A 95224-nucleotide genomic window follows, 5' to 3' on the forward strand; every position below is an offset into this window, starting at 1 on the left:
AGACTTTACTCCGAGTTGATATAAGGTCCTTAATTTTACAAGATCATTCCCAAATGCTTCTGCACCCTCAAGAGTCAGAATAGCTCCAATTTCACCATCCTTTAGTTTAGCAACATCAGACCAGTGGACAATTTTTTTTATATTAGGATGTTTGCCTACTACTTCACGGTGAAAAAGATCGATTTGCTCAAGAGCAACTTGAAATTGTTTGTGACTAGTAACCTCCGGCTCAATAAAAATCGCGAACAACTGCAATTTCACATTTCCTTTTACCAATCTTTCAGCGTTCACTTCCAAGTCTGAATCATTTGTAAATGATTTTCCTGGATCCATGTGAAGCTTCAATAATGCATCACAATGTAAATCAACGATATTCATATTCTAGCCTCACTTTGTTGTCATGATGTTTTCTAGCAATGTATAAAATGACAGCTAGCTTCATGCTGCATTCAATAAAAGACGCTTAGTATTTACATTATTCAGTTGGTCTAACCATCTTTTCTAAGTTAATGTATTCATCAAATTCTTGTTCGGTTAAATATCCAAGTTTTACTGCAGTTTCTTTTAATGTCGAATTATCTTTAAATGCAGTTTTAGCAATTTCTGCAGCTTTTTCATAACCAATATAAGGGTTTAAAGCCGTGACCAGCATAAGTGAGTTTTTCACGTGCTTTTCTATTACTTCTTCATTTACTTCAATGCCTATTGCACACTTATCATTAAAGGAATCCATCGCATCACTTAATAATCTAACCGATTGCAGGAAATTATAAATAATCACTGGTTTAAATACATTAAGTTCAAAGTTACCTTGACTCGCAGCAAAACCAATCGTAGCATCATTACCAAAAACTTGAGAAACAACCATCGTTAACGCTTCGGACTGGGTTGGATTCACTTTCCCTGGCATAATCGAGCTTCCTGGTTCATTAGCGGGAATGGAAATTTCCCCAATGCCTGAGCGAGGACCACTTGCAAGCCAACGAACGTCGTTTGCAATTTTCATTAGATCTGCGGCTAATCCTTTAATTGCTCCGTGCGCATATACGAGTTCATCGTGTGAAGTAAGCGCATGAAATTTATTTTCAGAGGAATAGAACTTTTTCCCAGTTATTTTACTGATTTCTTCTGCAGTGTAATCACCAAACTTAGGATGTGCATTAATACCTGTTCCTACTGCAGTTCCACCAATTGCCAAATGCATTAACTGTGTTTTTGATTGTGCAATCATTTCTTCAGAACGCTTTAACATATGTACCCAACCACTCATCTCTTGGCCAAGCGTGAGCGGAGTAGCGTCTTGAAGGTGAGTACGTCCAATTTTAATGACATTTTCAAATGAAGCCGCCTTTTGTTCAAACGTCTTTCTTAAACGTTGTGTCGCAGGCAGCAATCGATCTTCGACTTCTTTTAAAGCAGCAATGTGCATTGCTGTTGGAAAGGTATCATTGGAGCTTTGCGAGCGATTCACATCATCATTCGGATGAATTCTGGCATTGCTTCCCTCTTTTTCCAATTGTTCATTCCCTCTAAATGCAACAACTTCATTCATATTCATATTCGATTGTGTGCCGCTTCCTGTTTGCCATACAACTAAAGGAAAATGTTCATATGTACCCTCTTCACGAAGTTCTTGGCATACCGATTGAATTTTTAAACTTTTTACTTCCTCTAAATTATCCAGACGAAGGTTTGCGGCAGCTGTTGCTTCTTTAAGAATGGTAAAAGCTTCTACTATCTCTTTTGGCATTTTTTCAGAACCAATTTTGAAATTATCTAAACTGCGTTGTGTTTGTGCTCCCCACCACTTTTCATTTGGGACCTTCACTTCTCCTAGTGTATCTTTTTCTACTCTATAGCTCATTTAAATTCCTCCTCTTAAATATTTGGGTGGTTATACTCTATAATGACTATCATTATACCTATAAATTACAGTGACCTCTATTAGTAAATCACTTCTCTAACAGTCTTTCCATTCCATTACATCAAGGACGTACAATAAAGTTAAAAATTCCTTCAGTATACAGCAGCTGAACTTACTAATTGTTGGAAAATATAAACAATAAACAAGATAACTCCTATAAAAATAACAATTCTGAAAACTGCTCCTACAACTTTTAATAAGATGATTCCAATTACAATAAGAATGAGTATCGTAAAAATATCCATTTTATTCACTCCCTACCCTTAAAACTACGTTGATTTACGAAAAAAATCAAGAAGGAGATTCTATAAGAAAAACGCAAAGCGTCTTTTCTTAAATACAGCGTTAGTTCCACCGCGCTAAGTGGCACCTACGTAATGCATGAAGGTGCTACTCGAAGAAAGGCGGGTTTCCCTTGATACACGCGGTGTGAAGGTAGATGCCAATTTTATACATTCTTATCTCTTAAAAAATTCTCTGTCTTTAAATAAGTTCTTATTTGAAGTATCAGAATATTAGGTATATGATTGCTATAGAAAGTAATTTAAAGTATTTTCTTGGAGGTGTTCTGCATGAAAATTTTACAACCTAAACAAGGTAACTATCAACTTCAAAACTATGAATCTGCAAAAAAATCTTTTTCATGGGACGATGTAAAAGATGTGTTTACCTGGTCAAAAACAGCCAAAATTAATATTGCCTATGAATCGATCGACAGACATGTTAAAGAAGGAAAAGGAGCGAAAAAAGCATTATTATATTCCGATGCTTCCCGCAATGAAACTTACACATTTGAGCAATTAAAAAAACTAACAAATCAAGCAGCTCATATGTTTCGAAAATTAGATGTTGAAAAAGGTGATCGAGTTTTTATATTCATGCCCCGAGCACCTGAGTTATACATCGCTCTTTTAGGAGCAATTAAAATGGGTGCGGTTGTAGGTCCTCTCTTTGAAGCGTTTATGAAAGATGCCGTAAAGAGCAGACTTGAGGATAGCGAAGCAAGTGTTATCGTAACAACTCCTGAACTAGTCTCCCGTATTCCAGTTGACGAACTCCCTCACCTTAAAAAGATAATTCTAGTAGGTGATGACGTAAAAACAGATGAAAAACATTTTTCTTATTCCAAAGAAATGAAAGCGTGTACAGATGATGATTCTGCGATTGAATGGATGGACTTAGAAGATGGCTTTATCCTTCATTATACATCGGGGTCCACCGGCAAACCAAAAGGTGTCTACCACGTGCATCAAGCAATGATTCAACATTACCAAACCGCAAAATGGGTGTTAGATTTACGTGAGGATGATATTTACTGGTGTACTGCCGACCCCGGTTGGGTAACGGGTACCTCTTATGGAATTTTCGGACCTTGGTTAAATGGCGCGACAAACGTCATACGAGGGGGAAGGTTTTCTCCTGACGATTGGTACGATACGATTGAGAAAAATAATGTCACAGTTTGGTATAGTGCTCCTACCGCATTTAGAATGTTAATGTCGACACCTTCAGATGTCATTAAAAAATATGATCTAAGTTCCATTCGTCACATTCTGAGTGTCGGTGAACCACTAAATCCAGAAGTAGTTCGTTGGGGATGGGAGGTCTTTAAGCACCGTATTCATGACACTTGGTGGATGACAGAAACAGGTGCCATGCTTATTTGTAACTATTTAAGTGAGCCTATTAAACTTGGATCGATGGGTAAACCGTTTCCAGGTATTGAAGCAGCCATCATTGATAACAACGGAAAAAAACTGCCGCCAAATGAGATGGGTAACCTAGCCATTAAAAAAGGATGGCCTTCTCAAATGCGTAAGATTTGGAAAAATGACGAGAAATTCAATGAATATTTTGCCTTTGAAGGCTGGTATGTATCCGGTGATACTGCATATATGGATGAAGACGGATATTTCTGGTTCCAAGGTCGTAACGATGACTTAATTATGACTGCCGGCGAGCGTGTCGGTCCTTTTGAAATTGAAAGTAAGTTAGTCGAACACAAAGCTGTAGCTGAAGCCGGAGTTATCGGTAAACCTGATGAAATTAGAGGTCATATTATTAAAGCATTCGTTGTACTCAATCCCTCGCATGAGTATTCCGAAGAATTGGAGAAAGAAATCAAAACGTTCATAAAAACTGAACTTTCCGCACATGCTGTACCGAAAGAAATTGAATTCACGGAAAAACTGCCGAAAACACGCAGTGGTAAAATTATGCGTCGTGTATTAAAAGCATGGGAATTAAACGAACCTGCCGGAGATTTATCTTCTATGGATGATTAGTTTGTTCTTTAACCAGAATTCTAGTATTATAAAAGGTTTTCACCTTTAAAAAGAGGCATCCTATTTTGGATGCCTCTTTTCAGTATTCCCTAGAAACTAAATACATGATTACCTATACGTTGTCTTACTACTCTCGATTCAATCCATTTGGAAGTGGAAGTAGTCGGATTAAAGAAATAAACTGCCCCATTGGTAGGATCATACCCATTCATTGCTTCTTCGACCGCTCGGATAGATTCTTGATCTGCATGACGAGTTATTTCTCCATTTTGAACGGGTTCAAAAGCAAATATTCTTCCTGAGTCATGCGTTTCATATATGACTTCTTTAATATTGAATGGAAAATCTTTATGCGCCATTCTATTTAAGACAACTGCTGCAACGGCTACTTTGCCTTTAAAAGGTTCCCCTTTAGCTTCAGATTGAACGAGACGTGCTAATAGGTTTCTCTCTTCCTCACTAAATCCATGATTTGAAATTTTAACTCCCTTTCCAGATACAGCTAATGCTTGTCCAGGATATACAATAAAAGATGATAAGTAATTTTTCTGTTGTAGCTGTGCAACCGTCATTCCATACTTTGTCGCAATGCTCCACAAAGATTCCCCAGGTTTAACCGTGTGAGAATGTTTTGCATTAGTAGGAATAACAAGATAGTCCCCTGAAATTATTTCGTTAGTTAACAGACCATTTTCGTTTTTCAATTCAGTGATAGATATACCATAACGCTGACTTAAAAAATAAAGGCTGTCTCCTTCTTTCACTTTGTATGAAGATGCAAAAGATTCACTAGGAACGGAAAAATAAATGGCACCTGCTAATATACTTAGAATAAGAAATTTTTTCATGAAAACATCTCCTTAAAAGTTTTTTCAAAAGGTATGTGGATGGGTCACTTTATATATATTAATAGAGCAAGGATTAGAATGTCGTTAGTAGATTAATAGGTAAATTTCTATTTACTGGGAGTTTCCCACGAATCTTTGCCTGATCAACACAGAAAAACCAAAAAAACTAGACTAAAGCTTGTAGTAAACAATAGTCTAGTTTTTACATTTCACTTTCCGTTTTTGTGCGTGTGGCGTAAAGGAGCTGTCATCTTATACTTTCTGGTGTAACCTTTAAAAAGTCTTTTTATTTTTTAAAAGTTACAAGTTTCATTTCTGTCATTTCTTCGATGGCATATTTAATACCTGCTCTTCCCATTCCGCTTTTTTTTACGCCACCATACGGCATATGGTCAAGTCGAAACGATGGAAAGTCATTGATCATCACGCCTCCTACTTCAAGCTCCTCAGAAGCATAGAAAGCTCGTTTCAAATTCTCAGTATAAACGCCAGCCTGTAGACCGTATTCAGAATCATTCACATAATCAATCGCTTCTTGCCATTCTTTGAAAGAAGTTACCGTTACTACCGGTCCAAATATTTCTTCACAAGAAACTTTCATTTTAGAGTGAACATTGTCCACGATTGTCGGTTGGATCATAGTACCTTCGGATTCGCCACCTGCGATCACATTAGCACCTTCCTCTACTGCTTCATGTATCCAGGATAACACCCGATCTTTATCTTCGGGTGAAATCATTGCTGACATTTCAGTCGCATCATCTAATGGATCTCCGAGAATATACTCCTCTAGTCTAGCTTTCATTTTTTTCAATAAATCCTTCTTAATTGACTCATGAACGTAAATTCTTTGAACTGAAATACAAACTTGCCCTTGGAATGCAAAACATCCAGTGACAATTCGATCAACAATTTCAGCAAGATTTACTCCCTCATCGATGATAATTGCCGAATTAGAACCCAGCTCCAATGTCATCTTTTTTAAACCAGCTTTATTTCTCATTGCTATACCCACTTCAGCACTTCCTGTGAAGGTTACGACAGAGGTCCTTGAATCCGTTACTAATGCCTCCCCAACAACACTGCCCTTTCCGGTTATTACATTTAACATCCCTTTAGGAAGTCCTGCTTTATCAAAAAGTTCCGCTATAAAATATGCTGAGAGAGGTGTTTGTGAAGCCGGTTTAAGTACTACAGGATTACCTGACGCAATAGCAGGTCCCACTTTATGGGCCACTAAATTCATCGGAAAGTTGAATGGAGTAATTGCAGCGACTACTCCCGCAGGCTCTCTGATAGTATAGGCAACACGGTTTTCACCGCCTGGAGCAGCATCCATATTTATAAATTCATTGGGCATTCTCCTTGCCTCTTCACTTGCAAATTTATAAGTCATCATCGTTCTGGTTACTTCTCCACGTGCTATTTGAATCGGTTTTGCTGCCTCCATTGCAATAAGCCTGGCACATTCTTCTCTATTTTCTTCTATAAGATTTACAACATTCTCTAAAATATCTGCTCTCTTATGAGCGGGCATTTTCTTAAACAATCGTTTAATATTATGTGCAGATTCGAGGGCAGCATCGACTTCTCGGATTGTTGCCAGAGGTACCTCTGCTATTTTCTCATTCGTAAATGGGGAGTAGAGATCCTGATAAAATTCAGGTTCAATCCATTCTCCGCCAATAAAAAGATTTCGTTTAATCATTTTATCACCTCGGTTTCTTATAAGTAGATATCCCAAAAGCTATCGTTTATAGTTCGGTCTTGTCCTACGAGCAACGCAGGAACCGCAGGGATTTTAACAATAAATCTCGAAGCCTTAAATAAGTGGTTCTCCTACTAAGATTAAGTGTAATGCAATTTTGAACAAAATTCATCCTTTAAGGATATTATCCGCTGAGAATACAACCAAACTAAAAAATCAACTCATTCTTTATACAATTAGTATAAAAAAGAGTTGAAATACAACCGACTTTCAAAGAATCATGCCCTACAGATAATAAATTACCTCGTATCCTAAGGTTTTACCCGATAATTAATGTCGAAAAAGATAAAATTAGACATACTTTGCAATTCTTTTGACATATTATGGAGAATGACTTTCATTTTGCACTATTTTGTTAGATAATATATATATTCTATGGTGGAAAGGAGTAGGGCAATGTTAGATTTAATTGAAACGAAACGAAAGGAACTGCACTTCATCGCATTCAAATATGGTTTATCCTCCAGAAGAGTCATCCGTTGTTCGCAAGAACTAGACGAGCTTATCTTACATCAGCAAATTAATGGTTTATCAAATGAAAGAACTCAAATAGTTAGTTAGCAAATAGCCGGCTTGTATCAATTTCGCCATAGCCATAATAACGATCAAATCCAACTGCCCCTAGATCTAATGCAGTATCTCGAATTCGTTGGTAAACTTCTTCGTTGGTTAAGTCCGGTTCTTTAGATCTTAACAGGGCTGCTATTCCTGTAACATGTGGGGCTGCCATAGAAGTACCACTCATCATCACATACTCGTCCCCCATGTACGTACTAGGAATATGTTCACCAGGAGCAACAACATCCACATGATTTCCATAATTAGAAAACACACTTCGTTCATTCTGTTGATTAACAGAACCTACAGCCAAAACTTCTTTATAACCTGCGGGAAACATTGCATCTTCTACGTTTTCATTACCAGTGGCTGCAATTATAACCACATCATTATTATAGGCATACTTGATCGCATCATGTAATACTTCGGAGCTATGTGCATCGCCAAGGCTTAAATTCATTACCTTCGCACCGTTATCAGTTGCCCACTTTATCCCTTTCGCAATCGAAAAAGAATTTCCTAATGCATCATGATCCAACACCTTTACAGCCATAATAGGGTTTTCCCATGTAACACCTGCAACTCCATCGGAATTGTTCGTCACAGCCCCAAATATTCCAGCCACGTGCGTACCATGACCATTTTCATCTTGATAAGAGTCATTATCTTCGAATGCATTGTATCCAGATGAAATTCGCTGTTCTAGATCAAGATGTGTCGGATCAATCCCACTGTCTAAAATTGCAACAGGGACATCAAAGGCTCCGGTTGTGGAACCCCAAGCATTTTCTAAACCCAACATTTTAAAGTTCCACTGGTAGAGATCATAAAACTCATCATTTGGTAACATTGCTTCTGTCTGACCGATAGCACCTCTCTTCGTTGGACTATGGTTGTAACTAGCCTGCTTTTCATACACATAATTTGGTTCCATATATTTTACAGAAGAATCCCCAAACCAATCATCCATCATTTCCGTTGCATTTTTCGTTAAGTCTCTAACAACGATTGTTTTATCAAGTTGATCTAACAAAACAACCTCATGATCCTCCACCCATTGCTCCGGGGAAACACCTTCAGATAGAGTAACTACAACTTCTCCCTTTTTTTCTTCCGTTCTTGTCTCATTTGAAGGCTCTGACTCAAGGTACAGATTCCAATCCAAACCAGGAACTTTTTTACTTATAATATTTTCATTGCTTTGCATATCTTGGCTGGCGAATGAAACATCTATATTTGAATTACCCAGCACAAAACTTCCTTCCCGGTCTGATAAAGCCGCAAAATCCTTCACAAAATGCTCAACAAAACTTATATCAACTTCAGAAACAATAAGCTCGTGTTCCTGTTGATGGGAGATAAGCATTTTCTTTGAACCTTTGATAATATATGGATCAGAGGTATACCATTCATCCAGATAATCTTGCTCATCATTAGGTAATTTATCGAGAGACTCCGCTGAAATATCACCGATTTCTTCTTTTATATTTTTGTTATTCCGGTCAAGCACAGCAAATGCTTCAATATGATCATGATGATTCAGTTCTTCCACTATCCAATCTGTATTATCAGATTGTTTTCTTATCTGTTCCCACCCCAGTAAATCTTGCTTGACTTGATTCATAAACAAATCGATAGTCATTATCAGATCCTCCGCCTGTAAATTATTCATTGCTTTTTGGTTGGAAGAAGTACCTTCAGACTGTTCCAAATGTTCTGAACGAAAGAATATACTTACCAGAATTATAAGAAATACGCTAAAAAATATAGATAATCGATATGTCCGATTCACACAGGATTCCTCCTCTTTAGTCAAATTCACTTTCATAGCATGCACAAAAAAAAAGAAGATATGTGAACAAGAAAAAAGCATGTCCCGAGTTAAATAACTCGTTTGGACATGCACAATTATTAAAAGGTGTAGTATGGAGAAATCATGACGTAAACTAATACGCCTGTTGCACTGACATAAAGCCACAATGGCATTGTCCAGTGTACCCATTTTTTATGAGTTTCACGCATATCTTTAATGCCGGTGAAAAAGGCCATTAATGCTAATGGTACAATAACAACTGCTAAGATAATATGTGAAATTAAAATGACATAATAAAAGATTGCAAGTATACCTGTACCACCGTAAGGAGTCGATTCTGCTGTGAAGTGAAACGTTATATACGAGATAAGGAAAATCGAGGTTGTCGTAAAAGCTGCGTATATAAACCGTTGATGAAGTAGAATCTTTCCTTTTAGTATCGCTATTAAAGCCAATAGTAAAAAAATAAATGTAAGAGAATTCATACTAGCATTTAATAGGGGTAAGCGGGTAATCCAATTAGGAAGTTCCCCTACGTATCCTGGTAAAAAAGAAAGAATAGCAATTAATACATTTACTATAATTGTCACAACTATCACTGTTCTCACATGATAATGGACAATTTTTTCCCAAAACTTTTTCATTCATTCAATCTCCTTATAACTAAAAGTATCTCCTGCGTAAGATTTACTCTCATTTAAATTTAATTATTCTCAATATGTACCAACTTATAGTATACAAGAAAATCATTCTAGATAAAAGAAAGAAAAAAGGATTATTAATGGATTCGCTCTCTTTTTCATGTGCTAAATGTCTTTATTTTCCTAGTTAAAGTTTAGAAGGCTTAACTTTGTTTACCTTCTCGTTTCTGACACTTTGTTCTAATTTGTCTAATAAAGCAGATACATCATCTTTTTTCTCTTTTTTCCCAAAGACTTTGATTTTTTCTTTTTTTAACACTCGTATAAGTAATTTTTTCTCTTTGTCAGTTAATACCATGACTCAGCCTCTCCTTTTAATTTATCTCGACCGTAGCCACATTTCCATACCCTTTTTGCTTATCTTTAACACTGAAACCACTTTAAAACCCCGTTCAAAGTAAAATCCTAATTAGTTATCTAAGAATTTCATCAGTTCCTCAAAACGGTCTTCTGCTTTCTGATAACCATGATCATATAAAGCCTGTAAACGCCCTTTATTCCGTTCTACTCTTGCAACATCTTGTAAATGATCCGGTCGGAAAACAAAAGCTTTTCCTTCCTTTTCAAGTTTTTTCACTTTATCTAATGCTGCATTATAAACATTCGAACGGTTTCTTACTACATTAATAAGCCCTGGATATTTTTTGTACTTACTATTAAAATACCACATCCCTCTTTTGGTTGGGCTTTTCCGGTAACCCTCGCACTGTGTCAAAATAATAATATGTTTACGATTATCATGTTTAAGTGATTCGTTAATTGGGATCGGATCACTTATCCCACCATCTAAATAATAACTTCCTTCGTGACTGACAATCGGTGCAATCATTGGAAGAGAAGAGGACGCTCGAAGTATTTTATTGAAATTATCTCCTAGTTCTTGCTTCTCGTAATAAACCGTTTCCCCACTATGACAATCTGTTACTCCAATTTCAAACTTCTGAGTTGATTCAAAAAAAACTTTATAATCAAAAGGATTATCGATATTAGGAATCTGATCAAAAATCATATCCATATTGAATAATTCTCCTAACCGAATTAATCTTTTAACGGATATATAATCAGGATGGTCTGCATAGTCTACAGTAATAGATTTATTCCTGCCCGCTTGTCTTGAGATATAAGAGGCGGCGTTACAGGCTCCTGCAGAGACTCCAACAATATAAGGAAAGTGAATATTTTTTTCGAGAAAAAACTCTAGCATCCCTCCAGTAAAAACACCTCTCATACCTCCGCCTTCAAGTACTAGTCCGGTCCTCTCCAACGCTAACATCTCCTTTTAATCATCTGTGTTTTTTTGTTTAGAAAAACGCATAGCGTCTTTTGTTACATACAACGTGATCTTTCGCCCCCATGTGTTGCACCTACGTAGTGTGTATAAGTGATACTCGAAAGGAGGTGGGTTTCCCTGTGATATGTGCAGCATGAAGAGCTGTTATCTTAACCTTTCTGTAAAAAAGGTCATGACCCAACCATGGTCATGACCTTTTTATTATTTATCATCAAAAAAATACATTAATGCCAATGCTCCTGGTCCCGTGTGGGTACTAACAATGGGTGTTGTTTCAATAATAAATATATCTTCAAAATCAGTCATTTGACTTAGGGCATCTCTTAATTGAATCGCTAATTCTTTTGCCTCTATTTGAGCAATTCCTACTCCTTTTACTATTTTACCTGAAGTCTCTTCTTCGAACTTTTTTTTCATAAATTTAATCATTTGCATATATGTACGAACTTTGTTAATTGGAGTGTAAACACCATCATCTAAAGAGGCTATTGGCTTTATTTTTAACAACGAACCTAAAAGAGCTCGTCCTCTTCCAATTCTTCCGCCTTTTGCCAAATACTCTAATGTATCCACCATGATATAAAGTGAACTATTTTTCCGTACCTGTTCTAATCTGTCTAAAATTTCTTGAACATTTGCCCCTTTTAAGGCCATCTCAGCGGCTTCTCGAACTTGAAAACCTAATGCTACAGAAATAAAATTTGAATCTACAACAGTCACATCAAGATCTGTCATCTCTGAAGCTGTTTTAGCAGAATTAAAAGTTCCACTCATGCCACTCGTCATATGTATCGAAATAATAGGATTCCCATCCTTACCAAGTCGATCATATACTTCCAGAAATTGCCCAGTTGATGGTTGCGAACTCCCTGGAACGTCTTTTGCGTTCACAAGCATTTTGGAAAACTCTGATGATGAAATATCAATACCGTCTAAATAAGATTCCCCATCAATAGTTACTGTGAGAGGTACGATAGTAATATCTAGTTTTTTAATAATATCCATAGGTAAATCTAATGTCGAGTCTGTTACTATTTTTACTTGGGTATTCATATACACGCCCCCCCCTTAATCAAGAAGTTTCTATAACTATTTTACTATAAATAACAAAAGTTGTTAAGGAAAACGCCTAGGTATATTATTCTTTGACATACATTTTGAAAATATATCGCATTTAGTGCAAAAAATTTACTAGAAAGCATTTGAAAACTCTACAGATATGGTAGAATTAACGTTGCTGTTATAATTCGACAAAATTTTTGAAGGGAGGTTTCTGCTGTGAGTACTCAATTTGATGCTCCATTCATTGCTATAGAAGGACCTATAGGAGTTGGAAAAACCTCATTAGCAACTCGAATAGCTGAAAAATATAACTATTATTTATTAAAAGAAATAGTAGATGAAAATCCATTCTTAACCAAATTCTATGAAGACAATGAGGAGTGGAGTTTTCAAACAGAAATGTTCTTCCTTTGTAATAGATTTAAGCAATTAGAAGATACATACAATCACTATTTGGCAAAAGATCTTCCTGTAATTAGCGATTACCATATTTTTAAAAATAATTTATTTGCTAAGCAAACACTTGTTAATCACCATTTTGATAAATATAATCGCATTTATAATATCCTTACAGATGATTTACCTAAACCAAATCTTATTGTACACCTACATGCTAGTCTTCCAACGTTATTAGACCGTATTAAATTACGTGGACGAAGCATGGAACAAACAATGGATCCAAATTACCTAAAGCAACTATCTGATGATTATCAACAATTTATGAAAGATCACCAGAGGGTCTATCCGGATATCCCTATTCTTACTTTTAATGGCGATGAGATGGATTTTGTTCACAATGACCATGATTTCCAACGCATAATCGATCAAATCGACCATGCTTTAACGAAACGCCAATCATTTTTCTAAAATTATTTTATGGAGTTGCAAACTATGAAACGAATACAACACAACCTGAATTCACAATCTCTTATTACATTAGCCGGTACCGTTGGTGTAGGCAAATCAACATTAACCAACGCACTTTCGGGTGCACTAGGTTTTAAACCTGCATTCGAGAAGGTTGATGGAAATCCGTATTTAGAAGATTATTATGATGATTTTAAGAAATGGTCTTTTCATTTACAAATGTATTTTCTAGCTGAAAGGTTCAAGCAACAAAAACAAATGCACGAAGAAGGTTTGGGTTATGTGCAGGATCGAAGTATTTATGAGGATGTTGGGATCTTTGCAAAGCTTCAATATAATCAGGGAAATATGACAAACCGCGACTATGATACCTACCGCTCCTTGTTTGAAGCTATGGTTATGTCTCCATATTTTCCAAAACCAGATGTTTTAATTTACATCGATGGCTCGTTTGAAAGCATTATGCAGCGCATCCAATCTCGTGGGCGTGAGATGGAAATAAATACCCCCGATAAATTTTGGAGTGATTTATATTTCAGGTATCAGGAATGGATTGGTACTTTTCAAGAATGTCCTATTTTACATTTGGATATCGACCATTATGATTGTAATGACGTAGATTCTATTAAAGAAATAGTCAAATCTTTGGAAACATTACAAAGAAATAAAGATTTGAACTATCTTAAGTTAACCTAAATCACTGTATAACAAAATACGGCATAGCCGTCTTTTATTAAATAGAGCGTTAGCTTTCGCCACCCCGAGTAGCACCTACGTAGTACGTTTAGGTGCTACTCGAGTGGGGTTTCCCTTGATACGTGTGGCGTAAAGGTAACTGTCATCTTATACATTCTTATCTGTTAAAAAAGGATGCCGATAATCGGCATCCTTTTTAGGTTATTTATTATCTAGTTTCTCTGACTCGTCATCGCTTTTTGTTTTTTTCTTGTATACAAGTTTAGCCATACTAATACTCACTTCGTAAAGGAAAAGAAGTGGGATAATTACTAGGATATCAGATAATAAATCTGGTGGAGATATTAAAACACTCAAAACGATGAGCGCAAAATACGCATATTTCCTGTTTTTTTTCATACCGGCTGGTGTAATTAAACCAATTGTAGTTAAAAACATTACAATGAGAGGCATCTCAAACAAGATACTGAATGGTAATGTCATACGGAGAACAAAGTTAAAGTAACGATCTGCCGTAAACATTGTTTCAAATGTCCCGCTGCCAAGCTCTAATAAGAAACTTAGAACAATAGGCAGTACAACATAAAACCCAAAAGCAAGACCTGCTAAAAATAATATAAACGATGCTGGAATATAAATTAGCGAAGCCTTTTGCTCTTTCATGGTTAAACCGGGTCTTACAAATAACCAAATCTGAAATACAAGTACAGGAAGAGTTAAAGCGAAAGCTAATACAGCTGCTAAGGTGAAGTAAATAACAATAATATCAAGAGGTCCTAAAACAGCTAATGGCATATCAAGATCTTTCGTAAACCATTCATAAATATCTTGTACATAAATAAAAACGGCAATTAATAAGACGATAAATGTTGCGGCAACAATCATGATTCTTTTACGCAGTTCATCTAAGTGATCCAGCATATTCATGTTTTCTTCTGACATGATATTTCTCTCCTTAAACATGAAAAAGATGTAAGATGAAAGTCACCTTACACCTATTACATCAGCAATTTTCCTTGTTACTTTGACTTTTTATCGTTAGACGATTCGTCATCATTTGTTAGATCTTTTGTAGAACTTTTGAATTCCTTCAATGTTTGTCCTATCGCTTTTCCGATCTCCGGAAGCTTCTTCGGACCAAAAATAATTAACGCAATCACTAAAATTAATATTAAACTTGGGAAACCTATATTCGCCATGCTGAACCTCCCTTTTAAAACATAGACAACAATCTCTTTTGTCTTTCTACTACATTATAAAGGGTTCAAAGAGATTTTACTATTCCTAGAAGCTAATTTACATCAAAATTCACCATTTATTCTTCCGGAAGGATACCTTCGAGTATATCGTCGATAGAAACCCCGCTACCATGTGCAATAGCATCGCCGTTTTTGACAACTTTAACTATAGTCTCTTTTTTGTCTATGTTCATTGAATTTAATAATTCCGGTAACCTATCCATAGTTTCTTCAGTAACAACATTTTTATCATCGATCTCAAGGGTATCCTCCGAAACTATAGGTCCTTCTTGATCTAGTTCTTTAGGAACTATTTCTTCTTCTATTTCTTCTACTTTTTCTGTTTCCAAATCTTCCTGTACTGTTTCTTCCAGTTCAACTTGTGACTCCTGGCTTTCGACATTGTCATCTTTGAGAATAGTAAATAGCAGCAAACCCCAAATTGTTACAGCAATCACAGCACTACTTATTAACCCAATCCATTTTATCATTCTAATCATCCTTTTATTATATACTCATAATCCAAATAAGACACGCCGACATTGTTCCAGAAAACCAGGGACATATTACTTATATCTTTTGTACCATACATAGTAGGAGAATATCAAGATAAAAAGATTAAATATCAGGAAAATCAATCATTGCAAACCTAAAAATACTAAGATAAACCGAAAATCACTAATTACTGACTAAAAGAGCATGTATGACAAATAAGTATGCATGTTCTAATCCGAAGACCAGTACACAATTTCTCAAAATTTTTGATCTTCTATGTTTTTTATTTATAAATCAAAGCCTTTATATGGAAGTGTAAGAGGTCCTTTTCGATAATGCTGGTTTCGTTCAGTAGAGACATATTCAACATTAAGTGTTTTCTTTTCCGGATGTAAGGCTTCTCCTTGTACAATATCACCAATGGCAATAATGAAATCCCCGTTGTCAATTAAAGATGAAACTTTGCAATCAAAATAAGCGACGGCATCCTTTAAAATAGGACAGCCAGTTTCCGCATACTTAAATTTATCTTCACCAATATCTTTGATCGATTGATCACCTGAAAAGAAGTGATCGTGAAATTCTTCCTGATCTGAAGCCACCATACTCAATGCCCACACACCGGATTTCTTTAATATTTCTGTCCCTTCAAACTCCTTTGGAAAACAAGTTAACATGCGAGGAGGTTCATGGGAACATTGCGTTGACCAGCAGCCAAAATGAAAATGAGCACGGTTACCGTCAATAGTTGATACAAAGAAGACACCACGGGACCTCAAATCATAAATAGAGCTGTACTTATCAAACTTTTGTTTAGAATCCACTTTATCATCATCCTCACTGTCTATTTTTTTCACAGAATTATTGCAATCCAATTCTGCATCCAAATTTATTAAGGATATTACTATGATAAACTTCAACTGATATGTTGAGCTTTTACCAGTATTTATCTAACTATCCATAGCTTTCACCACTTTAAGCTACCTTTTATTGAACGTATTTTTACCAATCTTAAATTCATAGGTATTTATATGTGATTTAGGTGCATGAGCTTTTTCAGTAAAAGTAACGTTACCTTTGCGGTCTGCCATAATAACTGTACTAGATCTTGTCCCATAACCTTCGATATTAATGAATATTGGTGAAAGTTTTCTCTCCAGTGTTAATCCAACTCCCGTATCCGGTAATAATTCGTCATTAAAATGCTTTTCATCAGAAAGCAACTGAAATAATGATTGTTCTAAACCATCATTCGATGATAATGATAATATTTCGTGAAGCCCTTTCTTTAAAGCCATAGCTTTTGGCCATGGTGAATTCAGACTAGCATTTGCTAGTACGTGAATCCCCTTAGTAATACTTCTCTTTTGATTGTCTCTATTAGAAGTATATACCAGTTTTTCTGTGGTACCATATAAAAGATTAAAACCGGGATAACAATTTTTATTTTTTAGTATTTTTTCAAATTCAGAAGCACTGTTAATAAAAGAAGTAACCAGTTGTCCACGGGAATGAGCATATTGCTTCACATCTAATTCTCGGTAATTTGTTAATGCTGCTAGTTTTCCTTCTTTGGAAATCCCTAGCCATGTTCCCCCTTTTTCAAGGTCTTTCCCTGCTAGCATCAAAGGGTTCTCCGGCCAATAATGAGCTTCCTTTGTTGGTCTGTTGTAAAATTCGTCTCTATTTGCAACTAGGATAAAAGGGTAATCCTTATGTTCATTAATGGCGACGCCTATTAAACACATCGTTTCACTCCTCAAACTAATAGTCAATATTTCAATATGGGATAACAAATTACTTCTATCAGAATTCTATCTAATAGTACATAATAAGTATAGAGGAATATAGAGTGATCCCAGTTCAATACAAAAAACCTTTGTTTTTTAATCTCTTGAATTGTCTCCTTCGTTTCATACCTGTATAATTTAGGGTACAAGGGTAGTAATGAAACTTTTATCATAGATCTACCGTAAATAAGAAAGCTCAAAAAACAGTACCCTCAAAAATGGAGGTTTTGCATATGAATGAAGATAAAAAAGTAACTGCCGAAAATAAGCCGGAGGAAACACCTGAAAATGTTCAAAACCCAAATGATCTCTCCTCATATGAGAAACAAGATATTCATGAAATTCTTGAGTCAATTGGAAAGTTAGGAACGAAAGAACAAGAAAAAGCAGGGGAATCATTGGAAGCCCTTAGACGTCCTGTAAGCGACATGATGAATGATCCGAACCACGACTTACCTGATCAGTTATCTAAACTTAAAGATGTTGTATCTGATTTGGAGCCAAACCATTTAAAACAGGGGAAGTTCAAGCAATTCATGACAAAAGTTATCCGTAAGAGTCCAGCTGAAAAATACGCAAGAAAATACCAATCGATTGAATCAGAAGTAGATACAATCATAGAAGCTCTCTTACACGGCAAAGATCGCTTGCAAGAAGATACCGTCATGTTATATCAATTAAAAGATATAGCGAAAGAAAGAATTATTGGGTTAAATACTCAAATTGATACTGGAAAGCATTTAAATAGCATGCTTGAAGAAGAATTAAAGAAAGATGAGTGGCAGGAAGATCCATCCCCTATCCAAAAAGGACAACAAAAGGTCTTGGCTAGGGTCAGGAACATGCAGCAAGCAGTCCTTGTTTTACAGCAATCGTTAGCGTCTGTCGATATTATTGTTGAAAATAATGAGAAACTAGAGGAAGCCATATTCAACGCGATCACGATGACGAAAAATATTATTACTGTCACAGCCTCTATTCAATTATCACTAAGTAACCAAAAAAAAGTGATCGATGCTGTGAAAAATGTCAATCAAACGACGGAGTCCATGCTCTTAAGTAATGCTGAAATGCTAAAATCGAATACAGAAGAAACACTTAAAACATTGGAAGAGCCTGCGATTGCGATAGAAACATTTAAAAAGGCTTACGAAGATGTATACGCAGCGATTGAGATGACGGAAGAATCGAATAGCCGTATTATAGATTCCAGTAAAAAGTTTATTACTGAAATGGATGAGTTAAATAAACAAATGGAAAAAAAACTTCTTAACTAACGGAACAGAATGAGGTGACCACGTGAATTGGCGTGAGCGACTATTAGAGCAAAGCTGGGTGATCCCTTTACTTCCTAATTATATGAAACCCTTAGAAGAACCAAGCTTAATGAATGAACAAACCAAAGAATTCGTCTATGAGCTTGAAGAATTTATTTCAGACCTGTCTTCTCTCTCTGAGTTGCCTCGCCTAAATAAAACATTCAAAAGAAGTATTCAAGGTTTCGCTTATAAAATTAAAATTAAAGAAAAAAAAATCCATATCGAAATGATCGATACGAACAAATCTTCTTCAACAATTAAGAAAAGAGTCTATATTACGACGTATCGAAAAAATGTAAAAACAGAAAATGGTTTCGGTAAAATTATCGACTCTACTATTTATTATCAAATGGGTGGAAAAACAACAACCGTAAGAAATATTAGAAGACATCCCTTGTTCCAGTCGCTATTCCATCATATCCACCGCCTGGACTTATCTTTATCAGGAGAACGTGTACCTAGTGAGTCACAATTGGCTGAATCTACTTCACCCGAGCAATCTATTACGCCATCTCCGGATGTTCAAGATCAAGTCAAAGCACTTCTAAGCTCAGCAAAACATTCGTATTCTCAGTATCAAAAACTCGATGATACTATTGCTAAATCGTTAAAGCAATTAGTCTTAGAATTACAACGATGTACGGAAGAATATCATCTACTAAATGTGGAAGAGAAGCATCATTTAAAAAGGATGATTCAACATGATCTTCCTAATCTTTTGAAAACATATCAGTCTTTATCCGATTCGCATAAACATGAAAAATATCATGAATTACTAGATACTTTGTCAACAATGAATACGTTTTTGAAACGACAGGCATCAGATTTGCAAGCCACTCGAATGGATAGAATGAACCACCTGTTAAAACTAAATGAGCTAAGGTATAAACAAAATGAAAAAAGCTAAAAGAGATGTAACCAAAAGGTTGCATCTTTTTTTATATGAGATAAGAAAGTATAAGTTGACAGCTATCTTTACGCCACGTCTGTCAAGGGAAAACCACCACCTTTCGAGTAGCACTTACACGCACTAAGTAGGTGCTACTTAAGCCGGCGGAAGCTGACGCTGTATTTAATAAAAGACGGCTCTGCCTTTTTTCTTATATGATTAATTGATGTGGGTTTTTCAAGGACTTATGTTTTCGTTATGATCGGAAAGGAACACAAGCTCCTCTAGATTAGTCACGGACTTCCCAACTTCTTTTTCAATAGTTGAAATCGAGGTGTTTGTCATATTAGAAAAATCAATTTCGTCTTCATGCTGAGCGAGGAGCACATATTTAATAGGTGATATTGATAATTGCTTAGCCTGTTCACTAACCTCTGTTTCAACATAAATTGGATAGATTACAAAGCCATACTCATTCACTATTGAAGAAGACCAAGAATAAAAGTTCGTACCCCAGTTAGAGTTTTCATCAAAATCCACCGATGAACTAATAAAGATAGAATCAAGGGATTTAATAATTCCGAGTTTGATTCCCTCCTTCAATAGTAAAGTAGTTGCTCGACCTAAAGTTTTACCCTCTACCGACGAATCCATCGAATTTACTAATTCTTCGCCTGTTTTATTATATCCGTTCATAGATAGAACCTCATAATTACGATCAACTGCTAACTCAATAGTGGAATTGAGGTCGAGTGAGACAACTCCGTAAGCCTTATTTGATTCAAACCAATTAGGGATAGGAAATGTAATTAAAAAAACTAGTAGAAAAACAAATGGTACACTGTATAGTTTTTGATTAAAGAAATGAGGAAAACTGTAGAGAGGAATTTTTGAATACAACACTTCTTCCCCAATATCGGCACCGAAGTTTAATTCAGCACGGATAAACTCCCCATCTTTCGTCAAGACGATCATATAGCGTTTAGTGATCTCCATGACGACCCCTCTTTGCATCAAAACCACTCCTTTAAATAATCTTTCAAATAATAATAATCTTCGTTAAATACAATAACCATCGCAATAATATATTTACGATTTCGCTCGATGGTTTTTCGACTCATTGAAATATGTGCCATGAGTTGATTCACCGGCAATCTCTTCTTCACTAAAAGTGTGTGGAGTATATCATCATGCTTCATGATAATTCTCGAAATTTCGATCATATTTATTCTAGCATCATAATGTTTAGGACACTGATTGGCAACCTCTGTTAATTTGATTCCAAATGATTGAAGTCTGTCTTGAAAATGTAAAATTTCCTCTTGACGGCATTCTTTTTCAAGTTTTGTGTGGTAGGTTTGAAAAGAAGCTGCTACTTCTGCAAGGTTCTCCATGTTTTCTTTCTCTTCATCTTTATAGTCAAACGACAAAGGTGTTCTCCTTCGCTGCTCCATTCGAATATAGTCAATTACCCTCCTTCGAATGACAAGGTTAGCAAATGATAAAAATGAACTTCCTTTATTAGATGAATAGTGATGAATTGCTTCACTAAAGGCAATCATAGCAATACTAAATTCATCATCTCTTGATGGATTAATGTACCTTTTGCATACTCCCGCAGTTACTTTTTTAATAAAAGGTATATATTTATTTATAAAATAATTTTCAATATCCTGATTGCCCATTTGAATGGATAAAACAGTCTGCTCTATTTCTTCAGTTTGATTTGATTTTACTATTAGATTTTTCAGCACCATAAAACACCTCGCTATGTGTGCAGTATATTTGTTCGAGTGCCCCTTAACTTTTAAGGGGGGTCATTAAATCAGCATAAACACTTTTTCGGTTTATAGCAGGAGACATTGTCCCTAAATATGGATTACATTTAGATGTTAGAAGCTTTACAAAGTTATGACGGTTTGCAACAATTCCAAGTGGGATATATTGTAATAAGTGTACAAAGCCTTGTCTTAAAAGGTCTGCATCATGCTGCTACATTTTTTATGAGTAACTTGTAATGAAATCCACAAGTAAAAGGTCCGGGTCTTTTGAATCATTAAATTTCCGGCGAATAAATCTTCACCTCGCAAAAAGGAGAAATTTATCAAAAAAGCTCATGTGAAAGCGAAATAAATTTAACGTAAATTTGCTGTACGTTATACATTTTATTGCGTGTATTTATTCGAAACACTTTTGTTTTGAAAGAGAAACTTAAGGAAGCGAAATGCGGCGACTCCATCATTTAAAGCAACGGTATAAGCAGAGCCCGCAGAACGGTGCCTTATTAATTGCTGTTTAGTTACCTAATAGCCATTATTTATCCACTTATGTTGATAAAACTCTTTGTTGTTAGTTAACAAATCATGATAGAATAATAAGAAAGATATAGAGGAATATGAGAGTGATAGCTAGTCTTTGTCTGACAAAAAGAATGATTGAAGTGAGGTTTGATTATGAATCGACAACAAGGTAAAAAATATATTGGGAAACAGGTTAAGGTTAAGACACGTGATCATGGTCAATATGTTGGTGTGCTTCAAAAAATTATAGCTCCCCCCAACACACCATGGAAAGGACTTGTCACTATTGTTGGGGTATTCGAATACCCTACTCTTGAAATAAATGGCGAGGAAGTAGAGCCGTTGATCCATGCATACAATCAAGAGATTGAATTCACAGGACAACAGCTAGAAGCCCTAATTGAACCTTTTAAACTATCGTACGAAGCTTCCATTGCGCATGCATTGAAGAACAGATGGACCCAAATTCAAGATGAAATTGATCAATCGGACAGAACATTATCAAGAATTCAACAAGAGCTCAGAAAATTAAAATCAGAACACCTAATTTTTGAGGATGTTTATGTTTACTATCACATTGTCAAAAAGGGAAGAAAGCTATTCATCTATGATGAGAAAAAAAAGGAATCACTCAGTCTTGATGGATGCCCTTTTGAATTCGAAATCAAAACAGAAGGGCAGTGGAAAGCTGCTCTATACGTGAAAGGCCTATTATTTGAAACTACTGATAATGAAGAAGTTGAATTAAGTCATGGATCGGTCATTCGCTTAAATAAAGCGCAATTTGATCCTTATCGTATTTTGGTTAATGAACTGGAGAGTCCTTCATTACTAGCACTTGAAAGAGGATTAGAGAAGCTTGGGATTGGCCATGAACATTCTGTATATTGTCATAACTCCTTACTTATCCAGTTATTGGATACATTTAAAAAACAATCTCTGGAGGGTGTTAATTTTCTTTCCTATGCTAATAACGATACCCAGTTCGTTGTTCAGCATCACTACGAAAGGGAAATAAAAGATGATGACTCACCAGATGTTACCTTTGACCGATTTGAGTTTACTTCTGATAAAGGGGAACGTGTCCTAACGACCTATGCCACTCAGTTTTCAAACGATTAATGGATAAGACTAATCTGTTGTTGATGGAAAGTAGCTTTAAAGCGAAATAGAGTTGTTCTTGCATGACAGATCTCTGTTTAAGAGGCTGAAGACAGCGGCGAATTCGAATACCTTTTAAAAAAAAGACGTCAACCATACCTATTAGAGGTCGGTTGATGTCTTTTTATCTGCTGATGGTAAAAATTCTTCCTGATAGGAATACCACATATGCCCTTTTTCAATTTGAGACAAGCTTATATGTCTTAATGAAAATGTTTTACCCATCATTGATGTTAGTACAGAGACATGAATCGTATATAATTGATCTAATTTTTGGAGAACATTTTGAGTAGACTCCATGTCCTGAATTCTTTTTCTTGGTATAAAAACCTCTGTTTTTGATATGACTCTGCTTTTTATACACAGAAATTCTTTATGCTGTGAGATACCAGCTGACTTATATTGAAAATAACCAATAACTGCCCCTACAATAGGAAGAACAAATGCAATCCAACCATATGGTAAAAAATATGTCGCTACACCTGCAACTACTACTGGCGGAACGATAAGCTTAATCATGTATCTTCGTAAACTTTCCTTAGGTATTCCTTCATAGGTAGGTGTAAATGCAAAATCCGGGATTATTTGATTTAAAATCTCAGGTACATCCATCCTCTTGCATAAAGGAATTAAGACGGTTGAGAGGTCTTCTTCCTTCGTACCACCACCAGCACTCTCCACATACACGGAAACATATCGGAACAGCTGTCTTAGAGGCGACTGAACAATTCTCACCGCAGTTATTCTACTCGCATTTAGAGTCAGTTGACGCTGATCAATGACGCCGCGAGATATATGAATCTCGTCTTTGATTTTCGTTAACTTAAATAAACCGTATTTAAGCAATGTCCCAACTAATGTGAACAACCAAGCAGTTAGAAGTACAAATACAATAGTTCCGCCTATAAGTAGGACACTTGACTCTAAAAACCACCCGATAACCGATTCAAAAAGCCAATCAGGTAAAAACTGAGGAGCTTGCGACATTATTGCAGCAATAAATGTGGCTGCAATCCCAACTCCACTAGAAGTCAATGCAGCAACGAAAAGACGGCGATTACCTAATTCCCATTGATATTCAGGCTTTTTTTCCTCCTCTTCCTCCTTGTCCTCAGAAACCTCTTCTAGCTGATATTCTTTCGTTTCTGTTACATCAGAGTAATAGAACTCTTCTTCCTCTTCCTTAGGTAGCTTTTCATTAAAATCTTCATTATTTACCGATTGTTCATCATATTCTAATTTGGTTTTCATTTTATACTTTTTTAACAACTGTTTCTTTATTTGTTCTGCCTCTTCTTTTCTCAAAGCAACAATTCGAAACTCTGGCTCATTTCCACCTCCAGCAGTTTCAATTCTTACTTCGACTAAACCGAACAGTCGTTGTAATAATTTAGCATTGATATCAATGCTTTGTATACGGTCCTTCCGAATAAATCTGTTTTTCCTGAAAATAAGTCCTTGTTTAATTTGCAGTTCATCTTGTCTCAATATATATTTGAATTTCCACCAACCAATAAAGCCACTTCCTATCGAAAATAACAGAATAGCACCGAAGAAAATTAAATAGTAAAAAGAACCCGTTATTTGCGATTGACCAAAAATAAAAATCGCGATAAACGTAATAATCATCTGTTTAACATTATTAATAAAACTAATAAATATGGAGGCTGGATGTTGCCGTTTCCAATCATTCATTAGGATCAGCTTCCCTTGCTAACTGCGCAATATGATCTCTCAATGTTCCTGCTTTTTCAAGAGAAAGCCCAGGTATTTCATGTGTCGTAGCGGCAGTTGAGATAGTTACACTTGCAAGTTTATAATAACGCATAATTGGTCCTTGACGTGTATCTACATGTTGGACACGAATCATTGGAATAATTACTCTTCTTACAACGAAAACCCCGTGCATTAATTCCACTTCATTATCGTAAATTTTATATCGCCATCTGCTCCATTGAAGCTTTTGTATGAAAAAAATATTAATTAGTGCAAAAATGATTGCTACGAAAATAAGTGCGTAAAAAATCCAATCGGGGAACTCCCAAAATTTTAAAGCTCCCCGATAAGCTGCCGGAAACACAAAGTAAAGGATAGAACCTATTGCCGCTGCAATTTTCCAGACAGTTAACGTCCTTTCATCTAATGCTTGATCTGGTGTTGGTCTCATTATTTACTCCTTTATGTAAGTACTTATTCCTCGTCTTCGGTTACGTAAATGATTTCTACTCCTTGTGAGGATAAATAGTTTAGTACTGCTTCATTTAAGGTATCGTCTCGAAGTAATCCTAAGGAAGGTGCTAATTCTAATTCTGTAAGGTATCCTGCTTCGGCTTCTTCAATTAAGTCTATTACTTCTGTCAATTTTTTATCTTCCAGTTCAGCTACTAATTTATCTCGTGTCATGTGTATTCCTCCATTTTTTTTTGTATATTACAGCTATTTTTATGCTACCACATACTACCTTTACTTTCCAGATTATTAGTTGATGGCAAAAACGCGTAGCGTCTTTTGGTAAATACAGCGTGATCTTTAAAGCCACTCCGAGTAGCACCTACGTAGTGCGTGAAGGTGCTACTCGAAAGGAGGCGAACTTCCCTTTATGCGCGTGGCGTAAAGATAGCTGTCAAATTCTTATAAGAAAAACGCGTAGCGTCTTTTTTCTTATTTTGTAGCTTTATTATCACTGAAGTCTGTTCCGAAACAATTACCGCCCGCTTTCCGTGAATGATCGGCGAGTCTCCAGAGACTATACTTCCTTTTAAGGAAAGCGACTTTGTGTGTGAAATTCAATTATCCCCGCAAAATTGTTTTAATATTACTCATAAAGATGTTCAAACAAGAAATACTAAGTGAAATTAGAAATTCAATTGGAGGTTTACTATGTCATTATTATCAAATAAAACTGTGAAGTCATACTGCCGTACTGAATATGACAAGCTACAGCATGTGGTTCTTTGTGAACCAAAACATATGACCATCAAATCGCTAATTAACGAAACCCAAAAGCATTTTAAAGATGAAGGATTACACATAGAAAAAGCAATGGAACAACATCAAAACCTTGTGGAAACGTTAAGAAGGCATGACGTCCAAGTCACACTTCTCCCTGAGATGGAGGAATTTCCTGAACAAGTGTTTACACGGGATATCGGCTTTACTTTAGGTCAAACAACGTTTGTTGCAGATATGGCTCATTCTCCTCGAATTGGAGAAGAAAATGTCTTGAAAACGTGGCTGGAACAAAACGGCATCTCCTACTATAACTTAATAGGTGACATGATTGAAGGCGGCGACGTCATCATTAATGGCCATCAATTATTTATTGGATTAAGCGATCGGACGAACCAAAATGCAATTAACCATATGCAAAAGATATTACATGAGTATGAGGTAATCACTGTTCCATTTTTGGAAAAATATCTTCATCTAGATTGTGTATTTAATATTATTTCCGAAAAAGAAGCGTTGATTTATTCTAATGCCTTTAGTAATAAAGAGAAGAAAATACTAGCTAGTCACTTTGAACTTATTGAAGTAAATGAGGAAGAGCAATTCACTCTTGGAACAAACGTTCTGTCCATAGGTAATAAAAAAATTCTTAGTTTACCAATTAACAGAGAAGTGAACCAGCAACTTCGTATCCGGGGATATGAGGTTCTGGAAGTTGATATTACCGAAATTATCAAATCCGGCGGGTCTTTTCGATGCAGTACGATGCCTCTAGTACGTGATAAATAAGAAAAACGCAAAGCGTCTTTTATTAAATACAGCGTGATCTTTCACCGGCCCCCGAGTAGCACCTACGTAGTTCGTGTAAGTGCTACTCGAGAGGAGGTGGGTTTCCTTTAATACTTGCGCTGTGAAGGTAGCTACTTCTTTAATAAATTATCTTAAAAAGAAGGATGTCTCAAGCTATGACAACTGAGACATCCATTATTTTATTCGAAGGCTTCCGTCATCTGTTTCCAGACTGAACCTTTCGCCTCTTCGCCACCTTGAATTCTTTCCAATGCAATTTTCACTTGCATACTTACTTCAAACTCTGGATCTTCCTCTGCTTCCTTCAGAGCTGGAATGGCTGTTTCATCTCCTACTTCATATAAGAACATAGCTGCGCGCCATCGAACAAGTTTACTTTTATCTTGCAGCGATCTTATCATTGCCGGTATTCCAGCTTTACTTCCAATGTCCGACATCGCATCTCCTGCAGTTCTTCTAACGGTGACTGTTTTATCATTCAAGGCTTTTTCTAAATATGGGATAATTTTATCGTCTTCAATCATCCCTAAATAAACAGTTGCAAGCCTGCGGATCGATGGTTTTTCATCCTTCAAGGCTTTTTCTAAAACAGGTAAATCATCGATTTCAGGATTCATTTGTTCTAAAACAGCAAAACGCTTTTTCCAATCTTCATCATCCAGCATATCTTCCGTAACTTTTAACCATTCTTTTTTTGGTTTTTCAAGCGTAAGGCTATCTTTGGATTGCGTAGCAGTTTCGACTAAATCCTTCAATCTTGCCTCTGTAAACGTTGCCTGAAGTTCTTCTGCGACTTCATTCCCTACGTCTTTTAAATCTCCATATCTAGGTCGCTGTTCTTTCCACTTTCTCATGAGGATAACATTATCTTCTTCTAACGTTGCTTTACTAACAGAATCAACAAATCTTTCTGGCAACCCTACTCTTTCTTCATTTTCTCCATCAGATACTTTTACTTGCATAGGAATACCTTTAAATTCTTGAATACTCACCGTTACTTCACCGAAGTGCTCATCGATTTTAGTACCCTGCTCTTCCTCTGCCTCTTCCCCAAAAACTTGCCTTACTTTTGGCAAAATAACTTTCCAGTCAACTTTAGGGTTTCTCTCGACGGCAAGAAAATCTGCTACATGATAAACCCCTTTCACCCCTTCTACTTCAAATATTTCTTGAACAAAAGATGGTGAATCTTCTTTATTTTTTAATGTAAAATTATGTGCTGTACCATGAGGGAGAGATTCACTTAACGTAAACTTCATTGTGTTTGGACTCGGTGTTGGCTCTACTGAAATAACTCTCACGTTTGGATACCCCTTTCGTTTTGTTTATATTGTATTTATTATCGTATCATAAAGTCATCCTGAACCCAACGAGCGTGCCTATTTCACATATTCGCTCTTGTTTGTTAAAGTAGAGAAAAGAGATCATTAATAGGAGGTTTTCCAATGAAATTAGCTGTTATTTCAGATATTCACGGAAACGAACAAGCATTGAAATCTGTACTGGATGATGTATCCAAGGTCGGCGCTACCCATGTAGCCGTATTAGGTGATATCTCTTACCGTGGAGCAAAACCGAAAGAATGCTTGAATTTGGTTCGTGAGTTGCAGGCTAAAGTGATTAAAGGAAATGCCGATGAATGGATCGTCAGAGGCGTGCAACAAGGTGAGGTTCCCGACAAGGCATTATCATTAATGCAAACAGAACAGGCTTGGGCTAGAGAGCAACTAAGTGACGAAGACATTAACTACTTACATGAGCTTCCTACAACGTTGGAAATTCCATTATCAAACCAATCGCAATTATTTGCTTTTCATGCTACCCCAACTAGCATATTCGATGTAGTTTCTAACCAAGTTCCAAACGATGATTTAAAACCGTTTATTGATGCAAATCCACGTGCCAATTATTATGTGTATGGTCACATACATTTACCTTATATGAGGAGTTTTGAAGGAAAAAAAATACTTAATACCGGAAGTGTGGGTTTACCATTTGATGGGGATCCACGAGCTTCGTATCTTTTGTTTGAAAGAGCCGAGAAAGACATTCAAGTCCAATTCCGAAGAGTTGGTTACGATATAGAGAAAGCTTGCCATGATTTAGATGAAGCGCACTATCCAGCCGCAGCGAGGGAATTAGTCAAAGGGATTTATAGAACAGCATTGAAACCTTGAACAGTTAGCACACTTACTAAAAGGAAAAACCTCTAGTCATAATTAGACTAGAGGTTTTTTTCGGATATTATTTTGAGAGTAATTTAATCTGCAATAACTTCTCCAATGGTTGTCAACATTTGCGGAAATGATGCTTTATCATTGAATCGAGATACAATTTCATGGTCTTTATCCAGCAAATATGTGGTAGGGACCGACATACATTGGTACTTGTCGTAAATTTTTGTCCCGTCATCCTTCGCTACTGGAAAAGTAAAATCATTTTCCTTGTAATACGTTTCTGCCGCTTGTTCTTTATGCTCTAATCCAGTGACATTAATCATTAACATATCGAACTTATCTGTTTGCATGGCTCGATAAAGCTTTTCTTTATTAGCAAGATCTCGTTGACTATCCGGAGACGAAGAAGTCCAAAATGTGATCATCAGTGCTTTTCCTTTATAATCTTCTAAGTCATGTACTTTATCTGTGTGCATGTCATTCAGTGTAAATGCAGGTGCGCTCATTGTACCTCTCCTTGTCTTGTTTTGTTATTTTCTTTTACCCATTCGAAAACCTTTGTAACAGATTCAAATGCATATAGTTTTTTCTCTGGTTTGTTTCCATTAAATAGTATTAAACATGGAACACTTTGAACTTCCCATTCATAGGCTTCCGTCTTAAGAAAATTCAAGTCAAATTCATAAACAAAATCTTCTCCTTCAACCTGTTCGACCATTTCAATAAACTTTCTCGCCATCAGGCAAGTCCCACACATCGGGGCATAGAAATAAACAAAGGTCCTTTGCTGCTTCTCAAATGTTTCAAGCAAATTATTTCTGGTTTCTTTTTTTATCATTTCTTTTCCCTCCGCTATTAAATATACTATAACATATCGTAAAAGGTGAGAAAAGCAAGCTAAGATGCAACAATATATTGTGTGCTTTTTCATGAATTTACTTTGACAAAAAGCAAGCCTTTAGATACTTGATAAAATAGCTCTAACAGGACAACCGTCCCCGCCTTTTAATTTCAAAGGAAGTGCTGTCAAGTGATAGAACCCCGGCTCCACTTGAAAAAGTTCTAGACCTTCTAAAATAAAGATGTTTGTTTCCTTAAAAGAATGATGCGCTTCTAAATTTTCACTATTTAACGGATCTACAGAAGCAGCATCCGTGCCGATGAGATGAACTCCCATTTCCTTTAAAAAAGGAGCCGCGTCTTTTGAAAACACGGGGAAATCCTGATAACTATGCCCCTCTTTTAATTGAGTAGTTTTAAAAAGGACCTTTTTAACTCCTTTAAAATTCAGAGATGTTAAATGATCTTTCGTTATCGTATGTACATTAAAAAGTTCTATTACGATACAGTTTCCACATAAAATATCGAGTGGGATTTCATCAATACCAATTCCATCTTGATCATAATGGTAAGGAGCATCTAGATGAGTTCCTGTATGAGTACTCATTTCTAGTTTACCGACATTGACCGCGTCTCCGTCTCGAATTGCCGCTAAAGATGTGTATGAGAAATGAATATCTCCCGGCCACACTTTCATACCATTTTCCATCGTTTTCGTTATATCTTTCAACATATATTCCACCACCTTTTTATCTTTTGCATTATTATATCATTTTACCTTTTCAGAAAAAAAAAATTCCCTCTGTGGGATAATAAAACCATAAGAAAAACGCTTGTAAATTTATACATAAAAAGGAGTTAAAAGGTAACAACAGAACCTTTTAACTCCTTTTTATGTAATAGTAACCCCGCGGTTGGTATCAAGGCACTTTCGTTTTTATTTCTATTTATTTCTTTCAAATTGTGTTTCTGACCATTCAAATAAATGTTCTGCTAATTCATCTACATCGCGGTCCAATGAATAACCAACTTTAAATTCTTTCTTTTCCATTTCATCCAGCCTGTGATAAGAGTTTTTAAGTTCTTGACTCTGATGAGCAAGTTCTTCTAACTTTTTTCGTACTGTTCGTAAATCCATGAATATCCCTCCTATTAAGTACATACCATTTACATACCCTTATAGAAGAAAAAACATGCTAGATTTTTTCATTTGACCATTTTTCTATGACAACCGCACCTAATGTCGCTTTAAAATGTTCCAACGCCCATTCGTGCCCTGTAGGATTAAAACTTTCCACGGCATCTCTGTGAATGATGATTGTAAAGCCTTTGTTATAAGCATCTACTGCTGTATGAAGAATACATATATCTGTACATACCCCAACCAGGTGAATCTCCTGAATTTGTCGTTCACGCAATTTGATTTCTAAATCTGTTCCGGCAAACGCACTATATCTCGTTTTGTCCATCCATTCATAGCTATGCTCACCTGAGTAGGTAATATCATCTACATACTGACCTAATTGACCATATAGCTTCCGTCCGGTTGTCCCTTTCACATTATGTGCAGGAAACAATTTCGTTTCTGGATGATAAGGATCTTTCTCTTCATGCGCGTCTACTGCAAATATAGTATAATTGTTAGATTCAATAAATTGTCGGGAAATTTCTGTGATTCGTCCTTCAATAGACTGTCCTCGTTCCCCGCAAGTTAGGTTTCCATCCTCAGCTACAAAATCGTTCGTATAATCAATGACAATAAGTGCTTTCATATTTTAAACACCTCTCTAGTTTTTCTATTAAGTAGTATATCATTTATTAAGAATCATCTATCTAATTATTCACTGTTTTTTAATGACTGCTTTTTTCTTAAGTTTTTTCATTTATAATAAAGTTATTCTTGTATAAGAAAGGAGAACTTCATGAAGATTAATATAATATTATCGATAAGAAAAATGTTCGTTTCTGCAGAGAATCCTTCACTATTAAGGAGGCCCTCGATGAATTGGAGGCAAGTGGCTATCGATGTATACCAGTTCTAGATGAGTTTTCCAGCAGTTTTAAAGGGAATATCTATTTACAAGACGTTTACCGAGCAATCGTAAAAGAAGCTGTTACGTGGGAAGATTCTATTATGACCCTTATTTCGGATGAAGATGTTTACATAGAAGAACAAGCATCCTTCTTTCGAGTATTCAGTAACATTAAAAAATATCCTTATTTAGCAGTGTTAGAATCAAACAACCATTTCACAGGTATTTTAACACACGCGAATGTCATGGAATTACTGGAGGATTCATGGGGAATTAAAACTGGGAGTTATACACTAACTGTGTCTACTCATGAGTACCAAGGTGCATTAAGTACGATGCTTACGAGCATGAAGAAGTTTACCAATATTCACAGTCTGATGACATTAGACAACGAAAGCACTTTCTTCCGCAGAATTATTGTGACTCTTCCTAAAGATACAACAAAAACTACCCTTGATAAACTGACAAACCACTTGGAATCCCAAGGCTTTCGAGTGTTTGATGTGGAAAAAATCTAGAAGTACAGAAGTCTTAAGAGGCCTTTATTGGCCAATTAAGACTTCATTTCCCTATACTGATAAAACTTATTCTTCGAGAGTTTCAATGGCAGTAATTCTATAACCGGAACTTCCTTCTGAAATATAATATTGTCTCAAACGAGTTTCTTCTTCTGAAGACCCTATTTTTTCAATCGCGATTGTTTCTGTCCATTGCACGCGATACTCATCATCATACTCACTTTCCTCAACAATGACATTTGAGAATCCAACAAAAGATTCAATCCTTCTTTCAGCAATTAAGTCTTGATGTTGTTTTCTTTCCATATGATATACATGAGTATTTGGTACAAAATGAGTTTCCATTAATGAGTATGTTTGTCCTTCCAGACTTTCTTCCCAAGTGTCCTTATATGACTCCATGAATTGAAGTAACTCTTGCTCCTTGTCCTGATCAGAGATTGGTTGCCAAATTTCTTCCTCCCCACACCCAAATAATAGGAATATCAATACGCTAAACATGACAACTTTTTTCAAAACTCTCGTTCCCTTCTGCACCTATCTATGTAAAATATTACTATACTCACGGTGGTAATTTAAGTCACACGAGTAAGGCAGTATCAACAGGCTCATTCCCAGTTTGATACTACCTTCTTAAAATTATGGACATAACTAACAAACCAACAATAGATAATAAAGTTCTCGCACCTTAAAAATTAATTAGTTTTGTCCGGAAAAGTGACTAAAGACAAAGTATATTCAATCGATTTATATCTTTCAATAAATCGCTTTTTTTTCGTGTCTTTTTGAAAACAATGAACAGATAGCACTTCAAAATTCTCAATCATTTGATCGATTTGCTGTTTATGAAGATAATCGGGCTTTTCCCAAGCCAGCCAAACAGATACCTTAGGTAACCAAATTTCTATGGAATCTTTTACTCTATCTGCAAATGGTTTAACTGTTTCAAAGAAATCCGCTTCTTTTCCCTTTTGAGAATATTCCTTGAAATATAAGAAAGCTTGCTCATTTAGTTCTAGTAATTGATTAGTTAATTTTTTTAATTCCATTAACTCTTTATCTGTCATACGCCTTCACCTCATGGTGATTGTACCAAACATACACCATTTTACAAACTAAAAATTCCTGATAACCTTCGCTTTTTCATAGGTTTATGTTCTGTATCCATGGAAATTGCCACTTCATGTTTTGAAATCAAAGCTTGTTCCATAGAAGTTAAACGTTCTGTAAGCTGTACCACTAAATCATTCAATTCATTGATTTCTTTTCTTTGTTGTAATACTTGATACTCAACTACTTCATCTGCTTTTGTTTGCAACTTGCGGTCTAGGTGATCCAATTGAATTCCAAGTCTTTCAAATCGTTCATCTAACTGATTTGCTGATACCATTCTGCCTTTAAGAATAGAAGGTTCAGATAGACTGGTATTTGTAAAAGATATGTCTCTTAATTTTTTACCTGTCTTTGTATCAAGATGTATATGCTTCAATTTTTGAAATGTTTTTTGATCCATTTCAAAATGTCCTTGTGACGTACTAGTATAAGGTAACTGAAAATACTTAACCCACCGTTGTACAGTAGAAGGATTCACTCCGAATTCTTCTGCAATCTCTTTTGTTTTCCACATTCTTTTTTCCATAGCTTTAAACGCCCCTTTCATTCTTATATCCCTTTTCATTCTCTTCGTTTTTTTAAATACCTGTATGCTTGACAAAACTAGTATGTTTTCGGCAAAGAAAGCTTTTTCCTCTATAATTTCCGTATGAAATTGAACCTAGTGCGCAAAATGAGAGAAAGGAGGTGCAAAGATGAGTAAAAAAGAAGTTGAACGAACGCAATCCAAGGGAAAACAACATGAAAAAGAACCTGAAGAAAGACCAACCAAAGGTCAAATTGACAAAAAACTTCGTGGTCCAGACCGGCCTTCAACTTAATACTTTATTCAAAATAAGGAAGATAAACTCTTCCTTATTTTTTATCGAAAAAGGAAGCAAATTTTCCTATCATAAATAAATGCTTTCTTTTACGTTCAAACCATTTAGTTAAATGATTATTTTTTGGTGGATGAACCTTTTTACTCAGCAGTATATTACTTTGATGGTAATGCTTTAAAGACCAGTCTTCCCTCACTTCATCGTGATGATAAATAATAGGAAACACACTTCTTAATGGCAATGAATGGTCATTCTGAAACATATGTATAGGAATATCGATAGACCGACAGCCTACATACGTTGAATTCTTATAATAAGAATAGATACTTTCCTTCGCATTTGATTCGAACAATATCCAAGATAATTTATAACCAATTTCCACTCTTTTGACGACTTTAGTAAAATGCGAAGAAGCTGCTCCATACAATTCTCCTTCTGAAGAAGGAAAAACAACGATATTATTATGATTAAAATCCTGCACTTTATAAAGAAATTGACCAAAAACCTTCTTTTTGAAAAACGGAGCTTTTAAAACAGGTTTTTCAATTGTATTTTGTTCATTTATAATTAAGGCTTTAAGAAGTCTTTCTTCATCTTTTTCTGACCAAAATATCCACCACTCATTAATCATCCATTTTGAAACATTCCAACGTTTTAGATGATCAAACAAACCAGAATTCGCTTCATGAGATAATTTGTATATTAGAAGTTGTGGATAGGCATCTGAAAATATCAACCAATTTGCACGTTCGTAAGTTGTAAATAATCTTCTTCTCCACTCATCATCCAACAATTGCACCATCGCATCATGTAAGAGATCAGACATTGACCAACCTGCATTTCTTGAAACCATGTTTGCGAGATAAGCCCATTTTATTTCTGGAACGTGATTGTAAAACTGTTGATAGGCAAGTGTTCGTGAAACATTATCAAGATTATTTTTCTGAAGCTCATATTTTATAAAATGATCTATTTTTTCTGCATTTTTCACTGGATTTCTTCAACCTCACATTTAGATGTTTTTCAAAGCAAGTCTATTTGTTAAGACTCTTAGTTTATCCGTGTTTATGCCAACTACTCCCTTGCAAATAGGGATAAAGTCCATTTTAAATCATTAAAAATGTGATAAGATATAATGATGATTTCTTTCCTGGTCTCATGAATAATCAGAAGTCATATAATATGCTTGTTTTTAATGTTCACACGCACTATTTAAGGCAAAGGAAGTTGGTAATATGACAATTCGATATCCTAACGGAAAAAAGTTTCAACAAAACCGAATCCTTTCTGTTAAAAAGAACGTCAATATAAAAGATGATCGTTTCAGCAATCGTGGGATGAGTTTAGAAGAAGATATAAATGAAACGAATGAATATTATCGAACCCACAACCTTGCTATTATTCATAAAAAACCAACACCACTTCAAATTGTTAATGTCAATTACCCAAAAAGGAGTGCTGCAGTTGTTACGGAGGCATATTTCAAAAAGCCATCCACAACCGACTATAACGGTGTTTATCAAGGTAAACACATAGATTTTGAAGCAAAGGAAACAAAAAATAAAACTAGTTTTCCTCTAAAGAACTTTCACGATCATCAAATACAGCATATGAAAGCTGTTATCAAACATGGAGGAATTACATTTGTTCTTCTCCGTTTTAGTGCCCTTGATGAAGTATATTTAATGAAAGCAGAGGATCTCATTTTTTATTATGATGGACAAGAACAAAACAGAAAGTCTATCACGAAGAAACAAATAGAAGCTTGTAGTTATCACATTCCTATCGGTTTCCATCCGAGAATTGATTACTTAAAAATAGTTGACAAGCTTCTTTCCACTGAGTGATTGAAGAATTTCTTTACCAGGTATATGAAAGGAAGATGAACTATGTCAGATGAGTCCTTATCTAGAAAAGACAGGAAAAAGCCTAAAGATAGTAAGAATAGTCATACAAATAAATCAAAAAACACATCTAAAAAAAGAGGAACATTAAAAAAGATCTTCGTTGCTCTAGTTGTGATGGCTGGTGTAATGATGATAGTAGGGGCTATTACAGTTTTTGCTATTTTCAGTAATGCACCTGAGTTAGACGAAGAACTTTTAACATTATCTCAAAATCCAGATATTATGGATATGAATGATGAAACAGTAACCAATCTGGAAGCTGCAGAAAACAGACAATCTGCCGACATAGAGGACATGCCTCCTGTTTTATTAGATGCCGTTATTTCTGTGGAAGACGTTCGTTTTTATGATCACTTCGGAGTGGACTTACGTCGCATTGGTGGAGCTGTATTGGCAAATATTACAGGTGGTTTCGGCAGTGAAGGCGCCAGCACGATCACACAACAGGTTGTCAAAAACCTATTTCTTGATTTTGACAAAACGATTACACGTAAATTACAAGAGCAATATTTAGCAGTGAAATTAGAACAGCAATTTACGAAGGATCAAATTCTTGAGATGTATTTAAATGCTATTTATTTCTCTGATTCAAGATATGGTGTTGTTGAAGCTGCAAATTATTACTTTAGTAAAGAGCTAGATGAATTAACGATAGAAGATGCGGCTCTTTTAGCTGGTATTCCACAGCGGCCAAATGCACATAATCCATTTAACAATCCGAGAGATGCAGAGAGTAGAAGAAATACAGTTATTAATCGCATGGAATCAAACAATAAAATTACAAGTGAACAAGCTGAAACAGCTAGAAACATACCAGTAGAAGAACAACTTAATCCTGGTGAAACTGCTGAACAACAAACAAATGAGTTCCAATCCTATATTGATCAAGTATTGAATGAAGTCGAAGATATTGAAGGTATCGAGGCAAGCGATATTTATACTAGTGGATTGAAAATTTATACAAATTTAGACCAGGATCTACAGCGTCATACGGAGCAGGTTCTGCAAAATGATGAAAACTTCCCGGATGATCAGTTTCAAGCAGGGATTACGCTGATGGAAACACAAACGGGTCAAGTTCGTGCGATTGGTGGAATGCGTCAACCTGCTGAAGCAGCACGCACAATGAGTATGGCAACAACCGAATATCAAACAGGTTCAACAATGAAACCTATTTTAGATTATGGACCAGCTATTGACCAACTAAAATGGTCAACGTTTCATCAAATTGTCGATGAGGAATACAGCTACTCCACAGGTGATCCAGTTAGAAACTTTAGCCGATCATTCCAAGGTTCCGTCTCTGTGCGCGAGGCACTAAAGCAATCAATCAATGTTCCAGCTGTCAAAACATTACATGAAGTTGGTCTTGATAATGCTCAGCAGTTCGGACAAAAGCTTGGAATTCCATTGGATGATATGTATGAGAGTTATGCACTGGGTGCAAATGAAGTTTCTTCTTTTCAACTCACAGGCGCCTATGCTGCTTTTGGTAATGAAGGCGAATATAATGAGCCACATACAGTTAGAAAAGTAGAATTTCCGGATGGTCGAGTGATTGATTTAGCACCTGAACCAGTGCAAGCAATGAATGATTACACAGCTTTCATGATTTCAGATATGTTAAAAGATGTCGTCCAATCAGGCACAGGTACAGCCGCACAAATATCCGGACTCCCTGTCGCTGGAAAAACAGGTTCTACTAACTTCACCCCTGAGCAAGTGGAGACCCATGATATACCTAGCTCAGCTATCAAGGATGCTTGGTTTGCCGGTTATACGACTGAGTTAGCGGCCGCAGTATGGACCGGGTACAAAAATCCAAGTGATGGTCAGATTATAATAAATAATAATGAACACCAGGTGTCGAGAGATATTTTCAAAGAAGTAATGAGCTATGCCCATCAAGATCGGGAAACTTCTGACTTTTCCCAACCAGACTCTGTTGTTGAAGTGGGTGTTGAAAGATCTACGGGATTGCTTCCTAGTTCTTACACTCCAGATAGCGAAATTGTTTACGAATATTTTGTTCGTGGAACAGAACCATCAAACGTCTCAGAGGAATTTGAAGTGGAAGAGGTTGAAGAAATAGACGAAGCCGTCAATATTTCAGGACTTCAAGCTACTTATGATCCGGAAGCCCATGCTATTTTTGTAGAATGGAGCTATCCTCAAGACTCACTTGAAGAATTTAGCTTTAGATTAGAGGTTAGAGCTGGTTCAGACAGTGACTATACAACGATTAGTGAATCGAAAGAGTTACAATACGTATTAGAGAATCCTGAATATGGAGAAACATACTCTTTCCAGGTAACTGCCGTTCATAATGAAGACAACGATATACAAAGTGATCCTGTTACCGTAGAAGTTGTCATTCCCGAAGAAGAGGAAGAGGAAGAACCAGAGGAAGAAGAACTGGAAGAAAATCCAGAGAATGAAGAGCCAATCGAAGAAGAACCAATTGAAGAAGAACCAACAGATGAAGAGATTGAAGAACCCGTCGAGGAAGTACCAGCGGACGGAGAAAATAACGGCGATAATCAAGAAGAACCACCACCTGCTGAGAATAATGGTGGGAATGGAAACCCTCCTGAAAATCCGGGTAACCAGGGGAATCCTGGAAATGAAGCTCCTGATCCTGAAGTAAATACGAGCAACACGGAAGAAGAACCAAACACCTAAAACTTGTTAAAAGCAAAAAGGAGACAAATGATCATTCTCATTTGCCTCCTTTTTTTTCGCTTATAGGGCGTTAATGAATTTCTTATCCTACTACTTCGATACCTTGCTTTTTCAAGCGTTTTTTTCCTTCACGGCAAAGTTCTACTAGTGGACATTCCAGGCACCTTGGAGATTGTGATTTACAATGATACCGACCAAAAAAGATTAATCGGTGATGTGTTGCTGACCACTCTTCTTTAGGTACTTTTTTCATTAATGTTTTTTCTACTTCCAGAACCGAGTCTTTCCACTTACAGATTCCTAATCGTTTGCTTACACGTTCAACATGAGTATCCACAGCTATAGCCGGTACATTGAATGCCACAGAGGCAACAACATTTGCGGTTTTTCTACCTACGCCAGCAAGCTTAATTAACTCGTCTCTATCCTTTGGAATTTCGCCATTATAATTCTCCATGACAGATTCAGAGAGCTTTTTAATATTTTTAGCCTTGCTCCGAAATAAGCCTATCGATTTAATATCATTTTCTAATTCTTCTAGTGGTACCTCTATATAATCTTCCGGTGACTTATATTTTTCAAACAAATTTGGGGTTACTTTATTTACTAAAACATCCGTCGCTTGGGCAGATAATACGACAGCTATTGTGAGTTCAAAAGGATTTGAATGAGTCAATTCACATTCTGCTTCCGGAAACATTGTATCCATCGTATGCAGAACATGCTCAATTTGCTTTTTAGTTAACATAGTTCTTAATTTTCCTCTCCTTCTAACCAGTTATAACCTGGGTGTTTCGATTTTCCACTAGTGGAACCTGCCGTTTGAAAAGATTTAGGTTTATCATGATGTTGTCTTATTTTTTCTCCATGTTTTTTTGCTTGCTCTACTGTTCTGATTCCGTTCTTTTTCCAGTCAAATAAAATGCGATCGATATAGCGAAAATTAAGACGTGAAGAAACGACTGATTCCCGCAAGGCTGCTTCAATAATATGTGGAGCATGTTGATCATCATCAATCCACATAGAAATCATTTCCATCTCCATTGGTGACAAAGGTCTGGCGAATTCTTCTTCAAAACGTTGAAAAATACGACCTTCCAAAGCTACTGTATCATTTCTTTCCTTTTTTACGTTTTTATTATTTAAAAATAAGTGCAATTTTTCAAATAAAGGGTCAATAGAAATCTTTTCCGATATTCTTTCATCCCCTTTTATTCCTTTCCCTTCAAGTATCTCAATAAATCGATTGGTTAAGAGTACTTTCAATTCTTGTGTACATTGCTGTTCAGGCATTGTCATTCGCTCAATCAATTCATTTGGTGTCGGAAATTCATTTCCCTCTGCATGGAATTGTTGAATATGCATAAGAATTAAAAATTGCTGATCGGTTAGTCCAATCTCTTTATAATGTTTAAAGAAAAGCCCTGAGATCGTAAAAGGCTTTTCTTTAAGTAATTGTAATGTTAGTTCGTTACTCATACTTGTCCACCTACCTCCCCTTTATTATATCATGAGACTATTCTTCAAATAGATGTTATTGATTGGAATCAATGAATAACCCACTAATTGAACTGGTATAAGAAAAACTGCATTGTAGTCAAAAAAAAACTTGTGTCTTTTTTTCTATTTTTTTGCTTTATTATCACGGAAGGTTGTTTGGAAGAATTACCGCTCGCTTTCCGTGGATGATCCGCGAGCCTCCTTGAGCAAACAAACGCTCTGCGAGGTCTCGCTTGGACCATTCTTCCACAGGAGTCTCGCGGATTCTTCCAAACAACAAATTTTAGAGAGACAGTTTAAAAGCGTTTTAAAAAGGCTTTCTACGTTGCCTTTCTTTTTTTGAAAAAATAACTCGAAGTAGCGAAGGCAGCTACTCCTGCGGGATAAGCAATAGCTGAAGACCCCGAGGGGTGAACTTTCCCAAGGAGGCTGAAGCATTGCCCGCGGAAAGCGTCCGCCTAGAGCGGATTCGAGCCCTTCTGATCAAGGAAATGAAACAACATGCTCTATAAAAAGACCCCTTAGCAATGTAAGAGGTCTTCTGGAAGCTTGTATTATGGGTACAACCGGTTTAACAAACGAGGGAATGGAATAGTTTCCCGAACATGCTCTGTTCCACTGAGCCAAGCTACAGTTCTTTCAAGCCCAAGACCGAATCCGGAATGAGGAACCGAACCATATTTCCTTAAGTCCATGTACCATTGATAAGCGTCTTCAGAAAGATTGTGCTCTTCATAGCGATCCTTTAATAACTTCTCATCATCAATTCGTTGGCTTCCACCGATTATTTCTCCGTAACCTTCAGGAGCGATTAAATCGGCACATAGAACAACATCATCGCGAGTTGGATGTGGTTTCATGTAAAATGCTTTTATATCTTTCGGATAATTTACAATGAATACAGGCATATCGTAATGTTCTGCAATAGCCGTTTCATGCGGAGCCCCAAAATCTTCTCCCCATTTGATATCGTATTCTCGTTCTTTTAAAAATTCAATGGCATCATCATAAGATATACGTGGGAAAGGAGCTTTGATTTTTTCAAGTTTAGAAGTATCTCTATCTAAAGCTTTCAACTCTAATTTACAATTAGATAAAACAGCTTGTACTACATAACTAACATAACTTTCCTGTAACACTAAACTTTCCTCGTGATCCATAAATGCCATTTCCGGCTCTATCATCCAAAATTCGATTAGATGTCTCCGGGTCTTCGATTTCTCTGCTCGGAAAGTTGGCCCAAAAGAGAATACTTTATTGAACGCCATAGCTGCAGCTTCCATGTACAACTGTCCGCTTTGGGACAAATAAGCGTCCTCATCAAAATATTTCGTATGAAACAAATTTGTTGTTCCTTCTGCTGAGCTACCTGTCAATATGGGCGGATCTACTTTAATAAAACCATTTTCATTAAAAAATTCATATGTAGAACGGATAATCTCATTTCTAATCTGCATGATAGCATGCTGTCGTTTAGACCGAAGCCATAAGTGGCGATGATCCATTAAGAACTCTGTACCATGCTCTTTAGGAGTAATTGGATAATCTTTCGCCTCATGAATAATTTCTATACTTTGAACGGATAGTTCATAGCCAGATGGTGCCCGCTCATCTTCCCGAACAACTCCGGTTACATATAAAGATGTTTCTTGAGTAAGATCCTTTGCTTGTTGAAATATTTTTTCTTCGACCTCTGCTTTAACCACCACTCCTTGGATAAAGCCTGTACCATCACGCAATTGTAAAAAAGCAATCTTTCCACTGGACCGTTTATTTGCTAACCATACACCCATCGTAATGGTTTGTTCTACATACTTACCTACTTCTGAAATCGTTGTTTTCACTATTCTACCTCCATAAATTTCCTTTTTATAAGATGAGCATTTTATTTTTCACTACATATTATACATTTATCTTAGGTTCTTTTGAATTCAATGTAGTTTTACTTTAGTAAAGAGGCACTCGATTCCTGCGTTTCAAGCCTTATCTCAAATAAACCGAACTGCGACGCAGAAGCACCTACGAAATATATGTAGGTGCTTCTGGTAAAGTATAATAAACTTCCCTCATCTAACCATTATACTTATCTACAAAACGACGAATACGTCCTAGTGCTTCTTCAAATTGATCAAGACTCGTTGCATAAGACAATCGAATGTTATCAGGAGAACCAAAACCGCTTCCCGGTACGACTGCTACTTTTTCTTCTTCCAGTAAAGCCGTTACCCACTCATCTGTTGAATGAAAAGGGCTCTTTTCCACGGCTTCTTTCACGTTAGGAAATAAATAGAATGCCCCTTGAGGTTTCACACACGAAAAGCCAGGAATACCATTTAATTGGTCATAAACTTTGTTTAAACGCTCTTCAAACGCATCTCTCATATTCCCAACGGAGCCATCGTCTTCCTGATAGGCAGCAATAGCGCCATATTGAGACATTACAGCCGGGTTTGATGTTGTGTGGCTTGCAACATTGGACATTTTGTTAATGATTTCTTTGTTTCCTGCTGTGTAACCTATTCTCCAACCCGTCATTGAATGTGACTTAGAGACTCCATTCACGATTACTGTTTGCTCTTTTAATGCATCAGATATTTGAGCAATAGAAACGTGACTTTCTCTGCCATATATTAGTTTTTCATAAATTTCATCGGAGACGATAAGAATATCATGCTCCAAACATACATCCCCAATTATTTTTAACTCTTCTTTGCTATACATAACGCCAGTAGGGTTACTAGGAGAATTAATTATAAATGCTTTTGTTTTATCTGTGATCACTTGTTCAATTTGTTCTTTCGTTACCTTGAAATTTTGCTCTTCTTTGCCTTCGATAAATACTGGAACTCCTCCAGCTACTTTTACTTGCTCAGGATAGCTAACCCAATAAGGTGAAGGAATAATTACTTCTTCCCCTTCTTGAAGGATTGTTTGGAATAACAACGACAAGGAATGCTTAGCGCCACTAGTCACAATTATTTCGTCAGCTGCATATTCTATTCCTTGATCTGCCTTGAATTTCTGCGCAATTGCTCCTTTTAAAGCAGGTAATCCAGCTGCCGGTGTGTACTTTGTATGTCCATCAAGCATGGATTGATAACTTGCCTCAATGATATATTGTGGCGTATTAAAGTCAGGTTCCCCCGCTCCTAAACCTATCACGTCATGCCCTTCTGCTTTTAACTGTTTTGCCTTTGCCGTAATTGCTAATGTAGATGATGGAGTTATAGATGTTACTCTAGAGGAAAATTCCATAGTTTATCTCTCCTTTTATATAATTAGCTTTGTTACTGAACCTTGTCAGTCGACAACTAACCTAAACCAACCATAAGTCTGTAACATCACTTGTTTGAAAATAAAGATTATGGTGATTACCATTAAAAATTATAATGTCGGATATACGTTCCATCTTCGAATGTAACATAATAAAAAGAATGGCGGTCCGTATCGTCCAAATAGTTCACTTCATAAACTGGTGTTGATCCAATCATTCCTAATCGTACGGATTTTAAACGTGACATAGATAGTTCTTCTTGAGAAAGGGAAGTTACTTCATCTTTTGTCAGTCCCTCAGTATGATCCCGAACTACAATAGTTGGCTCTACTTCGGATTCATTTGATTCATCCTCATCAGATTGATTTACTTCTTCTACCCATATGTACAACTCATTTCCTTCTGAATCGATAGCATCAACTACCTGATAGGACCTGCGACCATGATAATATTCTGCCTCTCTAACTTCTGCAATGTCTACCTGTTCTCCTGCTAATTGTATCGCTACATTTTCGCGAGCTTCCAACGGATCCGTTGTTACTTGATAGAGATAATAGCCAAAAGCTAAAAAGCCTACAATGATCATAATAGAGATCGACATTATCCAAGCTTTCATGCTTTATCCCTCACGTTTCGTAAATAGTAAATATCATTTTTTCTTTTTCATTATCATCGAGAGCGAGACCGAACATTAAATCTCTTTTTTTCAAGGTACGATTCAGTGTATCTACTACCTTATACAAATCGGTACACTTATCTATTTTTAATGTAGCGATCATCTCAATCTCCTTTTCACCCATCGTGATTCCTCCTAAAGATTTCTAAAACAATACCTCGTGCATACTTCATTATTTTATCATAGATCTTACGAGAATCGATATGTTAGACAAAATTTTTCGCCAAATGATTAGCCTGATATAATATCTTCTCTTCATCAAATTTCAAGAGTGTTCGATGAGAGTATTGAGCTATTCCATCGATAAAAACATCTGTTACATCACTCCCCTTAGCTGAATAAACAAGATGAGACTGCATAGTAGACTCGTTCGCAGGTGTTAAATGCGGTTGTTCTGCATCGATCAATATAAAATCCGCTTTAAAACCTGCTTCTATTTTGCCTACATTTTTAATTCGAAGAGCTTTAGCTCCTTGATGAGTTGCCATGGCAAGTATTTCTTCACTGTTTGTCACACTCGGAGATTCATGTACACCCTTGTGCAGAAGTGCCGCCATTCTCATCTCTTCAAACATATCTAAATTATTATTACTTGCTGAAGAATCTGTGCCAATACCTATTGTTAAGCCAGCTGAAATCATCCCTGGTATCGGGGCAATTCCAGAACCTAATTTCAAATTACTAATCGGATTATGAGAGACAGCAACATGATGTTTCTTTAAAATTTGAATCTCATCTTCATTCACATGAACCCCGTGAGCTATAAGACACGGTTGATTAAATATACCTAACTCTTCTAAATGAGCAACAGGTCTTTTCCCATACTCTTTTACGTGTCTTTCGACTTCACCTCTTGTTTCAGCCAAATGCGTATGAATCATCATCCCATGTTCTACTGCGGCAGAAGCTACTTTTTGTAAGAAAGGAGGGGGACAAGTATATGGAGCATGAGGAGACATTGCCACTGAAACTCGGCCATTGCCCGTACCATGATAGTTATGAAACAGGTCCACCGATTCTTGGATTTTCTGTTTTTGTTCCTCTTCTGAACTTAATCCGATCATTCCTCTACATAAAACCGCTCGCATTCCTTTTTCCCATACTAACTCCGCCATGTCATCCATATGAAGGTGATACATGTCAAGAAACGTTGTTGTTCCCGATTTAATCATTTCCATCATTGCCACCTGTGCAGCAATAGAAACCGTTTCTCTGTCAAAACGACCTTCATTAGGCCACATCACTTTTTCCAGCCATTCCATTAACGGCATATCGTCCCCTGCGCCTCTAAGAAGAGAGCTTCCTAAATGACCGTGTGTATTAACAAGTCCGGGCATTAACCATTTATTATTACCATCCATTACGTCATCCATTTGATCGATTAATTCTTGAGGTGGCGTCCCCTTTTTCACCTCTGAAAAGACATTTCCCTCTACTGTGAGAAAACCGTTAAAAATTTCCTCCTTTTTATTCATCGTTAAAATGTTTACATTATGAATCAACAACATTGTTTGTTAACTCCTCTGTATTACCCTCTTCATTCCTCGATGGATCGTAAAACCATTGATAAATATGTTCTTCCAAATCTGACATAGGACCTTCCAACATTGGAACTTGAGGAAGAGAGCGTGTGAATAACTTGCCATACTTTGTAGTAACGATTCTTCGATCAAGCACAACCACTATTCCACGATCCGTTGAGCGACGAATTAACCGTCCAAAACCTTGTTTGAACCGTAATATTGCTTGCGGTAATGCCAGTTGCATGAATGGTGATTTACCTTGCTCCTTTAAAAAGTCCGAACGTGCTTTGAATACTGGATCATTTGGAGGACTAAAAGGCAATCTTGCCATCACGATCGCACTTAAATCATCTCCAGGGATATCTACACCCTCCCAGAAACTGCTCGTTCCAAGAAGAATAGCCTGATCAAACTGTTGAAAATTTTTCGTTAGCTTCGAGCGACTTTTAGTTTGTACCCCCTGGGCAATAAGCATAAACGTTTCATCAAACATATTTTTTAATTGATGATAGGTTCGTTTGAGCATATCGTAAGAAGTAAATAATACAAGCATTTTCCCCTTCGTGACTTGCGCAATGCGGTAGATTTGAATTGCTGCAGCTTCAATATATGCTTCCTCACCAACCTCTTGAATAAGTGGCATGTCGTCCGGAACCATAAAAGACACCTGATCATCCCATGAAAATGGAGAGTCTACTTGTTTTGTCTCTACTTGAAAGTCCTTTAATCCTAGTCGGTCCATTACATAATCAAATTTATTATTAACTGTTAATGTCGCAGAAGTTAATATGACACGTTCCTTTTTTGAGAAAAAAGCATCGGCCAGTTTTTCTGCTACATGAATCGGACAACCTTGTACAGAGATAGACTGTTTCGGTCCCTTAGTTTCAACCTCAAGCCAGTAAATCGAACCTTCTTCTTGATGCAAAAGGAGGTGATGAAACATCTCATATTGATGTTCAAGCTGAGACTTCATCGTGGCAAGCCATTCAAGAGCGATTTGTCCTTTGTTTCCTTTTTGCGTTTCCAAAAATGTTTCTAACTCCCTTACAAAAGAAGAAATACGAGACAGATACGTTTTAAATAACTGGTTACAGCGTTTAGCCGCTTCCTCAACATTTTTCCAAACAGTCTCTTCGTTATGAATAATCTTAGATAACCTTCCAGTTTCATTTTTACCATTTGTACCTTTTGTTACATATTGATTTAACAGTAAAAATAAATCATTCCATTCTTGTCTGAATAATTTTGCGTATTCTTCTATTTCACTAGTTTGTTCCAATAAATTCTTATCTAGTATTTGAGATAATCGATCCGGTAACCAATCGTCTTTCTCGCGACCCCCTGCATCATTTAATAGTTGTATGAGCGTCAAGTAATCTAACCGGTCGCCAAACTGCTTCGTCGCCGTTTCTTCTAAGTGATGGGCTTCATCAATAATTAACGTTGAATAGCTTGGAATGACTTGGTGGTCGACCATAACATCAGAAAAAAGTAAGGAATGATTAGTTATGATAATATCAGCATGCCGTGATTTTTTCTTTGCTCGTTGGTAGAAGCATCTCGAAAACCATGGACAAGATGGACTAGAGCACGAAGAAGAATCACTGGCTACTTCTTGCCAAAAACGTGAATTTCCGGAAGCAAGACTCAATTCTTCTACATCGCCTGTTACTGTTTTTGTCAGCCAAATTAAAATTTGTGCTTTGGATAGAGAACGGTCATAAGAATCGAAAGGATCATTCCTTAACATATTTTCAAACTTTTGCAGACACAAATAATGACTTCTTCCCTTTAAAAGAGCAGTATTCACCTGAAAAGGCAAGATTTTTTGTAAGGTTGGGATTTCATTTTTTATAATTTGTTCTTGTAGCTGAATGGTCTCCGTACTTACTACAACAGGCTCGCCCGTTTTTTTAGCATAAAAAGCTGACGGAATAAGATAAGCCAGTGTCTTTCCGGTACCAGTACCCGCTTCAACTAATCCTACGCAATCCTTAGATAGAATATCGTCAATAAACGTAATCATTTCTATCTGTCCTTGTCTCGTTTCATAGGCTGGAATAATCGTATTCATTTTCTCAGAATTTCCTAACGTAGACGAAAGGAAATCATCAATATTCATCGATTCATCGTATCCAGTTAACCCATCTTCCACGTAGACTTTTTGATCATGCCGCAAAGCAATTCCCTGGAAGGAGTCAATATGAGATTCATCAGCAGTTAAATTTTTGTTTTGAATCCATGTGAGCAACAGTGACCCTAAATCACTTTTGAGTTTCCCTGATAGCTTCTCTAATTGCTGCAGCGTCAGTAAAGGTAACTCTGAAAATGTACGGAATATTTCACTGAGAAGATGCGTGGTTGCTTCCACATCGCTGTCCGCTCTGTGGGGATTTTCATGATCCATATTAAAACTTTCAGCTAGTCTGGATAAGCGAAAGCTTTCCTCTGTAGGAAAAGTAATTCTTGCTAGCTCGACAGTGTCTAACATTGGTCCCGTAAACGGAGAATAACCTGCATCAACTAATGCTTCATTTATAAACCCTAAATCAAATTCCGCATTATGAGCAACGAAATATGAGTGACTTAAATCTTCGAGTAATTTTGGTGCGACATCACCAAAATAGGGTGCGTCAATGACGTCTTCTTCCGATATATTGGTCAATGACTTTATAAAAGCTGGAATAGATCTTTCCGGATTGATATATGTAGAATAGCGATTAATAACCTTATCATTTTCAACTACAGCATAAGCTAATTGAATAATACGATCCCCCCGAGAAAAGGCAACTCCTGTTGTTTCGACATCGAGGACTACAAATCGTTCCATAGCATTACCTTCCTTCAATAATATCTCATTCGTTTAAGAAAAACGCGTAGCGCCTTTTATTAAATACAGCGTGATCTTTAAAACCACTCCGAGTAGCACCTACTTGGTGAGTGTAGGTGCTACTCGAAAGGAGGCGAACTTCCCTTGAGGCTTGTGGCGTAAAGATAGCTGTCAATTATATAAATTCTTAACTTTTAAGTAAAGACGCTTAGCGTTTTTCTTAAACGAAGGTCATTATCCATTGTAGCATGTGTATACTAGTTTCTTGAAATAAATTATATTTAAATTAAAATCCAGAAGCATCTGTGCATTCCGTTTAGTGCTGCCAGTATTAAGTATGGCATAAAAACTCCTTTCTCAAAGAAAGGAGTTTTTTGAATCCTATTTAATCGTTGCTGCTGGCTCTGTGCCCATCATTTCAATAATATCATTTGTATCATTCAATATAGCTACTTTAGGTGTGTGATTCATACATTCTGCTTCATCAAGGTATTTATAAGAAATAATAATAACTTTATCATTTGGCTGAACGAGTCTTGCCGCAGCTCCATTCAGGCAAATTGTTTTTGACCCTCTGACCCCAGGGATTATATAGGTTTCTAGCCTTGCTCCATTATTATTGTTGACTACTTGTACTTTTTCATTTTCCAGCATCCCCACGGCATCTAATAAATCTTGGTCTATTGTAATACTTCCGACATAATTTAAATTAGCCTCTGTAACGGTAGCTCGATGTAATTTCCCACTCATCATTTCTCTAAACAATCAAAACTCCCCCTTTAGTCTATCCCTTTATCTCAATCACAATATTGTCTATCAGTCTTGCACGTTTATAATAAACAGCTGTCGCCAAAAGTATTTTTCCCTCTAGTTGCTTCGGCGCTTTTAATGATGGAAATTCAAGCACTTGTACATAGTCTATTTTCCCTGTCAGTTTCTTCTGTAGCTGTAAACGAACCCAGTCTTCCAAGTCAGTACTGTTGGTAAACTCTTCATTTTGTGTTTTTCTGCTTGCATCTTTTAAACATGTATAAATTTCAGGTGCTTCCTGTCTTTCCTCCAAGTTTAAGTTAACATTTCTAGAGCTTTTAGCTAATCCGTCGCTTTCTCGGACAATATCAATTGGAATAATCTCCGTTTCTAGATGGAAGTCTTCCACCATCCGTTGAATAATCGCAACTTGCTGCGCATCCTTCAATCCAAAATAAGCATAGTCAGCCAAGGTTATTTGCAGTAACTTCAACACAACAGTAGCCACGCCATTAAAATGACCAGGTCTGCTTTGGCCACAAAGCACATCCGTTCCTTCATGAACCACTAATGTCGTACTCATCGACCTTGGATACATTTCCTCAACACCCGGACTAAATAAGACGTCAACTCCGTGAGAATCTGCTAACTCTTTATCACGATCATGATCACGGGGGTAAGACTCATAATCTTCCCCTTCCCCAAATTGCAAAGGATTTACAAATATACTCATCACGACAATATCCGCTTTCTTTTTTGCCTGTTCGACTAGTGATAAATGTCCTTCATGCAAAAAACCCATCGTTGGAACAAATCCAATGGTATACCCTAATTGCTTTTGCTTTTTTATCCATGTTGTCAATTCTTGACGTGTCTTCATTTCTATCATTGAATTATTTCCTTCCGTAAAGAGAGATTGCTTCTTCATCTACTGGCTGGAAGACATGTTTTTTTTCTGGGAAATCCAGGGCTTTAACTTCAGTCGTATAGTCTGTTAACGAAGCATAAATTGTATCTTTTATACTCGCATATTGTTTGACGAATTTCGGTACATGCCCTGAGTGGTACCCTACTACATCATGAAAAACTAATACTTGACCATCTGTATACCTTCCAGCCCCAATACCTATTACTGGAATCGTGAGACTAGCCGTGATTTCTTTTACTAACCCTTCCGGAACACATTCCAATACAAGCATCGAAGCTCCAATTTCTTCCGTTCTTTTTGCATCTTTAAGTAACTGCTCTGCCTCATCTTGCTTTTTACCTTGCACTTTGTAACCACCTAAAACTCCGACCATTTGAGGCGTTAAGCCTAAATGACAGACAACAGGAACTCCAGCTTGAATAAGTTTCTCTGCTTTTTCAAAAACCGGTCCATTCCCTTCCATTTTCACAGCATGAGCTTGAGCATCCTGCATCAACTGCCTCGCACTGGAAAATGTTTCTTCTACTGACGCGTGATAGCTGAGAAAAGGCAAATCAGTAATAATAAATGTGTCTTTGGCTCCTCTTTTCACTGCTTTTGTATGATGGACCATATCATCCACCGTGACAGGCAATGTCGAATCATATCCCAGAACTACCATCCCCAATGAATCTCCAACTAGGATCGTGTCCACTCCCGCTTTTTCTGCCAGTAATGCACTTGGTGCATCGTAAGCCGTTACCATTACGATTGGTTCTTTTTCCTGCTTCATTTTTTTAAAGTCAGCTGTTGTTTTCATCGTATGCCCCTTTCAATAATGGTTCAGTTTATCTTAATGTTCGTTTTGATTAAAACATCAGTAAATAAATTCACTCAAGGCGGTTTGTATACACGGGCAGTGCTTTAGCGCCTCCATCGGCCCTGTGAGGCTTGCGTCATTACTTTCCCACACTGGCGTCACCACACCTTTTGATCTTCTTTTCTCCGAAAAAAGAGGTTTTTAACATACAAAAAACCCTCTTCAAGGGAAGAAGGTTGAATTATCATCGTCATTCGAAAGCCTACTCAAATAAAACGGTAACCAATAACGATCAGACAAATCTCATCACATCGGCAACCAGTAAGTTTCGAAGCTCTACCCTCTGTCCCTGTCCGTATTTGGATCAAGGCAGACTATTATAAAATCTATACATTGCAAAAAAATTTAAGGTACAGTTCCATTGGATACTGTCCACTGTAAGTATAACAAAAAAAGTATCATTATGTGTGTAGATTAATTCTCAAAAGAGATATCTGCAGAATAAATTCGATGAACATCTTGGTCGTCGTCTTGCAACAACAGAACCCCTTCATCATCAATTCCGATAGCTATGCCAGTTTTCGTATTTGAAGCAGATCTTGCCACTACTTCTTTACCGATCGTTATTTCATGTGCTTCCCATAAAGGCTTAATAAAGCTGAATCCTTTTGTTATATACGTTTCATATAACCAAGTAAATTCTTTTAATATTGCTGCGATTAACTCCGCACGATCAAAAACACGATCTCCCTCTTTCTGCAAAGACGTAGCCAGATCAACTAGTTCTTCTGAAAAATGCTGTTGGTTCACATTCAGTCCAATACCAATAATAATCGACTGAATACGGTCAGAATCCGCCTGCATTTCAGTTAAGATACCACAAACTTTTTTTCCTTTAATTAATAAATCATTCGGCCATTTTATTTCCAGTTCTAAACCTGTTACTACTTTTACTGCTCTTGTAACTGCAACAGCCGCCACCAGTGTCAGCTGTGGTGCCTGGCGAAAATCCAACTTTGGCTTTAAAATAATACTCATCGCTATTGCCGATCTTTTCGGGGATACCCACTTCCTTCCAAGGCGCCCTTTTCCTGCAGTTTGCTCATCTGCTACAACGACAACGCCTTCTTTCACGTCTTCATTTATGAGCTTATGTGCGATCGTATTTGTAGAAGTGACGGAATCATAAAAGACGATGTCGTGAAACAATGGATTATCTTTTACTCTAGATAAAATCGCATGTTTACTTAAAAGGTCTTCATTTTGCATGAGTTGGTATCCTTTATTAGATACAGCTTCGATCACGTATCCTTCTTTTCTTAATGCATTAACATGCTTCCAAACAGCTGTACGACTGCAATTGAGTTCTATACTTATTTTTTCCCCCGACAGAAAAAAACCTTGATTCTCCCGCAATAATTGCACTAATTTAGATTTCATCATCAAGTCTCCTTTCTTAACCATTGATAAATTTCTGCTTTATCATTTGGAATCACTGCTTCCAACACAGCTGTCTCAACTGCCCTGATCCTTTCGCCAATCTCGCTTCCTTTCCATTCAGGGAACTCCTGTATTAATTCCTTGCCTGACACATCCAGGTCTTTCCTATGCTTGATTGGAAGGTTATTATAATGCATTAACCAAAAGGTACTATGCACTGTGCATTCTGATAAATAGTTTATAAGTATAAGCGCAACGTGCAGACGCTCTGTGCCTAATATGTATAGATCTTTGCTTGTCCAACTGGATTCTAAAAAAATGCTTACTAGCTCATGAATCAACCTAACATCTTTGGAGAGTGCATTCGAAAGTTTATAGTATCGTAACCCGTCTTTCACAATTTCTATTTCTTTTTGGTAAAGGGCAACACTCCACCAAGCAAGGTCACCTGTTAGTTTAGCCCTGTGTGCTGGAGATTTCAGTTGGTACTGGATTTCCCTATGTTTAAAAAGATATGGGAGCTCTTGAAATACTTTCTGATTTAATAGAAAATCCCAGTCCTGATTGGTAAGGCTAACTTGACTAAGCTTTCCCATTTCCATCGCAACTCTTTCAACTGCTGATTGATGTATGAGCGGGTATAGGTCATTCATCATTCTTTGCGTGTGCTCAGATATTTTGAATTGAAGATGCACTGCAAATCTCAATGCTCTTAACAAACGTAAAGGATCTGATGAAAAAACATCAGAGGGATCTGCAGTTGTGCGTAATACTTTATTTTTAATATCCTGCTGTCCATTAAATGGATCTATCATATCACCTGTTAAGCTCATTGCCATCGCATTTACGGTAAAGTCCCTTTGACGCAGATCATCTTCTAATGTATCTCCTTTATAGGTACTGACTTCCACTGGGAGGGTTCCAGTCACAGGAACTAAAATCGTGCCATGCTGAATACCAACCTTAATAACTCTCGAAAAAGATGCTTCAATCTCGTCGATTGAAGCATTCGTTATTACGTCTACATCATGAATAGCACGTCCGATAATCTGATCTCTTACCGCACCACCTACAATATAAGCATCATATCCTGCTGTTTTTAATGTGTTAATAATATGAGAAGCACCGTGAGACGTGTACATTACTCGGTCTCTCCTTGCAAAGCTTTTTTGTATATTTCTTCGTATTGTGAAACAATTAATTCTTGATGAAATGTTTTGGTAGCACGTTCTATCGCAGCTCTTGACATCTCTTCTTGTAACGTATTGTTTTGAAGGATATCAATCGCATAACGAGAGACTGCTTCAAGATCACCGAGGTTACATATAAAACCGCTTTTCCCATGCTCAATTACTTCTGGAATACCGCCAATGTTTGTTCCTATAACAGGAACGCCACAGGCCATTGCTTCTAAAATCACTAACCCAAAGCTTTCTTTTTCCGAAAGTAATAGTTTCAAATCACTAATTGACAACAGCTCAGCCACCCGTTTTTGGTTCCCTAAGAAGTGTACTCGATCTTGTAATCCTTGTCTCTCCACTTCTTGCCTAACAATGGTGAGTTCAGGTCCTTCCCCAATGAATAACATGACGGCATCAATTTCCTGTTGAATTTTAGCAAAAGCCGTCACCACATCAGGTGTCCGCTTTACTTTCCTGAAATTAGACACGTGCGCAACTACTTTAGTTGATTCATTAATTCCAAGTTGTTTTTTAATATCCGTTGTGTCATGAGGGTAATATGTACGATTATCGATGAAATTATAGATGGTTTCTATTTTTTTCCCAATATTTAATAACGTTGCTGTTTGTTCGGCTAGATCATTTGATACTGCTGTGACAACATCTGATTTTTCTATCCCAAAGCGAATCATATCAGATAATGATGGATCATGTCCTAACACCGTAATATCAGTCCCATGAAGCGTAGTCACAACCTTCACGTCCCCATTAACCATTTCTTTTGCTAAATAAGCACTGATCGCATGAGGAATCGCATAATGAACATGTAAAATATCCAAACCCTCTCGTTTGATGACTTCAGCCATTTTACTTGCTAGAGCAATATCATAAGGTGGATATCGAAAAACAGAATATTGATTAATTTCTACTTCATGAAAATAGATGTTAGCTGCCCCGTTTTCAAGTCGATAAGGGATGCTTGATGTAATAAAATGAATCTCGTGTCCTTTTTCAGCAAGTGCTTTCCCCAGTTCAGTAGCAACAACGCCCGAACCACCTACTGTGGGATAACACGTAATACCTATTTTTAAAGTCATAATGAATCTCCTAGTAAGTCATGTATAAGAATCGGTTTCTCGCTAATAAATCCTTCTGCATACTCAACGCCAACTTCTGCACCGAGTAAGTGATCGCGTGATTTTAATCTTTCTAAATAACCACTATTTAGTGGTGTTGTTACTGTATCATTTTCGGTTGCTTTAAACTGACTCTCAAAACAGGATAGTGCTTTGAATTTGGTATCTATAAAAGCCGTCGTATCAATCAAAAAGTCTGGATTTATCAACCCATTTATTTGATAATAATATAATGCCTTTGGACGATGAGCACGAAAGGAGAACTCACTCAAATAATTTTTAATTCCTGCCGAAAAAACTGCTTCTTTTACTAATACTCCGCAGTGACCATGGTCAGGGTGTCGATCATTCGTAGCAGATGCAAACACGAACTTTGGTTTATAAGTACGTATGATTTTAACTAGTGCTTCGATAATCTCTCTCCGTGCTTCCAGAAGACCTCTATCGGCAAATGGGAGTTGAATATGTTCTCCTACTCCCAATATCTCACAGGCTGCCCGTGCTTCTTCCTGCCTTTTCTCGACTGTACCATTGGAAGACAATTCCGCATACGTTAAGTGAACGACTTTTCCCCGCTTACCTGCCTTTACAAATTTAGCAATTGTACCGCCCATCCCGATTTCTATATCATCAGGATGAGCACCTATTGCTAAAAAATCAATTTTTTCTTCCATTAATTCTCATTCCTGTTTTTCTCTTTTAAAATTTCCCTCCACTTGAATTCTCCTCTCTTCAAACCTGAAAGGAGAACTTCGGCTGTCGCCATATTCGTTGCAAGCGGAATACTGTAAACATCACATAGTCGAATTAATGCTGAAATATCTGGTTCATGTGGCTGGGCTGTTAAGGGGTCCTTGAAAAATATGACTAGATCCATTTTATTTTCAGCAATCATCGCACCAATTTGCTGATCCCCTCCAAGTGGACCTGATTTATATCGATGAAGGTACAGAGCAGTCTCTTCCATAATTCTAAGTCCTGTGGTTCCTGTTGAATATAATGTATGAGATTTTAATACTCCCTCATAAGCAATCGTGAATCGAACGAGATCATCCTTCTTTTTATCATGAGCGATAAAGGCTATATTCATCGTTTTTGCTCCTCTCTACCAGTCTATTTTTTATTCAACAATTTGATCTAAACCATATATAAGGACAGTTAGACCCATGACTGTTTCACACGCTAATTTTACACCAGGCATAAAGGATGTGCGATTAAACGAATCATGACGGAGCTTTAACGATTGACCTTCTCCACCAAATATTACTTCCTGGTGAGCAACTAACCCGGGCAGACGAACACTGTGTATTCTCATTCCATCATACTCTGCTCCTCTGGCCCCTTTAAGCTGTTCCTTTTCATCGGGGTGCCCTTGTTTCTTTGGTTCACGAACCTCTGAAATCATTTGAGCAGTTTTAACTGCTGTCCCAGATGGCGCATCCAATTTCCGGTCATGATGCTGCTCAATAATTTCAACATCAGGTAAATATTTAGCGGCCATTTTAGAAAACTTCATTAATAGTATCGCGCCAATTGCAAAGTTAGGGGCAATAATTGCGCCTATTTTTTTCTCTTCTGCAATTTGTGAAAGTTGACTGATATCTTCGTCACTGAACCCGGTTGTTCCTACTACAGGTCTCACACCGTAGTCGAAAGCTGTGACCATGTGTTTCTTCCCGACTTCAGGACTTGTTAGATCTATAAGAACGTCACAGGTTACTTGTTGGAAGCACTGCTCCATATCCTCAAAAATCGGAACATCTAAAGGCTCCATACCTTCTACATCTCTCATTTGAAAACCATTATGATGACGGTCTACAACAGCGGTTAATTGAAAACTCTCTTCTGCACTTACCATTTTTACGGCTTCTTTTCCCATATTACCTCTTGGTCCCGCGATTACTATATGTATCATGTCTATTCCTCCGAGTTTTCTTTTTTAGTCCAACGATCTTTATCACGCGTCTGAAATTTCTCCATTACGAGATCAAATGACTCCTCCAAGTTAATATTTAAAGAGTTTGCCATGCAAATCATTACGAATAACATGTCGCCAAGTTCCTGCTCTAATGTTTTTTCTTCTTCCGATGTTTTTTTGGGTTTTTCTCCATAGTAATGATTTATTTCTCGAGCTAATTCTCCCGTTTCCTCCGTTAGTCTTGCCATTAGTGCTAATGGTGAAAAATAACCTTCTTTAAATTGAGAGATATATTGATCTACTTCTTTTTGCATTTCCTGTACTGATTTTTCACTCATAATGATCCTCACGATCCTTTCTCTTACAAAAGCCTATACGCTTATCCTAGCGAAAACAATCGTATTTGACAAATATTTTTTCATTGAACCCTATTTTCCTTTGAATTATAATATAGCAGTTATGACTAAAATCAGCATAGGCTTCTTCTGGTCTTTAAAAAAGCTGTTATTTAATACAGTCTTATCTTTAGAAAGGAGAGGGTTCGATTGACTGCTAAATTACAATGGAAGCATGTTTTATTTATTATCCTGGGAACAGCTATCATGTCTTTTGGATTAGTTTATTTTAATATGGAGAACAATTTAGCTGATGGTGGTTTCACCGGTATAACATTAATTCTTTATTTTATTTTTGAAATAAATCCAGCTTATTCTAATCTCGTTCTGAATATACCTTTATTTATCATCGGGTGGAAAATACTGGGACGCAATGCTTTTATCTATACGTTAATTGGAACTTTGTCTGTGTCTTTTTTCTTATGGTTATTTCAAGCGTATACGTTTGTTTCTATACCTCTATATGATGATATGACATTAGCGGCCTTATTTGCTGGCGTTTTTCTAGGTGTTGGTTTAGGAATTGTCTTTCGTTATGGCGGCACAACGGGCGGTGTGGATATTCTCGCTCGTTTAGGTTTTAAATATTTTGGTTGGAGCATGGGACGAACAATGTTTATTTTCGATGCCGTTGTAATTACTTCCTCTCTTATTTATTTGAATTATCGTGAAGCAATGTATACTTTGTTAGCCGTGTTTGTCGCAGCAAAAGTTATTGATTTCATGCAGCAGGGGGCATACTCTGGAAAAGCAGCGATGATTGTCTCAGAACATGCCACTGATATTGCCTCTGCAATCTTACAAGAGATGGACCGAGGAGCAACGATATTAAAAGGGAAAGGAACCTTCACAGGTGAAGATCGTGAAGTACTGTATTGTGTGGTAGGACGAAATGAACTAGTACGCCTAAAAAACCTTATTGCTAAATTAGATCCACACGCGTTCGTCTCGTTAGGTGATGTTCAGGATGTAATGGGCGAAGGCTTTACTTTGGATGAAAACAAAAAACCTTTAGAGATTTAGGTTTCTAAAAATTTTAAAAAAGGTGTGTCACTTGGTTTCTTTACCTAGTGACACACCTTTAAATTATTCTCTGTTCATTGCTAAAAACATTAGTACAAATCGTATCAATTCTGCTAGAGCTACTAGTGCTGCTGCAACATAAGTTAATGCAGCGGCATTCAGAACCTTTTTAGTTTCTTTTTCTTCATTATTTCTGATAACTCCAGTTGAAACAATTTGTTCCATTGCTCGATTTGACGCATTAAACTCCACTGGTAATGTAACAAGCTGGAACAGTACAGCAAATGACATGAAGATAATACCAACTAATACCAGACTCGGTTGCGTTAAGAGAATACCACCGATAATTAAGAAAATGGAACTGTTTGAACCGAAACTAGCTACAGGAACTAGAGTAGATCGTAAACGTAAAAAACTGTACGCTTCTGCATCCTGCATAGCGTGTCCAACCTCGTGAGCAGCTACTGCAGCCCCTGCAATTGAATTCCCATAATAATTATGTTCAGATAATCGAACAACTTTTTTTCTTGGATCGTAATGATCTGACAGTTGACCTTTAACAGGCTCTACTGTCACGTCATATATACCGTTATCATTTAATATTTTCCGAGCTACTTCTGCACCAGTCATTCCTGAGGATGAAGCAACTTGTGAATATTTTCGATACGTACTTTTCACTCTTGAACTAGCCCACCAAGGAATAATCATTAACAACGCAAAGTAAAGAATAAAACCTCCAAAAGATTCAATCATGCTGCTATTCCTCCCAGAATTAACTTCTTCTTCAATTATAAAATCAATTTTAGTCAAATAATTGATTGGTGTCAATCTAAATGATTCGGTTAGTTATCTTGATCCCGTCTTCTGTTTTTTTTATTAACGACTTCTTGCTTATGACCACGAAATTTTTTGAAACCGACATACGAAAGAGTACTCAAAATAGCACTGCTCATCGTGATAATTAACCAATAAAGTGATGGATCGGCTAATGTTGATTCTTCCTCGTCAAAAATAACTACTAATTGAGCTTCTATTTTTTCGAGATGGGCATTCCACTCTTTTGGTTTGATCGAATCGTTTGTCATTAAAACTAAGTATTTAACTTGTGAATGAAGTATTTGAAGATTCGTTTCCTCAAGTGCAACAGTTAAGGCTGGCTGAACAGTATTATAGTGCCCAATAAAAGATCGTAATGGGGATTCTATTGTTTTTAAATCTGCTTCATCTGAAGATATATGAAGGCTCTGCAAGGATAAAAGTAAAGGTTCTTCCATCTCTTTCCACAAAGGATCCTCATGCTTCATATAAGCATCCATTAAGAGTCTTAATTCATAAACTAATTGAATCCTCTTAGCTTTAGATAAAGAAGTACTTTTGACAGCTTCAAGTGCATCATCATAGGACATAGTTATCACTTGAAGCTCTTTCATCGTTAACTTTTCTTCGTTTAGCATTTCAAGAAAATGTTCGGAAAATCCCTCTAATATCTTTGAAGCTTCTTCATAATGTTCTTGCTTAACGTATTTTAAAATTGTATCACTTTGATGATTTAATTCCGCCCATCCATCGTTAGTATTCCCAGATACTCGTCCATCATTTATATAAAAAAGTGCAGAAAAAATCAGGAAATAACATGAAAACCATATAAGTAATTGTTTGCCTTTCCTCATGCCCGACCCTCCTCTATTTCTTACTTCATCTTATGATGAGTAGGACAAGAGTAGACCGATACTTTTTTTAAAAGCTAGAATGTACAGCTGGCGGCTGCCACCCTCAAAATTAAAAAACACCTCCACGCATTGTAAAGGTGCAACTAAGTAACGAAAGCTCACGCTGTATTAAGTTATTTTTCTTCTATTTGTCTTTCCAAGCTAGTTTTATTTAGAATATATACAGTGAAAAGGGAGGCAATGCCTAGCCAAAAAGTGAAGTAGCCGATTTCTTGTATATAGGGTTGAATAGAGCTTGCCACTCCGGGGTGCATATTATATATATAATCGATCACATCATTATGTATTGTCCAGATAGCTACAAGGATTAAATGCCATGGTCTGATTCTGTAATAGGGCGTATACAAAAGACCTTGGATTGCCATGCCTAGATGAGAGGCTATTAGCATGAAATTGAGTATTCCTATATTACTACCAGCAACTTTGGCAGCCAAAATCATTACTACAGCCCACACACCATACTTTAATAATGTTACAGCTGCCAGTGCTTCTAAGATAGGTATATTTTTCCCGAACAGAAATGCAATTAATACAAGACAGAAAAATAAGCTTGCCGTTGGACTATCCGGAACAAATAACAGAAAAATTAGAGGTGTATTTGCTAATTGAGACTCATACCAGATATACCCATAAATCGTCCCTCCAATATTCACTGCTAACAATAGCGCGATAAACCATCGCCGACTAATTATATGTAACAAATAGGAAATCATTATCATCTTCCTTTACAAAGAAATTTCATAATAGATAGTAGAAAAAAAGCTGACTGATTTTCTTCAGCCAGCTTCCCATGGGAACATCTATTATTCTTCCGTAGCTTCTTCAGCTTCTTCTTCACTACCATCTTCTTCTGCCTCAGCATCGCCACCGTCGGCACTTTGTCCGTCGTTAGCAATAAATGCAGCAAGAGTTTCAAGTTCCTCTTCAGAACCCTCGAACTGACCAGCAGGCATTGCACCTTTACCGTTAGTAATAATCTCAATTACTTCCTCGGTATCGTAGTCACTTTCGAACATGTTTGGACCAGATGATCCACCTAACATATCTCCACCATGGCATCCGATACAGGAATCCTGCGACTCAAAAATTTGATAACCTTCCGCTGATTCATCAACTTCCATATCTACATCATCCGTAATTTCACCTTGTTCTGCTGCCGCTTCCCAATCATGTTGATCTACAGATTCCCATGTTAAGAAAAATACAGATACAAAACCTAAAAGCATTAACGATGTAGCTATTGGTCGTTTTAATGGGCGACGTTCTGACCCTTTATCTAACCAAGGTGCCAACAACAATGCACCAAACGCAATACCAGGAATAACAACTGCTCCCATTACTGTGTATGGACCAGCAGCAAACTCATACTTCAATAACTGATAAAGAAATAAGAAATACCAGTCTGGTAACGGTATATAACCAGAATCAGTTGGATCTGCAACTCGCTCTAGCGGTGCTGGATGGGCAACTGTCAGTACTAAGTATCCGACAAGAAAAACAGCCCCAACCATCCACTCGCGAAGCAAGAAGTTCGGCCAAAATGCTTCTGTTTTACCCGGATATTCAGAATAGTCTTTCGGTATATTTGGTTTCTTCTCTGCTGGGACACGTGAGTCACCAACAAACTTCATCCCTTTCCCGCGATGCATAGCTTTCCCTCCTTATCTTATAAACACCCTTTTTACAATGGTCCAGAAATACCTTGTTTTCTAATCATGAAAAAGTGGGCGCCTAATAATCCTAATAAAGCTCCAGGTAAGAAGAACACATGAATCGCAAAAAAGCGTGTTAATGTTTGTGCCCCTATAATTTCTCCACCTGCTAGTAACGTTTTAGCAAAGCCACCAATAACTGGTGCACTTTCTGCAATTTCAAGTCCAACTACAGTAGCAAAATATGCCTTCATATCCCAAGGTAATAAATACCCGGTAAAACCTAAACCTAAAAGAACAAAGAATAAGAGTACCCCAACTACCCAATTCAATTCTCTAGGTTTCTTATATGATCCTGTAAAGAATACACGTAATGTATGTAGGAACATCATCACTATAACGAGACTGGCGCCCCAATGGTGCATCCCTCTTACGATCATCCCATGAGTGACATCATTTTGTAAATAATACACAGACTCATAAGCATTAATTATATCTGGCACATAATACATGGTCAAAAACATTCCAGATAGAATTTGAATAACGACAACAAAAAATGTCAAACCACCAAAACAATAGACAAACGCTGAAAAGTGATGAGCCGGGTTAACGTGCTCAGGCACTTCGTGATCAGCAATATCACGCCATAAAGGGGTAATATCTAACCGTTCATCTACCCAATCATATACTTTTTGTAGCATTGTTTCATTTCCCCCCTTTAACGCTCATTAGTTTGTCCTAAATAAACCATACCGTCCCGGACTTCTACATCATAAATGTCCAACGGTCGTGTTGGCGGTGTTCCAGCGATGTTTGTACCATCTTTTTCAAAACGACCACCATGACACGGACAAAAGTAATTACCTGGATAATCTTCGTTAGCATCCCAGTTTACTGTACAACCCAAATGTGTACAGGTTGGTGATAGGGCAACAATTTCATCACCTTCTTTATAAATCCATGCAGATTGAGACTGCTCTGAAGTATGCCAAGCATCTACTATTTCTACATTAAAATCTACGCGTTGAGGTTCTCCGGTCAACTCATCTTCACCAATACCAACAGAAATAAAATCTGAACCGCCTGAGGCTTCTAATGCTGGATCTAATGCCATCCGAACCATTGGACTAAGCATACCCGCAGCCATAAAACCACCAACGCCTGTTAATGTATAAGTTAAAAATTGACGCCTTGAAACTCGATGCTTCTTTTCACTCACGATCTTCCCTCCTCACATACAGTTCTTCCCAATTATTCTACACACAAAAAACATACTAAGACATCATAATGATAGCCCAAAAAAACGGTCTATGTCAACAAAATCCACAAGATCATTTTAGAAGAATAATAACTTAGTCTTCTCTTTCGGTTGGCTCTTCTTGCCACTTCAAGGAAAACAAAGGCATAACCTGCTGAACCTGCTCTTGAATTGTTTTTTTAAATTGATCTGTTTTTGTTGTTTCTGTTGAAATTGCTGGAAGCCAAATAAGTTCACCAGGTAGTTTTTTTTCAACTATTTTCCATTCACTGTCTGCAGTTATATACATAATATATTTAAAACCTTCTTGATATAAATGCTTGTCCCATTCAACTAGTCTTCTAATTTTTTCTTCTTTAGATTCAAATTTCAAGTATGTAAAAGAGGGGAATAAAAAAACTCTTCCTATAAATTGTCTCTCAATATAGTCTGATAGATAATTTGTATATTCTCCCATGTTTATAATGTTTTTCTCATCCTTTCCCCATTGAACAGGGGTAAGAGGTATTATTGCAGTGTCAACATATTCTTTTGCCTTTGAGTACATCTCTATCTGATCCATTTTCCATTTCATTTTTCCAATCTCCTTTATCTACATCCTGTTAAATATTTCAGCCACAATCTCTTAATCATCAATGAGGTCTTCCCAAGATGCTTCGTAAAGAAGCTGTCTTCTATACGGATTGCTTCAAAGTACGTGTCAAAAGTCATTATTTTTTTTGAAATATCCTCTATTCAAAAACGAAAAGCCCTTTTACTCAAGGGCTTTGAGTGCACTATATTGTTCAGCCAGGTTCCGGAAAGACAATTTATCACCACTCATAAGGGCCTCATCAATACAGCCTTCAAGCATTTTCATTTTGTGATGCCGTAACGACTCGTCTAAGATCATCTCGGCTAATAAGCTTTGAACATTTTCTTCCTCTTCATTGATCGGCAAATATGGGTTTTCTTCTAACACAGCTAAGTATTGCGGTATTTTTTGCTTGTTTTTAAAATTCAATTGAATAAAAATATCCTCATTTCTATTTAATCGGATATCATGAAAAGACTTTTCAGCATCCATCGTAACATGTTGATTTTTATGAAATGCAAACGGCACATGCTCTACATTATTCGCCGATATCATCAGCGCTTTAGGACAATGCTCTGCTTGTTCAACAAAATGAACACGTTCAATTAAAATATCATCACTCATTAAGAAATTAAGTAACCATGCACATTCTCGACGTTTCAATTGGTATTCCTCTAAAAACCATTTAAGAAAGTCTCGCTTCTCCATGACAGGAACTGAATTTTCCATCAGAATCCCTCCCTCTTATATTATAAACAATTTAGGGACAGCTCACATTTCTTTTCTTCATGACTAATAAGTAATAATGGTATTGCTATATATACTTATTCGAGAAATTATCGTTAAATCCTTTTTTTTTGATAATTTTTTTATTGTTTCCTTGGATAATTTCTTAACGATTTGAGGTAATGTTTTTTACTTTTAATTGAGCAATTGAAAACCTCAAATAAGATCTTGTATTTATTACCAAAAGTCATTATTAATCTTTAAGATCAATGAGTCTTTCTTCAATATCATAACGTTCTGGATAAGCCTTAAATAATTCTTCAAGTAATTTAATTCCTTTTTCTTTTTTATTGCTTGCTAAAAATGTAAAAGCAGCTTCTTCCAATAAAGCATCGTCTCTTGTTAAAGAATTAAGAGCAACTTCATAGGCCTCCAAAGCTTCCTCGACTTGGTCATCCTCAAATAGCGCCTTACCTCTATAACGCTCGTAGACAGGGTCATATTCATTGTAGTCATCCAAAAAACTCAACAATTCCAATACACTTTCAAAATCTTCGTTTTCCTCAAAATAAGCCAGAAGTTCTTTTACTGCTGTAACATTCGATGGATTTAATGCGATAACCTTTTCGAGATACTGCCTGCCCTCTTTATTTTCTCCACTTTTTAGATGGAGCCTTGCCAGTTCCAAATATAAGTCTTCGTTAAATTCATCTTTCTTAATACCATCCTGCAATACGGTCATCGCTTCTTCTCGTTGATTGAGCGCAATAAACGCTTTAGCTAAGTAAGAGTATACAGTTGTGTAATCCGGATCCATCTCAAGAAGTCTGTTAAAAGCCTTAACTGACGTTTCATAGTCTTCCAGCTGAAGTGCTGTAAAGCCATATCCAAATAGGCCATCTGTCGTTTCTTCTTCATCTAATCCTTCTTTATAATAAAGTAGAGCATCTTCGAATTCTCCTGTAGCACTATATGCTTCCGCTAATCTCAACTGGGGTTGAATTGGAAGCTCATCAGGAAGATCGCCTTGATGAATCGCTTTTCTATAGTATGAGATAGCGTGGTTATAATCTCCCCGATTGAGATAGAACTCTCCTAAGCCAAATTGTAAGACGGAGTCGTTCGGTTCATTTTTCAAAGCCTCGATTAATTTTTGTTCCGCTACTTCTTCTAATCCTTGACTTTCGTAAAGATCTGCTAGTAATAATTGTGCTTGAATATAAGAATCATCATCTTGCTTAATTTCCGTTAACATATCGATTGCTTCATCTTCTTTTCCCAACTCACTGTAACACTCTGCTGCAAAAGCAAAGAGTTCTCCATGTTCAGGGTACTGAAACATTAATTCTTCCACAATTACAATAGAACGGTCTACTAAACCTAGTTCAAAATATAATTCTGCAATAGTCCGCTTTGTTTCGTCATCTGTTTCTGGTTCATTAACCAAGGTATCTATTTGTGTCAGGCCATCTTCATGTTGACCTTCTTCGATAAGTTTAATTGCATTTGCTAATTTTTCATTCATTGTAAATAAGCTTCCTTTCATCATTTCGTTTCTTTCATTTTAACGGACACATGGAATGAGTCAACTAGTTCAATTCTAACAAGTTAACTAAATTTGCTTCTTTCGATCTGATACCGATGAATATTTTCAATCGAGAGTAATTGCTCTGGAATAATATATTTTAATTCTTTCCCTTTTTTATTGCCCAGATACCAAGAAGTTCCAGCCTTCAATATTTCTCCTTTTTGTACGATAATTGCCGGAGCTATATATTTATTTTTCATGGGATCATTTTTCTCATACATAAAGTAATCTGCATCACTGCCAGAATCGAAGCTCCCTTTATGCGGATAGAGTCCCATCCTCTTCAAAAACAACAAAGGCAAATCATTTGTGAATGAGGAAATTTCCATAAAACTGTTTATTGAAAATCTAGTAATCAATCGGCTCCAGGCTTGTTTTATTTCTTTTAATCCCTTTTCATTTTCTGTTTCTATGTCAGGATCAAGTACAAACATCATACGTTTAGGAAATGCTGCCTCTAAAATCCTTCCCCATGGAATGCTTAATAAGGATTCTACTGTTTTGGGTTTAATACAAATTAAAAAGATGGAATGATTCTTAAGAAGTCTGATCCATGATGGAGTTAATTTAGTAATGGGCAATCGAACACCATGAATATAGTCAAGAGGACAATTCATTAAGGCTCTTCTGGATTTATCTAATATGACATCGGTTTGACTTTCATAAGAAATATCAACAATGTGTATAAATGAAGAATAACCACCTAATAGTAATCTTTTAGAATATGAAACGCCTTCTCCTCTAATATAGGCATTACTAATATCGGCATCCATAGTAACTTTACCTGGCCTAACATCAAAGGTTGTTGTGTCCAAGGTCATAATATTCTTCTTGGAAAATGCCTTATTATAGTAACGGATTGATCGGTTTTCTATTTGAATCACTTTATTTTTTCCTGTTTTTTCGTCCCAAACTGGCATCACGTATTCCATTTAACTCCACCCCATCCTTTTTATAGACAAGCTATGTTAGAAGAGCCGTGTATATGTCCATTTGTACTAAATAATGAATAGAGGGTGCCTCACAAGGTCAAAAAGACCTGATGAAACACCCTCATACTAATCTAGTTAACTTCTTTCATAAGACCCCTTAGATCTTCAAAAAAAGTTGGGTAGGAAACAGCAATCGCATCCGTATCTTTTACCGTTACATTTCCTTTTGAAATTAAGCCGCACAAAGCCATCGCCATGCCGATTCGATGATCATGATAACTTTCTACAGTTCCACCCGAAATAACTGAATTTCCATGAATAATCATACCGTCATCTGTGGCTTCAATACCCACACCCAGTAACTTAAGTTGGTTTACAACCGTATCAATTCGATTTGTCTCTTTAACTTTTAACTCTTCAGCATCCTTAATTACTGTTTTTCCTGTGGCTTGAGAAGCCAAAACAGCAATTGCCGGTATCTCATCAATCAATCTCGGAATCAGGTCACCGCTAATAGTAGTCCCTTTTAACGCGGAATATTGAATCCTTAAATCAGCTACAGGCTCACTTCCAAAGTGCCTTTTGTTCAGAATTTCAAGGTTTGCTCCCATCTCAAGTAGTACATCGATCATTCCTGATCTTGTAGGGTTTATGCCAACATTCTTAAGAGTAATGTCACTTCCGGGAACGACTGCTCCAGCAACTAGCATAAATGCTGCCGAGGAAATGTCACCTGGAACCTGAACGGTCGTCCCTTGCAACTCCTGTCCTCCTACTAGTGAGACAGACTTCTCTGTAACCTCTAAATGAACGCCAAAGCTCTCCAGCATCCTCTCTGAGTGATCTCTGGACTTAGATGGTTCTGTCACTTTCGTTGTTCCAGTTGCATATAAACCTGCAAGCAGTATTGCTGATTTAACCTGCGCACTTGCAACAGGAGAATGATAGTCGATTCCCTTTAAACTACCTCCCCTTAAATGTAACGGTGTATAAGAGGCTAAGCTTCTGCCATCAATCGTTGCATTCATCATTTTTAAAGGACCTGTAACCCTCGCCATAGGGCGTTTCGCAATAGAATCATCCCCAATAAGAACCGAAGAAAACTCCTGGCCTGCAAGTACACCTGATAAAAGTCGAATTGTTGTTCCAGAATTTCCGACATCCAAAATACTCTGTGGTTCCTGAAAACCTTGAAGTCCTTTACCGTGAACTACAATACGATCCTCATTCTCTTCGATTTTAATGCCTAAAGATTTCATGCAGGCAATTGTGCTTAAACAGTCATCCCCACGTAAAAAACCGTATATCGTTGTTTTTCCTTCTGCTAGTGAAGCAAATAACACTGCTCGATGACTGATGGATTTGTCACCAGGGATTTCAATTGTCCCTTGTAACGATTGTTTTAATGGTTCCACAAGTTGCTGGCTCATAGGTCTCCCCCTTTATGGTGCATCATATGTCTCATACATGTGTACTTTTAATTGTTCTTTAGCAAGAGTCAAGTCATCTTCTGAGCGAAAGCTTAAACGCAGTACCCCCATAATATCTTCCCTGGCTTCAATAATTCTGATATTTGTGATACTAATATTTGCTTCTGCCAGCAAAGCTGTCACATCTGAAATCACCCCAGGGTGGTCAGGAACATCAACGAAAAGGTCATAGAATGGTAGAAGTGCTCCTTTTTTCTTTGATGGCAATTGATCCCGTGCATCTTTCGCATCGGAAAAGTAAGCGTATATTTTCTCCTCATCCTTATCAATTAACATACTTTCTACTTCTTTCATAATATCTTGCCATTCACCTAGCATTTCCAATAACGTTTCTTGATTGTGCAGTAAAATATCACGCCACATGGTCGGAGATGCAGAAGCTATTCTCGTTATATCCCGAAAACCACCGGCTGCTAATTGTGAGACTAAAGGGTCTTGTTCCCCTAGTTTCGTCATTTGATGTACTAATCCAGAAGCAATGATATGTGGAAAATGACTTATAAGACCTGCAAACTTATCATGTGTTTTAGGATCTAACTGGATAAATTTCGCTTGTGTTACTTTCAACAAATTTTGAAGCTGAATCACTTTTGCAGAAGGAACGTCAGCAGTTGGTGTTAATATGTAAAAGGCATTTTCAAATAGATGCTCTCTAGAAGCTTCGACACCAGTCTTATGAGATCCTGCCATTGGATGGCCGCCAATGAAATAAACACCTTTTTCTAAAAGCTGTTGCCCCTTCTCTACGATTGTTTGTTTCGTACTGCCTACATCAGTAATTACACTGCCCTTTTTTAGAGGAAGATTCGTCAACTCTTTCAAAATCTGGATAGAGCTGTCAACTGGAGTTGATAAAATAATTGTATCTGCCTCAGAAGCTGCTTCAGACACAGAAGTTACTGATTCATCTATAATTTGTAGACTTTTGGCTAGTCTTCTGGCACCAGGATCAATATCGTATCCAACAATAATTGCTTCCGGATAACCTTTTTTAATTGCAAGAGCGAGGGAGCCACCTATTAGACCCAGCCCGATAATAAATATACGTGTCCTCACAGTGTTCCTCCTATACGAGCCAATTCGTTAATTCTTCAATAATTTTATCATTCTGTTCAGGTGTTCCTACTGTAATCCGAATAGAGGTTGGGAATCCTAATGCCTCTCCATTTCTAGTAATAAACCCTTTCGACAATAAATATTGAAAGATATCGCTGCCTGGTTTTCTTAAATCCATTAAGATAAAGTTTGCTTGTGACGGATAGTAGTCAAAACCATTTTTCTCACAAAAGTCAACATACTTCGCTAATTCTGTCTTGTTTTTCCGGTAACATGATTCAATAAATTCTTGATCCTCCAAGGCAGTTAATGCTGCTTTTTGAGCAATAGTATTCGTATTAAACGGCCCTCTGCCAGGATCAATTTCCCTAATTAATTTTTCGCTGCCGATCCCGTATCCAACTCGCAAAGATGCAAGTCCGTATGCCTTTGAAAACGTACGTAAAATCATTAAATTAGGGTAATCCTTCAACAACGGCAACGTGGATGGATAGTCTTCTGCTGTAACATATTCATAATAAGCTTCATCGCTTACAACAAGGACATCTTTTGGCACCTTTTTTAGAAATGACATAAATGCATCTTCATTGACGTATGTTCCTGTAGGGTTGTTCGGGTTGCATACAAACACCATTTTTGTATTATCATCGATCGCTTTAAGCATCTCATCCAAGTCATGTACGCCATTGTTTAATGGAACGGCCTTTATTTCTGTTCCTTCAATTACAGCATTATGAGCATATTGAGAAAAAGTTGGGTCTGCAATGACAATGTTGTCTTCATTTGTTAGAAAAGAACGACATAAAATTAAAATAATTTCGTCTGATCCATTCCCAAATATAAGTTGCTGTTCGTTTACACCGAGCAAATTAGCGGTTTTCGTTCGCAATTCCTGCGCGTAGCCATCTGGATAAACAGCAATATTTTGAAATTCCTCCATGATAGCTTTTTCTACGCTTGGTGAACTACCATAAGGATTTTCGTTCGACGCTAATTTGATTACTTCTTTTAATCCCAGTTCACGCTTCACTTCTTCTATCGGTTTACCTGGTTGATATGGCTGAAGACCAACCATGGATGATTTAATGTTCAATGATATCTCCCCCACCTAATCGACTGTATTTACCTCTATATTATTACGAAATGAGTTCTTGTACAAATTCTTTAATCTCTTCAAGTGCTTTTTGTTTTGTTTCTTCCTCTTGCAAAAGCAAATTACGCTCTCCAATAAATTTCACTAAAGCACTTCCAACGATCACACCATCTGCAATGGATTGAAAATGCTGAACATGTTCTCGTGTAGAAATTCCAAAACCTGCTAGAACAGGAACGGTTGCTGTGGTTTTTAATGTTGCAATAGAGGCTGCCAAGTCATCAGAAAAACTTTGTCTAGTGCCTGTGACTCCTAAAGAAGTTACGTAGTAAAGAAAACCGTCGCCGAGTCTGCTGATTTTTTCCATTCGGTGCTTGGAACTTGGAGCTATAAGAGAAATAACAGAAATATCTTCTTTCCCGCAAAGCTCACGAAGCTCTTCACTTTCTTCAAATGGTAAGTCAGGAATTAAGATCCCATCAATATCTGCTTCCCGCATTGCTAAGACGACATTTTCGATTCCATACGACAGAACTGGATTGACATAGGTAAAAAGCACAACTGGTAGCTCAAGTCCTCTTTTTCTAGCTTCTTTAATTCCTTTCAACGCGCTTGTCAAACTGCCACCCGCGTTTCTAGACCGGTCTCCTGCCGCCTGTATCACAGGGCCATCCGCTAAAGGATCACTAAACGGAACTCCCCATTCTAATGCATCTACTCCAGCATTCTGAAGCTCTAAAGCAATATCGATTGCAGCATCATAACTAGGATCTCCACTCATAATGTATGGGACAAATCTATCTTTTTTATCCTGAAAATTGCTCTTTTTTATTCGGTTCATTCTTTGTCACCCCCGAGAACTTCCTGTATCGTATGAACATCTTTATCTCCCCGACCTGATAGACAAACGAGTAATACATCATCCTTGGTCATTTTTGGTGCTTGTTTACGAACATAAGCGAGTGCATGAGCAGTTTCAATTGCCGGAAGAATTCCTTCTAATTTACAAAGATCTTCTAATGCAGCCATTGCCTCTGAATCGGTTACCGCTTCATATTTCACGCGGCCAGTATCTCTTAAATGAGCATGCTCTGGTCCAATTCCAGGATAATCCAATCCGGCTGAAATAGAATATGGCTCAATAATATTTCCGTGTTCATCCTGTAACAAGTATGATAGCGATCCATGAAGCACACCTTTTCGACCTTTTGTAAGTGTAGCCGCATGTTCCGAAGTATCCGTACCTTTTCCAGCCGCTTCAACTCCTGTTAAAGCGACATCGTCATTGATAAACGGATAAAACATTCCCATTGCATTACTTCCTCCACCAACACACGCAACAACTTCGTCTGGTAAGCGACCAATTCTCTCAGCTAACTGAGATTTCGTTTCTTCGCCAATGACACTCTGAAAATCACGTACCATCATCGGATAAGGATGTGGACCGACGACACTGCCGATCAGATAAAACGTATCATGCACATTAGCTACCCAATGTCTAATCGCTTCATTTGTCGCATCCTTTAATGTTTTGCCTCCTGAATGGACTTCAATCACTTCAGCTCCAAGAAGCCGCATACGGAAAACATTTAATTCCTGGCGGCGCATATCTTCCGCTCCCATAAATACTTTACATGATAAACCGAATCTCGCAGCTACGGTTGCGGAAGCTACCCCATGCTGACCAGCACCGGTTTCAGCAATAATTTGTTTCTTCCCCATTTTTATTGCAAGAAGTCCTTGTGCTAAAGCATTGTTAATTTTATGAGCGCCAGTATGATTCAAATCTTCCCTTTTTAAATAAATTGTCGCACCGCCATAATGATTGGACAACCTTTCTGCCTTCGTTAACGCAGTCGGTCGGCCTGAATATTCTTTCATTTCCCTCAGTAATTCTGCTGAAAAGTTCTCATCATGTTTCACTTCTTCATAAGCTTTTTCTAATTCTTCCAATGCGTACATTAAAGTTTCGGGAACATACTTTCCACCAAATGGACCAAATCGTCCTAAATGATCCGGTTGTTGATACGTTTCATTCACTGCTTTTGTCATTCCACTCATCTTCCTTTCATCCTTTTCCCCATTTGTTTCAATCCCAGAAGATAGATCAATTCCTAAAGGGTTATATTTTAATAGAGCTTGAATATTGTCTAATTTCACTCCACCAGCGATCAGGCAAGGAACGCCTTGTCGAGCTGCCTCCTTGGTATAACTCGGTATCGCCTCCCAGTCAAAAGCAATTCCAGAGCCCCCCCAAGCATTTGCCGTCTTCGTATCAATAAGGTAGCCATCGGCAACAGAACTGTATTTTTTCATTTCTTCTATAGCTCTATCGTTATGATGGATCGTCTTATACACTTCCACACCTGTAATACTCTTTACAGTTCGAATTTCTTCAACAGATTCATTACCGTGACATTGAACGATGTCTATTTTCGCATCCTGAACAACGCTAGCAATTTTTTCGACTGTTTCATTTACAAACACACCTACAAGCTTCTGATGGGGGCCTACAGGTGTTTCAGTTGTCCATTGACCAACTTCACCTGGATCGACCTGTCGTTTGCTGGGAGCAAAAATAAAGCCAATGAGATCAGTATTTGATGCTACTGCCTTTTTATAATCTTTATCATTCATCATACCGCAAAACTTTAAAAGTGGTTTCATTTTTTATCACTCACATAAAACAAAGAATCGACGAATTGTTGTTTATTTTGACTCGTCATAAAACCTTCTCCAACAAGAATTCCGTTTACATTTAACTCCCTGAGTTTATCAACATCGTTTTTAGAATGAATACCACTTTCACTGATTAAGGTAATTTCTTTAGGAATATATTGTTGAAGTCTCTTCGTTGTTGTCAAATCTGTATCAAAAGTGCTTAAATTTCTGTTATTTACACCAATTAAATGCGGTGTAATATGAGATAGTACCTTTTCTAATTCGCTTTCATTGTGAACTTCTACCAAAACGTCCATACCAAGTTCGACTGCCTGTGTGTGCAACTCTTTTAATTGAGAGCCTTCAAGAATAGCAGCAATGAGAAGGATCGCATCAGCACCGATTCGTTCAGAATACGAAACCTCTTTTTCATGAATAATAAAATCTTTTCGTAAGATTGGGTTTGTTACTTCTGATTTTATTGCTGTTAAATAGTCCGCATGGCCTTGAAAGAATGATTGATCGGTTAATACTGAAATCCCCGCTGCTCCGATGCTCTGATAAGATTTTGCAATTGCAACAGGATTAAAATCATGCGTTAAGATACCTTTTGAGGGACTCGCTTTTTTTACTTCAGCTATGATCCCTAATGGGTGTTGAGAGTTTCTAATTGAATCCGTCAATGAATACTTCGAACGTGTTACGAGACGTTCGCTTGGTAGAATTAAGGATGATAATTCTTCTTTTTTCTTTTCTACGATACGATCTAATATAGTTGTCATCAGTTATTCGAAGCCTCCTTCTCCTTTTGTAATGCTTCTAGATGTTTCATGACAGGCTCACCCAAAGCTTTTCTAGCTGCATGGACTCCTTCTGACATGGACGATACAGCACCCTGAACGTAGAGACCAGCCCCTGCATTTAAAAGAAGTAAATCCCTTGCTGCTGCTGGCGCTTTCTCTTGAAAAATTGCTTGAATTAGCGCTGCACTTTCTTGTGGTGTCTCGACTATTGCGCCATCGATATCATTCGTTGATAAACCTAGGTCTTCCGGAGAAATAGTGTATTCCTTAATAGTTCCTTGATTTACTTCAATAACAGTCGTTTTACCTTGGATAGTAATTTCATCAAGCCCATCTTCCCCACAAACAAAAAGAGCGCGTTGAATTCCTAATCGGCGGGATGCCTCAGCCATTTTTCTGGCAGCTTCAACATCATAAACCCCAATAATCCTGTGTGATGCGCCTGCTGGATTTGTCAGCGGGCCTAATAAGTTAAAAATAGTCTTCAATGCTAATTTCTTTCTGACGGGTGCAACATTTTTCATTGCAGAGTGATAAGTTTGTGCAAACAAAAACGTCAGATGATGTTTTCGAAGCATATCTTCCGCTTCCTTTTCATTTTTCTGAAAAGGAATACCTAGTTCTTCTAATACATCTGCACTACCAGTTTTAGAAGAAACACTGCGGTTGCCATGTTTCGCCACATTTACGCCCATTGAGCTTAATAAAATAGCTACTGCGGTAGAAATATTATACGTACTTGAACCATCGCCGCCAGTACCACATGTATCCATTACTTCAAAAGGTAATGATATTTGAATACTTTTTTGTTTCATTCCTTTTACAAAACCTACTAACTCATCAACAGTTTCACCTCGGAATTGGAGAATGGCTAAAACTGCGGCCATTTCTTCCTGTGTAACAGCACCTTCCATCATCTCCATTACAAGATGTTGTGCTTCCTGTTCCGATAACGTTTCTTTTGACATTATCTTATCTAACGCTCTGCTCATCTTTTAGAAACCTCCTCAGCTTCAAATCTCTGCTCGGCTAATTTAATTGCGTATATTAATGCTTTTGCTTTGTTTCGTGTCTCTTCCCATTCACTTTCTGGGACAGAGTCCTGTACAATACCCGCACCTGCTTGAACATAAGCAATTCCCTTTTGAAGGACAATTGTCCGAATCGCAATACAAGAATCAATCACCTGATTAAATCCACAGTAAGCAATTGCGCCGGCATAAACTCCTCTTTTCATTTGTTCTAACTCCTGAATGATTTCAACAGCACGGACCTTAGGGGCTCCTGAAACCGTACCGGCGGGATGAGTAGAAAATAAAGCTTCAAAGGGATGTGTTCCCTTGCGTAAATTGCCTGTGACTTTCGTCGTTAAGTGCATCACATGTGAAAAATAAGATACGTTCATCATATCCTTGACATTCACTGAGCCATATTCACTTACGCGGCCGATATCATTTCTGGCTAAATCTACCAGCATCAAGTGTTCCGCTCGTTCTTTCTCATCACCAAGTAGATCCTTAGCTAGTAATTCATCTTCTTCTTTCGTTTTACCTCGTTTTCTTGTACCCGCAATTGGATGAATTTCAAGTTCTTTGGATTCATCCACTTTTACTAAGCGCTCTGGTGAACTACCTATAATTTCCTGATCATTAAATCTTATATAGTATAAATATGGAGATGGATTTATCTTTCTTAAGACGCGATAAAGAGATAAACCATCCGTGCGAACTGGCAATTCAAATCTTTGCGATAAAACAGCCTGAAAAATATCACCAGCACCAATATATTCTTTGATTTTGTTTACTTGATTCATATATTCCTCTTTAGAATAGTTGGAAGCCACACCTTTGAAGATATCTTCATCTTTCGTTTGTGTCATTGGAACCATCGACGCTGAAACCACGTTATCCTCTTCAATCTTTTGAAGGATGTTATCAACTTCTGATTTAGCAAGATTATAGGATCTATCCGCATCAGTACTGTTTGTTGATTGAAGATGAACAACTGTTAACTCTTCTTTTTCATGATGATATGCTAAAATGGTTTCGCAAAATAAGAAAGATACATCACTCGATGTTTCTGAACGCTTTAACCTAGGCTCATAATGAGCATAAGCTTCGAATCCTAAGTATCCAACCGCCCCACCTGGAAAAGGAAGGTCAGGCATATTGGGAGAAATATTTAAATAGGACAACGCTTTTTCCCAAGTATCTTGAAAAGCACTTCCTTCTGCTAAAACATCACCAGCTTTATTTTGAAACACATACGATTTATCTTGATCGAAAAGGGAATAAATTGGATTTAATCCGATAAAGGAATAATTTGACCACGGAGATAACGGGTCCTTACTTTCAAGAATAAATGCTGCTTGGTCGTTAAATAAATGGAATAATTGAATGGGTGTTTTTGTATCTGCAAATACCTTCGCCGATACAGCTACAGTCTTATATGTTTGAGATTCTCTCTCAAATGCTTCTTTTGATATCGTTAACATTCCAATCACCTCTCTATAATTATGTATTTTCAACTGGTCTCATTGGGTATCATGAAAAACACCTTCGTAAGGATTGACAACCTATTGAATATCTTCCTTAAGACAGGGATGGTAACAAGAGGAAGAACGGGGTAAAATATAAAAACGCCTGCCAAAGGGCAGACGTATCCTGTAAATTGATACACTCTTCTCTGCTCTCCTCAACTCCAACTCTGCTCTTCTCAACTTTTGTTCACTCATTTACTAATTCTCTCGTAACTTCTCTACTAATCTAAACTTATTAGCAATAGTACTGACTATATAATCATTTGTCAAGCGTTAAGTCAGGTCTAAGATTTACAGCATCATTAAGATAAATATGCTTAATTTCATTTTGAAATTTTGTCGTATTTACAGTTACCATCAGTCGTATACATTTTGGTAATCCACCGGGAACTGCTATTTCTTGAGCGCACATCACAGGTACAAGCTGATAACCTGCAATGTCACGTAATACTCTCGCGGGAAATGTAGCATTCAAATCCTCTGTCATTGTTATTATAATATGAGAGATATCCTCAGGATGAAATCCGTTCGTTTCTTGAATTTCCAGCATGAGTTCCTTTGTCGCTGCTAAAATTGAATCACCATTATTTTCTTCGACAGTGGTTGCACCTCGTAATCCACGAATCATGCGTTAACCCCCTCACTTACGAGTAGATCTAATACGACTTGTTCCTCAACCGGTAACAAGACCGGTTTCCCCATTTCCTCTAGTAATACAAAACGAATGCGATTATGCTCCGCTTTTTTATCAAGCTTCATACGTTGAAGTAGTGATGCAGCTGAAATCCCCTTTGGAATAGATAACTGATAGCCTAGTTTGGTCATATATATTTCATGTGTTTTAGTGGGTAAAGTTGTATGGAACACTCGTTCACTTAATTTATGGGCAAACGCCATCCCTATAGCAACTGCCTCTCCGTGTGTCAGTTTTCCATAGCCTAATTCTGACTCTAATGCGTGTCCTAAAGTATGTCCATAGTTAAGAAAGGCCCGTACACCATTTTCCTTTTCATCCTCCTGAACGATCTCTGCTTTCACTGCAATGGATCTTCTCAGCATTTCGTTCAATATATCAGAAGGTATGTCAGAGAATGACATGACTTTCTTTTCAAGCCACTCTAGAAACGCCGTATCTTTAATGAAACCATGTTTCACTACCTCTGCAAAACCTGACCGCCACTCTGTCTCAGGCAGAGTGCGCAGCATATCAGAGTCATATAAGACCGCAGAAGGAGCATGAAATGCTCCAATTAGATTCTTGCCTAACGGGTGATTAATACCTGTTTTCCCGCCAACACTGCTATCATGGGCCAGTAAAGTCGTTGGCATTTGAATAAACCGGATTCCCCGCATGTAAGAAGCGGCTACATAGCCAGCCAAATCTCCAGTGACTCCTCCTCCTACTGCGATGATCACCGATTGCCTGTCTAATGGCACCTCGAGCGCCTCGGTTAATAATTGACTGAATTTCTCGATCGATTTTGATCCCTCTCCACTTGCTATCTTCGTAACAGTGGGTTGAATATTTTCAGGGAAAGAAGCTAGTAAGTCAGCTAAATAAAGATCAGCTACATTTTCATCAATCATGATCATGTACGAACTAACACTCTTTTCCAGTGCCTCCCCAATATAGGAGAAGCACTCATGCCTTAAACCACCTTGAATAAAAACAGGGTAACTATTTTTTTCACTCGCAATCGTCAGACTAGGGGCGTTCATTAAAATTCCCTCGCTTCTTTCATATACGCGTCATAATGCTTCTTAATGTCATCCATTGTATCTGATCCAAACTTATCTAAAAATGCATCAGCCAGTTCCCAAGCTACTGCAGCTTCGCAAACAACTGCAGCTGCCGGAACTGCACAGCTGTCAGAACGTTCAATACTAGCTGAGAAAGCTTCTTTTGTATCAATATCTACACTCTGTAACGGCTTGTATAGCGTAGGAATAGGTTTCATTGCGCCATGAACAACAACAGGCATCCCATTTGTCATACCGCCTTCAAATCCACCTAAACGATTTGATTTACGGAAAAAACCTCTTTCTTCGTCATGTGCTATTTCATCATGAACCTGGCTTCCTTTTAATCTGGCTGCTTCAAAACCAAGTCCAATTTCGACTCCTTTAAATGCATTGATACTAAGTACCCCTTGAGCTATTTTCCCATCTAACTTACGATCATAGTGTACGAAGCTTCCCAATCCTATAGGAACATTGTTTGCCACCACTTCGACAATACCACCGATTGAATCGCCATTTTGCTTTGCATCATCAATCGCTTGTTTCATCTTTTCACTTGCTTCAGGATCAATACACCTAACTTCAGATGCTTCAGATATTTCTTTTAGCTCTTGGACAGAGTCCAGGTCTCTTTGAGTACTAACTACATCCCCGATTTCCAGAACATGTCCACAAATATCAATATTAAACTGTTTCAATATAACTTGTGCTACTGCTCCTACTGCAACCCTTACAGTTGTTTCACGAGCAGATGAGCGTTCCAGTACATTTCTCATATCACGATGACGGTACTTTATTGCTCCGTTTAAATCAGCGTGTCCCGGTCTTGGACGTGTAATCTTTCGCTTCATGTCCTGCTCTTCTTCTTCTGTTAAAGGCTCAGCACCCATAATTTTCGTCCAATGTGTCCAATCTTTGTTTTCTACATGCAACGTGATTGGTGCTCCAGTTGTTTTTCCGTGTCGAACACCACTGGTAATTCGAACTTGATCTTTCTCAATTTGCATTCTTCGACCTCTGCCATAGCCTTTTTGTCTTCTGGCTAGGTGTTCGTTAATATCCTCTACTGTTAAAGGGAGTTGACTAGGAACCCCTTCTATTATTGCTGTTAATTCTGGTCCATGAGACTCGCCTGCTGTTAGAAAACGCATATATACCTACCTCAGCTTTCTTTATCGCTTTTATGTGTTAAAAAGTCATTATATCTATTGTTTATGATTTCAGACAATTTTTCAAGGGTAATACATGAATTTTTTAAATAATAATCAAAATAATCGACAAAATTTCTACTAAAGAAAGAAACAAGACCTTTTCTTATTCCATTTTCTTATAAAAAAAGGTATCTTCCGTTTCAAGTCCATAACGCTGGGCGTTAAATATCTGTTCGGTACTCCCAACAAAAAGAACTCCGCCAGGCTTTAAAGCATCAGCGAACTTTTGATATAACTTATCTTTCGCGTCTTCCGTAAAATAAATCATCACATTTCTGCATACGATTAAATCAAATCCAGTCTCAAATTTATCGTGAAGTAAATTATGTCGTCCAAATCGAATTGGTTTCTTTACTTCATCATTCACTGAATAACCTAAATCTTGTTTTTCAAAATAAGTTTGTAGCTTTTTGTTTTCTACTTCTTTTAAAGCACGTTCGGGATAAAATCCATTTATTGCACGATCCAGAATCGACTGATCCAAGTCTGTGGCTAGTAAATCTATTTGTTTGTATGTAAGGAATTGGTTAAGTAAAATAACTAAAGAGTAAGGTTCTTCCCCAGTGGAACAGGCTGCACTCCACATTTTAATCGATGACTGATTTTTCAATAGTCTTGGAATAATTTTCTTTTCTAAAACAGTCCATCTTTGTGGGTTCCGAAAAAACTCTGATACGTTAATTGTCATTCGTTGTAAGAATTCTTCAAATAACTCTTGCTCTTGTGTCATTGCTTTATAATACTCCTCAAAATTGGCGAAACCTCTTTTATCTCTTAATGAGGTTAACCTCCGCTTCATCTGAGTCTCCTTGTAATAGGATAAATCAATTGCTGTTTTTTGTTTCACTTGGTCTATAAAGTATTGGTAATCATCCATCGAAATAATCCTCTTTCCTAACTGTGATACTATTACTTGTAACATATTTATGTTGTTACGACTACCATGTAATAGAAAAAAAGCTACCGGGAAGGCAGCTTTTTGAAGTTAGACCCATTTATTAACCGTTTTACTATAGGATTCAATCTCATTGTCATTAAAGAAAAGTGAAATTTCCCTTTTTGCACTTTCTACTGAATCAGAACCATGAATAATATTTTTAGACATATTTACACCATAATCTCCACGTATTGTTCCTGGGTCCGCTTCTTGAGGTTTTGTTTTCCCCATCATTTTACGAGCTTCTAGAATTGCTCCGTCACCTTCCCAAACCATTGCAAATACAGGTCCTGACGTAATAAACTCAACAAGCCCTTCGAAAAATGGCTTTCCTTTATGTTCCCCATAATGTGTTTCAGCTAATTCGGGAGAAATTTGTAACACTTTTGCCCCAATTAGTGTAAACCCTTTCATTTCAAAGCGAGAAACTACTTCACCGATAAGATTTCTTTGAACACCATCCGGTTTTACCATTAAAAACGTCTGTTCCATCATGCATTCCTCCAACATATGTATATAACTTCCAACATTTAGATTATAACAAATATTTCAAACTTTCACAACACTTTAAGAAAAACGCCAAGCGTCTTTTATTAAATACAGTGTTATCTTTCGCCACTATCATTTAAGTATCTAGGGTGGGTTTCCCTTGATACGTGTGGCGTGAAGATAGCTGTCATTTTTATAAATTCTCTAAAACAATGTATCATTTAACACCTATTTAAATAATGATTTCAATGGGCCCTACCCGCTAAGCATTAAGAATTAATCATAGCGGGCTCTAAGAAATATTTGCTTATTACTCTCATAGACTTCTCATCATTCTGGTAACAAACTGAGACTTCCTGATGCTTAAAACTTTCTGTCTCCTATGTAGTGAGCTATTTGAGTCAATGAGTGCTTAGCTTGGGTATCAGGAAGGGCTTCCAATGCCTGCAATGCTTTTTGGATATAAAGATCCGCTACTTTCTTAGAATTGACAATGGCATCTGTCTGCTTAACTTTTTCAATAGTACCATGCATATCAATAAAGTTGAGACCATTCTTGTTTAGGTAAGCCTCTATCGTTTGCCTTAGGGCTTGACTTTGCTGCATTGCATATAAAGCCGGAAGTGTTACATTACCTTGAAGTAAATCACTTCCTGCAGGCTTTCCTAATTCTTTTTCTGTGCCGACAAAATCCAAAATATCGTCAGTAATTTGAAATGCCATTCCCAAGTTGTACCCATAATTTTTTAATAAACGTTGGTGTTCTTCCGTAGCACCAGAAACCATAGCACCTAATTGACAACTCACAGATATTAGAAGAGCTGTTTTACGTTTAATCCGTCGAAGATAAACTCTAAAATGTTGATTAGAGTCATATTGGTATTTAATTTGTTCTACCTCGCCAATACACATTTCCACCATCGCATCAGATAAAATCCGATGAAGTTTAGGTTCATTACTATAGGTGGCTGTTTCAACTGCTTTTGCGAAGATAAAATCCCCAGTATACATTGCGACACGGTTATCCCACTTGGATTTAATCGTTTTTTTACCTCGTCTAAGTTCTGCATCATCAATCACATCATCATGAACAAGTGAGCCCATATGAATTAATTCAAGTGGAACAGCGACATGTTTAATCTTCTCTAAATCATAATTCCCAAATTGTGCAGATAACAGCACAAATACCGGTCGAATTCTTTTCCCGCCCGCTTTCAACAAATGAGAGGAAGCCTCCTGTAAAATAGGATGCTGCGCATCAATCGTTTTTTCTATTTCTTTTTCAATTCTCGTTATGTCCGACCTCAAATGCCAGTATATATCAGTTAGTCTCATAATAGTCCACCTTGCTAAACAGAATGAAAGTGATCGGCAGGGTTCCAAATCGAAATATGACGAACGTCTTTTGATAAAAGCTTTAAGTCGTACGCTAATTTGTAATAATAATACAAGCCTTCAAAATGCCGATCTGTCAGTTCATAGTTTAATCCAGAGAAATAATTCCTCCAAAAACTTGTTGTGCCACCCAATTCCAACTTTATTGATTTTATCATACTTGAATATCCGTCCCTCATGCACTTGTCCTTACTCCACAGAAATTGCTCATGAAGCTCTGCTAATAGATCAGGTTGATCTTTCCAAGCCTCTTTTCTAACTGCAAATACTGCGTATGTCATCGGCAGATTCGTAAAATGAGCCCATAATGCTCCTAAGTCATAATGAAAAATATGATTAGGCTTATTCATTTTCGCTAAAATAGCATCATCACCAATTAAAAGACATGCATCATGTTCACTCATCATTTGCGTATAATCAGGTGCCGTTGTTTCATAATGTACATCCAGTTGGTAAAAGTGTTGCAGGATAATTTTTAATAAGTTGACAGACGTTGCCGAGCTAGACGTTAACGCGATGGAGGCCTTGTCCAAGTCCTCTATCTTCGTCTTAGAAAACAGAAAAATAGACCCGACACTTTTAGGTGATGATACAGATAGTTGAGGTAATACTTTGTATTTTTCAGCATTTTCACCATAAGCAAACGAAGATATTCCTCCAACGTGAATAGTGCCTTCCTTCATTTCCTTGTTTAATTTAGCAGGAATTGCCGGGACAAATTCACACCCTTTATTTATTAAGGTACTACGGTCAATATAATGAAACATCGGCCTAATATTCGTGTAAGATATTTCACCAACGATTAAGCTCATGATTCTCCGCCTCCCCAACGTGTAAATAAATTATGATCAACATCTACCTGGTCCAATACTTTACCTACAACAAAGTTTATCATATCATCCATTGATTCCGGATTATGATAGAAGCCCGGCATTGCTGGTACAATCAATCCACCTAAGTCGCTAAGACGTTTCATGTTCTCTAAGTGAATAGAGTTTAATGGCGTTTCTCGGGGCACAATTACCAGTTTTCTCCGCTCTTTTAATACAACATCGGCTGATCTCTCTAGTAAATTACTAGAAATTCCGTGTGCAATTTTTGCTAATGTACCCATTGAGCAAGGAATAATGATCATTCCATCGTTTTTGGCTGATCCGCTGGCAATAGGTGCTGAAAAATCTTGCTGGGTGTGATAATGAAAGTTTTTATAACCACCAAATAATTCTTCAAGACATTTCTCTTGGTCTGTGGTATCTAATTGAAGTTCATAATGAAACACTTGCCACGCTGCTCCTGTAAGAACAAAATGAACAGTATGCCCTTGTCTTAACAGTTCTTGTACAAAACGAACGCCATAGACTGCACCGCTAGCCCCTGTGATCGCAACTGTAAGAACTTTTTTATTCGTTTGTTGAGTCATAGCAATAGGTCTCCAATTGAAAAGGCTAGCATGACCACACTAATAATCCCATTCATTTTAAAGAACGCTACATTCACTTTAGACAAATCTTCTGGAGATACAAGCATATGTTCATATACCATAATTGATCCAACAATAATAACACCCGCCAGATAAATCCAACCTAATGGCGCGATAAAAAATAATATTAACATCGATGCCAAGCTTACGATGTGAAATCCTCTAGCAATTAACAGAGCTTTTGTAATTCCAAAAAAACTTGGGATCGAATGTAAGTTTACTTTTTTATCATAATCAGCATCCTGAGTAGCATAAATAACGTCAAAACCGGCTGTCCAAAAAGCTACGGCTAGAAACAAAACAAAAGCTTCCCATGTTAACGTTCCTGTAGCTCCAACCCATCCACCTAATGGCGCTATGCCTATAGTAAACCCTAGAAACACATGACAAAGCCATGTAAACCTCTTCGTATAGGAATAAAACACAAGAAAGAATACAGCTACCGGTAATAGGTAAACGGCTAGCATATTCAATTGAAATGCAGCTACGAACAACACTACAAATGAAACAACGATAAATAGTGATGTCTCCATTTTTGATAACAAACCAGCAGGAATAGCCCGGTCTTTTGTACGTGGATTAGCTTTATCGATTTGAGCATCGATTAGTCGATTTAATGACATTGCAGCACTTCTTGCACCTACCATCGCAAGAGTGATCCAGATCCAATCGGATATGGTTGGCCAACTTCCATTGATTATCAAACTACCCAATACCGTACCAAGGAAGGCAAAGGGTAATGCAAAAACTGTATGTTCAAATTTAATCATTTCTAAAATTATCTTTAATTTTCTCATCTGTTATCCCCACTTCAAAACATTAAATCTTTTATTTTTTAGCAAAATGAGATGCGGCCACTCCGCCAGAGTATGATTTATATGTAATATCCTCAAATCCAGCTTCTTTAAATAATGATTTTAATTCTTCCTTACCAGGAAAAGACTGACTTGATTCTTGAAGCCACGAGTATTCATCGTAACTTTTCGCAAAAACCTTTCCGAATAATGGCATAATATGCTTGAAATACAACCAATAAATTTGTTTAAAACCAAAAGCTGTTGGTTGAGATGTCTCTAAACAAACAACTGTGCCATTTGGTTTAACAACCCGTCTCATTTCTTTAAGAACTTGCAGGTAATCCGGAACATTACGGAGACCAAATCCAATCGTTACAAAATCAAATTCATTGTCCTTAAATGGAAGCTCCATTGCATTACCATGAATTAGTTTTATCTGATTCAGCTTTTTATTAGTTACTTTCTCTTTACCTACAGAAAGCATATTCTCACTGAAATCCAGCCCTCGTACCTTACCGTTAATACCTACTGCTTCAGCTAAATGAATTGTCCAGTCAGCGGTTCCACAACAAACATCCAGTGCTGATGCTCCTTTAGGAACTGCCATCTTCTTCATCGTATCTTTTCGCCAAGCAAGATGCCGCTTAAAACTGATGATAGCATTCATCTTGTCATATTGACCAGAAATCGATTCAAATACATCATGGACACGCTCTTCTTTTGTTCTGGCCATAGTTTATCCTTCCTCCACTACACACTGCTCTGATAGTTGATATTTCAATAAAAGATTCGTTGTTCTTTTTTGAAATATTTTTTGTATTTCTTCATTGCGCCAATTAAAATGTTTTAAGTTTGAATCTGTGAGTTCAATATAAGAATTAAGGTAATTTATCGTATCAGGTTTTGTTTCTGATTTCACTAGAGAGTTTCCCATAATTTGATGCAGCGATTGGGCTATAATCCCTGTTTTGCCTGATTCAATCAGATCGAACCTTTCCTTAAGCAAAGATTTGAGTAAGAAAAACTGTTCCAATCCTTCACTCCAATCATTCAGATCTAATAGCTCCGCGATATTTATATGTACTGAAGAATAAATTTTCTTCAAATCATTAAGAGATGGCTGCGCATTTTTTTTATGTTGTTTATATATGTTCATTTTAGATTCATTAATCTCTTGAATGGAGCGAGCAAATGCTCTAATTAAAGAACTGTTTTCTAACTTGGAAAGAACGTAATAGTAAAGACTGCTATAGTAATCTCCGCCAAGAACAGAGAGTTGCCGTTTTGTTTTTAGCTTGCTTGTACCAAGTTCATGCGTGTCGACAGTTTCATGGATATCTAATGCCGCTTGAACCAACATCGTTGTTAGAATACAGTCGTGAATAAATGTATCTGACAAATCTTTTTCTTTAAGCATCAGAAGAAGAATTTCCGCCTGATCCTCATCAATCTCTGGATTTTTAATGTATTTATTTAAGTACGGATGATTAACATGCAGATAAAAGCTGTCATATATATTTTTTAATTCCTCATTGTTCGTATAAATCGCAGTCATTCAAAAGTCCCCCAGCTTTCAAAGTGCATAAAAATATATCCAGTATATATCGCATTCTATGCACGTCTAGTATATCACAATTAGTCCATAGCGATAAGGATACAAAATAAAACATTACTTACGTGATAAGTTCAAAATTTTAGAACAAGACCTCGTAGTATGTATGGTGGGGATAATCTATTGGCTGAATCTAAAAAACAAGAAAACCAGGCTATATTATGCCCGGTCTCGTTAATCAGATTGATTAGTGCACCAACTTTAGAAAACTAATTAAAAGGAATACCTAGTTTTAAGAGCGACACTTAGTCTTACTCATCACTGCTCATTTCACCATGAGCTGTCTGTAATAGAGCTTTACCGCGTATTTTTATGGCCGACGTATGCTCTGTAAATTGAGCAATCATCATCTCGCCTTTGTCTAATTTCTCCGAATGATGAAATCTCGTATCGGTTCCTCTAGTCAAACCGATTACACTCACACCATCTTCTTTTGCTTTAATTACAATATAATCATTAGATTCTGCCAATGGAAGACCCCCCGTTTCATTGCATTATCAAGACCGAATAAAAATCCTAGCCTGATAATGATATTTTATTGAAAGGTAATAACTAATCCTTAATCAAGGATAAAACTTCAGCACGAGCTGCATCACTGCGTTCAAATGCACCTCTTACAGCCGAGGTTACTGTCTTGGATCCGGGTTTTCGAACCCCTCTCATCGTCATACACATATGCTCGGCTTCAACGACAACAATAACTCCTCTAGGATCTAGTGTCTCTACAATTGAATTGGCGACGGTCGAGGTAATTCGTTCCTGTAACTGGGGACGTCGACACACCGCCTCCACAGCTCTTGCCAATTTACTCAAACCTGTAACTTTGCCGCCTTTTGGTATATAGCCTATATGAACCTTACCAAAGAAAGGAACTAGATGATGTTCACACATCGAATAAAACGGTATATCCTTTACTAGTACGAGTTCCTCGTGATCTTCTCCAAAAACTGTTTTGAAATGTTCTCGTGGATCTTGATTTAAACCTTGGAATACCTCTTCATACATTCTAGCTACTCTTTTAGGTGTGTCTAGTAACCCTTCGCGGGTTGGATCCTCTCCTACTGCTTCGAGAATCATGGTTACTGCTTTTTCTATTTTTTCATGGTCAACCTGGCTCATAGCAATACGGCCTCCATTTCATTTTAACTGATTATGTAGATATCTATAAAAGTTTAGCATACCGCTTTGCCTTGTGACAAGAAAACCTTCTTATCATGGTACCGCCACAAATTGCCATTGTCTCAAAAGGATATTACTTTCTTTGATACCGCTGAATTATCCATTTTTCTGAAATAAGAAAAAGTGCCTCAAAAGCTAAGCTCATGAGACACTTTCAGTCAATAACATATAGCCCTATATGTAATTATTTAACTGCATCTTTAAGGGCTTTACCAGGTTTAAAAGCTGGTACATTACTTGCTGGAATTTCGATCTCTTCCCCTGTTTGCGGGTTACGACCTTTACGAGCAGCACGCTCACGTACTTCAAAGTTTCCAAATCCAATTAACTGGACTTTTTCACTGTTTTGAAGTGAACCAGTGATGACTTCGAAAACAGCATCAACAGCACCGGTAGCGTCTTTCTTAGAAAGCTCAGTCTTTTCAGCAACTGCATTAATAAGTTCTGTTTTATTCATACTATTCACCTCCTTCTATACTTATACTTGTGTTATACCATTACTTTCACAATAATAAACACTTTATACATAGTTTTCCCTTTATTCATGGGATAACAAGGCTTATATTAAACGATAGAGCATAATATTTCAACAATTTTTGCGTAATTCCTTGCATTTTTATCGCTTTTTTCCCTTAAAAGGTAAGTTAACCTATTTTTTTTCCTAAAATATGGGATTTATTCAAAATAAAAAAAAGCCCTCCACTTAGGAGAGCTACAATATAATTGCTATTAAACCGCCAGATCCTTCGTTGATAATGCGTTCTAATGTTTCTTTTAGCTTGTATCTTGCATTTTCAGGCATTAGTGATAGTTTAGCAGAAATTCCTTCTCTTACTATTGAATTTAATGACCTGCCAAAGATATCAGAATTCCAAATGGATAGAGGATTCTCTTCAAAGTCCTGCATTAAATACCTCACTAATTCTTCACTTTGTTTCTCTGTACCAATTATTGGTGCAAACTCAGATTCGACATCAACTTTAATCATATGAATGGAAGGGGCTACAGCTCGAAGTCGAACACCGAATCTTGATCCTTGCCTGATAATCTCAGGTTCATCCAGACTCATATCAGCGATAGTTGGCGCTGCAATTCCGTATCCTGTTTGACGAACCATTTTCAAAGCCTCTGCTACTTGATCATATTCTGATTTGGCAAAAGCTAAGTCCTGCATAAGCTCCAGTAAATGATCTTTCCCTCGTATCTCAGTACCTACCACTTCCATTAATATTTGATCATAGAGGTCCTCAGGTGCATCTAAGTCGATTTCTGCAACTCCCTGACCCATTTCAATTCCGGCAAGTGTTGCTCTCTCAATGAAATCATATTCAAAGAATTGACCTACAACTCGATCGACATCGCGCAATCTTTTAATATCTTTTACTGTTTCTCTCACGGAATTTTCATAGTTTTCTCTTAACCAATGATCTTCTTTTAATACCATTACCCAGCTTGGTAAGTTCACATTAACTTCATGAACAGGAAATTCGAATAAGACTTCTCGCATGACACTATGGATATCCTGTTCCGTCATTCCTTCAATATTCATCGCTAAAACTGGTACATCATGCGTCTCCTCTAATTCTGCTCTTAACCCTTCCGTTTGGGGATGAGTTGGATGAACAGAGTTAACTAATACAACAAATGGTTTTCCTACCTCTTTTAACTCCTCAATCACTCTTTGTTCAGATTTTACATAATCCTCTCTAGCAATTTCTCCAATCGATCCATCGGTTGTTACGACTACCCCTAGCGTGGAATGCTCCTGAATGACTTTTCTTGTACCGATTTCAGCAGCTTCCTGAAACGGAATAGCATCCTCATACCAAGGTGTATGAATCATTCGTGGCCCATGCTCATCCTCGTAGCCTTTAGCTCCAGGGACGGCATATCCAACACAATCTACAACCCTTACGTTTACATCCAGTCCATCGTCTACATGAATGGATACGGCTTGATTAGGAATAAATTTAGGCTCTGTCGTCATAATTTGTCTTCCCGCAGCACTTTGAGGCAACTCGTCTTGTGCTCTTGCTCTGTCTGATTCTAATTCAATATTAGGTATGACAGCTAATTCCATGAATTTCTTTATAAACGTTGATTTACCTGTGCGAACGGAACCTACAACACCTAAATAAATGTCACCGCCAGTTCTTTCTGCAATATCCTTAAAGATATCTACCTTTTCCACACAATCGCCTCCTGCTAGATTTCTACGTAAATTCACTCTGCAAGTGATAAATGAATTTGAGTCTTTGTCTTTATTACTCTATGTCGTTGTCCAACTTTTATGACTAGTAGAACGAATCCTCTCCAGACATTACTTTTGTCTACTGAAATAACTATGATGAACGATGACATTTAAGACCTATAAGTTTTTTACAGAAGTGAAATGATTGTAATGACTTTGATGTAAACATCAAATATGCATAGGTATCTTTTTTATGCAGAACAACGGATTTTATTTACGATTGTTTTGATTTCATACCAAGTACTTGAATTGGCTCTATGAAGGTAATTTTATACTTTGTCAGTAGCCTTGGAAAACCGCTCTGCGGAGTCTTCAGTAGTTGATTTCCCCGCCGAAGTCGCCAACTATTGCATTCTCAAGTAGCTACGGCTGCTAAGTTTAATGCAAAAAAAACGCTTTGAGCATTCTCTCAAAGCGTGCAAGTAAAAATAAATGATTCTATCGAATGATGATATAACTTAATTTTCGATGAATATGACTTCTCCATTCTCGACTGTTTGCGGCTCAGAGTATGCTGGAACAAAAGGAGCATGCTCAACCAATAACCAACGGAGATCATCACCTTCCGAAAACTCTCCCCATCCGTATTCTTCAAGGTAATATTGAATATCCAATGAATAATCTATCACAATGCTTCCATCCGTCTTCATAAATAACGGAAGCCGATGGGTAGGATGAAATGGACTATCTACCGTAGGTTCTTCTTCGTACTTCAACGCCTCGAAATCCAGCTTCAATAGTTCATAGCCAACCACTTCTTCGACAGGTGCAAATTCATGGTCACCTCGATAGGAGTACAAGCGTCTTTCTAAATCTTGGATTGTTTGAGTAATTCTAAGATCAATTAATTTCACAAGTGGTTCTTCTTCCACGTTTGTCAAAACGTATTGATAAGTTCCACCATTTTCAAATGAATTACCAGGGGCGGACTCTAGAAAACCAGGTACTAATTGGGCGAATTCAATGGGGTATTTTCGAAAGATAGGTGTATCAGCTTCTCTTGTCTTAATCGGAAGAACAGAACGATTTTCTTGATATTGCTCAACTGCTGTTTGAACGGACTGCAACTGAGCCTCATTAGGTACTTGATTCTCTCTTCGTTCATTTTGAGGATATAAACAACCTGATAATAAAAGAACTGCCAATGTCACAGAAATTAACCGCAGGTATAACATAAACGATCCCTACCCTTATCCAACATAAATTTTTCCATTATTCCGGGGCTGGTCCTGTAAAAACTACAAGCACGATAATGATCCCGGAAATTATTATACAAATAAAACTTATCGTCAAGAAAAAATATCTCAAAAAGCCAGAAAGCTTTTCTTTAGTAAAAACAGTGACGATAACTGACACTGTCATTAGGGCCATCCCGATAAAAGATACCCACATTTTCATTAATGGATCTTCAAACATAATATTTCCCCCTATTTTATCCCAGGTTACGAAAGAAGCATTAGAAAAAAGAACCATCTACTGATAAGCCCAATATATTTACTCAGTAACCAAGAATATTAAACGCTTCTTCTAAATTCTGCATAATTATAGCATAGCTTCATCCTAAAATGCATGTTAAAAGAATTCTTTTTGGACTGGTAATACCCTATGTAATGTGGGCTCGTCTTACTTAACCCAATTTGTCATTGTTAAAACTCTATTACTGACTTAAACTTAATGTCTTTTTTTCTATTTTGTTACTTCATTGCGTCCGCCTTGAGCGGATTCGCCCCCTCAGCTCATAAATTAAACAAAAAACTGAAGAAAAGGGGCCTTTTCTCCAGTCTTCTATGACTAAATACTGCCTAGACTTCATCATTTAACAGCCATGCACTTACTATTTCAATATATGCTAGCTATCACGATTTTGATTGATATGAAAGCCTAACTTTATTTAGTCTTTTGAAACATTTTGGCTAACGAACCAAAATCCATAGGTACTTCATTATTAGTTATTGCTCTAACTAACTCATCTTCTTTTTCTTTCGATACTGGTACATTTGCTACAGTCGCAACTTGATGGATGAGCTGTCGCACATTTTCCTCTTTAGATAAATCTTTTTGGTTAACGGATTGTGCTAAGTTAAATAAGTCTTGTTGCTTAACATTTGTTTTACCTTCTAACTGATCAAAAATCGAGTGATTTTTTCCTTCTTCCACTCTTATCCCTCCTCCTACAAACCTATAATGCTAATTTATGCATTGGAGGAAAAAAGGTGAGAGCAAAAATCAGGGTTCTAAATGATTAAGTGGGTCTCCGTCACCAAACTTTAAATCTTCTACTTCATGTTTCTTCACCCTGCCCATAAGTTCAGTTACTGCATCTTCCGGTGTTTTATCATGAAATAATACTTGATATAATTCTTTTGTAATTGGCATGTCCACGCCTGTTTGTTCTGCAAGTTGGTAAGCGGCTTTTGTCGTCCTAATTCCTTCGACCACCATACCCATCTCATCTAACACTTCCTCTAATGTTTTTCCTTTACCGAGCATATTCCCAGCGCGCCAATTTCTACTATGTACACTCGTACAGGTGACAATTAAGTCCCCCAAGCCTGTTAAACCTGCAAACGTTAATGGATTAGCTCCCAATTTCATGCCTAAACGCGCAATTTCAGCTAAGCCTCGAGTCATTAACGCAGCTTTCGCATTGTCTCCAAATCCTAAACCATTTGTCATTCCAGCACCAATTGCAATAATATTCTTCAGTGAGCCGCCTATCTCGACTCCAATTAAGTCTGGGTTCGTGTACACACGAAAAACAGAGTTCATAAATAAATCTTGAACCCTTTCTGCACTATTCATATCTAATGAGGAGCAAGTAACCGTAGTAGGTTGTCGTCTTGAGACTTCTTCAGCATGACTTGGACCAGATAATACAGCAATAGAAGTCCTTTGCTCCTGAGGAATTTCTTCTTCAATAATTTCTGAAACACGTAAGTGTGTCTCTGGTTCAATACCTTTACTAGCGTGAACAAATAGAACGGGTACACTCAAGTATTTGGTTACTTCTTTAAGCACTTCTCTCATGGCCTTCGTTGGAACCACTAATACGACTACTTCTACATTTTCTAAAGTATTCGAAAGATCCGTGAATGCATGAATATTATCAGGGAGCTTTACATCAGGTAGATATCTTACATTACACCGGTTATCATTAATCTCATCTACCTGTTCCTGTGATCTTCCCCATAGTCTTACTTCGTAATTATTATCTCCTAATACAAGTGATAAAGCAGTTCCCCAACTACCTGATCCTAAAACAGCAACTTTTGACATTGTTACGCCTCCCCCTGTTTTGCTTGTGCTTTTTCTCCTAGTTTACTTTCAGTTTTGCTGAGCAATCGTTCAATGTTCAGCCTATGTCGCCAAATAGATAACAAAGTAATAAATATTAAAAAGTACACATAATAAAAAGGGTATTCAAAATAATTATAATAAATAGCAGTAATCAACGTCGTACCAATCATAAAAATTAAAGAGCCCAAAGACACATATCTCGTGAAAATGATTGCGCCTATAGCTACTGCACCTGCTATTAGGGCAGGGAAAATAACTAGTGTTGCTAAAACACCAATTGTTGTTGCAACACCTTTACCGCCTCTAAACCCATAATAAACAGGCCAATTGTGCCCTAGTATCGCTGCTAAACCGCTAGTGGCCGCAATGACTGGAGAACCACCTGAAAGATAAAAGCCTAGAAAGACTGCCCCAATGCCTTTCCCGGCATCTAATAATAAAACAACAATAGCAGGCCCAATTCCCATTACTCTTAACGTATTTGTTGCACCTGCATTTCCACTTCCATGTTCCCTAATATCTAACTTTCGCAGTTGCTTTCCTATTTCATAACTAAAACTGATAGATCCTACCAGATACGACAAGATAATTGCAAGAGCTGTCAGCATAACATCCCTCCTCCCACTATATTAATAGAGAGTATTCTAAAAGTCAGATTCCAATCGGTTAATCGTTTTTCTTTCTTGCCATAATATGAATTGGTGTTCCGATAAATCCAAACGCTTCTCGAATTTTATTTTCCAGATATCTACGATAAGAAAAGTGAAGAAGTTCTGGATCATTAACAAATAAAATAAATGTAGGTGGCGCAACAGAAACTTGTGTCGTATATTTAATTCTAAGTCTTCGTCCACCATGATCAGTAGGTGTTGGATTCATCGTCACTGCATCAACAACTACGTCGTTTAATACATGCGTTTGAACTCGAAGATTATGTGACTCCATCACTTCATTTACAACCGGTAGCAAGTGCTGGACCCGTCGTTTTGTTTTCGCAGATAAAAATAAGATAGGCGCGTAACTTAAGTATAAGAAATGATCCCTTATTTTTTGCTCAAATTCTCTCATCGTTTTATCGTCTTTTTCAACTGCGTCCCATTTATTTACAACAATCACAACTGCTCTACCAGCTTCATGAGCGTAACCTGCAATTTTCTTATCCTGCTCGATAATACCTTCCTCTGCATTTATTACACAAAGAACAACATTCGATCTCTCTATTGCTTTCAAAGCTCTTAAGACGCTATATTTCTCCGTGGACTCATATACTTTACCACGCTTCCTCATACCTGCTGTATCAATGACCACGTATTCTTGGTCATCTTTAGTGAAGGGAGTATCAATCGCATCTCTTGTCGTTCCAGGAATGTCGCTTACAATAACTCTTTCTTCCCCCAAAATAGCATTTACTAGCGAAGACTTCCCAACATTAGGACGTCCAATTAGACTCATACGAATCGTTGACTCATCATATTTGTCCTCTATGTCTTTTGGAAAGTGGGTCGCCAAATGATCTAGCAAATCTCCTATTCCTAAACCATGAGATCCGGAGATTGGAAGTGGTTCGCCTATTCCCAAACTGTAAAATTCATAAATCTTTTCATGCATCGAATGGTCGTCCATTTTATTTACGCCAATTACTACTGGCTTTTTAGACCTTTGAAGTATTTGTGATACCTCTTCATCAGCTGCCGTCAACCCTTCTCTGCCGTTTACAACAAAACAAATTACATCTGCTTCCTGTATGGCAAGTTCAGCCTGAGCTCTCATTTGCCCTAATAATGGCTCGTCACTTATTTCAATACCACCTGTATCAATAACAAAAAATTCATGTTCAAGCCATTCACCTGAGCTGTAAATTCTGTCTCTAGTTACACCTGGCTTATCCTCAACTATTGCTATTCGTTCTCCTACTATCCTGTTAAAAATTGTTGACTTACCAACGTTAGGTCTTCCAACAATGGCTAATACTGGTTTTGGCACAGTATTTTCCTCGCTTTCGTCTTTTAAATACATACTTTATCTATTATACGTTGCAGTTTCATGAAAAGAAACCTTCCATTTGACATACACCAATAAATATATATTAAAGAGTTTAAATTTTTTATTTTTCGTAACTTAAAATTGTTATTGATTTCAGATCGGTAGACCTCTTTTTAAAAGCTTGTATTTTTCATATAAAGGAAAACTCGGCTCTAGACAACCAATTTATTCTATTATAGCGATCTATCTACCTTGTACAGTCGGCTTAGATAAAACAACCGTTTCCTTAAGCGAAATCGCCATATTTTCTAACCAACTCCAAACGGTTATACATAGCAAAGACATTGCTAAAATCTCTAACACCGTCATACTAGTAAATCCGTAAAAAGGCCAGTTCCCAGCATCATTATTTAGATGGGTAGCTATCTTGGACAAGGTTAACCCTTGGAAAACCCCAATCAACAATATAAAAAGACGGAGCTGAATCCCACGTGCAAATATAACTAGAAGAATCACGGAA

At 37.2% G+C, this 95224-nt stretch carries 102 protein-coding genes (1 of these 102 running past the window's edge); 14 read left to right on the forward strand and 88 right to left on the reverse strand.

Annotation, left to right across the window (positions count from 1 at the left end; genetic code table 11):
• The 3 genes from ACHABW_RS03475 to ACHABW_RS03485 form a co-directional block, all read right to left on the reverse strand.
• Nucleotides 1-378, reverse strand: the 5' portion of a protein-coding gene (locus ACHABW_RS03475; protein WP_435754062.1) for a dipeptidase. The gene continues 546 nt to the left of window position 1, outside the view; 378 of the gene's 924 nt are visible here — the first part of the coding sequence; its start codon is at nt 376-378; its stop codon lies off the left edge, out of view.
• A 97-nt stretch (nt 379-475) separates the two neighbouring features.
• Complete coding sequence (gene fumC / locus ACHABW_RS03480) at nt 476-1864, reverse strand: class II fumarate hydratase (RefSeq protein WP_435754063.1); 1389 nt, start codon at nt 1862-1864, stop codon at nt 476-478.
• 152 nt (nt 1865-2016) lie between these two features.
• Nucleotides 2017-2169 carry a hypothetical protein gene (locus ACHABW_RS03485; RefSeq protein ID WP_183041032.1) on the reverse strand — a complete coding sequence of 51 codons (153 nt, stop codon included), beginning with the start codon at nt 2167-2169 and terminating at the stop codon, nt 2017-2019.
• Nucleotides 2170-2496: 327 nt separating this feature from the next.
• Here ACHABW_RS03485 and acsA point away from each other — a divergent pair, with 327 nt between their 5' ends.
• Entirely contained in the window at nt 2497-4209 is a 1713-nt protein-coding gene (acsA, locus tag ACHABW_RS03490; protein ID WP_435754064.1) for an acetate--CoA ligase, read from the forward strand.
• Between the two features lie 89 nt (nt 4210-4298).
• On the opposite strand, the gene ACHABW_RS03495 is transcribed toward acsA, so the two are convergent.
• Both ACHABW_RS03495 and ACHABW_RS03500 read right to left on the reverse strand, forming a co-directional pair.
• Nucleotides 4299-5057: a cell wall hydrolase gene (locus ACHABW_RS03495; protein ID WP_435754065.1), complete on the reverse strand. Its 759-nt coding sequence runs from the start codon at nt 5055-5057 to the stop codon at nt 4299-4301.
• Nucleotides 5058-5343: 286 nt separating this feature from the next.
• On the reverse strand, nt 5344-6765 hold the full coding sequence (locus tag ACHABW_RS03500) for an aldehyde dehydrogenase family protein (RefSeq protein WP_435754066.1): 1422 nt from the start codon (nt 6763-6765) through the stop codon (nt 5344-5346).
• 456 nt (nt 6766-7221) lie between these two features.
• Between ACHABW_RS03500 and ACHABW_RS03505 the strand changes: the two genes are divergently transcribed.
• Nucleotides 7222-7386, forward strand: coding sequence for an aspartyl-phosphate phosphatase Spo0E family protein (locus ACHABW_RS03505; protein ID WP_435754067.1), 165 nt, complete (start codon nt 7222-7224; stop codon nt 7384-7386).
• Here ACHABW_RS03505 and ACHABW_RS03510 read toward each other — a convergent pair.
• From ACHABW_RS03510 to ACHABW_RS03530, 5 genes are all read right to left on the reverse strand, one after another.
• The gene (locus ACHABW_RS03510; RefSeq protein WP_435754068.1) at nt 7379-9175 is read right to left on the reverse strand and encodes a S8 family serine peptidase; all 1797 of its coding nucleotides are present in this window, start codon (nt 9173-9175) and stop codon (nt 7379-7381) included. The two genes, ACHABW_RS03505 and ACHABW_RS03510, sit on opposite strands and share 8 nt — an antisense overlap.
• Before the next feature lie 119 nt (nt 9176-9294).
• Nucleotides 9295-9840: a DUF420 domain-containing protein gene (locus ACHABW_RS03515; RefSeq protein WP_110935321.1), complete on the reverse strand. Its 546-nt coding sequence runs from the start codon at nt 9838-9840 to the stop codon at nt 9295-9297.
• A 184-nt stretch (nt 9841-10024) separates the two neighbouring features.
• Nucleotides 10025-10195: a hypothetical protein gene (locus tag ACHABW_RS03520; RefSeq protein WP_435754069.1), complete on the reverse strand. Its 171-nt coding sequence runs from the start codon at nt 10193-10195 to the stop codon at nt 10025-10027.
• A 111-nt stretch (nt 10196-10306) separates the two neighbouring features.
• Complete coding sequence (locus ACHABW_RS03525) at nt 10307-11161, reverse strand: patatin-like phospholipase family protein (protein ID WP_435754070.1); 855 nt, start codon at nt 11159-11161, stop codon at nt 10307-10309.
• Between the two features lie 228 nt (nt 11162-11389).
• Nucleotides 11390-12241, reverse strand: coding sequence for a DegV family protein (locus ACHABW_RS03530; RefSeq protein ID WP_435754071.1), 852 nt, complete (start codon nt 12239-12241; stop codon nt 11390-11392).
• Between the two features lie 225 nt (nt 12242-12466).
• Between ACHABW_RS03530 and ACHABW_RS03535 the strand changes: the two genes are divergently transcribed.
• Both ACHABW_RS03535 and ACHABW_RS03540 read left to right on the forward strand, forming a co-directional pair.
• On the forward strand, nt 12467-13117 hold the full coding sequence (locus ACHABW_RS03535) for a deoxynucleoside kinase (RefSeq protein WP_435754072.1): 651 nt from the start codon (nt 12467-12469) through the stop codon (nt 13115-13117).
• A 24-nt stretch (nt 13118-13141) separates the two neighbouring features.
• Nucleotides 13142-13813: a deoxynucleoside kinase gene (locus tag ACHABW_RS03540; protein WP_435754073.1), complete on the forward strand. Its 672-nt coding sequence runs from the start codon at nt 13142-13144 to the stop codon at nt 13811-13813.
• Nucleotides 13814-14014: 201 nt separating this feature from the next.
• Here the strand turns inward: ACHABW_RS03540 and tatC are convergent, their stop codons facing one another.
• The 5 genes from tatC to ACHABW_RS03565 form a co-directional block, all read right to left on the reverse strand.
• On the reverse strand, nt 14015-14755 hold the full coding sequence (tatC, locus tag ACHABW_RS03545; RefSeq protein ID WP_435754074.1) for a twin-arginine translocase subunit TatC: 741 nt from the start codon (nt 14753-14755) through the stop codon (nt 14015-14017).
• Between the two features lie 77 nt (nt 14756-14832).
• The gene (tatA, locus tag ACHABW_RS03550) at nt 14833-15012 is read right to left on the reverse strand and encodes a twin-arginine translocase TatA/TatE family subunit (protein ID WP_110935315.1); all 180 of its coding nucleotides are present in this window, start codon (nt 15010-15012) and stop codon (nt 14833-14835) included.
• 116 nt (nt 15013-15128) lie between these two features.
• Complete coding sequence (locus ACHABW_RS03555; protein ID WP_435754075.1) at nt 15129-15542, reverse strand: hypothetical protein; 414 nt, start codon at nt 15540-15542, stop codon at nt 15129-15131.
• A 291-nt stretch (nt 15543-15833) separates the two neighbouring features.
• On the reverse strand, nt 15834-16421 hold the full coding sequence (locus tag ACHABW_RS03560; protein WP_435754076.1) for a flavin reductase family protein: 588 nt from the start codon (nt 16419-16421) through the stop codon (nt 15834-15836).
• Nucleotides 16422-16526: 105 nt separating this feature from the next.
• On the reverse strand, nt 16527-17294 hold the full coding sequence (locus ACHABW_RS03565) for an NRDE family protein (RefSeq protein WP_435754077.1): 768 nt from the start codon (nt 17292-17294) through the stop codon (nt 16527-16529).
• A gap of 275 nt (nt 17295-17569) precedes the next feature.
• On the opposite strand from ACHABW_RS03565, the gene ACHABW_RS03570 reads away from it, so the two are divergent.
• A complete protein-coding gene (locus ACHABW_RS03570; RefSeq protein WP_435754078.1) occupies nt 17570-18613 on the forward strand; it encodes a toxic anion resistance protein in 1044 nt (347 codons plus the stop codon).
• Nucleotides 18614-18635: 22 nt separating this feature from the next.
• Nucleotides 18636-19562 (forward strand): hypothetical protein, encoded by a 927-nt coding sequence (locus tag ACHABW_RS03575; RefSeq protein WP_435754079.1) that lies wholly within the window; start codon nt 18636-18638, stop codon nt 19560-19562.
• A 219-nt stretch (nt 19563-19781) separates the two neighbouring features.
• Here ACHABW_RS03575 and ACHABW_RS03580 read toward each other — a convergent pair whose 3' ends face one another.
• Together ACHABW_RS03580 and sigI are read right to left on the reverse strand one after the other, a co-directional pair.
• Nucleotides 19782-20558, reverse strand: a complete 777-nt coding sequence (locus ACHABW_RS03580; protein WP_435754080.1) for an anti-sigma factor domain-containing protein — start codon at nt 20556-20558, stop codon at nt 19782-19784.
• A complete protein-coding gene (gene sigI, locus ACHABW_RS03585) occupies nt 20558-21301 on the reverse strand; it encodes an RNA polymerase sigma-I factor (protein WP_435754081.1) in 744 nt (247 codons plus the stop codon). The genes ACHABW_RS03580 and sigI overlap by 1 nt, the downstream gene beginning before the upstream one ends.
• 696 nt (nt 21302-21997) lie before the next feature.
• On the opposite strand from sigI, the gene ACHABW_RS03590 reads away from it, so the two are divergent.
• Complete coding sequence (locus ACHABW_RS03590) at nt 21998-22966, forward strand: DUF2777 family protein (protein WP_435754082.1); 969 nt, start codon at nt 21998-22000, stop codon at nt 22964-22966.
• 141 nt (nt 22967-23107) lie between these two features.
• Here ACHABW_RS03590 and ACHABW_RS03595 read toward each other — a convergent pair whose 3' ends face one another.
• Genes ACHABW_RS03595 through ACHABW_RS03605 form a run of 3 tightly spaced genes read right to left on the reverse strand, consistent with a single transcriptional unit; the run spans nt 23108 to nt 25408 of the window.
• Entirely contained in the window at nt 23108-24700 is a 1593-nt protein-coding gene (locus tag ACHABW_RS03595; RefSeq protein ID WP_435754083.1) for a PH domain-containing protein, read from the reverse strand.
• Entirely contained in the window at nt 24693-25172 is a 480-nt protein-coding gene (locus ACHABW_RS03600; protein WP_435754084.1) for a PH domain-containing protein, read from the reverse strand. Before ACHABW_RS03600 ends, ACHABW_RS03595 begins: the two co-directional genes overlap by 8 nt.
• 23 nt (nt 25173-25195) lie before the next feature.
• Nucleotides 25196-25408 (reverse strand): hypothetical protein, encoded by a 213-nt coding sequence (locus ACHABW_RS03605; protein WP_435754085.1) that lies wholly within the window; start codon nt 25406-25408, stop codon nt 25196-25198.
• Nucleotides 25409-25885: 477 nt separating this feature from the next.
• Between ACHABW_RS03605 and ACHABW_RS03610 the strand changes: the two genes are divergently transcribed.
• Complete coding sequence (locus ACHABW_RS03610) at nt 25886-26743, forward strand: dimethylarginine dimethylaminohydrolase family protein (protein WP_435754086.1); 858 nt, start codon at nt 25886-25888, stop codon at nt 26741-26743.
• Nucleotides 26744-26943: 200 nt separating this feature from the next.
• On the opposite strand, the gene ACHABW_RS03615 is transcribed toward ACHABW_RS03610, so the two are convergent.
• Complete coding sequence (locus ACHABW_RS03615; RefSeq protein ID WP_435754087.1) at nt 26944-28065, reverse strand: conserved virulence factor C family protein; 1122 nt, start codon at nt 28063-28065, stop codon at nt 26944-26946.
• A gap of 144 nt (nt 28066-28209) precedes the next feature.
• Between ACHABW_RS03615 and ACHABW_RS03620 the strand changes: the two genes are divergently transcribed.
• The gene (locus ACHABW_RS03620) at nt 28210-28941 is read left to right on the forward strand and encodes a metallophosphoesterase family protein (protein WP_435754088.1); all 732 of its coding nucleotides are present in this window, start codon (nt 28210-28212) and stop codon (nt 28939-28941) included.
• A gap of 83 nt (nt 28942-29024) precedes the next feature.
• On the opposite strand, the gene ACHABW_RS03625 is transcribed toward ACHABW_RS03620, so the two are convergent.
• The 5 genes from ACHABW_RS03625 to ACHABW_RS03645 all read right to left on the reverse strand — a co-directional run bounded on the left by ACHABW_RS03625 (nt 29025) and on the right by ACHABW_RS03645 (nt 31553).
• On the reverse strand, nt 29025-29447 hold the full coding sequence (locus ACHABW_RS03625) for a TlpA disulfide reductase family protein (RefSeq protein WP_435754089.1): 423 nt from the start codon (nt 29445-29447) through the stop codon (nt 29025-29027).
• Nucleotides 29444-29779, reverse strand: coding sequence for a thioredoxin family protein (locus tag ACHABW_RS03630; RefSeq protein ID WP_183041036.1), 336 nt, complete (start codon nt 29777-29779; stop codon nt 29444-29446). The genes ACHABW_RS03625 and ACHABW_RS03630 overlap by 4 nt, the downstream gene beginning before the upstream one ends.
• A gap of 120 nt (nt 29780-29899) precedes the next feature.
• Entirely contained in the window at nt 29900-30514 is a 615-nt protein-coding gene (locus ACHABW_RS03635; protein WP_435754090.1) for a cyclase family protein, read from the reverse strand.
• Between the two features lie 210 nt (nt 30515-30724).
• Nucleotides 30725-30919, reverse strand: coding sequence for a hypothetical protein (locus ACHABW_RS03640; protein WP_110935297.1), 195 nt, complete (start codon nt 30917-30919; stop codon nt 30725-30727).
• Between the two features lie 58 nt (nt 30920-30977).
• Entirely contained in the window at nt 30978-31553 is a 576-nt protein-coding gene (locus ACHABW_RS03645; protein ID WP_435754091.1) for a cysteine hydrolase family protein, read from the reverse strand.
• A gap of 170 nt (nt 31554-31723) precedes the next feature.
• On the opposite strand from ACHABW_RS03645, the gene cbpA reads away from it, so the two are divergent.
• A complete protein-coding gene (cbpA, locus tag ACHABW_RS03650; RefSeq protein ID WP_435754146.1) occupies nt 31724-32332 on the forward strand; it encodes a cyclic di-AMP binding protein CbpA in 609 nt (202 codons plus the stop codon).
• A gap of 66 nt (nt 32333-32398) precedes the next feature.
• On the opposite strand, the gene ACHABW_RS03655 is transcribed toward cbpA, so the two are convergent.
• The 3 genes from ACHABW_RS03655 to ACHABW_RS03665 form a co-directional block, all read right to left on the reverse strand.
• The gene (locus tag ACHABW_RS03655; protein ID WP_435754092.1) at nt 32399-32848 is read right to left on the reverse strand and encodes a TcaA NTF2-like domain-containing protein; all 450 of its coding nucleotides are present in this window, start codon (nt 32846-32848) and stop codon (nt 32399-32401) included.
• Between the two features lie 179 nt (nt 32849-33027).
• Complete coding sequence (locus ACHABW_RS03660) at nt 33028-33399, reverse strand: YppE family protein (RefSeq protein ID WP_435754093.1); 372 nt, start codon at nt 33397-33399, stop codon at nt 33028-33030.
• Between the two features lie 41 nt (nt 33400-33440).
• The gene (locus ACHABW_RS03665) at nt 33441-34010 is read right to left on the reverse strand and encodes a helix-turn-helix domain-containing protein (RefSeq protein ID WP_435754094.1); all 570 of its coding nucleotides are present in this window, start codon (nt 34008-34010) and stop codon (nt 33441-33443) included.
• 130 nt (nt 34011-34140) lie between these two features.
• On the opposite strand from ACHABW_RS03665, the gene ACHABW_RS03670 reads away from it, so the two are divergent.
• Complete coding sequence (locus tag ACHABW_RS03670; protein ID WP_259457908.1) at nt 34141-34266, forward strand: hypothetical protein; 126 nt, start codon at nt 34141-34143, stop codon at nt 34264-34266.
• Between the two features lie 34 nt (nt 34267-34300).
• Here the strand turns inward: ACHABW_RS03670 and ACHABW_RS03675 are convergent, their stop codons facing one another.
• A complete protein-coding gene (locus ACHABW_RS03675; protein ID WP_435754095.1) occupies nt 34301-35257 on the reverse strand; it encodes a DUF2515 family protein in 957 nt (318 codons plus the stop codon).
• 244 nt (nt 35258-35501) lie between these two features.
• On the opposite strand from ACHABW_RS03675, the gene recU reads away from it, so the two are divergent.
• The gene (recU, locus tag ACHABW_RS03680) at nt 35502-36113 is read left to right on the forward strand and encodes a Holliday junction resolvase RecU (protein ID WP_435754096.1); all 612 of its coding nucleotides are present in this window, start codon (nt 35502-35504) and stop codon (nt 36111-36113) included.
• 42 nt (nt 36114-36155) lie between these two features.
• Nucleotides 36156-38855: a PBP1A family penicillin-binding protein gene (locus ACHABW_RS03685; protein WP_435754097.1), complete on the forward strand. Its 2700-nt coding sequence runs from the start codon at nt 36156-36158 to the stop codon at nt 38853-38855.
• Nucleotides 38856-38937: 82 nt separating this feature from the next.
• On the opposite strand, the gene nth is transcribed toward ACHABW_RS03685, so the two are convergent.
• The 18 genes from nth to ACHABW_RS03775 form a co-directional block, all read right to left on the reverse strand.
• Complete coding sequence (nth, locus tag ACHABW_RS03690) at nt 38938-39603, reverse strand: endonuclease III (protein WP_110935288.1); 666 nt, start codon at nt 39601-39603, stop codon at nt 38938-38940.
• A 5-nt stretch (nt 39604-39608) separates the two neighbouring features.
• Nucleotides 39609-40334: a DnaD domain protein gene (locus tag ACHABW_RS03695; protein WP_435754098.1), complete on the reverse strand. Its 726-nt coding sequence runs from the start codon at nt 40332-40334 to the stop codon at nt 39609-39611.
• A 575-nt stretch (nt 40335-40909) separates the two neighbouring features.
• Complete coding sequence (asnS, locus tag ACHABW_RS03700) at nt 40910-42199, reverse strand: asparagine--tRNA ligase (RefSeq protein ID WP_435754099.1); 1290 nt, start codon at nt 42197-42199, stop codon at nt 40910-40912.
• A 226-nt stretch (nt 42200-42425) separates the two neighbouring features.
• Complete coding sequence (locus ACHABW_RS03705; RefSeq protein WP_435754100.1) at nt 42426-43610, reverse strand: pyridoxal phosphate-dependent aminotransferase; 1185 nt, start codon at nt 43608-43610, stop codon at nt 42426-42428.
• A 122-nt stretch (nt 43611-43732) separates the two neighbouring features.
• Entirely contained in the window at nt 43733-44245 is a 513-nt protein-coding gene (locus tag ACHABW_RS03710; RefSeq protein WP_435754101.1) for a DUF5590 domain-containing protein, read from the reverse strand.
• A gap of 10 nt (nt 44246-44255) precedes the next feature.
• The gene (locus ACHABW_RS03715; protein ID WP_110935283.1) at nt 44256-44429 is read right to left on the reverse strand and encodes a YpmA family protein; all 174 of its coding nucleotides are present in this window, start codon (nt 44427-44429) and stop codon (nt 44256-44258) included.
• Nucleotides 44430-44511: 82 nt separating this feature from the next.
• On the reverse strand, nt 44512-45813 hold the full coding sequence (locus ACHABW_RS03720; RefSeq protein ID WP_435754102.1) for an amidohydrolase: 1302 nt from the start codon (nt 45811-45813) through the stop codon (nt 44512-44514).
• Complete coding sequence (gene dinG / locus ACHABW_RS03725; protein WP_435754103.1) at nt 45797-48661, reverse strand: ATP-dependent DNA helicase DinG; 2865 nt, start codon at nt 48659-48661, stop codon at nt 45797-45799. Before dinG ends, ACHABW_RS03720 begins: the two co-directional genes overlap by 17 nt.
• 381 nt (nt 48662-49042) lie before the next feature.
• A complete protein-coding gene (panD, locus tag ACHABW_RS03730) occupies nt 49043-49426 on the reverse strand; it encodes an aspartate 1-decarboxylase (RefSeq protein WP_435754104.1) in 384 nt (127 codons plus the stop codon).
• Between the two features lie 19 nt (nt 49427-49445).
• On the reverse strand, nt 49446-50300 hold the full coding sequence (gene panC, locus ACHABW_RS03735; protein WP_435754105.1) for a pantoate--beta-alanine ligase: 855 nt from the start codon (nt 50298-50300) through the stop codon (nt 49446-49448).
• Between the two features lie 4 nt (nt 50301-50304).
• Nucleotides 50305-51138, reverse strand: coding sequence for a 3-methyl-2-oxobutanoate hydroxymethyltransferase (gene panB, locus ACHABW_RS03740; protein WP_435754106.1), 834 nt, complete (start codon nt 51136-51138; stop codon nt 50305-50307).
• Nucleotides 51139-51612: 474 nt separating this feature from the next.
• Entirely contained in the window at nt 51613-52581 is a 969-nt protein-coding gene (locus ACHABW_RS03745; protein WP_435754107.1) for a biotin--[acetyl-CoA-carboxylase] ligase, read from the reverse strand.
• Nucleotides 52581-53720: a CCA tRNA nucleotidyltransferase gene (locus ACHABW_RS03750; RefSeq protein WP_435754108.1), complete on the reverse strand. Its 1140-nt coding sequence runs from the start codon at nt 53718-53720 to the stop codon at nt 52581-52583. Before ACHABW_RS03750 ends, ACHABW_RS03745 begins: the two co-directional genes overlap by 1 nt.
• Complete coding sequence (bshA, locus tag ACHABW_RS03755; protein ID WP_435754109.1) at nt 53720-54856, reverse strand: N-acetyl-alpha-D-glucosaminyl L-malate synthase BshA; 1137 nt, start codon at nt 54854-54856, stop codon at nt 53720-53722. The genes ACHABW_RS03750 and bshA overlap by 1 nt, the downstream gene beginning before the upstream one ends.
• On the reverse strand, nt 54853-55569 hold the full coding sequence (gene bshB1, locus ACHABW_RS03760) for a bacillithiol biosynthesis deacetylase BshB1 (RefSeq protein ID WP_435754110.1): 717 nt from the start codon (nt 55567-55569) through the stop codon (nt 54853-54855). The genes bshA and bshB1 overlap by 4 nt, the downstream gene beginning before the upstream one ends.
• Nucleotides 55569-55985, reverse strand: coding sequence for a methylglyoxal synthase (mgsA, locus tag ACHABW_RS03765; protein ID WP_435754111.1), 417 nt, complete (start codon nt 55983-55985; stop codon nt 55569-55571). Before mgsA ends, bshB1 begins: the two co-directional genes overlap by 1 nt.
• Nucleotides 55986-56015: 30 nt before the next feature.
• A complete protein-coding gene (dapB, locus tag ACHABW_RS03770; protein WP_435754112.1) occupies nt 56016-56810 on the reverse strand; it encodes a 4-hydroxy-tetrahydrodipicolinate reductase in 795 nt (264 codons plus the stop codon).
• Nucleotides 56811-56812: 2 nt separating this feature from the next.
• A complete protein-coding gene (locus ACHABW_RS03775) occupies nt 56813-57151 on the reverse strand; it encodes a nucleotide pyrophosphohydrolase (protein ID WP_110935270.1) in 339 nt (112 codons plus the stop codon).
• Between the two features lie 207 nt (nt 57152-57358).
• Between ACHABW_RS03775 and ACHABW_RS03780 the strand changes: the two genes are divergently transcribed.
• Nucleotides 57359-58231 carry a YitT family protein gene (locus ACHABW_RS03780; protein ID WP_435754113.1) on the forward strand — a complete coding sequence of 291 codons (873 nt, stop codon included), beginning with the start codon at nt 57359-57361 and terminating at the stop codon, nt 58229-58231.
• A gap of 63 nt (nt 58232-58294) precedes the next feature.
• Here ACHABW_RS03780 and ACHABW_RS03785 read toward each other — a convergent pair whose 3' ends face one another.
• The 40 genes from ACHABW_RS03785 to ACHABW_RS03980 form a co-directional block, all read right to left on the reverse strand.
• On the reverse strand, nt 58295-58984 hold the full coding sequence (locus ACHABW_RS03785; protein WP_435754114.1) for a zinc metallopeptidase: 690 nt from the start codon (nt 58982-58984) through the stop codon (nt 58295-58297).
• A gap of 89 nt (nt 58985-59073) precedes the next feature.
• The gene (locus ACHABW_RS03790) at nt 59074-59901 is read right to left on the reverse strand and encodes a sporulation protein YpjB (RefSeq protein WP_435754115.1); all 828 of its coding nucleotides are present in this window, start codon (nt 59899-59901) and stop codon (nt 59074-59076) included.
• Between the two features lie 173 nt (nt 59902-60074).
• A complete protein-coding gene (locus tag ACHABW_RS03795) occupies nt 60075-60674 on the reverse strand; it encodes a DUF1405 domain-containing protein (protein ID WP_435754116.1) in 600 nt (199 codons plus the stop codon).
• A 90-nt stretch (nt 60675-60764) separates the two neighbouring features.
• Entirely contained in the window at nt 60765-61610 is an 846-nt protein-coding gene (locus tag ACHABW_RS03800; protein ID WP_435754117.1) for a c-type cytochrome, read from the reverse strand.
• Between the two features lie 32 nt (nt 61611-61642).
• Nucleotides 61643-62314 carry a menaquinol-cytochrome c reductase cytochrome b subunit gene (gene qcrB / locus ACHABW_RS03805; RefSeq protein ID WP_110935264.1) on the reverse strand — a complete coding sequence of 224 codons (672 nt, stop codon included), beginning with the start codon at nt 62312-62314 and terminating at the stop codon, nt 61643-61645.
• A gap of 17 nt (nt 62315-62331) precedes the next feature.
• A complete protein-coding gene (locus ACHABW_RS03810) occupies nt 62332-62832 on the reverse strand; it encodes a ubiquinol-cytochrome c reductase iron-sulfur subunit (RefSeq protein ID WP_110935263.1) in 501 nt (166 codons plus the stop codon).
• 133 nt (nt 62833-62965) lie between these two features.
• A complete protein-coding gene (locus ACHABW_RS03815) occupies nt 62966-63445 on the reverse strand; it encodes a YpiF family protein (RefSeq protein ID WP_435754118.1) in 480 nt (159 codons plus the stop codon).
• A 180-nt stretch (nt 63446-63625) separates the two neighbouring features.
• Nucleotides 63626-64174, reverse strand: coding sequence for a ReoY family proteolytic degradation factor (locus ACHABW_RS03820; protein ID WP_110935261.1), 549 nt, complete (start codon nt 64172-64174; stop codon nt 63626-63628).
• Nucleotides 64175-64424: 250 nt separating this feature from the next.
• Nucleotides 64425-65720 carry a tetratricopeptide repeat protein gene (locus ACHABW_RS03825; protein ID WP_435754119.1) on the reverse strand — a complete coding sequence of 432 codons (1296 nt, stop codon included), beginning with the start codon at nt 65718-65720 and terminating at the stop codon, nt 64425-64427.
• Nucleotides 65721-65779: 59 nt separating this feature from the next.
• A complete protein-coding gene (locus ACHABW_RS03830) occupies nt 65780-66691 on the reverse strand; it encodes a hypothetical protein (RefSeq protein ID WP_435754120.1) in 912 nt (303 codons plus the stop codon).
• A 131-nt stretch (nt 66692-66822) separates the two neighbouring features.
• The gene (gene aroA, locus ACHABW_RS03835) at nt 66823-68121 is read right to left on the reverse strand and encodes a 3-phosphoshikimate 1-carboxyvinyltransferase (RefSeq protein ID WP_435754121.1); all 1299 of its coding nucleotides are present in this window, start codon (nt 68119-68121) and stop codon (nt 66823-66825) included.
• Between the two features lie 12 nt (nt 68122-68133).
• The gene (locus ACHABW_RS03840; protein ID WP_110935257.1) at nt 68134-69237 is read right to left on the reverse strand and encodes a prephenate dehydrogenase; all 1104 of its coding nucleotides are present in this window, start codon (nt 69235-69237) and stop codon (nt 68134-68136) included.
• 10 nt (nt 69238-69247) lie between these two features.
• Nucleotides 69248-70330 (reverse strand): histidinol-phosphate transaminase, encoded by a 1083-nt coding sequence (gene hisC, locus ACHABW_RS03845; RefSeq protein ID WP_435754122.1) that lies wholly within the window; start codon nt 70328-70330, stop codon nt 69248-69250.
• Nucleotides 70331-70373: 43 nt separating this feature from the next.
• Nucleotides 70374-71171, reverse strand: coding sequence for a tryptophan synthase subunit alpha (gene trpA, locus ACHABW_RS03850; protein ID WP_435754123.1), 798 nt, complete (start codon nt 71169-71171; stop codon nt 70374-70376).
• Nucleotides 71168-72997, reverse strand: coding sequence for a tryptophan synthase subunit beta (trpB, locus tag ACHABW_RS03855; RefSeq protein WP_435754124.1), 1830 nt, complete (start codon nt 72995-72997; stop codon nt 71168-71170). The genes trpA and trpB overlap by 4 nt, the downstream gene beginning before the upstream one ends.
• Entirely contained in the window at nt 72994-73773 is a 780-nt protein-coding gene (gene trpC / locus ACHABW_RS03860; protein ID WP_435754125.1) for an indole-3-glycerol phosphate synthase TrpC, read from the reverse strand. Before trpC ends, trpB begins: the two co-directional genes overlap by 4 nt.
• A complete protein-coding gene (gene trpD, locus ACHABW_RS03865; RefSeq protein ID WP_435754126.1) occupies nt 73773-74786 on the reverse strand; it encodes an anthranilate phosphoribosyltransferase in 1014 nt (337 codons plus the stop codon). Before trpD ends, trpC begins: the two co-directional genes overlap by 1 nt.
• The gene (trpE, locus tag ACHABW_RS03870) at nt 74783-76288 is read right to left on the reverse strand and encodes an anthranilate synthase component I (protein WP_435754127.1); all 1506 of its coding nucleotides are present in this window, start codon (nt 76286-76288) and stop codon (nt 74783-74785) included. The genes trpD and trpE overlap by 4 nt, the downstream gene beginning before the upstream one ends.
• Nucleotides 76289-76592: 304 nt before the next feature.
• A complete protein-coding gene (gene aroH / locus ACHABW_RS03875) occupies nt 76593-76961 on the reverse strand; it encodes a chorismate mutase (RefSeq protein WP_110935250.1) in 369 nt (122 codons plus the stop codon).
• Nucleotides 76958-78052, reverse strand: coding sequence for a 3-dehydroquinate synthase (gene aroB, locus ACHABW_RS03880; RefSeq protein WP_435754128.1), 1095 nt, complete (start codon nt 78050-78052; stop codon nt 76958-76960). Before aroB ends, aroH begins: the two co-directional genes overlap by 4 nt.
• The gene (aroC, locus tag ACHABW_RS03885) at nt 78052-79224 is read right to left on the reverse strand and encodes a chorismate synthase (RefSeq protein WP_435754129.1); all 1173 of its coding nucleotides are present in this window, start codon (nt 79222-79224) and stop codon (nt 78052-78054) included. The genes aroB and aroC overlap by 1 nt, the downstream gene beginning before the upstream one ends.
• Nucleotides 79225-79387: 163 nt before the next feature.
• Nucleotides 79388-80161 carry a CheR family methyltransferase gene (locus ACHABW_RS03890; RefSeq protein ID WP_435754130.1) on the reverse strand — a complete coding sequence of 258 codons (774 nt, stop codon included), beginning with the start codon at nt 80159-80161 and terminating at the stop codon, nt 79388-79390.
• 108 nt (nt 80162-80269) lie between these two features.
• Nucleotides 80270-80713 carry a nucleoside-diphosphate kinase gene (gene ndk / locus ACHABW_RS03895; RefSeq protein ID WP_435754147.1) on the reverse strand — a complete coding sequence of 148 codons (444 nt, stop codon included), beginning with the start codon at nt 80711-80713 and terminating at the stop codon, nt 80270-80272.
• 360 nt (nt 80714-81073) lie between these two features.
• Entirely contained in the window at nt 81074-82045 is a 972-nt protein-coding gene (gene hepT, locus ACHABW_RS03900; RefSeq protein WP_435754131.1) for a heptaprenyl diphosphate synthase component II, read from the reverse strand.
• A 14-nt stretch (nt 82046-82059) separates the two neighbouring features.
• The gene (locus ACHABW_RS03905; RefSeq protein WP_110935244.1) at nt 82060-82917 is read right to left on the reverse strand and encodes a menaquinone biosynthesis protein; all 858 of its coding nucleotides are present in this window, start codon (nt 82915-82917) and stop codon (nt 82060-82062) included.
• Entirely contained in the window at nt 82914-83525 is a 612-nt protein-coding gene (locus tag ACHABW_RS03910; protein ID WP_435754132.1) for a UbiX family flavin prenyltransferase, read from the reverse strand. The genes ACHABW_RS03905 and ACHABW_RS03910 overlap by 4 nt, the downstream gene beginning before the upstream one ends.
• On the reverse strand, nt 83522-84382 hold the full coding sequence (locus ACHABW_RS03915) for a UbiA-like polyprenyltransferase (RefSeq protein WP_110935242.1): 861 nt from the start codon (nt 84380-84382) through the stop codon (nt 83522-83524). The genes ACHABW_RS03910 and ACHABW_RS03915 overlap by 4 nt, the downstream gene beginning before the upstream one ends.
• A 31-nt stretch (nt 84383-84413) precedes the next feature.
• Entirely contained in the window at nt 84414-85115 is a 702-nt protein-coding gene (locus ACHABW_RS03920; RefSeq protein WP_435754133.1) for a demethylmenaquinone methyltransferase, read from the reverse strand.
• A 3-nt stretch (nt 85116-85118) separates the two neighbouring features.
• Nucleotides 85119-85937: a heptaprenyl diphosphate synthase component 1 gene (locus tag ACHABW_RS03925; RefSeq protein ID WP_435754134.1), complete on the reverse strand. Its 819-nt coding sequence runs from the start codon at nt 85935-85937 to the stop codon at nt 85119-85121.
• Nucleotides 85938-86245: 308 nt separating this feature from the next.
• A complete protein-coding gene (gene mtrB, locus ACHABW_RS03930) occupies nt 86246-86464 on the reverse strand; it encodes a trp RNA-binding attenuation protein MtrB (protein ID WP_110935239.1) in 219 nt (72 codons plus the stop codon).
• An 82-nt stretch (nt 86465-86546) separates the two neighbouring features.
• On the reverse strand, nt 86547-87113 hold the full coding sequence (gene folE, locus ACHABW_RS03935) for a GTP cyclohydrolase I FolE (protein ID WP_110935238.1): 567 nt from the start codon (nt 87111-87113) through the stop codon (nt 86547-86549).
• A gap of 244 nt (nt 87114-87357) precedes the next feature.
• Entirely contained in the window at nt 87358-87630 is a 273-nt protein-coding gene (locus ACHABW_RS03940; protein WP_110935237.1) for an HU family DNA-binding protein, read from the reverse strand.
• A gap of 255 nt (nt 87631-87885) precedes the next feature.
• Nucleotides 87886-89364 carry a stage IV sporulation protein A gene (gene spoIVA, locus ACHABW_RS03945; RefSeq protein WP_110935236.1) on the reverse strand — a complete coding sequence of 493 codons (1479 nt, stop codon included), beginning with the start codon at nt 89362-89364 and terminating at the stop codon, nt 87886-87888.
• 518 nt (nt 89365-89882) lie between these two features.
• Entirely contained in the window at nt 89883-90599 is a 717-nt protein-coding gene (locus ACHABW_RS03950; RefSeq protein ID WP_435754135.1) for a hypothetical protein, read from the reverse strand.
• A 37-nt stretch (nt 90600-90636) separates the two neighbouring features.
• Nucleotides 90637-90840 carry a DUF2768 domain-containing protein gene (locus ACHABW_RS03955; RefSeq protein WP_110935234.1) on the reverse strand — a complete coding sequence of 68 codons (204 nt, stop codon included), beginning with the start codon at nt 90838-90840 and terminating at the stop codon, nt 90637-90639.
• 471 nt (nt 90841-91311) lie between these two features.
• Entirely contained in the window at nt 91312-91581 is a 270-nt protein-coding gene (locus ACHABW_RS03960; RefSeq protein WP_110935233.1) for a stage VI sporulation protein F, read from the reverse strand.
• Between the two features lie 69 nt (nt 91582-91650).
• Nucleotides 91651-92700: an NAD(P)H-dependent glycerol-3-phosphate dehydrogenase gene (locus ACHABW_RS03965; RefSeq protein WP_435754136.1), complete on the reverse strand. Its 1050-nt coding sequence runs from the start codon at nt 92698-92700 to the stop codon at nt 91651-91653.
• A 2-nt stretch (nt 92701-92702) separates the two neighbouring features.
• Entirely contained in the window at nt 92703-93329 is a 627-nt protein-coding gene (gene plsY / locus ACHABW_RS03970) for a glycerol-3-phosphate 1-O-acyltransferase PlsY (RefSeq protein ID WP_435754137.1), read from the reverse strand.
• 58 nt (nt 93330-93387) lie between these two features.
• Nucleotides 93388-94704: a ribosome biogenesis GTPase Der gene (der, locus tag ACHABW_RS03975; RefSeq protein WP_435754138.1), complete on the reverse strand. Its 1317-nt coding sequence runs from the start codon at nt 94702-94704 to the stop codon at nt 93388-93390.
• Between the two features lie 243 nt (nt 94705-94947).
• A partial coding sequence (locus ACHABW_RS03980) for a YphA family membrane protein (protein WP_435754139.1) occupies nt 94948-95224 on the reverse strand: 277 nt, incomplete at its 5' end.

This window comes from Salipaludibacillus sp. CF4.18 (assembly GCF_051262595.1).
Lineage (GTDB): Bacteria > Bacillota > Bacilli > Bacillales > Salisediminibacteriaceae > Salipaludibacillus > Salipaludibacillus neizhouensis.

Coding starts and splice junctions, on each gene's coding strand:
- ACHABW_RS03915 (WP_110935242.1), bottom strand. CDS start 84,382: ATGAGAAAATTAAAGATAATTTTAGAAATGATTAAATTTGAACATACA.
- trpA (WP_435754123.1), bottom strand. CDS start 71,171: ATGAACCGAATAAAAAAGAGCAATTTTCAGGATAAAAAAGATAGATTT.
- ACHABW_RS03830 (WP_435754120.1), bottom strand. CDS start 66,691: ATGGAATACGTGATGCCAGTTTGGGACGAAAAAACAGGAAAAAATAAA.
- ndk (WP_435754147.1), bottom strand. CDS start 80,713: ATGGAACAGACGTTTTTAATGGTAAAACCGGATGGTGTTCAAAGAAAT.
- ACHABW_RS03925 (WP_435754134.1), bottom strand. CDS start 85,937: ATGACTGCGATTTATACGAACAATGAGGAATTAAAAAATATATATGAC.
- ACHABW_RS03955 (WP_110935234.1), bottom strand. CDS start 90,840: ATGTTTGAAGATCCATTAATGAAAATGTGGGTATCTTTTATCGGGATG.
- ACHABW_RS03610 (WP_435754086.1), top strand. CDS start 25,886: ATGTCATTATTATCAAATAAAACTGTGAAGTCATACTGCCGTACTGAA.
- ACHABW_RS03940 (WP_110935237.1), bottom strand. CDS start 87,630: ATGAATAAAACAGAACTTATTAATGCAGTTGCTGAAAAGACTGAGCTT.
- aroC (WP_435754129.1), bottom strand. CDS start 79,224: ATGCGTTTTCTAACAGCAGGCGAGTCTCATGGACCAGAATTAACAGCA.
- mgsA (WP_435754111.1), bottom strand. CDS start 55,985: ATGAATATAGCCTTTATCGCTCATGATAAAAAGAAGGATGATCTCGTT.
- dinG (WP_435754103.1), bottom strand. CDS start 48,661: ATGGAACGATTTGTAGTCCTCGATGTCGAAACAACAGGAGTTGCCTTT.
- tatA (WP_110935315.1), bottom strand. CDS start 15,012: ATGGCGAATATAGGTTTCCCAAGTTTAATATTAATTTTAGTGATTGCG.
- nth (WP_110935288.1), bottom strand. CDS start 39,603: ATGTTAACTAAAAAGCAAATTGAGCATGTTCTGCATACGATGGATACA.
- ACHABW_RS03595 (WP_435754083.1), bottom strand. CDS start 24,700: ATGAATGATTGGAAACGGCAACATCCAGCCTCCATATTTATTAGTTTT.
- ACHABW_RS03795 (WP_435754116.1), bottom strand. CDS start 60,674: ATGATTTCCTATTTGTTACATATAATTAGTCGGCGATGGTTTATCGCG.
- ACHABW_RS03715 (WP_110935283.1), bottom strand. CDS start 44,429: ATGGGTGAAAAGGAGATTGAGATGATCGCTACATTAAAAATAGATAAG.
- trpE (WP_435754127.1), bottom strand. CDS start 76,288: ATGTTAACGATATCAAAAGAAGCATTTGAGAGAGAATCTCAAACATAT.
- ACHABW_RS03745 (WP_435754107.1), bottom strand. CDS start 52,581: ATGATGAAATCTAAATTAGTGCAATTATTGCGGGAGAATCAAGGTTTT.
- ACHABW_RS03750 (WP_435754108.1), bottom strand. CDS start 53,720: ATGTACACGTCTCACGGTGCTTCTCATATTATTAACACATTAAAAACA.
- ACHABW_RS03620 (WP_435754088.1), top strand. CDS start 28,210: ATGAAATTAGCTGTTATTTCAGATATTCACGGAAACGAACAAGCATTG.
- ACHABW_RS03600 (WP_435754084.1), bottom strand. CDS start 25,172: ATGAGACCAACACCAGATCAAGCATTAGATGAAAGGACGTTAACTGTC.
- ACHABW_RS03785 (WP_435754114.1), bottom strand. CDS start 58,984: ATGATTGAATCTTTTGGAGGTTTTATTCTTTACTTTGCGTTGTTAATG.
- panC (WP_435754105.1), bottom strand. CDS start 50,300: ATGATAGAAATGAAGACACGTCAAGAATTGACAACATGGATAAAAAAG.
- bshB1 (WP_435754110.1), bottom strand. CDS start 55,569: ATGGAAGAAAAAATTGATTTTTTAGCAATAGGTGCTCATCCTGATGAT.
- ACHABW_RS03825 (WP_435754119.1), bottom strand. CDS start 65,720: ATGATGAAAGGAAGCTTATTTACAATGAATGAAAAATTAGCAAATGCA.
- ACHABW_RS03965 (WP_435754136.1), bottom strand. CDS start 92,700: ATGTCAAAAGTTGCTGTTTTAGGATCAGGTAGTTGGGGAACTGCTTTA.
- ACHABW_RS03515 (WP_110935321.1), bottom strand. CDS start 9,840: ATGAAAAAGTTTTGGGAAAAAATTGTCCATTATCATGTGAGAACAGTG.
- trpC (WP_435754125.1), bottom strand. CDS start 73,773: ATGACAACTATATTAGATCGTATCGTAGAAAAGAAAAAAGAAGAATTA.
- ACHABW_RS03540 (WP_435754073.1), top strand. CDS start 13,142: ATGAAACGAATACAACACAACCTGAATTCACAATCTCTTATTACATTA.
- trpD (WP_435754126.1), bottom strand. CDS start 74,786: ATGAGCAGAGCGTTAGATAAGATAATGTCAAAAGAAACGTTATCGGAA.
- ACHABW_RS03555 (WP_435754075.1), bottom strand. CDS start 15,542: ATGATAAAATGGATTGGGTTAATAAGTAGTGCTGTGATTGCTGTAACA.
- ACHABW_RS03720 (WP_435754102.1), bottom strand. CDS start 45,813: ATGTTGTTGATTCATAATGTAAACATTTTAACGATGAATAAAAAGGAG.
- folE (WP_110935238.1), bottom strand. CDS start 87,113: ATGAGCCAGGTTGACCATGAAAAAATAGAAAAAGCAGTAACCATGATT.
- tatC (WP_435754074.1), bottom strand. CDS start 14,755: ATGTCAGAAGAAAACATGAATATGCTGGATCACTTAGATGAACTGCGT.
- sigI (WP_435754081.1), bottom strand. CDS start 21,301: ATGGTGCTGAAAAATCTAATAGTAAAATCAAATCAAACTGAAGAAATA.
- plsY (WP_435754137.1), bottom strand. CDS start 93,329: ATGCTGACAGCTCTTGCAATTATCTTGTCGTATCTGGTAGGATCTATC.
- ACHABW_RS03640 (WP_110935297.1), bottom strand. CDS start 30,919: ATGGATTTACGAACAGTACGAAAAAAGTTAGAAGAACTTGCTCATCAG.
- aroB (WP_435754128.1), bottom strand. CDS start 78,052: ATGAACGCCCCTAGTCTGACGATTGCGAGTGAAAAAAATAGTTACCCT.
- ACHABW_RS03790 (WP_435754115.1), bottom strand. CDS start 59,901: ATGAGGAAAGGCAAACAATTACTTATATGGTTTTCATGTTATTTCCTG.
- qcrB (WP_110935264.1), bottom strand. CDS start 62,314: ATGCTACAAAAAGTATATGATTGGGTAGATGAACGGTTAGATATTACC.
- ACHABW_RS03705 (WP_435754100.1), bottom strand. CDS start 43,610: ATGGAATTTTCCTCTAGAGTAACATCTATAACTCCATCATCTACATTA.
- ACHABW_RS03645 (WP_435754091.1), bottom strand. CDS start 31,553: ATGAAAGCACTTATTGTCATTGATTATACGAACGATTTTGTAGCTGAG.
- ACHABW_RS03625 (WP_435754089.1), bottom strand. CDS start 29,447: ATGAGCGCACCTGCATTTACACTGAATGACATGCACACAGATAAAGTA.
- ACHABW_RS03905 (WP_110935244.1), bottom strand. CDS start 82,917: ATGAGCTTAATCGTTGGTGAAATATCTTACACGAATATTAGGCCGATG.
- ACHABW_RS03530 (WP_435754071.1), bottom strand. CDS start 12,241: ATGAATACCCAAGTAAAAATAGTAACAGACTCGACATTAGATTTACCT.
- aroH (WP_110935250.1), bottom strand. CDS start 76,961: ATGATTCGTGGATTACGAGGTGCAACCACTGTCGAAGAAAATAATGGT.
- hepT (WP_435754131.1), bottom strand. CDS start 82,045: ATGAGACTAACTGATATATACTGGCATTTGAGGTCGGACATAACGAGA.
- ACHABW_RS03570 (WP_435754078.1), top strand. CDS start 17,570: ATGAATGAAGATAAAAAAGTAACTGCCGAAAATAAGCCGGAGGAAACA.
- fumC (WP_435754063.1), bottom strand. CDS start 1,864: ATGAGCTATAGAGTAGAAAAAGATACACTAGGAGAAGTGAAGGTCCCA.
- ACHABW_RS03710 (WP_435754101.1), bottom strand. CDS start 44,245: ATGAAAGCTTGGATAATGTCGATCTCTATTATGATCATTGTAGGCTTT.
- trpB (WP_435754124.1), bottom strand. CDS start 72,997: ATGAAACCACTTTTAAAGTTTTGCGGTATGATGAATGATAAAGATTAT.
- ACHABW_RS03635 (WP_435754090.1), bottom strand. CDS start 30,514: ATGTTGAAAGATATAACGAAAACGATGGAAAATGGTATGAAAGTGTGG.
- ACHABW_RS03670 (WP_259457908.1), top strand. CDS start 34,141: ATGAGTAAAAAAGAAGTTGAACGAACGCAATCCAAGGGAAAACAACAT.
- ACHABW_RS03580 (WP_435754080.1), bottom strand. CDS start 20,558: ATGCAAAGAGGGGTCGTCATGGAGATCACTAAACGCTATATGATCGTC.
- ACHABW_RS03695 (WP_435754098.1), bottom strand. CDS start 40,334: ATGAGTAACGAACTAACATTACAATTACTTAAAGAAAAGCCTTTTACG.
- ACHABW_RS03500 (WP_435754066.1), bottom strand. CDS start 6,765: ATGATTAAACGAAATCTTTTTATTGGCGGAGAATGGATTGAACCTGAA.
- ACHABW_RS03800 (WP_435754117.1), bottom strand. CDS start 61,610: ATGCATCGCGGGAAAGGGATGAAGTTTGTTGGTGACTCACGTGTCCCA.
- ACHABW_RS03630 (WP_183041036.1), bottom strand. CDS start 29,779: ATGATAAAAAAAGAAACCAGAAATAATTTGCTTGAAACATTTGAGAAG.
- acsA (WP_435754064.1), top strand. CDS start 2,497: ATGAAAATTTTACAACCTAAACAAGGTAACTATCAACTTCAAAACTAT.
- ACHABW_RS03890 (WP_435754130.1), bottom strand. CDS start 80,161: ATGGATGATTACCAATACTTTATAGACCAAGTGAAACAAAAAACAGCA.
- recU (WP_435754096.1), top strand. CDS start 35,502: ATGACAATTCGATATCCTAACGGAAAAAAGTTTCAACAAAACCGAATC.
- ACHABW_RS03660 (WP_435754093.1), bottom strand. CDS start 33,399: ATGACAGATAAAGAGTTAATGGAATTAAAAAAATTAACTAATCAATTA.
- ACHABW_RS03820 (WP_110935261.1), bottom strand. CDS start 64,174: ATGGAAAATTCAGTTCCTGTCATGGAGAAGCGAGACTTTCTTAAATGG.
- ACHABW_RS03495 (WP_435754065.1), bottom strand. CDS start 5,057: ATGAAAAAATTTCTTATTCTAAGTATATTAGCAGGTGCCATTTATTTT.
- bshA (WP_435754109.1), bottom strand. CDS start 54,856: ATGACTTTAAAAATAGGTATTACGTGTTATCCCACAGTAGGTGGTTCG.
- ACHABW_RS03775 (WP_110935270.1), bottom strand. CDS start 57,151: ATGAGTGAAAAATCAGTACAGGAAATGCAAAAAGAAGTAGATCAATAT.
- ACHABW_RS03485 (WP_183041032.1), bottom strand. CDS start 2,169: ATGGATATTTTTACGATACTCATTCTTATTGTAATTGGAATCATCTTA.
- panB (WP_435754106.1), bottom strand. CDS start 51,138: ATGAAAACAACAGCTGACTTTAAAAAAATGAAGCAGGAAAAAGAACCA.
- ACHABW_RS03590 (WP_435754082.1), top strand. CDS start 21,998: ATGAATCGACAACAAGGTAAAAAATATATTGGGAAACAGGTTAAGGTT.
- ACHABW_RS03605 (WP_435754085.1), bottom strand. CDS start 25,408: ATGACACGAGATAAATTAGTAGCTGAACTGGAAGATAAAAAATTGACA.
- ACHABW_RS03565 (WP_435754077.1), bottom strand. CDS start 17,294: ATGTGTTTAATAGGCGTCGCCATTAATGAACATAAGGATTACCCTTTT.
- ACHABW_RS03505 (WP_435754067.1), top strand. CDS start 7,222: ATGTTAGATTTAATTGAAACGAAACGAAAGGAACTGCACTTCATCGCA.
- dapB (WP_435754112.1), bottom strand. CDS start 56,810: ATGATACATATAGTAATCGCGGGACCAAGAGGTAATATGGGAAAAGAA.
- ACHABW_RS03685 (WP_435754097.1), top strand. CDS start 36,156: ATGTCAGATGAGTCCTTATCTAGAAAAGACAGGAAAAAGCCTAAAGAT.
- ACHABW_RS03910 (WP_435754132.1), bottom strand. CDS start 83,525: ATGACTCAACAAACGAATAAAAAAGTTCTTACAGTTGCGATCACAGGG.
- aroA (WP_435754121.1), bottom strand. CDS start 68,121: ATGAGCCAGCAACTTGTGGAACCATTAAAACAATCGTTACAAGGGACA.
- ACHABW_RS03520 (WP_435754069.1), bottom strand. CDS start 10,195: ATGGTATTAACTGACAAAGAGAAAAAATTACTTATACGAGTGTTAAAA.
- ACHABW_RS03920 (WP_435754133.1), bottom strand. CDS start 85,115: ATGGCCAGAACAAAAGAAGAGCGTGTCCATGATGTATTTGAATCGATT.
- ACHABW_RS03665 (WP_435754094.1), bottom strand. CDS start 34,010: ATGAAAAGGGATATAAGAATGAAAGGGGCGTTTAAAGCTATGGAAAAA.
- ACHABW_RS03815 (WP_435754118.1), bottom strand. CDS start 63,445: ATGAAATGGAAAATGGATCAGATAGAGATGTACTCAAAGGCAAAAGAA.
- ACHABW_RS03950 (WP_435754135.1), bottom strand. CDS start 90,599: ATGTTATACCTGCGGTTAATTTCTGTGACATTGGCAGTTCTTTTATTA.